The sequence below is a fragment of the Mesorhizobium muleiense genome, assembly GCF_900099905.1.
Taxonomy (GTDB): Bacteria; Pseudomonadota; Alphaproteobacteria; order Rhizobiales; family Rhizobiaceae; genus Mesorhizobium; species Mesorhizobium muleiense.
Window position 1 is genome coordinate 1 of sequence record NZ_FNEE01000009.1, and the last position, 111,056, is coordinate 111,056.

The 111,056-nt window shown below is 62.5% G+C and carries 109 protein-coding genes, 1 tRNA gene and 5 pseudogenes (1 of these 115 running past the window's edge); 63 read left to right on the forward strand and 52 right to left on the reverse strand.

Annotated elements, in window-relative coordinates:
• Window positions 1-1,263 (forward strand): SAM-dependent methyltransferase (locus BLT09_RS16965; protein ID WP_342028455.1); only part of this gene is annotated, 1,263 nt, incomplete at its 5' end.
• A gap of 329 nt (window positions 1,264-1,592) precedes the next feature.
• Here the strand turns inward: BLT09_RS16965 and BLT09_RS16970 are convergent.
• The 6 genes from BLT09_RS16970 to BLT09_RS16995 form a co-directional block, all read right to left on the reverse strand.
• A complete protein-coding gene (locus BLT09_RS16970; RefSeq protein ID WP_091594956.1) occupies window positions 1,593-3,245 on the reverse strand; it encodes an ABC transporter ATP-binding protein in 1,653 nt (550 codons plus the stop codon).
• Window positions 3,235-4,119, reverse strand: a complete 885-nt coding sequence (locus BLT09_RS16975; RefSeq protein WP_091594958.1) for an ABC transporter permease — start codon at window positions 4,117-4,119, stop codon at window positions 3,235-3,237. The genes BLT09_RS16970 and BLT09_RS16975 overlap by 11 nt, the downstream gene beginning before the upstream one ends.
• On the reverse strand, window positions 4,116-5,162 hold the full coding sequence (locus BLT09_RS16980) for an ABC transporter permease (RefSeq protein ID WP_091594960.1): 1,047 nt from the start codon (window positions 5,160-5,162) through the stop codon (window positions 4,116-4,118). Before BLT09_RS16980 ends, BLT09_RS16975 begins: the two co-directional genes overlap by 4 nt.
• 72 nt (window positions 5,163-5,234) lie before the next feature.
• Entirely contained in the window at window positions 5,235-6,842 is a 1,608-nt protein-coding gene (locus tag BLT09_RS16985; protein ID WP_236472997.1) for an ABC transporter substrate-binding protein, read from the reverse strand.
• Window positions 6,843-6,953: 111 nt separating this feature from the next.
• Entirely contained in the window at window positions 6,954-7,307 is a 354-nt protein-coding gene (locus tag BLT09_RS16990; protein ID WP_023797723.1) for a Rieske (2Fe-2S) protein, read from the reverse strand.
• A gap of 12 nt (window positions 7,308-7,319) precedes the next feature.
• Window positions 7,320-8,402: an amidohydrolase family protein gene (locus BLT09_RS16995; RefSeq protein ID WP_091595284.1), complete on the reverse strand. Its 1,083-nt coding sequence runs from the start codon at window positions 8,400-8,402 to the stop codon at window positions 7,320-7,322.
• On the opposite strand from BLT09_RS16995, the gene BLT09_RS33715 reads away from it, so the two are divergent.
• The 3 genes from BLT09_RS33715 to BLT09_RS17015 all read left to right on the forward strand — a co-directional run bounded on the left by BLT09_RS33715 (window position 8,395) and on the right by BLT09_RS17015 (window position 11,278).
• Window positions 8,395-9,393 carry a LysR family transcriptional regulator gene (locus BLT09_RS33715; protein WP_139172619.1) on the forward strand — a complete coding sequence of 333 codons (999 nt, stop codon included), beginning with the start codon at window positions 8,395-8,397 and terminating at the stop codon, window positions 9,391-9,393. The two genes, BLT09_RS16995 and BLT09_RS33715, sit on opposite strands and share 8 nt — an antisense overlap.
• Before the next feature lie 89 nt (window positions 9,394-9,482).
• Window positions 9,483-10,565 (forward strand): FAD-binding oxidoreductase, encoded by a 1,083-nt coding sequence (locus tag BLT09_RS17010; protein WP_091594962.1) that lies wholly within the window; start codon window positions 9,483-9,485, stop codon window positions 10,563-10,565.
• Window positions 10,566-10,801: 236 nt separating this feature from the next.
• On the forward strand, window positions 10,802-11,278 hold the full coding sequence (locus tag BLT09_RS17015; protein WP_091594964.1) for a hypothetical protein: 477 nt from the start codon (window positions 10,802-10,804) through the stop codon (window positions 11,276-11,278).
• Window positions 11,279-11,877: 599 nt separating this feature from the next.
• Here the strand turns inward: BLT09_RS17015 and BLT09_RS17020 are convergent.
• Window positions 11,878-12,780: a LysR family transcriptional regulator gene (locus BLT09_RS17020; protein ID WP_091594966.1), complete on the reverse strand. Its 903-nt coding sequence runs from the start codon at window positions 12,778-12,780 to the stop codon at window positions 11,878-11,880.
• A 136-nt stretch (window positions 12,781-12,916) separates the two neighbouring features.
• Between BLT09_RS17020 and BLT09_RS17025 the strand changes: the two genes are divergently transcribed.
• From BLT09_RS17025 to BLT09_RS17040, 4 genes and pseudogenes are all read left to right on the forward strand, one after another.
• Window positions 12,917-13,333, forward strand: a complete 417-nt coding sequence (locus BLT09_RS17025) for a RidA family protein (protein WP_091595288.1) — start codon at window positions 12,917-12,919, stop codon at window positions 13,331-13,333.
• 252 nt (window positions 13,334-13,585) lie between these two features.
• The gene (locus tag BLT09_RS17030) at window positions 13,586-14,401 is read left to right on the forward strand and encodes an oxidoreductase (protein WP_091594968.1); all 816 of its coding nucleotides are present in this window, start codon (window positions 13,586-13,588) and stop codon (window positions 14,399-14,401) included.
• 125 nt (window positions 14,402-14,526) lie between these two features.
• Window positions 14,527-15,395: pseudogene (locus tag BLT09_RS17035) on the forward strand (AraC family transcriptional regulator).
• 259 nt (window positions 15,396-15,654) lie between these two features.
• On the forward strand, window positions 15,655-16,032 hold the full coding sequence (locus BLT09_RS17040) for a VOC family protein (protein WP_091594970.1): 378 nt from the start codon (window positions 15,655-15,657) through the stop codon (window positions 16,030-16,032).
• A 117-nt stretch (window positions 16,033-16,149) separates the two neighbouring features.
• On the opposite strand, the gene BLT09_RS17045 is transcribed toward BLT09_RS17040, so the two are convergent.
• Window positions 16,150-17,082 carry a LysR family transcriptional regulator gene (locus BLT09_RS17045; protein ID WP_167366466.1) on the reverse strand — a complete coding sequence of 311 codons (933 nt, stop codon included), beginning with the start codon at window positions 17,080-17,082 and terminating at the stop codon, window positions 16,150-16,152.
• A gap of 84 nt (window positions 17,083-17,166) precedes the next feature.
• Here BLT09_RS17045 and BLT09_RS17050 point away from each other — a divergent pair, with 84 nt between their 5' ends.
• The 3 genes from BLT09_RS17050 to BLT09_RS17060 all read left to right on the forward strand — a co-directional run bounded on the left by BLT09_RS17050 (window position 17,167) and on the right by BLT09_RS17060 (window position 20,004).
• Window positions 17,167-18,039 (forward strand): NmrA family NAD(P)-binding protein, encoded by an 873-nt coding sequence (locus BLT09_RS17050; protein WP_091594974.1) that lies wholly within the window; start codon window positions 17,167-17,169, stop codon window positions 18,037-18,039.
• 169 nt (window positions 18,040-18,208) lie between these two features.
• Complete coding sequence (locus BLT09_RS17055) at window positions 18,209-19,117, forward strand: alpha/beta fold hydrolase (protein WP_091594976.1); 909 nt, start codon at window positions 18,209-18,211, stop codon at window positions 19,115-19,117.
• Window positions 19,114-20,004 (forward strand): alpha/beta fold hydrolase, encoded by an 891-nt coding sequence (locus BLT09_RS17060; RefSeq protein WP_091594978.1) that lies wholly within the window; start codon window positions 19,114-19,116, stop codon window positions 20,002-20,004. Before BLT09_RS17055 ends, BLT09_RS17060 begins: the two co-directional genes overlap by 4 nt.
• Here BLT09_RS17060 and BLT09_RS17065 read toward each other — a convergent pair.
• The 6 genes from BLT09_RS17065 to BLT09_RS17095 form a co-directional block, all read right to left on the reverse strand.
• Window positions 19,994-20,980: a methyltransferase gene (locus BLT09_RS17065; protein ID WP_091594980.1), complete on the reverse strand. Its 987-nt coding sequence runs from the start codon at window positions 20,978-20,980 to the stop codon at window positions 19,994-19,996. The genes BLT09_RS17060 and BLT09_RS17065 overlap by 11 nt on opposite strands.
• A gap of 47 nt (window positions 20,981-21,027) precedes the next feature.
• On the reverse strand, window positions 21,028-22,338 hold the full coding sequence (locus BLT09_RS17070; protein ID WP_091594982.1) for a hemolysin family protein: 1,311 nt from the start codon (window positions 22,336-22,338) through the stop codon (window positions 21,028-21,030).
• A 232-nt stretch (window positions 22,339-22,570) separates the two neighbouring features.
• A complete protein-coding gene (locus BLT09_RS17075) occupies window positions 22,571-23,278 on the reverse strand; it encodes an LssY C-terminal domain-containing protein (protein WP_031255203.1) in 708 nt (235 codons plus the stop codon).
• 399 nt (window positions 23,279-23,677) lie between these two features.
• Window positions 23,678-24,493, reverse strand: coding sequence for an extensin-like domain-containing protein (locus BLT09_RS17085; RefSeq protein ID WP_091595291.1), 816 nt, complete (start codon window positions 24,491-24,493; stop codon window positions 23,678-23,680).
• Between the two features lie 194 nt (window positions 24,494-24,687).
• Entirely contained in the window at window positions 24,688-25,671 is a 984-nt protein-coding gene (locus BLT09_RS17090; RefSeq protein ID WP_091594984.1) for an extensin-like domain-containing protein, read from the reverse strand.
• A 75-nt stretch (window positions 25,672-25,746) separates the two neighbouring features.
• Window positions 25,747-26,172 (reverse strand): DUF3775 domain-containing protein, encoded by a 426-nt coding sequence (locus tag BLT09_RS17095; RefSeq protein ID WP_023799808.1) that lies wholly within the window; start codon window positions 26,170-26,172, stop codon window positions 25,747-25,749.
• A 197-nt stretch (window positions 26,173-26,369) separates the two neighbouring features.
• Between BLT09_RS17095 and BLT09_RS17100 the strand changes: the two genes are divergently transcribed.
• The gene (locus BLT09_RS17100) at window positions 26,370-26,909 is read left to right on the forward strand and encodes a tetratricopeptide repeat protein (protein ID WP_091594986.1); all 540 of its coding nucleotides are present in this window, start codon (window positions 26,370-26,372) and stop codon (window positions 26,907-26,909) included.
• 285 nt (window positions 26,910-27,194) lie between these two features.
• Window positions 27,195-27,668 (forward strand): transcription elongation factor GreA, encoded by a 474-nt coding sequence (gene greA / locus BLT09_RS17105; RefSeq protein WP_023799806.1) that lies wholly within the window; start codon window positions 27,195-27,197, stop codon window positions 27,666-27,668.
• A gap of 138 nt (window positions 27,669-27,806) precedes the next feature.
• Here greA and waaC read toward each other — a convergent pair whose 3' ends face one another.
• The 3 genes from waaC to rfaD are packed head-to-tail and all read right to left on the reverse strand — an operon-like array spanning window position 27,807 to window position 30,708.
• The gene (gene waaC / locus BLT09_RS17110) at window positions 27,807-28,781 is read right to left on the reverse strand and encodes a lipopolysaccharide heptosyltransferase I (protein WP_091594988.1); all 975 of its coding nucleotides are present in this window, start codon (window positions 28,779-28,781) and stop codon (window positions 27,807-27,809) included.
• Window positions 28,778-29,785: a lipopolysaccharide heptosyltransferase II gene (gene waaF / locus BLT09_RS17115; RefSeq protein WP_091594990.1), complete on the reverse strand. Its 1,008-nt coding sequence runs from the start codon at window positions 29,783-29,785 to the stop codon at window positions 28,778-28,780. The genes waaC and waaF overlap by 4 nt, the downstream gene beginning before the upstream one ends.
• Window positions 29,758-30,708, reverse strand: a complete 951-nt coding sequence (rfaD, locus tag BLT09_RS17120) for an ADP-glyceromanno-heptose 6-epimerase (RefSeq protein WP_091594992.1) — start codon at window positions 30,706-30,708, stop codon at window positions 29,758-29,760. Before rfaD ends, waaF begins: the two co-directional genes overlap by 28 nt.
• A 166-nt stretch (window positions 30,709-30,874) precedes the next feature.
• Here rfaD and BLT09_RS17125 point away from each other — a divergent pair, with 166 nt between their 5' ends.
• The 4 genes from BLT09_RS17125 to BLT09_RS17140 all read left to right on the forward strand — a co-directional run bounded on the left by BLT09_RS17125 (window position 30,875) and on the right by BLT09_RS17140 (window position 34,364).
• Window positions 30,875-31,507: a LysE family translocator gene (locus tag BLT09_RS17125; RefSeq protein WP_091594994.1), complete on the forward strand. Its 633-nt coding sequence runs from the start codon at window positions 30,875-30,877 to the stop codon at window positions 31,505-31,507.
• A 152-nt stretch (window positions 31,508-31,659) separates the two neighbouring features.
• On the forward strand, window positions 31,660-33,150 hold the full coding sequence (rfaE1, locus tag BLT09_RS17130) for a D-glycero-beta-D-manno-heptose-7-phosphate kinase (protein ID WP_091595293.1): 1,491 nt from the start codon (window positions 31,660-31,662) through the stop codon (window positions 33,148-33,150).
• 7 nt (window positions 33,151-33,157) lie between these two features.
• Window positions 33,158-33,730: a D-sedoheptulose-7-phosphate isomerase gene (locus tag BLT09_RS17135; RefSeq protein WP_091594996.1), complete on the forward strand. Its 573-nt coding sequence runs from the start codon at window positions 33,158-33,160 to the stop codon at window positions 33,728-33,730.
• Entirely contained in the window at window positions 33,723-34,364 is a 642-nt protein-coding gene (locus BLT09_RS17140) for a D-glycero-alpha-D-manno-heptose-1,7-bisphosphate 7-phosphatase (protein WP_091594998.1), read from the forward strand. Before BLT09_RS17135 ends, BLT09_RS17140 begins: the two co-directional genes overlap by 8 nt.
• A 257-nt stretch (window positions 34,365-34,621) precedes the next feature.
• Here the strand turns inward: BLT09_RS17140 and BLT09_RS17145 are convergent, their stop codons facing one another.
• The gene (locus tag BLT09_RS17145; protein ID WP_091595000.1) at window positions 34,622-35,098 is read right to left on the reverse strand and encodes an Lrp/AsnC family transcriptional regulator; all 477 of its coding nucleotides are present in this window, start codon (window positions 35,096-35,098) and stop codon (window positions 34,622-34,624) included.
• A 257-nt stretch (window positions 35,099-35,355) separates the two neighbouring features.
• Between BLT09_RS17145 and trxB the strand changes: the two genes are divergently transcribed.
• Together trxB and BLT09_RS17155 are read left to right on the forward strand one after the other, a co-directional pair.
• On the forward strand, window positions 35,356-36,330 hold the full coding sequence (gene trxB / locus BLT09_RS17150) for a thioredoxin-disulfide reductase (protein ID WP_027151125.1): 975 nt from the start codon (window positions 35,356-35,358) through the stop codon (window positions 36,328-36,330).
• Between the two features lie 72 nt (window positions 36,331-36,402).
• On the forward strand, window positions 36,403-37,299 hold the full coding sequence (locus BLT09_RS17155) for a LysR family transcriptional regulator (RefSeq protein WP_023799796.1): 897 nt from the start codon (window positions 36,403-36,405) through the stop codon (window positions 37,297-37,299).
• A gap of 24 nt (window positions 37,300-37,323) precedes the next feature.
• On the opposite strand, the gene BLT09_RS17160 is transcribed toward BLT09_RS17155, so the two are convergent.
• Entirely contained in the window at window positions 37,324-37,842 is a 519-nt protein-coding gene (locus tag BLT09_RS17160) for a methyltransferase family protein (RefSeq protein ID WP_091595295.1), read from the reverse strand.
• 762 nt (window positions 37,843-38,604) lie between these two features.
• Entirely contained in the window at window positions 38,605-40,656 is a 2,052-nt protein-coding gene (locus tag BLT09_RS17165) for an elongation factor G (protein WP_091595002.1), read from the reverse strand.
• A 363-nt stretch (window positions 40,657-41,019) separates the two neighbouring features.
• Between BLT09_RS17165 and BLT09_RS17170 the strand changes: the two genes are divergently transcribed.
• Both BLT09_RS17170 and BLT09_RS17175 read left to right on the forward strand, forming a co-directional pair.
• On the forward strand, window positions 41,020-41,427 hold the full coding sequence (locus BLT09_RS17170) for a (R)-mandelonitrile lyase (protein ID WP_091595004.1): 408 nt from the start codon (window positions 41,020-41,022) through the stop codon (window positions 41,425-41,427).
• A gap of 69 nt (window positions 41,428-41,496) precedes the next feature.
• On the forward strand, window positions 41,497-43,020 hold the full coding sequence (locus tag BLT09_RS17175; protein ID WP_091595006.1) for a DHA2 family efflux MFS transporter permease subunit: 1,524 nt from the start codon (window positions 41,497-41,499) through the stop codon (window positions 43,018-43,020).
• A 62-nt stretch (window positions 43,021-43,082) separates the two neighbouring features.
• On the opposite strand, the gene BLT09_RS17180 is transcribed toward BLT09_RS17175, so the two are convergent.
• Window positions 43,083-44,285 carry a pyridoxal phosphate-dependent aminotransferase gene (locus BLT09_RS17180; protein ID WP_091595297.1) on the reverse strand — a complete coding sequence of 401 codons (1,203 nt, stop codon included), beginning with the start codon at window positions 44,283-44,285 and terminating at the stop codon, window positions 43,083-43,085.
• Window positions 44,286-44,490: 205 nt separating this feature from the next.
• Between BLT09_RS17180 and BLT09_RS17185 the strand changes: the two genes are divergently transcribed.
• The 3 genes from BLT09_RS17185 to BLT09_RS17195 all read left to right on the forward strand — a co-directional run bounded on the left by BLT09_RS17185 (window position 44,491) and on the right by BLT09_RS17195 (window position 47,006).
• Window positions 44,491-45,426: an EAL domain-containing protein gene (locus BLT09_RS17185; RefSeq protein ID WP_091595008.1), complete on the forward strand. Its 936-nt coding sequence runs from the start codon at window positions 44,491-44,493 to the stop codon at window positions 45,424-45,426.
• Window positions 45,423-46,277, forward strand: a complete 855-nt coding sequence (locus BLT09_RS17190) for an EAL domain-containing protein (protein WP_091595010.1) — start codon at window positions 45,423-45,425, stop codon at window positions 46,275-46,277. The genes BLT09_RS17185 and BLT09_RS17190 overlap by 4 nt, the downstream gene beginning before the upstream one ends.
• A 117-nt stretch (window positions 46,278-46,394) precedes the next feature.
• Window positions 46,395-47,006, forward strand: coding sequence for a glutathione S-transferase family protein (locus BLT09_RS17195; protein WP_091595299.1), 612 nt, complete (start codon window positions 46,395-46,397; stop codon window positions 47,004-47,006).
• Window positions 47,007-47,020: 14 nt separating this feature from the next.
• Here BLT09_RS17195 and BLT09_RS17200 read toward each other — a convergent pair.
• From BLT09_RS17200 to BLT09_RS17210, 3 genes and pseudogenes are all read right to left on the reverse strand, one after another.
• Window positions 47,021-47,274: pseudogene (locus tag BLT09_RS17200) on the reverse strand (type II toxin-antitoxin system RelE family toxin).
• On the reverse strand, window positions 47,271-47,471 hold the full coding sequence (locus BLT09_RS17205; RefSeq protein WP_023799785.1) for a hypothetical protein: 201 nt from the start codon (window positions 47,469-47,471) through the stop codon (window positions 47,271-47,273). Before BLT09_RS17205 ends, BLT09_RS17200 begins: the two are co-directional and overlap by 4 nt.
• Before the next feature lie 260 nt (window positions 47,472-47,731).
• On the reverse strand, window positions 47,732-47,944 hold the full coding sequence (locus BLT09_RS17210; protein WP_023678332.1) for a cold-shock protein: 213 nt from the start codon (window positions 47,942-47,944) through the stop codon (window positions 47,732-47,734).
• 330 nt (window positions 47,945-48,274) lie between these two features.
• On the opposite strand from BLT09_RS17210, the gene BLT09_RS17215 reads away from it, so the two are divergent.
• Window positions 48,275-48,601: a hypothetical protein gene (locus tag BLT09_RS17215; RefSeq protein WP_091595301.1), complete on the forward strand. Its 327-nt coding sequence runs from the start codon at window positions 48,275-48,277 to the stop codon at window positions 48,599-48,601.
• 11 nt (window positions 48,602-48,612) lie between these two features.
• Here BLT09_RS17215 and BLT09_RS17220 read toward each other — a convergent pair whose 3' ends face one another.
• Window positions 48,613-49,182, reverse strand: a complete 570-nt coding sequence (locus BLT09_RS17220; protein ID WP_091595303.1) for a methylated-DNA--[protein]-cysteine S-methyltransferase — start codon at window positions 49,180-49,182, stop codon at window positions 48,613-48,615.
• A 179-nt stretch (window positions 49,183-49,361) separates the two neighbouring features.
• On the opposite strand from BLT09_RS17220, the gene BLT09_RS17225 reads away from it, so the two are divergent.
• From BLT09_RS17225 to BLT09_RS17245, 5 genes are all read left to right on the forward strand, one after another.
• Entirely contained in the window at window positions 49,362-50,225 is an 864-nt protein-coding gene (locus tag BLT09_RS17225) for a lytic transglycosylase domain-containing protein (RefSeq protein WP_091595012.1), read from the forward strand.
• 5 nt (window positions 50,226-50,230) lie between these two features.
• On the forward strand, window positions 50,231-50,719 hold the full coding sequence (locus BLT09_RS17230; protein ID WP_091595014.1) for a GNAT family N-acetyltransferase: 489 nt from the start codon (window positions 50,231-50,233) through the stop codon (window positions 50,717-50,719).
• A gap of 157 nt (window positions 50,720-50,876) precedes the next feature.
• Entirely contained in the window at window positions 50,877-51,323 is a 447-nt protein-coding gene (locus tag BLT09_RS17235) for a lysozyme inhibitor LprI family protein (protein WP_091595016.1), read from the forward strand.
• A gap of 154 nt (window positions 51,324-51,477) precedes the next feature.
• Window positions 51,478-52,221: a DUF899 family protein gene (locus BLT09_RS17240; RefSeq protein WP_167366468.1), complete on the forward strand. Its 744-nt coding sequence runs from the start codon at window positions 51,478-51,480 to the stop codon at window positions 52,219-52,221.
• Between the two features lie 75 nt (window positions 52,222-52,296).
• A complete protein-coding gene (locus BLT09_RS17245) occupies window positions 52,297-53,052 on the forward strand; it encodes a DUF4142 domain-containing protein (RefSeq protein WP_236472999.1) in 756 nt (251 codons plus the stop codon).
• A 130-nt stretch (window positions 53,053-53,182) separates the two neighbouring features.
• Here the strand turns inward: BLT09_RS17245 and BLT09_RS17250 are convergent, their stop codons facing one another.
• Window positions 53,183-53,503 carry a DUF1476 domain-containing protein gene (locus tag BLT09_RS17250; protein WP_031255188.1) on the reverse strand — a complete coding sequence of 107 codons (321 nt, stop codon included), beginning with the start codon at window positions 53,501-53,503 and terminating at the stop codon, window positions 53,183-53,185.
• A 565-nt stretch (window positions 53,504-54,068) separates the two neighbouring features.
• On the opposite strand from BLT09_RS17250, the gene BLT09_RS17255 reads away from it, so the two are divergent.
• Window positions 54,069-54,458: a DUF6152 family protein gene (locus tag BLT09_RS17255; RefSeq protein ID WP_091595020.1), complete on the forward strand. Its 390-nt coding sequence runs from the start codon at window positions 54,069-54,071 to the stop codon at window positions 54,456-54,458.
• Window positions 54,459-54,923 carry a hypothetical protein gene (locus BLT09_RS17260; protein WP_091595022.1) on the forward strand — a complete coding sequence of 155 codons (465 nt, stop codon included), beginning with the start codon at window positions 54,459-54,461 and terminating at the stop codon, window positions 54,921-54,923.
• Window positions 54,924-55,039: 116 nt separating this feature from the next.
• Here the strand turns inward: BLT09_RS17260 and carB are convergent, their stop codons facing one another.
• The 4 genes from carB to BLT09_RS17280 form a co-directional block, all read right to left on the reverse strand.
• Complete coding sequence (gene carB / locus BLT09_RS17265; protein WP_091595024.1) at window positions 55,040-58,537, reverse strand: carbamoyl-phosphate synthase large subunit; 3,498 nt, start codon at window positions 58,535-58,537, stop codon at window positions 55,040-55,042.
• Between the two features lie 259 nt (window positions 58,538-58,796).
• The gene (locus BLT09_RS17270) at window positions 58,797-59,756 is read right to left on the reverse strand and encodes an SH3 domain-containing protein (protein ID WP_413468383.1); all 960 of its coding nucleotides are present in this window, start codon (window positions 59,754-59,756) and stop codon (window positions 58,797-58,799) included.
• A gap of 289 nt (window positions 59,757-60,045) precedes the next feature.
• The gene (locus tag BLT09_RS17275) at window positions 60,046-60,804 is read right to left on the reverse strand and encodes a metallophosphoesterase family protein (RefSeq protein ID WP_091595026.1); all 759 of its coding nucleotides are present in this window, start codon (window positions 60,802-60,804) and stop codon (window positions 60,046-60,048) included.
• Window positions 60,805-61,047: 243 nt separating this feature from the next.
• Complete coding sequence (locus tag BLT09_RS17280; RefSeq protein ID WP_027151146.1) at window positions 61,048-61,404, reverse strand: ArsR/SmtB family transcription factor; 357 nt, start codon at window positions 61,402-61,404, stop codon at window positions 61,048-61,050.
• Between the two features lie 191 nt (window positions 61,405-61,595).
• Between BLT09_RS17280 and BLT09_RS17285 the strand changes: the two genes are divergently transcribed.
• Window positions 61,596-62,774, forward strand: a complete 1,179-nt coding sequence (locus BLT09_RS17285) for an MFS transporter (protein ID WP_091595028.1) — start codon at window positions 61,596-61,598, stop codon at window positions 62,772-62,774.
• 114 nt (window positions 62,775-62,888) lie between these two features.
• On the opposite strand, the gene BLT09_RS17290 is transcribed toward BLT09_RS17285, so the two are convergent.
• Both BLT09_RS17290 and BLT09_RS17295 read right to left on the reverse strand, forming a co-directional pair.
• Window positions 62,889-63,542, reverse strand: a complete 654-nt coding sequence (locus BLT09_RS17290; protein WP_091595307.1) for a dihydrofolate reductase family protein — start codon at window positions 63,540-63,542, stop codon at window positions 62,889-62,891.
• Window positions 63,543-63,689: 147 nt separating this feature from the next.
• Window positions 63,690-64,524 (reverse strand): annotated as a pseudogene (locus tag BLT09_RS17295) (protein-L-isoaspartate O-methyltransferase family protein).
• 93 nt (window positions 64,525-64,617) lie between these two features.
• On the opposite strand from BLT09_RS17295, the pseudogene BLT09_RS17300 reads away from it, so the two are divergent.
• From BLT09_RS17300 to BLT09_RS17315, 4 genes and pseudogenes are all read left to right on the forward strand, one after another.
• Window positions 64,618-64,758 (forward strand): annotated as a pseudogene (locus BLT09_RS17300) (manganese-binding transcriptional regulator MntR); the annotation flags it as partial.
• Between the two features lie 81 nt (window positions 64,759-64,839).
• Window positions 64,840-65,028, forward strand: a complete 189-nt coding sequence (locus tag BLT09_RS17305; RefSeq protein WP_023799765.1) for a hypothetical protein — start codon at window positions 64,840-64,842, stop codon at window positions 65,026-65,028.
• Window positions 65,029-65,232: 204 nt separating this feature from the next.
• Window positions 65,233-66,165, forward strand: coding sequence for a KPN_02809 family neutral zinc metallopeptidase (gene ypfJ / locus BLT09_RS17310; RefSeq protein ID WP_091595030.1), 933 nt, complete (start codon window positions 65,233-65,235; stop codon window positions 66,163-66,165).
• Between the two features lie 180 nt (window positions 66,166-66,345).
• Window positions 66,346-67,599, forward strand: a complete 1,254-nt coding sequence (locus BLT09_RS17315; protein ID WP_091595032.1) for a TCR/Tet family MFS transporter — start codon at window positions 66,346-66,348, stop codon at window positions 67,597-67,599.
• 1 nt (window position 67,600) lies between these two features.
• Here the strand turns inward: BLT09_RS17315 and carA are convergent, their stop codons facing one another.
• Window positions 67,601-68,818: a glutamine-hydrolyzing carbamoyl-phosphate synthase small subunit gene (gene carA, locus BLT09_RS17320; protein ID WP_091595034.1), complete on the reverse strand. Its 1,218-nt coding sequence runs from the start codon at window positions 68,816-68,818 to the stop codon at window positions 67,601-67,603.
• A gap of 277 nt (window positions 68,819-69,095) precedes the next feature.
• Between carA and BLT09_RS17325 the strand changes: the two genes are divergently transcribed.
• Entirely contained in the window at window positions 69,096-69,545 is a 450-nt protein-coding gene (locus BLT09_RS17325) for a GatB/YqeY domain-containing protein (RefSeq protein ID WP_091595309.1), read from the forward strand.
• Window positions 69,546-69,626: 81 nt separating this feature from the next.
• Here BLT09_RS17325 and BLT09_RS17330 read toward each other — a convergent pair whose 3' ends face one another.
• Window positions 69,627-70,091 carry a DUF1801 domain-containing protein gene (locus BLT09_RS17330; RefSeq protein WP_091595036.1) on the reverse strand — a complete coding sequence of 155 codons (465 nt, stop codon included), beginning with the start codon at window positions 70,089-70,091 and terminating at the stop codon, window positions 69,627-69,629.
• Window positions 70,092-70,143: 52 nt separating this feature from the next.
• On the opposite strand from BLT09_RS17330, the gene BLT09_RS17335 reads away from it, so the two are divergent.
• Entirely contained in the window at window positions 70,144-71,151 is a 1,008-nt protein-coding gene (locus BLT09_RS17335) for an arginase family protein (RefSeq protein WP_236473007.1), read from the forward strand.
• A 13-nt stretch (window positions 71,152-71,164) separates the two neighbouring features.
• Here BLT09_RS17335 and BLT09_RS17340 read toward each other — a convergent pair whose 3' ends face one another.
• Window positions 71,165-71,668, reverse strand: a complete 504-nt coding sequence (locus BLT09_RS17340; protein ID WP_091595040.1) for a DUF1801 domain-containing protein — start codon at window positions 71,666-71,668, stop codon at window positions 71,165-71,167.
• 109 nt (window positions 71,669-71,777) lie between these two features.
• Here BLT09_RS17340 and BLT09_RS17345 point away from each other — a divergent pair, with 109 nt between their 5' ends.
• Entirely contained in the window at window positions 71,778-72,335 is a 558-nt protein-coding gene (locus BLT09_RS17345; RefSeq protein WP_091595042.1) for a GNAT family N-acetyltransferase, read from the forward strand.
• 10 nt (window positions 72,336-72,345) lie between these two features.
• Here BLT09_RS17345 and BLT09_RS17350 read toward each other — a convergent pair whose 3' ends face one another.
• The 3 genes from BLT09_RS17350 to BLT09_RS17360 all read right to left on the reverse strand — a co-directional run bounded on the left by BLT09_RS17350 (window position 72,346) and on the right by BLT09_RS17360 (window position 75,739).
• Window positions 72,346-73,527 (reverse strand): MFS transporter, encoded by a 1,182-nt coding sequence (locus BLT09_RS17350; protein ID WP_091595044.1) that lies wholly within the window; start codon window positions 73,525-73,527, stop codon window positions 72,346-72,348.
• 125 nt (window positions 73,528-73,652) lie between these two features.
• The gene (locus BLT09_RS17355) at window positions 73,653-73,865 is read right to left on the reverse strand and encodes a DUF2061 domain-containing protein (protein WP_091595045.1); all 213 of its coding nucleotides are present in this window, start codon (window positions 73,863-73,865) and stop codon (window positions 73,653-73,655) included.
• A 209-nt stretch (window positions 73,866-74,074) separates the two neighbouring features.
• A complete protein-coding gene (locus tag BLT09_RS17360) occupies window positions 74,075-75,739 on the reverse strand; it encodes a Na/Pi cotransporter family protein (RefSeq protein ID WP_091595047.1) in 1,665 nt (554 codons plus the stop codon).
• A 386-nt stretch (window positions 75,740-76,125) separates the two neighbouring features.
• On the opposite strand from BLT09_RS17360, the gene BLT09_RS17370 reads away from it, so the two are divergent.
• From BLT09_RS17370 to BLT09_RS17400, 7 genes and pseudogenes are all read left to right on the forward strand, one after another.
• A complete protein-coding gene (locus tag BLT09_RS17370) occupies window positions 76,126-76,491 on the forward strand; it encodes an RcnB family protein (RefSeq protein ID WP_091595051.1) in 366 nt (121 codons plus the stop codon).
• A gap of 153 nt (window positions 76,492-76,644) precedes the next feature.
• Window positions 76,645-78,621 carry a DNA primase gene (dnaG, locus tag BLT09_RS17375; protein ID WP_091595311.1) on the forward strand — a complete coding sequence of 659 codons (1,977 nt, stop codon included), beginning with the start codon at window positions 76,645-76,647 and terminating at the stop codon, window positions 78,619-78,621.
• Between the two features lie 384 nt (window positions 78,622-79,005).
• The gene (rpoD, locus tag BLT09_RS17380; protein WP_023799750.1) at window positions 79,006-81,027 is read left to right on the forward strand and encodes an RNA polymerase sigma factor RpoD; all 2,022 of its coding nucleotides are present in this window, start codon (window positions 79,006-79,008) and stop codon (window positions 81,025-81,027) included.
• Window positions 81,028-81,229: 202 nt separating this feature from the next.
• Entirely contained in the window at window positions 81,230-81,523 is a 294-nt protein-coding gene (locus tag BLT09_RS17385; protein ID WP_091595053.1) for a GYD domain-containing protein, read from the forward strand.
• Window positions 81,524-81,704: 181 nt separating this feature from the next.
• Window positions 81,705-82,084 (forward strand): annotated as a pseudogene (locus BLT09_RS17390) (thiol-disulfide oxidoreductase DCC family protein).
• Between the two features lie 135 nt (window positions 82,085-82,219).
• Window positions 82,220-82,891: a PadR family transcriptional regulator gene (locus BLT09_RS17395; protein WP_091595055.1), complete on the forward strand. Its 672-nt coding sequence runs from the start codon at window positions 82,220-82,222 to the stop codon at window positions 82,889-82,891.
• A gap of 106 nt (window positions 82,892-82,997) precedes the next feature.
• Window positions 82,998-83,291, forward strand: coding sequence for an HlyU family transcriptional regulator (locus tag BLT09_RS17400; protein WP_091595057.1), 294 nt, complete (start codon window positions 82,998-83,000; stop codon window positions 83,289-83,291).
• A 93-nt stretch (window positions 83,292-83,384) separates the two neighbouring features.
• Here the strand turns inward: BLT09_RS17400 and BLT09_RS17405 are convergent, their stop codons facing one another.
• Complete coding sequence (locus tag BLT09_RS17405) at window positions 83,385-84,023, reverse strand: FMN-dependent NADH-azoreductase (protein WP_023799745.1); 639 nt, start codon at window positions 84,021-84,023, stop codon at window positions 83,385-83,387.
• A 108-nt stretch (window positions 84,024-84,131) separates the two neighbouring features.
• On the opposite strand from BLT09_RS17405, the gene BLT09_RS17410 reads away from it, so the two are divergent.
• Window positions 84,132-85,043, forward strand: coding sequence for a LysR family transcriptional regulator (locus BLT09_RS17410; RefSeq protein ID WP_091595059.1), 912 nt, complete (start codon window positions 84,132-84,134; stop codon window positions 85,041-85,043).
• On the opposite strand, the gene BLT09_RS17415 is transcribed toward BLT09_RS17410, so the two are convergent.
• Complete coding sequence (locus BLT09_RS17415; RefSeq protein WP_091595061.1) at window positions 85,021-85,638, reverse strand: TetR/AcrR family transcriptional regulator; 618 nt, start codon at window positions 85,636-85,638, stop codon at window positions 85,021-85,023. The genes BLT09_RS17410 and BLT09_RS17415 overlap by 23 nt on opposite strands.
• A 67-nt stretch (window positions 85,639-85,705) precedes the next feature.
• Between BLT09_RS17415 and BLT09_RS17420 the strand changes: the two genes are divergently transcribed.
• A complete protein-coding gene (locus BLT09_RS17420; RefSeq protein ID WP_091595063.1) occupies window positions 85,706-86,128 on the forward strand; it encodes a VOC family protein in 423 nt (140 codons plus the stop codon).
• 111 nt (window positions 86,129-86,239) lie between these two features.
• A complete protein-coding gene (locus tag BLT09_RS17425) occupies window positions 86,240-87,151 on the forward strand; it encodes an arginase family protein (RefSeq protein ID WP_208602515.1) in 912 nt (303 codons plus the stop codon).
• Window positions 87,152-87,154: 3 nt separating this feature from the next.
• On the opposite strand, the gene BLT09_RS17430 is transcribed toward BLT09_RS17425, so the two are convergent.
• Complete coding sequence (locus BLT09_RS17430; RefSeq protein WP_091595065.1) at window positions 87,155-88,102, reverse strand: S1C family serine protease; 948 nt, start codon at window positions 88,100-88,102, stop codon at window positions 87,155-87,157.
• Window positions 88,103-88,372: 270 nt separating this feature from the next.
• Here BLT09_RS17430 and BLT09_RS17435 point away from each other — a divergent pair, with 270 nt between their 5' ends.
• The 3 genes from BLT09_RS17435 to BLT09_RS17445 all read left to right on the forward strand — a co-directional run bounded on the left by BLT09_RS17435 (window position 88,373) and on the right by BLT09_RS17445 (window position 91,115).
• The gene (locus BLT09_RS17435) at window positions 88,373-89,245 is read left to right on the forward strand and encodes a S1C family serine protease (RefSeq protein ID WP_091595067.1); all 873 of its coding nucleotides are present in this window, start codon (window positions 88,373-88,375) and stop codon (window positions 89,243-89,245) included.
• 8 nt (window positions 89,246-89,253) lie between these two features.
• Complete coding sequence (locus tag BLT09_RS17440) at window positions 89,254-89,904, forward strand: helix-turn-helix transcriptional regulator (protein ID WP_091595069.1); 651 nt, start codon at window positions 89,254-89,256, stop codon at window positions 89,902-89,904.
• A 344-nt stretch (window positions 89,905-90,248) separates the two neighbouring features.
• Complete coding sequence (locus BLT09_RS17445; RefSeq protein WP_091595071.1) at window positions 90,249-91,115, forward strand: SDR family oxidoreductase; 867 nt, start codon at window positions 90,249-90,251, stop codon at window positions 91,113-91,115.
• 289 nt (window positions 91,116-91,404) lie between these two features.
• On the opposite strand, the gene BLT09_RS17450 is transcribed toward BLT09_RS17445, so the two are convergent.
• A complete protein-coding gene (locus BLT09_RS17450) occupies window positions 91,405-93,555 on the reverse strand; it encodes an OmpA family protein (RefSeq protein WP_091595073.1) in 2,151 nt (716 codons plus the stop codon).
• A 211-nt stretch (window positions 93,556-93,766) separates the two neighbouring features.
• On the opposite strand from BLT09_RS17450, the gene BLT09_RS17455 reads away from it, so the two are divergent.
• Window positions 93,767-94,213, forward strand: coding sequence for a YcgN family cysteine cluster protein (locus BLT09_RS17455; RefSeq protein ID WP_091595075.1), 447 nt, complete (start codon window positions 93,767-93,769; stop codon window positions 94,211-94,213).
• Window positions 94,214-94,458: 245 nt separating this feature from the next.
• Window positions 94,459-94,824: a hypothetical protein gene (locus tag BLT09_RS17460; RefSeq protein WP_091595077.1), complete on the forward strand. Its 366-nt coding sequence runs from the start codon at window positions 94,459-94,461 to the stop codon at window positions 94,822-94,824.
• Between the two features lie 244 nt (window positions 94,825-95,068).
• On the opposite strand, the gene BLT09_RS17465 is transcribed toward BLT09_RS17460, so the two are convergent.
• Window positions 95,069-95,779, reverse strand: coding sequence for an SIMPL domain-containing protein (locus BLT09_RS17465; RefSeq protein WP_027151186.1), 711 nt, complete (start codon window positions 95,777-95,779; stop codon window positions 95,069-95,071).
• Window positions 95,780-96,018: 239 nt separating this feature from the next.
• On the opposite strand from BLT09_RS17465, the gene BLT09_RS17470 reads away from it, so the two are divergent.
• Window positions 96,019-96,094 (forward strand) — tRNA-Ile (locus tag BLT09_RS17470).
• A gap of 106 nt (window positions 96,095-96,200) precedes the next feature.
• On the opposite strand, the gene BLT09_RS17475 is transcribed toward BLT09_RS17470, so the two are convergent.
• The 3 genes from BLT09_RS17475 to BLT09_RS17485 all read right to left on the reverse strand — a co-directional run bounded on the left by BLT09_RS17475 (window position 96,201) and on the right by BLT09_RS17485 (window position 97,937).
• The gene (locus BLT09_RS17475; protein ID WP_091595079.1) at window positions 96,201-97,391 is read right to left on the reverse strand and encodes a tyrosine-type recombinase/integrase; all 1,191 of its coding nucleotides are present in this window, start codon (window positions 97,389-97,391) and stop codon (window positions 96,201-96,203) included.
• Window positions 97,375-97,620: a helix-turn-helix domain-containing protein gene (locus BLT09_RS17480; protein ID WP_236387255.1), complete on the reverse strand. Its 246-nt coding sequence runs from the start codon at window positions 97,618-97,620 to the stop codon at window positions 97,375-97,377. Before BLT09_RS17480 ends, BLT09_RS17475 begins: the two co-directional genes overlap by 17 nt.
• 65 nt (window positions 97,621-97,685) lie before the next feature.
• Complete coding sequence (locus BLT09_RS17485) at window positions 97,686-97,937, reverse strand: helix-turn-helix transcriptional regulator (RefSeq protein WP_091595315.1); 252 nt, start codon at window positions 97,935-97,937, stop codon at window positions 97,686-97,688.
• Window positions 97,938-98,792: 855 nt separating this feature from the next.
• Here BLT09_RS17485 and BLT09_RS17490 point away from each other — a divergent pair.
• The 4 genes from BLT09_RS17490 to BLT09_RS17505 all read left to right on the forward strand — a co-directional run bounded on the left by BLT09_RS17490 (window position 98,793) and on the right by BLT09_RS17505 (window position 101,809).
• Window positions 98,793-99,185 (forward strand): hypothetical protein, encoded by a 393-nt coding sequence (locus BLT09_RS17490; protein ID WP_126034263.1) that lies wholly within the window; start codon window positions 98,793-98,795, stop codon window positions 99,183-99,185.
• Between the two features lie 66 nt (window positions 99,186-99,251).
• Window positions 99,252-99,497, forward strand: coding sequence for a hypothetical protein (locus tag BLT09_RS17495; RefSeq protein ID WP_126034262.1), 246 nt, complete (start codon window positions 99,252-99,254; stop codon window positions 99,495-99,497).
• Window positions 99,498-99,628: 131 nt separating this feature from the next.
• Window positions 99,629-100,630: a nucleoid-associated protein gene (locus BLT09_RS17500; RefSeq protein ID WP_091595086.1), complete on the forward strand. Its 1,002-nt coding sequence runs from the start codon at window positions 99,629-99,631 to the stop codon at window positions 100,628-100,630.
• Window positions 100,631-100,639: 9 nt separating this feature from the next.
• Window positions 100,640-101,809 (forward strand): hypothetical protein, encoded by a 1,170-nt coding sequence (locus BLT09_RS17505; protein WP_091595088.1) that lies wholly within the window; start codon window positions 100,640-100,642, stop codon window positions 101,807-101,809.
• Window positions 101,810-101,875: 66 nt separating this feature from the next.
• On the opposite strand, the gene BLT09_RS17510 is transcribed toward BLT09_RS17505, so the two are convergent.
• Window positions 101,876-103,231, reverse strand: coding sequence for a hypothetical protein (locus BLT09_RS17510; RefSeq protein ID WP_091595090.1), 1,356 nt, complete (start codon window positions 103,229-103,231; stop codon window positions 101,876-101,878).
• Window positions 103,232-103,787: 556 nt separating this feature from the next.
• Between BLT09_RS17510 and BLT09_RS17515 the strand changes: the two genes are divergently transcribed.
• Entirely contained in the window at window positions 103,788-104,942 is a 1,155-nt protein-coding gene (locus BLT09_RS17515) for a DNA cytosine methyltransferase (RefSeq protein WP_091595092.1), read from the forward strand.
• Here BLT09_RS17515 and BLT09_RS17520 read toward each other — a convergent pair.
• Both BLT09_RS17520 and BLT09_RS17525 read right to left on the reverse strand, forming a co-directional pair.
• A complete protein-coding gene (locus tag BLT09_RS17520) occupies window positions 104,939-105,607 on the reverse strand; it encodes a hypothetical protein (RefSeq protein WP_091595094.1) in 669 nt (222 codons plus the stop codon). The genes BLT09_RS17515 and BLT09_RS17520 overlap by 4 nt on opposite strands.
• The gene (locus BLT09_RS17525) at window positions 105,597-106,667 is read right to left on the reverse strand and encodes a DUF262 domain-containing protein (RefSeq protein ID WP_091595096.1); all 1,071 of its coding nucleotides are present in this window, start codon (window positions 106,665-106,667) and stop codon (window positions 105,597-105,599) included. The genes BLT09_RS17520 and BLT09_RS17525 overlap by 11 nt, the downstream gene beginning before the upstream one ends.
• A gap of 117 nt (window positions 106,668-106,784) precedes the next feature.
• Here BLT09_RS17525 and BLT09_RS17530 point away from each other — a divergent pair, with 117 nt between their 5' ends.
• Window positions 106,785-107,177, forward strand: coding sequence for a hypothetical protein (locus BLT09_RS17530; protein WP_091595098.1), 393 nt, complete (start codon window positions 106,785-106,787; stop codon window positions 107,175-107,177).
• A gap of 51 nt (window positions 107,178-107,228) precedes the next feature.
• On the opposite strand, the gene BLT09_RS17535 is transcribed toward BLT09_RS17530, so the two are convergent.
• Window positions 107,229-108,172, reverse strand: a protein-coding gene (locus BLT09_RS17535; protein WP_236473000.1) for an IS630 family transposase whose coding sequence is annotated in 2 segments (ribosomal slippage) — window positions 107,229-107,836 and window positions 107,836-108,172 — 945 coding nt in all. Because the reading frame shifts where the segments join, the coding sequence is not laid out codon by codon here.
• A 97-nt stretch (window positions 108,173-108,269) separates the two neighbouring features.
• Here BLT09_RS17535 and BLT09_RS17540 point away from each other — a divergent pair.
• Window positions 108,270-108,764, forward strand: a complete 495-nt coding sequence (locus BLT09_RS17540; protein WP_091595100.1) for an HNH endonuclease signature motif containing protein — start codon at window positions 108,270-108,272, stop codon at window positions 108,762-108,764.
• Here BLT09_RS17540 and BLT09_RS17545 read toward each other — a convergent pair.
• Together BLT09_RS17545 and BLT09_RS17550 are read right to left on the reverse strand one after the other, a co-directional pair.
• Window positions 108,715-109,248 carry a very short patch repair endonuclease gene (locus tag BLT09_RS17545; protein WP_091595102.1) on the reverse strand — a complete coding sequence of 178 codons (534 nt, stop codon included), beginning with the start codon at window positions 109,246-109,248 and terminating at the stop codon, window positions 108,715-108,717. The genes BLT09_RS17540 and BLT09_RS17545 overlap by 50 nt on opposite strands.
• Window positions 109,249-109,384: 136 nt before the next feature.
• Window positions 109,385-111,056, reverse strand: the end of a protein-coding gene (locus BLT09_RS17550) for a DEAD/DEAH box helicase (protein WP_164748266.1). Its footprint extends 4,394 nt past the window's final position; 1,672 of the gene's 6,066 nt are visible here — the last part of the coding sequence; its start codon lies beyond the right edge, outside the window; it ends in the stop codon at window positions 109,385-109,387.

A 111,056-nucleotide genomic window follows, 5' to 3' on the forward strand; every position in this document is an offset into this window, starting at 1 on the left:
GGGGCAAGTGACGAGAAACGAGCCACAATGCGTCTGCTGCCAAATCTGCTCTCCCGTTTTGTAAAAAACGGGCGCCTGACTGTCATATTCGAGGACGGTTTCAGGCAAGCCTTCGGCAGTGGACAGGATGGGCCCGACGTGACGATCCGCCTAACCGACAAAGCGGTCGAACGCGAGATCTTCTTCAATCCGGAACTGAAGGCGGCCGAAGCCTACATGGATGGCCGCTTGGTGATCGAGAACGGTGGCAAAGCATTTGACCTCTTGTCACTTTTTTCTGTCAACCGCACTGGGATGGCAGCCCACCCCGTTCAGAAGGCGTTGCGGAAAGTCTGGCGTGCGTTGCGCCGACGCCAGCAGAACAACAAGCTCGGTCTCGCCGCAAAAAACGTTCAGCATCACTACGACATCCCGACGAAATTTTATGAGCTATGGCTCGACGAGACAATGACCTATTCGTGCGCCTATTACACGGCACCGGACAGCAGTCTGCAGCAAGCGCAGATGGACAAGCATCGCCACATTGCCGCGAAGCTCAAGCTAGAGCCAGGCATGCATGTGATGGAAATCGGCTCAGGCTGGGGCGCTCTCGCCATCTATCTCGCCAAGTATTGCGACGTGAAGGTCACGGCGATCAACGTTTCGACGGAGCAATTGGCGGCGTCTCGGCTTCGAGCGATCGAGGCCGGGGTCGCTCATCAGATCGATTTTCGCGAGGTCGACTATCGCGAGGTCAGCGGACAGTTCGACCGTGTTGTCTCGATCGGAATGATGGAGCACGTGGGCGTCGTTCATTTCGACAGCTATTTCACGACCATCAGTAGATTGTTGAAGGAGGGCGGCTTCGCCTTGGTTCATGCGATCGGACGCATGTCACCGCCTGGTACGACGGCGCCGTTCATCCGCAAGTATATCTTTCCAGGTGGGTATGTGCCGGCTTTGTCAGAGGTGTTTGCCTCGTTGGAGCGCACGGGGATCTGGTGCGCCGACTGCGAAAATTTGCGGCTGCACTATTACTGGACGATCCACGATTGGCGTCTCTGTTATGAGGCCGGGCGCGAGGAGGCAGTCGCCATGATGGGCGAACGCTTCTGCCGTATGTGGGATTTCTATCTGGCGTCGGCCGAACTCGGCTTCCTAAACGGTTCAAATTTTGTCTTCCAGATACTGATCTCGGCTCGCCGTGACGATGTCCCAATCATCCGCGATTATATTGTCGAAGAAGAGCGACGCCTACTGAGCTCGATGCAGACGAGTGCGTAGTTTCGCTATCTACACCGTGGGCCCGGTCCGCTGGTTAGATCGCCCTGCAGGACTCGGATGACATCATCCCGCCGTCAATCTTCGTCCGACGGAAGCGCCAGTGCAACCAATCGACAAGTCCGAAGATCAAAGCGGTCGGCCACGAATGACAGCTTTGCGCCTAATCTCAGCCGTTGAGGTGACCGTTGCCACTGCCTGAAAGGAGACATTGTTGCGACCATTCTGGACGTCGCGGTTGCGGCATAACCGGTGATTCCCCGCCATCCCTCAATTTCGGACGTTCGCGCGAGAACTGGAGCCGGAGTCCCAAGCGGTCAATAGGTTGGGATTCAGTTCGCCGCGCCGACCCGCTTGCGCTCCCGGGTTTCCAGCAGCTTCGTCAGCCAGTCTGGATCCATCTCCGGCACGGAGGAGAGAAGCAGTTCGGTATACGGAGCATGCGGCGGCGTCAGGATTTCGGTCTTGAGCCCCTGCTCGACGACTTTGCCTTGATGCATGACGACAACTTCGTCGGCGATTGCCCGCACCGTCGCGATGTCGTGCGTGATGAAAATATAGCTGACTCCGAATTCTTGTTGCAGCCGCATAAGGAGCTTCAGGATCTCTTCCTGTACGATCTGGTCGAGCGCCGAGGTCACCTCGTCGCAGATGATGAGCTCCGGATTAGCAGCTAGCGCCCGGGCAATGCAGATGCGCTGCTTCTGACCGCCCGAAAGTTCGCCCGGCAGACGGTCGAGGAAGTTTTCGTCCATCTCGATCATGTGCATGAGTTCGCCAACGCGGCGGTCGCACGCCGCCCCTTTGAGGCCGAGATAGAACTCGAGCGGCCGGGAGATGACTTCCTCGACGGTCTGACGCGGATTGAGCGCGTTGTCAGGCATCTGATAGATCATCTGAATGCGGCGCAGAATGTCTTTGGGCCTCTCTTTCAGAGTTCTTGGCAGACGATGCCCCGCAAATGAGATCGAGCCCGAGACCGGCGGCAGCAGGCCGGTGATGACGCGGGCGAGCGTTGATTTACCGGAACCAGATTCACCGACGACCGCTACCGTCCGTCCGCGCGGCACCTTGATCGATACATCCTGCAGAACCTTGACTTTCCCTGCGTAGGCAGCGGTGATGTTATCGATCGTGAGCAGATGGTCCGCGGCCGGCACTTCGGGTTTGGCTAGCTTTCGCACCGCCCAGAGCGTCCTCGTATAGTCTTCGGCCGGCGCCGCAAGCATCTGGCGTGTTTCGGCCTCCTCCACAGTACGGCCATGGCGCAGAACCATGATCCGGTTCGCCATCTGCGCAACCACGGCCAGATCATGCGTGACGTAGATCGCGGCAGTGTTGAATTCTTCGACAATCTTGCGGATCGAGGCGAGGACCTCGACCTGTGTGGTCACGTCGAGCGCCGTCGTCGGCTCGTCGAAGACGATCAGGTCGGGCCGGCAGGCCATAGCCATCGCCGTCATAGCCCGCTGCAACTGCCCTCCGGAGACCTGGTGAGGATAGCGGAAGCCGATGGTGTCCGGATCCGGCAGGTGAAGACGCCGATAAAGTTTCATGGCATCCCGATTCGCTGCCTCGCGACTGGCGATCCCGTGCGCCACGACCGTTTCGACGGTCTGATCGAGGAGCCGATGGGCCGGGTTGAAGGAAGCGGCCGCGCTTTGCGCGACATAGGCGATGCGCGAGCCTCGGAGCCGTCGCCGTGCGGTTTCGGCCATGGCGAGGAGGTCGATCCCGTCGAACAGGATGGATCCTTGCGTGATCCGGCAGCCTGGCTTGGCATATCCCATCGCGGCAAGCCCAATGGTGGACTTTCCGGCGCCGGACTCGCCAATGAGGCCGAGAACCTCACCGCGCTTTAGCGAGAGATCCACACCGCGAACGATCGGATGCCAGCGCTCGTCGGAAAACCCTTCGACGTGAAGGTTGCGAACGCTGAGGAGTTTCGTTCCCTTTTCGCGTTGGCCAGAATTCTTACTTTTCATCGCGCAACCCGCTCGTCGCATGCAAGAACCAGTCGACAACGAAATTCACCGAGACCGTGAGAAGGGCAATCGCGCCTGCCGGCAAGAGCGGAGTGATGTCGCCATAGGTGATAAGGGTAGCGTTTTCCCGCACCATCGAGCCCCAGTCGGCAGTCGGCGGCTGGATGCCGACGCCGAGAAAGGAGAGCGCGGCGATGGTGAGGAAAACGAAACAGAAGCGCAGGCCGAATTCCGCGATCAGCGGCGGCAGCACGTTGGGCAGGATCTCCTTGGTCAGAATCCATCTCGGCCCTTCGCCACGCAGTTGCGCGGCTTCGACATATTCCATGACGGCAACATTCAGCCCGACCGCGCGCGCCAGCCGGAATACGCGGGTCGAATCGAGCAGGGCGATGATGAGGATCAGGCTGGTGACCGACGAACCGAAGATGGATAGCAACATCAGCGCGAAGATGAGGCTCGGGATCGACATCAGCACGTCTACCGCGCGCGACAGAATCTGGTCGAGCCACCCCCGGTACATCGCGGCCAGCAAACCGAGCGTGACGCCGACCGCGAAGGACAGAAGCGTAGTCGCGAAGGCGATGCCGATCGTATTGCGCGCGCCATAGATCAGCCGGGTGAGCACGTCGCGACCGAGTTGGTCGGTCCCGACGATGAACTCTTGGCTCCAGGGCGCGAAAGCCTCGGTGAAAACCTGCGTTTCTCCGTAGGGCGCTATCCAGGGCGCTAACAGCGCGACGAAGACGTAGCCAAGGATGACCACGATGCCGAACCAGGCGCTGAATGGAGCCTTTTTGAGTGCGGTTTTTACCCGGGAGGCGCGCGTGCGCCTCTGTCTTGAGACCGCCACGACATGTTCGGTGCTGGTCATCGCGGGTGCAAAAGCCTCGGATTGGTGGCAATGGAAATGATGTCGGCGGTCAGGTTGAGCAGGATGTAGGTTGCCGCGAAGATTAGGGCGCAGGCTTGCACGACCGGAACATCCCGGGACTTCACCGCATCGACCATCAATTGGCCGATGCCGGGATAGACGAACACCACCTCGACTACGACCACGCCGACGATGAGATAAGCGAGGTTGAACGCAATCACCGTGACGATAGGCGCCCAGGCATTGGGCAGGGCGTGTCTGAGAACGATTGTCATAGGCGACATTCCCTTGAGCCGCGCCATATCGATATAGGGGCTTGCCAGCATGTTGATAATCGCCGTGCGCGTCATACGCATCATATGGGCAACAATCACCAGCGTGAGGGTGATGGACGGCAGCGCTGCGCGCCAGACGTGCTCCCAGAACGGCGTTTGGTCGCTGATGTTCGCCAGTGTCGGAAATTTGGGAACCAGATTCAGGACCCAGTTGATCGAAGCCGCGAGCCACTCGGGCAGGGATTGTGCGAATTCGGTTCCGATGAACGTGTCGCGCGAGATGATGAGGTAGGCCAGCATATAGGCGACGAAGAATTCGGGGAATGAAATCGTCGTCAGCGTCACCGTGTTCACCACACGGTCGAACCAGCTGTTGCGGTAGAGAGCGGCGAGAATGCCAAGTCCCAGCGCGAGTGGAACCGCTATAAGGGCGGTCATCACGGCAAGGAACATTGTGTTGTAGAGCCGGGGCGCAATGATCTCGGCGACTGTGCGCCGGTAGCCGGTGCGGCTTGCGAAGGAAGAGCCGAAATCCCCCTGCACGATCTGTCCGACCCAAGCGAAATAGCGCTCAACTGGCGGACGATCGATGCCGATCTCGCGCTGGAATGCGGCGACCGTCTCGGGCGTCGCGGATTGCCCGAGCATCGCCTTGGCGAAATCGCCCGGAAGCATGGCAATCGCCGAAAAGATGATGATGGTGACGATGAACAGCGTGATCAGGCCGAGACCCAGGCGCTGCAAAACCGTCCTAACGACCGGGTTCATGGGCGGTGCCTTCGAGCGTTTCCCCTGAAAAGAGCGAACCGCCCGCGCTGCCGGCGGTTCGCCTGGCGAACGTCACGCGTTGGCTACCCACCAGCGCTCGGCCATTTTCAGTCCGTCATTTTCCCAGTTCGGCGCCACCTCGCCATGCGCCAGTTTCTTGGACTTGGCGCTGACAAAATTGTTGAAGACCAGGACGATGGCGCCGCCGTCGTCATGCGTCAACTGCTGCATTTCGGCATACATCGCGGAGCGCTTGGCCTCGTCGGTCTCCGCGCGTGCCTGGATCAGCAGTTCGTTGAAGCGGGGATTTTTCCAGAACGTCTCGTTCCAGCTGGAATCGGCCGAGTAGGCCTGCGTGAACATCCAGTCGGCCGTTGCACGACCGCTCCAATAGGAGGCGCACCACGGTTTCTTGAGCCAGATATTGTCCCAATAGGCGTCCTCGGCCTCGCGCACCACATTGACATCGATGCCGCATTGGGCCGCCGTCTCGCGGATGAGGGCGGCTGCGTCCACGGCGCCGGCGAAAGCCGCGTCGGCGACGGAAAGGTCGACCTTGAGATTTTCCATACCCGCTTTTTTCAGATGGAAGCGGGCCTTTTCAGGATCGAACTTATGCTGCGGCTCCGGATTGATGGCGAACTTGATAGCCGGTGCGATCGGGTTGTCATTCCCGACGGTTGCATGGCCAAGGAAGATCTTCTGCGCGATTTCCTCGCGGTCGATCGCCCATTTCAGGGCCATGCGCACATCGGGGTTGTCGAATGGGGCAACCGTCACGTTCATAGGCAGCGTGTAGTGGCCGTAGCCGGTGACCTCAAGGATATCGATATTCGGCTTTCGCTTCAGCATACCGAGCGTTTTCAGGTCGGCGCGGCCGATATAATCCACCTCGCCGGTTGACAGCGCGGCCATACGCGCGGCGAGGTCCGTGATGGCGATAAACTCCACCTCGTCAAAATAGGGTTTGCCGTTCTTGAAGTAGTTGGGATTGCGCTTGAGCTTGGCCGAGACGCCTGGCTGAAAGTTCTCAAGCACGAAGGCACCTGTCCGGACGCCCGATTCCCAGTCCGCCTTTCCGTCCTTGGCAGGCATGACGACAAGGTGATAGTCGCTCATGATGTAGGGAAAGTCGGCATTGCCGCTTTTTAGCGTGAAAACGATCGTTTCCGGACCGTCCGCCTTGATGTTGGTCACCGATTCGAGCAGCGACTTCGCCGCCGATTTGGTGTCGGCTCCCATGTGATATTGCATAGAGGCGACCACGTCGTCCGCCGTGATGGTCTTGCCGTTGTGGAAGGTCGCACCTTTGCGCAGCTTGAAGACCCATGTCGTCGCGTTGTCCGAGGTCTCGAAGCTCTCGGCAAGGTCCGGCTGGATGCTGCCTTTCGCGTCGATCTCGGTCAGGCTGTTGGACATGGCACCCGAAAAGGCGGTTTGCGTGAAGGTATCGGGATAGCCGGCCGGATCGATCGAATCGGTCGTCGCGCCATGCGCCAAGCCGAGCTTGGCGAAGCCGCCTTGCTTGGGTGCGGCCCGCGCCACGCTCACGAAGAGCATATCTGCGGCGGCGACCGTCAGGCCTGCCGCCAGCCCTAGATGGATGAAATCACGGCGCGAAACCTTGCCGCGGCCGATCAGGTTTTGCGCCAGGCGCAGTTTATATTCAGATTCCGACACTGCTTCCTCCCATTGCGGATTTCCCGCATTCTTGTTGTTGGCATTACCGAGCAGATCTGCAGATTCAGCCGATTTGCCTCCTTTCGATTTTTCCGCGGTTTGACGCAAATCTTACGCCGTTACATAGATTTCACCAGCTTCCACCGTGACCGGGAATGTTCGGGCACGTACGCCCGGATCGACCAGGGCCGCACCGGTTTTTATGTCGAATTCCCAGCCGTGCCAGGCGCAGCGCACGATCTCGTTCTCGCGGTGATAGATGAATTGCGCTTGGTCGACCGGCGCCGTGGTTCCGCATTGCGGTCCCTCGCAAAGCGGAGCGCCGCGGTGCGGACAAACGTTCAGCAAGGCATGGAATGAATCTCCGATGCGGAAAACCCCGACTGAAAGGCTGCGGATTTTGGCGATGTAGGGAGTTCCGGTCTCGATTTCGTCGACGCGGCAAATGTATGTCTTCTCAGCCATGGTTTGCTCCCGTCACGCGGCATTCGCCGCTTGCGTGCGGGGAATGCGTTTATAGACCTCGAGCGCATTCAATCCCATGATCTTGCTTTTCCAGGCGGGCGGGATGTGCAGCGTGTTGGCATCGTCATAATCCCAATGCGGGTAGTCGGAGGCAAACATCAGCGTGTTCTCGCCGTCCATTGCTTCGAGAGTGGACCAGAGATGCTGAACGTTCGCGGGCTGCTCCAGTGGTTGCGTGGAGAAGCGGATGTTGCGCCGGCAATACTCGGAGGGCAGCATCTTCAGCCACGGCGTTTCCTTGCGCAGCGCTTTGTAGTCTGCGTCCAGACGCCATAATACCGATGGAACCCAGGCCACACCGCACTCGATGATCACGAAATACAGGTCCGGCCATTTTTCGAAAACGCCATGCGCGATCATGCTTGCCACATGCGACAAGGCCGACATGTGAAGAATAGCGTGCGTCTCCCAGAAGAAGGTCGTGGGAGCCGGTGCCACCGCGTTCCAGTTGATGCCGCCATGGCCGCCCAGGTGGATCGCGAATGGCAGCCCGACTTCGGCGCAAGCCTCGAAAATGGGATGGTAGAACGGATCACCGTAGGGTTTGACCGAGCCTTGGGAGGCCAGAACCTGCACCATACGCGGATGGTTGCCGAGGCGGCGGATCTCGGCTGCTGCGAGCTTCGGATCCTGCGGCGCGATGATGATGGAGCCCATAAAACGACTGTCTTTGGGAAGCCATTCGGCGATTTGGTAGTCGTTATAGGCGCTGACCAGTGCACTTGCGTAATAGGGATTGGCCAGCGTGGAGGCTTCGATCGGCTCGTCGCCGGTGAGGATAGCGGCCCCGACATTGTATTTGTCGAGGTGCTTTTCTTTCATGATGAGATAGTTGTCGGCCTCCGTCTCGGGCCTGACGTCCTTCCGGGAGAAGTCCTGCGGGTGAAACCACGGACGGTGCCCGTGCGGGAAGGCGCCTCTTGGACCAGTTTTCTCGCCTTCTGTGAACATGTCTTTCCAGACGCCGGAAAGATAGGGCTCGAGCACCGTCGCGCTCGACCAGTAATTGTGACAATCGCAATCGACTATGAACACCCTCTCCAACTCCTGGCTCGGCAGGCCGGCTGACCTAGCCGGCTTCTTCAACCGCAGCTTCCGCCCTGGCAATTATTTGATCAAGCTTGTGATTTGGGGTAATACAATCGGATTTTTCGATTGCGAGAGCGACATGCAGCTGGATCACATCGAGACCTTCCTCGACATCATGGAGTCACGAAATTTCAACCGTACGGCCGATCGTCTTGGCGTTACGCAGTCGACGGTCAGCAACCGCATCAGGAACCTGGAGCAGGCCATCGGTTCGGAGCTCTTCCTGAGGGGACGCGCCGGGGCCGAACCGACCGCGGCGGGGCGACGTTTCGAAGCCTATGCGCGAGCCATGCTTTCGACATGGTCTCAGGCCCGCCATGACGTTCGGGCGTTCAACCGGTTCGAGGGCACCTTGCGCGTCGCTGCGCAGGTCGGAATGACGCGATCGATATTACCGGGTTGGGTGGAAACTCTGTTCCAGGTGCTGCCAAAATCGTCAATTCACGTGGAATCCGACTATTCACCGCAAATGATTTCCGATTTGAGCTTGGGAAACCTCGATATTGCTGTGGTCTACGCGCCCCGATACCTGCCTGAAATCTCCTACGATCCTCTTATGGTCGAAGAATACGTGATGGTGTCTACGTCTGCCAGGATCCTGTCGGAGGTCAACCCGGATACTTATATCCGGCCAGGCTACACGGTCGCGCTTGAAAAAGCCCACGCCGTGGCGCTACCGGAATTGGCGATAGGCCGTCTTTCGATGGGCTCGGAAACGCTCGCCGAAGCGATGCTGCGGCGCATGGGTGGCACTTGCTATATGCGCAGTGACGACGCTCGGCGGTATACCGCCGAGCGGCCGTCTTTTGTAGTCGAGGGTGCGCCCGCGCTTCAGCAGCCGGTTCACACCGCTATTTTGGCGCGCCGCAAGCACGAGCCGATCATCCGTAGAGGGATTCGCGCGCTCCATCTGGCCGTTATGTCCATGGAAAGTTAGATCGAAATATCCGATTGTAAAGCCGACATCTGTCGCTTTTTTGAAAGTATCCGAGCTGCCATTCTGGTCGGGTCAAGCAGAGTCAAATCATGAACGCGCACGCTCCCTTTTCGACCAGCGATTTCGTTCCGGAGATGCGTCAACGGCAATGGGCGGAGAGCTCAAGACAGTTCGTGCGCTGTCGGCGCGTCATCGATGAGACGCACGACGTTAAGACATTCGTCTTTTCAGCTGCTTCTGGCCACATGTTCAGCTTCAGTGCAGGCCAGTATTTAGTCCTGCACCTGACGTTCGACGGCACCCGAGTAACGAGATCGTACTCGGTTTCGTCGCCGCCGACTCGACCGCTCGACCTGCAGATCACGGTAAAGCGGGTGAACGGCGGGCTTGTTTCCAACTGGCTTCATGACAATCTCCGGCCAGGCCACGATATTGAAATCGAAGGGCCGGTCGGACTTTTCAACTTCGACGATCTACCATGCGAGAAGCCGCTTTTCCTTTCGGGCGGCAGCGGCATCACTCCCGTTATGTCGATGCTGCGGGCGGTAACCGACCGGGCATCTGGCCATGACATCCGTTTCATTCACTGCGCTCGGACGGCTGACGACATCGCCTTCCGCTCCGAGTTGGAGGCGCTCGCCGCGCGATTCTCCAATGTCGATGTAAGCTTCATCTGCAGCCAGGAAGGTTCGGCGTGGCAGGGCCCTAGGGGTCGGATCGACGGCCCCATGCTCTTGCGGCTGGCTCCGGACCTTCACCAGCGCACGTCTTACGTTTGCGGCCCCGAGCCGTTTATGCAGACGGTTCGGGCCTGCTTCGCGGAGATCGGCATCGCACCCTCGCAGTATCACGAGGAAAGTTTCGGCGGCGCCGTGGGCAATTCCATGCCTCTGCAATCGGCTGTCGCTGGTCTTACGCGCGTCCGCTTCGTCCGGTCCGGCGTAGAGCATCTTTGTGCGCCCGGAGAGACCCTGCTCGATGCGGCGCGCAATTGCGGGCTCCACATTCCCACCGCATGCCAGCAGGGTATTTGCGGAACTTGCCGGACGGTCAAGCTCTCGGGTGAAGTCGCGATGGACGACCTTGGAGGGCTCAGCCTTGAAGAGAAGGCGGCTGGTTATGTGTTGGCCTGCTGCAGCCGGCCGCAAGGCACCGTTTGCCTCGAACTCTGAATCTCGTTGCGAATTCTGATGGAAAGCCCGGCGCTAGGGGCATGCTGGGATCCTTTATGATTAAATTATCGTGGTGCTCGCGCACGAGCCGGTTACGGCAATCGGTGCCTAGCCTCGCGCCAGGCCTGTCCGGCGACGGGCGGTCCAGCAGCTCAGGCCACGGCATCGCCGACATCCGGAACCGAGGTTCGGTTCGGTGATTAAAGGAGGGCGAACTGGTTTTACGGAGGTTTGAGGTGAACGGGCTCTTGAATGTGGGACTTTCGACGGCCGTGACGGGCACGGTCGCAAGCTTTGTGACGGCGGCGATCCTAGCCCTTCTGGCCAAAGCCGAAGGCAAATCCGCACTGCAGCCGACCAACGCCACCAGCCATTGGCTGCACGGCGGTAAGGCCGGTGCGGTCAGGAAAGCCGACCTCGCACACACTGCGGTGGGTTTCGGCACCCACCATGCCTCGGCCATGTTCTGGGCCGCTCCGTTCGAGGCTTGGCTCGCCCGAAACCCTCAGCGGTCGCCGCTCCCGATGCTGCGCGATGCCTCGGCAGTGGCCATGATTGCAGCCGTCGTGGATTATCTCGTCGTACCGAAGCGGCTCACCCCAGGCTGGGAGACCGTGCTTTCGAAGCGCTCGATTGCCGCCACGTATGTCGCGCTTGCTCTGGGCTTGGCTGCCGGCGGACTGATCGCGCAGGCGATGCGGAAGACGGATTGATCGGATTCCAAGACTGGCGAGAAACCGCCGATGCTATTCCGCTTTTCGCCTGGCAGGCAGGGCTCAACCGGCACCGGCAATCACCAGAGCCCACCGAGTCGGTCCAGATGTTCGGCGCTGGTTCGTACTCCAGCTCTGTCCCTTACCCAATGGGCCGACGAATGTGGCCAACTCACCGCTGGCGCGTTAAAGTTGATCCAGATGTTGCATGAGTTTCAAAAGGAACGTGTACAAGATCTGTTCGGGGGTCATCAGCTTGCTCGCTGAGCACCGTTATGCCCCAATGGCCCAGCACGGCCTCCTGCACCGGGTTGGGGTCGGGCATGAAGGTCCGCATTGGGTTCAGCTTAGGACCGAGCCTGCGCCGAGCTGAATGTCTGCTCACTTACATCTCAGATTAGAAGCTGCCTGACCGCTTTCGGCCCCAACTTTCGTCATCCCCTGCTTCAGCCTGACCGATCGAACTGGTCATCGGCCCAATGCAGGATTCGTCCGCACCACGATCGGAGGCAGAACACTGGTTCATTGACGCAATAGCAACCAACCGAGCACCCCAAATCCGCTGGCCCAACGACCGGTCATGGCGCGGCTGCTCGTCGCTAAGGTTCTTTCTTCCGCAGGTCTTTGACGACATCGAGAAAGGCCCGCAGTGCGGGCGGTACGGCTCGATGTCCGGGGTAGTAAACCGCAACTTCTTCCGCAGCGGGCATCCACGCGGTCAGGACCTTGCGCAGCCGGCCGCCGGACAAGGCCGCTTCGGCGGCCCAATCGGCCACGTAGGCGACGCCCAGATCCTCAATTGCGGCTTCGACCATCAGTTCCTCGTCGTCGAGGACGACGGGGCCGTTTGCCTCGATCACGAGTTCCTGGCCGGCGCGTTCGAACTCCCATCGGTAAAGCTTGCCGCTGGGCATGCGGTGGCCGATACAATGATGGCGTTGCAATTCCTCCGGGGTTTTCGGGTCGCCGAAGCGATCGAGGTAGGCGGGCGAGGCGACACAGATGAACGTCAACGCGCGTGCAAGCGGCACGGCGATCATGTCCTTGGGGACCGATCCGAGGAGGCGCACGCCGGCATCGAAGCCGCTGGACACGATGTCGATGAGCCGCCCCTCGACGACGATGTCCACGATCACGTCCGGATGGCGCTCCGCCATCTGCTGAAGAACCCCGCGAACGAGAAGCCCGGCCACCAGTCGCGGTGCGTTGATGCGGACGGTGCCCGCGACATTGCCCCTGAACCCGGCGACGCTGTCGAGCGCCTCGTCCAGCGAGGCGAGCGCCGGCTGAAGGCGGCCGAGCAACTGGAAACCGGCTTCCGTCGGCGAGACGCTGCGTGTGGTGCGGTTGAGAAGGCGCACGCCCATGCGCTCCTCGAGCGCACGCATGGCGTGGCTCAATGTGGAAGGTGCCGTGCCGATCTCGTCCGCTGCGCGGCGGAAGCTCCGGTGCGTGGCAACGGCCACGAAGGCGGTGAGATCGTTGAGGGACGAGCGGGACATTGATGGCAATTTTGCATCACCTCATGCCGATTTCAACGGCTAATGCGCGTAATGCGATTGCCTTATCTCCTGCTTGCATCAACTCGACGGCTCCGGGCGGTCCGCTCCCGTCATCAAGACAGAAAGGAAATACGAAATGCCTGCACGTGACGCCATCTATCCGGCCAAACGCCACGCGTTATACGATATCCATCGATATTCCGCGGCCATTCGCTCCGGCGATCTTCTCTTCGTCTCGGGGCAGGTCGGCAGCCGTGAGGACGGCTCGCCCGAGCCCGCATTCGAGGATCAGGTTCGGCGGGCTTTTGCCAATCTGCGCGCGGTCCTGGCCGCCGCCGGGTGCAGCTTCGACGACGTTGTCGACGTCACCACCTTCCACACCAACCCGGACCAACAGATCGAAACGGTGTTGGCGGTCCGGGCGGAGGAGATCGGCGGACCTCCCTATCCGAACTGGACGGCAGTGGGCGTCAATTGGCTTGCCGGCTTCGATTTCGAGATCAAGGTCATCGCCCGCATCCCTTCGACGCCCAGCGGCCAGCCGGCGGGCTGATCGCTCGTCCTGCAATCTACGGCAAAGCTGCCCCTGGCAGACAGCCCGCTCCCTACACGTCAGGACGCCACTTCGTCCTGACGCAGCTGGGGCGGCAACTCCCATGATCCGGCCGCGTGACGCGTTCTTTCAGCCCTTTTCGTAGCACGTGACTGCCTTTCTCTTCTGATATTGCATTATGATCGTAATATGTTATTATGATGATAATTCAACCGGCGAGAGAAGTCTGGCCCTGACGATTTGGAGCACGAAATGAATGCGAATTCCGAAAAAACCGCTGTGGTGACCGGAGCCTCCTCGGGCATTGGCCACGCCAGCGCCGAGGCGCTTGCGCGGGCAGGATTCACCGTCTTCGGGACAAGTCGCCGCCCTGTCGGCAACGGCCCGGACGGGGTGACCATGCTGGTTTGCGACGTGACCGATGACGCTTCTGTCGGCGCCCTCGTTTCGACCGTGCTGGCGCAGACCGGGCGGATCGACCTCCTGGTCAACAATGCCGGCGTCGGTCTGCTTGGCGGTGCCGAGGAATCCTCGGTCGCACAGGTGCAGGCCCTGTTCGACGTCAATCTGTTCGGCGTCATCCGCATGATCAATGCGGTGTTGCCGTCGATGCGGCAGCGCGGCGCAGGGCACATCATCAATATCGGCTCGATTCTGGGATTGGTGCCTGCGCCATACTCAGCCCATTACTCTGCGGTCAAGCACGCGCTTGAGGGCTATTCGGAATCGCTCGATCACGAGGTTCGTGCTTTTGGTATTCGCGTCTCGGTCATCGAGCCGGCATTCGTGCGTACCGTCTTCGACCAGAACGGGATCGAGCCGGATTCGGTGTTGCAGGAATATGATCGGGCGCGCGCCGGGCTCAAGGCGCTGCTGGGCGATGTGATGCCCAAAGCCGATCCGCCGGAAGTGGTGGCGGCTGTCGTGGTCAAGGCGGCGACCGATGCCCGCCCGCGGCGTCGCTATACCGCCGGCAAGGCAGCGCGCCAGGTCAGCATTCTGCGCCGCTTTGCCCCCGCAGAGATGTTCGACAAGAGCTTGCGCAAACAGTTCCGCCTGCCGGTCTGAACCCGGTTAGCAGTGCTCCACCGCCAACGGCTCCGCATCGAAGCGAACGGCGCCTGTGTTCAGCAAGAACAGTCGAGCGCGTTGTCTCGCAAGCTGGCAGATTGCTCTCACCACAGGAGAGCATGATGACGACGCCGCTAGATCCCTACCACACGCGTATGAAACGGGTGTTGAACTACATCGACCGGCATCTGGAGGACGATCTTGGCCTGGACACGCTTAGTGCCGTTGCGGCCCTGTCCAAGTACCATTTCCACCGCCAATTCCGGGGATATTTCGGCTTATCAGTGCATCGCTACGTTCAACTCGTTCGCATGAAACGGGCGGGACAGGTGCTTGCCTTCAAGTACGAGGCGAGCGTGACCGAAACCGCGCTCGACGTCGGTTACGATGCGCCCGACACCTTCGCCCGCGCGTTTCGGAAAAGCTTTGGGCAATTGCCTTCCGCATTTCGGGACACGCCCGACTGGGAGGTGTGGTTTGCCGGCCTGTGGCCATTGACCAACGCGAGGAGCAAGCTCATGAAAACGGCGTATTCATTGGCTGACGTCAACATCATCGACGTGCCGAAAACACCCGTCGCCGTCCTGCAGCACCGAGGCAATCCGGCCCTGGTCGCCGAGACTACATCGCCTGGCGAAGGTCTGTCGGTTTGAGCGCCGCGTCCAGTGCGACCTACAATGTGTTTCATTCGGATTCCGACATAACGCCGCCGGACGAATTCCGCCTCGACATCTGTGCAGCGACCGATCGGAAAATCGAGCTGAACGTGCAGGGCGTGGAAGCCGGTGTTCTTCCGGCCGGACGATGTGCCGTGCTTCGCGCAATCGGCGCAGAAAATGTCGAGCCGGCGATCGAATTCCTGTATCGCGACTGGTTGCCGGCAAGCGGTGAGGCACTTCGGGATTTTCCCCTCTACTGTCAGCGGGTGAGTATTGTTCCGATGGTTGCCGAGCACGAGGCCATCACCGACATCTTCCTGCCATTGGTGTGATTTGCTGGCCCTCCGATGGCCGTCATCTCCGCTACAGTCGAACGTGGGTCAAATCACCATTGGAGACAGCTAAATTCCGCGCCGAGCTAATGTCTGCCTGGTCCGCACCGCGACCTCCAGAACAGTTCGCCAACAAACACGAGCTGTTGCACAGTGCAGCGGCATTGTCAGGTTTTTAACCAAGAAGCCATGTAGCGCCTGGCACTACGCGTATGGATTGGGGTGGTCATCACCGCGATCGCGTCAGTAAGGAGATAAAATGGAAAAGGTGCTCGGCATCGGTGGCTTCTTCTTCCGAGCGAAGGAGCCCGATGCGCTCGCTCGATGGTATGCCGGCCATCTCGGCGTTGCGCTGCCGCCAGAAAGCTATGATGACCGCTCGTGGGAGCAACAGCAGGGCGCCACCATCTTTGCTCCCTTTGCCGCGACTAGTGACTACTTCGGTCGGGTCGATCAGCAGTGGATGATCAATTTCCGGGTGCGCGACCTCCAGGCCATGGTCGCACAGCTCACGGCAGCCGGAATTGCGGTCGAGGTCGACACCGAACATTACCCTAATGGCTGGTTCGCCCGGCTTGCCGATCCAGAGGGCAACCCGATCCAACTCTGGCAGGCGGAGGGGGCCGACCGTGATTGAAGGCGCAGGCGGAAACGCAAGCGCCGAACCTGGGCTTCGGTTGAGACCGTTCTAGAGCATCTTTCCTGAACGCGGGTCGGCTCGAGGCGTTGTGCTCCAGGGAGCCGCTTTGCGGCCTCAGTTTCCAACGTCGATCGCCGATGACATATCCGCCGCCGCCGTGACAATGGCACGTCTCAACCATATGTGCCTGGGCGCGTCCTGCTGGCGCGCGTGCCAGACGAGGCTCATCGTGAAGCTGCCAAGATCGAGGGGCGGCGGCAACGACACGAAGCGCTTCATGTTGGCGGCCGCTCGCGCCAGGCTCGAAGGCAGGGTCATGATCAGGTCGGAGCGAGCGGCGATCTCGACCGCCGCGAAGAAGTTCGGCACGCGCAGCTTCACCCGCCGCGTTCGCCCGATGCGGGCAAGCACCTCGTCGACAGGCGCAGGCCCGACGCCGGTGACGCTCACCACGATATGCTCAAGCGCCAGGAAACGCTCGAGCGTCAGCTTTCGGGCGAGCGCCGGGTGCTCCGCCCGCATCAGCGTCACGAGCTTCTCGTCATAGAGACCGCGCCGGCGGATGCCGGCCGGGGCTTCGTCGACCAGCGCCACCATCGCATCGGCGCTACCCTGCTCCAGCGCTTCGACCGCGTCCGTGCCCGGCGCGACGATATCGAGGTCGAGGGACGGCGCCTCGCGCCCAAGGCGGGCGAGCAGATGCGGCGCGAGCACGGCGGCCTGGAGATCGGGCATCAGCAGCCGGATCCGGCCGGTTGCCGTGTCGGGATCGAACGCGTTCGCCTCGACCATCCCTCGCACACCCGCCAAGATGCCGCGCAGCGCCGGGCGCACCTCTTCCGCACGGGCGCTGAGGATGTAGCCGCCCGGTCCATCGACCAGCAGCGCGTCCGAAAACAGCGCGCGCAATCGGCCGAGCGCCCGGCTCGCGGCGGGCTGGCTCATGCCGAGCCGGCTTGCGGCGCGGGTGACGTTCTTCTCGTCCAGCAGCGCTTCGAGCGCCACCAGCAGGTTCAGGTCGATCCGGCGTAAATCCACTTCGCGCATGGTGACTATATACACCATGCATTGGACGCATGGAAAGCCTGCGCCTATCGTTCTCCCCGTCAAGTGAGATGAGGAGAAGAAGTGATGTATGTCGTGCTTGGAGCAAACGGACGGGCCGGCGGCGAGGTCGCGCGCGCCCTGATCGCAGGCGGCAAAGCCGTGCGCGTCGTCCTGCGTCGCAGGGAACAGGGCGAAAAATGGACGGCCCTCGGCGCCGAGGTGGCCGTCGCAAGCATGGAGGATGCCGGCGCCATGGCCGATGCGCTGACCGGCGCGCGGGCCGCGTTGCTGCTCAACCCCCCGCCGGTGAGCGGTGATCCCTATCAGCGCACGGAAGAAATCGGCGCCGCGCTGGCCGATGCGGCACGGCGTGCAGGTCTGCCAAAGGCCGTCGTCCTGTCGTCCATCGGCGCGCAGCATGCCTCCGGCACCGGGGTCATCGCCACCCTCAACCGCTTCGAGGCGCTGCTCGACGGCGTGGCGCCGGCCACCGCCTTCCTGCGGTCGGGGTATTTTGTCGAAACCTGGAGCGAGGTGGCGCAATCGGTCCTGTCGCAAAGCATACTGCCGACCTTTATCGAGCCTTCCCAGAAAATCCCGATGGTGAGCACGATCGATGTCGGGCGCGCGGCAGCGACCGTGCTGTGCGAGGAATGGACCGGCAAACGGGTCGTGGAGCTGGGCGGACCGGAAGACTGGAGCGCCGGCGACGTGGCATCGGCCTTCGCGGACGTTCTCGGCCGGCCGGTAACGGCTGTGCTTGTTGCGCCGGAGGAGCGTGCGGCGCTGCTTGCCGAGGAAGGCGTGCCGGGCGAGGTGGCAGATGCGCTGCTCGGCATGTATGAGGGAATCGCCAACGGCCTGCTCACGCGCCAGGACAGCAGCGAGCACCGGCGCGGCACGATCGCCCTGGCGACGGCGATAGAGCGCGTTGTCGCAACACCAGCCGGCCGCTGATCCTCGGCCGAGCGAATCCGAAACGGATCACGGGTTTCCAGCCACTTTCAGGGAACGTTTTCGGCCGCAATACCCGCGTCTCGCCGGCCAAGGCTGTCGGCGACATGCGGAACTCGCGCCACCGGTTTGGACTTACTCCATGTCCGGACGGCAAAAAAGGAATCCTGATATGAGACTGCCTGCCCCACGCCAAATGCGTCTCTCCGGTGGAGCCGAGCTTGCCTACGTCACTGCGGGCGATCCATCCAACCCCGCCTTGCTCCTCCTGCATGGGTTTCCCAGCTCCGCACATGCATTCCGCGATGTGCTTCCCGGTCTGGCGGGCGCAGCCTATGTGATCGCGCCCGACCTCCCGGGCCATGGCCAGTCCGACGTCCCGCCGACACCCTCCTTCGCCGCGATCAGCGAGGCGATTTCCGAATTGCTGACCCATCTCGCGATCGGGCGCCGCTTCATCCACATTCATGACTGGGGCGCCGCCGTGGGTCTGCAGATCGCCATGCAAGCGCCCGAGCTGGTTTCAGGTCTCATCATCCAGAACGCAAACGCGCATCGGACCGGCTTCGGTCCGGTTTGGGACGCCGTGCTAAAATTCTGGTCAGAACCGACAAAAGAGAACGAAGCGGCCGCGACCCCCGACCTGACCTTTGAGTTCACGCGCGAGCAATATACCGGCGGCCTGCCGGAGGATGTCGCCGCCACGATCAGGGGCGAACCGTGGGTCGAGGATTGGAGGGTGATGAATCTTCCCAGCCGCATGGAGACCCACCGCGCGCTTATCGGCGACTACAAAAGCCATGCCGCGAATTTCGATGCGATCGCCGCCTATCTGAAGCAATGGCAGCCGCCGGCGCTCATGCTGTGGGGCCGTCACGACCCCTATTTCGATATCGCCGAAACCCTGTCCTGGATGCAGGATCTGCCGCGCATGGAAGCGCATGTTTTCGACGGCGGGCATTTCCTGCTTGAGACGCACGCCGAACCAGCACTCTCCCTGATGATCGAGTTCATCGAGCGAACACAGGACATGCGCCCTGATCGAGCCCATCCCGGACCAGTGCGAGGAGTGCAGGCATGACATCCCCCATAAAACAGCGGCTGCGCCTGTCCGGCGGGACCGAGCTTTCCTTCATCACCGCGGGTGATGCGTCCAATCCCGCGCTGCTGCTCCTGCACGGCTTCCCGAGCTCGTCGCGCACCTTCCAAGGCATCATTCCCGGCCTTGCGCGCGTCGCCTTCGTCGTCGCCCCCGACTTGCCTGGCTACGGCCAATCGGCGCCGTTGCCCGCGCCTTCGTTCGAAGCATTCAGCGGCGCAATCCAGGAGCTTCTAAGGCATCTCGCGATCGATCGGCGCTTCATCTACCTGCATGATTGGGGCGCGCCTGTTGGTCTCCGGGTCGCTATGCAATCCCCCGACCTCGTCTCAGGCCTCATCATTCAGAGCGCCAACGCACACCGCACAGGGTTCGGACCGCAATGGCAAGCCACGTTCGAATTCTGGTCAAACCCGACGGAAGAGAACGAAAGGGAGGCTACCGCGTTTTTGACCTTGGAAGGCACCCGCGAGCAATATTTGGGCGGCTTGCCGGAGGATGTCGCTGCCCGGATCAAAGGCGAACCCTGGATCGAAGACTGGAGGGTGATGAATCGGCCTGGCGGCATGGAAACACAACGCGCGCTCCTCGCCGACTACGCCAACCATGCCGCTCGCTTCAGTCTCATCGCCGACTATATCGAAACGCGGCAGCCGCCGGCGCTCATGCTGTGGGGCCGCCACGACCCGTTCTTCGACATCGCCGAAACACTGTCGTGGATGCAAGACTTTCCACGTATGGAAGCGCACATCTTCGACGGCGGCCACTTCCTGCTCGAAACCCACGCCGAGGCGGCAGCCGCGTTGATGACCGACTTTATTGAGCGAACGCAGATTGCGCTTGACCATTCAGCCACGATCAGCCCGTGAGGCGCGCACGAAACAAGGTGGAGCCGTCCGTCAGGCGCGACCTGGAGATATCCCGGAATCCAGCCTCGGTCATCCACGCGCGATACTGACCTTCAGTGTACGATTCGCCGTGGCGATAGAGGTTCAGGAAGGTGAGATTCAGAAACACACCCTCAGGCGGGCCGAGGCGGTCGTCATCGACGACACCCCACCCCGCAATTGCGATCTCGCCGCCGGGTGTGAGGCAACGCGCCGCGTTCAGGATCGAACTGCGCGCCTGGTCGGGCGGCAGGACCTGGACGACGGCCTTCAGGATCGCCAGATCGTGCCGACCGATCGACGGCGCGACAGTTATGTCACCCTCTTCGACAACCACGTCGTCGGCACCGTATTCTGACAGGATATCTTTCGCGACCGCTGCGACCGTTGGGAGTTCCATCAGCGTCGCCGCAATCTGCGGCCGCCGCTCGCGAAGTCCGACGAGCATGGTCCCGGGGCCGCCGCCGATGTCGATGACCGAGCCGATCGCCGAGAGGTCCATCTCCCGGGCCAGATGGCGGCCGAAAATTACCCCGCCCGGTGCGAGCATGCGGCTGAAGGCCGCCGCTGCCTCGGGCCCGGCTTCGGAAAAGTCGTGCAGCGCAGCCGGCCGGTTCTGTCGCAGCGACTCTGCGGTCAGCAGGTCGGCTCCCCAGAGCTCGCGCAGGAGCGCATGATCGCCGCCGCGATAGGTCGGCTTGGACGCGTCGAGGAAGGCCGCCGCTTCGGCGCCGTTGCGAAATCGACCATCCTTGACTTCGAGGAGACCGATGCTGGCGAGCGCGTAGAGGAGCCGCGACAGACGATCGGGCTCGACTTTGAGCTCGGCTCCAAGGCTGTCGGCAGTCACCGCGCTGCTACCGAGCCGGGTGAAGATGCCAAGGTCCAGCCCGGCGCCAAGCGCCAAGGCGGGCGGCACCGCTGCGATCAGCTTGTCGATCCGATCAGAATCCACCATGTCCTTCCGCGATCCAGGACCGGCTTGCCTACCCATCGCGTTGACTGCTACCGCACGATTTCGCGATGGCCGCCGGGCAGGCGGGTGGCGATGAGCTTGTCAATGCGGCGGCCGTCGAGGTCGACGACCTCGAAGCGCCAGCCCTGCGCATCGACGCATTCGCCGGTCGTCGGCAGATGGTGCAGATGCGCCAGCACGTAACCGGCGACAGTCTCGTAGTCGCGGTTCTCGGGCAGGTCGATGCCGAGAACGTCGGCCATCTCGTCGGCCTGCATGTAGCCGGCGAGCAACCATGAGCCGTCGTCACGTTTGACGGCGTTTTCTTCGTCGCCGGCGTCGAGGTCCGCCCGGAAGACGCCGGTGATGGCTTCCAGTATGTCGGCCGGGGTGACGATGCCTTCGAAATGGCCGTATTCGTCATGGACCAGTGCCATCGGCACGTTGGATTCCTTGAGTGTCGAAAGGACATCCAGCGCGTCGGCCTGGTCATGGACGATGGGAGCGGTGCGCACATGCCGGCGCGGGTCGAGCGCGCGACCGCCGAGCATCGCGGCCAGCACGTCGCGGGTCTGGACGACGCCGATCATGGCGTCGACGCTGCCATCGCCGGCCGGCAGGCGCGAATGCTGGGTCTCCATCAGGAGTTTGCGGGTCGCCGCGTCGTCGGACTGCAGGTTGATCCAGTCGACCTCGGTGCGCGGCGTCATCACCGCGCGGACGGCGCGGTCGCCAAGCCGCATGACGCCGGCGATCATGCGCCGCTCGTCGGATTCGATGGTGCCGTGATGCTCGGCCTCGGCGACCAGCATCTTGATTTCCTCGTCGGTGACCTTCTCCTCGCTTTCACCGCGCTGGCCAAGCAGCCACAGCATGGCGCGGCCGGAAATGTCGAGCAGAAAAACCAGCGGCGCCGAGACGGTGGCGAGGATGGTCATCGCCGGAGCAACCCTGGCGGCGACGCGTTCGGGATCGCGCAGCGCGATCTGCTTGGGCACCAGTTCGCCGATGATCAGCGAGAAATAGGTGATGAGGGCGACGACGATGCCGACGCCGATCGGGTCGGCAAGGCTTTCGCGGAGGCCGGTCGATGCCAGGAACACGGACAGCCGCTCGCCGAGCGTGGCGCCGGAAAAAGCGCCGGACAGAACGCCGACCAGGGTGATGCCGATCTGCACCGACGACAGGAATTTGCCTGGATTGGCGCCGAGCGCCAAGGCGCGGCCGGCGCCCTTGACGCCGCGGTCCATCATCGCCTTGAGACGGGCCGGCCGTGACGAGACAATGGCAAGTTCGGACATTGCCAGAAGGCCGTTCACGCAGATGAGGACGACCACGATGGCGATTTCAGCATAGAGCATGCGAGGTCAATAGCATTGCGGCGCGGTCTTCGAAAATAGACGGGCGTCATTTTTCATGCCGGCGGGCGCAACCATCTCATGCGGCATCCCATGGTGGCGACGAAAAATGCTCGATCAGGGCGTCGACGACGACACGGACTTTTGGCGTCAGGCTGCGCGTCACCGGCCAGATGGCGTGCATGACGACGTCTTCGAGGAGACAGTCCGACAGGACCGTCTCTTCGTCTTGTGCCTACGGCAGCTGCCGCAGCAGGCCAACCACCGCCTTGCCATCGGTGAAATAGGGATCGCCGCCGCCATTGCGCCCGGTCTTTGTCGCACCGATGCCCGATATCTCGCTGGTCGAGATCAGCATGCCAGCGGCAGACAGGTCGCGGATCAGGAAGTCGCGCTCGGCGTCGATGTCGGGACCGATATGGTGGGTGATCTGGCCGGTGTCGTGGCTGAGCCCGACGCCGCGATCGTAGCTTGCCGCACCCAGCCAGAGCGGCCGGCCATCGTCTCCAGTCGCATCGGTCTGCCAGAAGCGGACGTGATGGCGCCGGTCGGCACTGTCGCCGACCGGCTTCTCGAAGGCCAGATCCTGTGCACGGCCTTCGAACAACAGCCGGCTGACCGGCGCGTCGGGATAGGGCCGATCGAACAGCACGCTTTCGCCGATCTCGATCGCCGTCTCCAGCGTGAGAGCGTCGGCGGTGTCCCATCCGGCGACGGCGAAGGCGTGGACCAGCTCTTTTTTGGTGCCGACGAGGCCGACATTGATCGGATCGCCCGCGATGCCTTGCGGCGTGTGCGTCACCATTTCGAAGCGCTGCGTGCGGAAGTTGCGGTCGCGCAGGGTCCAGAATTCCGGCGCGGCGAAATAGGCGAGCACGAGATAGCCGGCACAGAACGCCACCAGCCAGATCGTTGCGCGTCGTCGAAGGCTTCGTCGGCTCATGCGAAAGCTAAACGCCCAGTCTACCTGGCCAGAGCTTACCACGCCTTCGTCATTCTCGGGCGAAGGAGCGAAGCGACATTGCGAAGACCCGAGGATCCATGACCATGACACCCTCGCAATGCGCGGCGACCCAGAACCGAGCACCCTCCGTCGAGTTCCTTCGCACCCCCCTCTGTCCTGCCGGACATCTCCCCCGCAAGGGGGGAGATCGGCAGCTTCTGCCTCGGCGCCTCTTTTTCAAGGTCGGAGATTGGCGAAAGCATTCGCGGCATCCAATCTCCCCCCTTGCGGGGGAGATGTCCGGCAGGACAGAGGGGGGTACTGTCCCTCCAGCGTTGCGAAGGATCCCGCACAGCAGGTAACAGCAGGATTCTCGGGTCTGCGCTGGAAAACTGCCGTCTAGCGGCAGGCGCGGTAGCCGTTCTTGCGGTTCTTGATGTCGAAATGGAAATGGTTGCGGTGGTCGTAATTGTAGCCGGGACCGAGCACGGTGGTGAAATACTGGCAGCCGTCGGCGCGCACAGTGTTGAGGAAGCCGCGGGTGCGGAAGGCGAACAGGCCGGGCTTGCGCACGTCGATCTCCTTGCCATTGCTAAGCTCGATGCTCATGACGTCGAGCGCGTTGCCCTTGCCGTGCTCCGACAGCGTGCCTTCGCCGGCGATCCTGCGGCAGGAATAGCTCGAGCCCTGGCGAATGGTCCTGACGCCGGAGAAGTAGCGCCAGCGGGCGGACGGGACCAGTTCATTCCTGGCCCAGCCGGCGAAGGTGGCGGCCATGTCGCAGGTCAGCGTCGCGGCCGGCTTCATCCCGATACGGCCGATGGCCGAGATCTTGACCGGATAGTCGATGCCGCATTGGCCTTCGCGGATCGGCGCAAGGTCGCTGTAGACGACGCCCAGGCGCTTCAAATCCCTGCGGCATTCGACCTCGCTGGCCGGCATCTGTTCGGTCGGCGCCATCGGCTCGTCCATGCGCGGATAGGCGGCGGTCATGTAAGGGTTGGACGGGACGAGGCGCTGCATTCCAGCGTATTTCTGGCTAGCGTTTTCTGGGACAGCTGATGTCTGGCTGCCGACATCGACGGCCGGTTCCAGCGAAAGCACGCTGCCGGTGGTGCAGGCCGAGATCGCTGCGATGGCAAGCCCGCCGGCAATCATGCGCGCGCGTCTCACTTGCCGCACGGCGACAGACGCGGCGCGAAATATCCCGGCCATTGGCAGGTTCCCGGTCCCCGAGCCGATCTGGCTCCATGTCATCGTTTGATCATGATCTTTTTCCGAAAACCGGATCCCACTTTTCGGGGTCATGATCAGATGAACCGGAGCTTACCCGCCAACAGTAAAGGAAAAATCAGCGGCTGCGTTTACAGCTGCGGCCAAATTGCGGCGCGCGTCTGTTCGGAACCATATCACTGGCAGAAGGTGCCGCCGTTGCGGCGCGGTGCAAGATCGAGATGGAGATGCAGCGAATGATCGGCATCGCTGCCCGGGCCAAGCACGGTCTTGAACGGTCCGCAGGCTGCCTTGCGTATTCCGTTCAGGAATTTCGCCTCCTTTTCCGGCGGCGCCGGGCGGATGTCGATCCTCCTGCCGTCCGAAAGCGTGAAGCTGGCGATGTCGAGCGCGTTGCCGAAGGCGTGCTCCGACAATTTCCCGCCGCCATTGCGGTGGCGGCAGACGAAGGCGGATGCCTGGCCGACCGACTTGAGTTCGGCGCCGAGCTCAGCCTTGGCCGCCGGCTGGACGATATCGGCGGCGAAGCGCGCGGCGGCCTCGGCCATCTGGCAGTTCAACTCGGATTCGGGGTTGATATCCAATGACTTGCCCAGCGTCTTCAGTGCGATCGGATAGGGGATAGAGCAGCCGACCGCCGCATCGTGCTCGGCTTTGCGTTCCTCGAAGTCGACGCCCATCGACTTCAGCCGCCGGCGGCAGGCCAGTTCCTCGTCCGGCATTTTCTCCTGCGGCACAGCGGCCGAGCGCGGGTCGGGAGGGATTTTTTTCTCCGGCGCCTGCGCCGGCATCTCCGGTGGTTTTGGCGCGGCGGCCGGTGGTTCTGCCTCGGCGGGCTTTTCGGTCGGCGTCGGAGCGACTGCCGGCGGCTGCGGCCGGGCTTGCTGATGCTGGTCCGACTTCTGCTGGTCCATTTTGTCGGTCGCGGGTTGATCAGGCTCTGGCGCATCCGCAGGGCGTGGCGCGGGGATCGGCACGTCGGCAGGTGCAGCTTCTTGCGCTGATTGCGATTGATTGAGCTCCGGGACGGGTACGTTATCGGGCAGTTCCGGAGCTTGGGCCAGGGCCGCTCCTGCGGACAGCATCGCCGCCGCCAAAGGCAGCGCCAATCTGATCAATCCGGCCAATCTGATCGATGTGGGAGGGGTCAGCGCCGCCATTCGCCCTTAACGGCGGGCGGATGCGGAAGTTGCCTGAACGACAGTTTTGGCCGATCACAAACGGTGACCGCGTTGTTACGCACCGATCGCTTCCAGCCCTTCCTCCAGCCAGTCGGCCAACAGCGGCATGCCGAGCAGATATTTCGCCGTGCGCTTGTTGGCGCGCTCGCGCGCGGCCGTCAGCGCGTCCGCCCATTCCGAGGCGTCATAGTCGCCGCGTCCAACCCAGGCGAGGGCGACGAGTTCGGCCGCCTCATCGACATTGAGGTCGTTGATCAGTTCGCGCAGCTCTTCTTCGGTGAGGTCCTCGGAACGTTCCTCGACGAGACCGTCATGATGATGGTTGTCATGCGCCTCGCTATCGAGTTCTACCTCGTGCTCGGCACCATCGGCATAGTCTTCGTTGACGGCGGCGCTCAACGCCTTCGCCTTGAGGATGAACAGGCGCACCGTGTCGGGACCGATCGAAAGCTCCCATTCTTTTTCAAGGCGCCGCTGCACTGGCCGTCTCCGCATACTCCGTTGGCGTTTGCTGGATGATAGCGGATTTGCAGCGCTCGTCACGTTTTGTTCGGCGCTTTCATTTTCCGACTGGCGCGGGCCGTTGAAAAGGCTTTCACTGGCCGTGGCTTTTTTCCGGGATGAAACCGCTTTTGCCCGGCGTTAGTCTTGCATTGTCATGCTTCAAGGAGAGTTCGATGCGCAGACGATTGCTGATCCAGGTTCTGGCGGTTGCCGCCCTGCCGCTGTTTGCTGTTCCGGCGTTTTCGGCCGGTGAAGGTGGAGGCGGTGGCGATGGCAGCCAGACGACACAGTGCAAGAAAGGCAAGGTCTGGGACAAGAAGCTGAAGAAGTGCGTCGCGCCCAAGCACGGCATGCTGGACGACGACAACATCTATGAAGCCGGCCACGCGCTGGCGATGGCAGGACGTTATGACGAGGCGATCGCCGTGCTCAGCCTGGCTGCGGACAAGAAAGACCCTCGTATCCTCAACTACCTCGGCTACTCGCACCGCCATTCCGGACGCGTCACCGTCGGTCTCGGCTATTATGAGGAAGCGCTGCGCATCGATCCCGATTACACGCTGGTACGCGAATATCTCGGCGAGGCGCATCTGCAGATCGGCGATCTCGCTGGCGCCCGGGAACAGCTCCGCGAGATCGAGAAACGCATCGGCAAGGGATCTCGTGAATACGGCATGCTGTCCGAGCAGATAGACCGTTTCATGAAGAGCTGAATAGAAGCCCGAACTTTTCCTCACCACCGGCTGTGAGCAATCGCAGCCGGTTTTTATTGCCGCTCGCCCGGCCAGCCGGGTTGCCATGACGGCATTTCCACAAATGGCGGGCGAATTTTTCAAAACCGATTTTTTGGCGTGAAAAACCCGCGAAGATTGCTATATTGGAGGAAATTGCGGTGACACGGTTCCGTTAGCCCGAGGCTGCCGGACCGTTTTCTTTTTGTACCCATCGACAAGGTCGCTCCCGGAATGCGGGGGCGGCGGCAGGAAAGGTCAGGCATTATGAACAAGGTCCCGATGACAGGCGAGGGGTTCGCGTCATTGAAGGAAGAACTGCGCTGGCGCCAGCAGGAAGAGCGGCCGCGCATCATCGAAGCAATCTCCGAAGCGCGCTCGCACGGCGATCTCTCTGAAAACGCGGAATACCACGCGGCGAAAGAGGCGCAGAGTCTCAATGAGGGCCGCGTCAACGAGCTCGAGGATTTTATCGCCCGCGCCGAGGTGATCGACATCACCAAGCTCAGCGGCGAAAAGGTCAAGTTCGGCGCGACCGTGGTGCTGGTCGACGAGGACACGGAAGAGAAGAAGACCTACCAGATCGTCGGCGACCAGGAAGCGGACGTGAAGTCAGGCCGCATCTCGATCTCCTCACCGATCGCGCGGGCGCTGATCGGCAAGGAAGTCGGCGATGCCATCGAGGTCAACGCGCCAGGCGGCGCGCGGGGCTACGAGATCGTCCAGGTGCAGTTCATTTAGGGCCTTTTGATAATTCTACTCTGGCGGCCGACTAGCGCGGTTTTCTGCGCTTCCGGTGCTCACGTACTTTAAGTACGCTCCGCTCCGGTTCTCGAAAACCACGCTATTCGACTCGCCAGAGCGAATTCTGAAAAGGTCCTATGTCGCGGCCTGCGATTTGAGCTCCAGCAACTTCTCTGCCTCAGCCAACACCTCCTCAGGCGCGACACGACTGCCGGGCGTGGCCAGCAGCGTTGACGAGAACGGCCCGCGCGGGCCGGTCAGGCCGGGTTCTGTCGCCACAAACACCGCCACCGTCGGCAGGCCGAAGGCACTGGCGAGGTGGGTAAGGCCGGTATCGGCGCCGATGACCAGCACCGACCGGCCGATGATCGCGGCGATCTCGGCAAGCGGTGATTTCGGCACCAGCACTGTCTGTGGAACAGCCTGGGCAATCGCCTCGGCAACCGCCTTTTCCCTGTCGTTCGACCAGGTGGTGACCGGCGTCATTCCTCTTTCGACGAGAAGCCGGGCCGTCTCGATCCAGTTGCCGACCGGCCATTTCTTGTCCTCGCGGCTGGTGCCGTGCAGCAGGAAGGCGGTGTTTCCGCCGACAAAAGTCGCCTCGACGGCTGGCGGCACGATGCCGGAGTCGAGCCCGGAAAAATCCGGTTCATAGCCGAGCGCCAGCCCGAACAGCCGCCTTGTGCGTTCGATGGCGTGCAGATCGCGCGGCACAGCATAGCGGCGGTCGTAGAACACGGTCGCCGAAGGCTCGCGAGCGCTCGACCGGTCGAAGCCGGCGATCGGTGCCGCGGCCTGTTTCGCCACAACGGCCGACTTCAGCAATCCTTGCCCATCGATGACGAGATCGTAGCGGCACTCCCGCAAGGCGCGGCGCAACCCCGCTGCCTCGCGCCATGTGCTGGGGACGAGCGGGCTGGTGCGCCAGCGCCGGATCGCCACGGTGTGGATGGTTGCGATCGCCGGATGCAGCGCCACGATGCCGGCAAAAGCCTCTTCCACACACCAGTCGAACGACACGTCCGGCCGGTTGCGGCGCGCATCCTCGACGGCCGGAAAGCTGTGGATGACGTCACCCATCGAAGATGTCTTGACGATCAGCACCCTCATGCGGCGGCCGGCATTTCCAATAGCCGTTCCACCGCTGCCGCGACCTGTGCCACCTCAAGCGTGTTCAGGCAGTTGAGGTGGCCGAGCGGGCAGATTTTCCGGTGGCAGGGCGAACAGGACAGGCCGAGCCAGACCAGTTCGCGCTGCTCGGCGAGCGGCGGCGTATTGTGCGGCGAGGTCGATCCGTAGACGGCTACGATCGGCGTGCCGACCGCGGCGGCGACATGCATCAGTCCACTGTCGTTCGACACCGCAATCCTGGCCGCGGCGATCAGGTCGATGGCGTCCTCGAGCCGCGTCTGGCCGGCGAGATCGACAGCGCCCGGGGCAAGCGTGGCGATTTCCGCCGTTACGTCGGCGTCGTTCTTCGACCCGAACAGCGCGACCGCAAAACCTTTTTCCATCATGTCGCGGGCAAGGCCGGCATAGCGGTCGCTCGGCCAGCGTTTGGCGGGGCCGAATTCGGCGCCGGGCATCAGCGCGACGAATTTTTTCGCCTCCAGCCCGAAGCGGCCCAGCAATGCCGCCTGGTTTTTCGTGTCGACGGCGAGCTTGGGAGCATGGAACGTGCCGCCTTGCGCGAGGCCGAAATAAGCCTGCGCGGTGCGCCGTTTCACATCGTCGGGCAAGGCTACGATATCGGTCAGCAGCCCGTAGCGCATTTCCTTGAGGTAGCCGACACGGCGCGGAATGCGGGCAAAGAACGGGACCAGCGCCGACTTCCAGCTTCCAGGCATGACATAGGCGATGTCGTAGTGGCCGCGCAGCAGGCGGCCGACGCGCCTTCGCATGCGGAATTCCAGGGCTCCGGATTTCAGCGGCAGATCGACCTGCCGGCGTATTTCGGGCATCCGCTTGACCAGTGGCGCCGCCCATGCCGGCGCCAGCACGTCGATCGCGGCGTTCGGGTGAAGCTCTCCCAGCGCCGAGAACAGGCACTGCGCCATCACCATGTCGCCCACCCAGCGTGGGCCGATCACGAGGATCGTTGGGCTTTCAGCCATTCGACATAGTCTCTGACGCCGGTTTCCACTGTGCGAAACTGACCATTGTAACCGGCGGCGCGCAACCGGGACATATCAGCTTGCGTAAAACTCTGGTAGCTGCCCTTGAGATGGTCTGGGAAGTCGATGAACTCGATCTCGCCTTTGCCGAGCGTGCTTATCACCGTTTCGGCAATGGCGCGGAACGGCTGGGCTCGGCCGGTGCCGCAGTTGAAGATGCCGCTTGAGCCACGTTTCCACAACCATAGATTGATATCGGCAACGTCGCCGACATGGATGAAGTCGCGGCTCTGCTCGCCAGGTCCAAAACCGTCATAGGCGCCGAACAGCTTTGGGTTGTGGCCTTGCTCGACCTGGTTGAACAGGTGGTAGGCGACCGAGGCCATGGCGCCCTTGTGCGCCTCGCGCGGCCCATAGACGTTGAAGTAGCGCAGGCCGGCCACCGGCGAATGGTCGGTATCGAAGACGGTGCGGCGGACATAGTCGTCGAACAGCTTCTTTGAATAGGCATAGACATTGAGCGGGCGCTCGCAGTCCGGCTCCTCGCGAAACTCGGCGCCGCCGCCATAGACGGAAGCCGAGGAGGCATAGAGGAAAGGGAGCCGCAGCGCCAGGCAGGCATGCAGCAGCCGCTTCGAATAGGCGTAGTTCACCTCCATCATGAACTTGCCGTTCCACTCGGTGGTGGTCGAGCAGGCGCCCTGGTGGAAGACGGCCTCGATGCGGCCGAGGTCCCCGGCCTCCATCCGCGGCAGGAAATCGTCCTTGTCGAGATAATCGGCGATCTGCAGGTCGGCGAGATTGGCGATCTTGTGGCCGTCGGTCAGGTCGTCGACGACGAGAATGTCGCTAATCCCTTCGGCATTGAGCGCTGCGACGATGTTTGAGCCGATCATGCCGGCGCCGCCCGTGACGATGATCATGAAAGCCTCTGGTATCTTGTGCCGATTCCGGCCCTTATAGGGGAGGCTTGCGGGGCTGTCGATAAAGCAGGTCGCAATCAGGCGGTTGGCTGCAGACCTCAGTGCCCGCCGCACAGCTTTCGCTTCAGTCGGCGATCCACCGGCGAAGCACGACAGGAGCAAGGCAATGCCGTCGACCGAACTGCTTATCGCCTTTTTCGCCACCACGGCGATCTTTGCCTACATCCCCGGTCCGGCGATGCTTTACGCTGCTGCGCAAACCATGGCGCGCGGCCGCTGGTCCGGCCTGACGGCGGCGTTGGGTATCCATCTTGGCGGCTATGTGCACGTCGTCGCCGCTGCTGCAGGCCTGTCCGTGCTTTTCCATGCCGTGCCGACGCTCTACATGGCGGTCAAGCTGGCCGGCGCGCTCTATCTGATCTGGCTGGGTGTGTCGCTGTTCCGCGCCAGGGCGCAAGACGATGCTGTTATCTCAGGCATCGAGCCGAAATCCGCCCGCCGCGCCTTTTTCGAGAGCATCACCGTCGAGGTGCTCAATCCAAAAACTGCAATCTTCTTCATGGCGTTCCTGCCGCAATTCATCGACGCATCGGCGACGTTTCCCGTCTGGCTGCAATTCCTCGTCCTCGGAACGATCGTCAATCTGATGTTCTCCTCGGCGGATGTCATGTGCGTGGTGCTGGCGGGTGCGCTGATCACCAGGCTGCGGCGCTCGAGCCACGCGCAACGCCTGATGCGGCGTGCGGGCGGCGCGGTGCTGGTCGGATTGGGTGTCCATGTCGCTTTGCAAAAAAGTTGATCGGCCAACAGGCGTTGGCTGTGGTCGGTTCGGAGCCTGCCGTTGCGCTGAGCCGAATTGCGGTATATCGGCTTCGCCATGAACGACCAGCCCTGCCAGTCCAGCGTTTTCATGAGCATCGGGACCGGCTCTCATCGCACGTCGAAGATGACATGAGCGAGCAATACCTGCCTTCTCCCGAACCGCTTCACCGCGCCATCTCGCGGTTCGGCAGCGTCACCGTGCTGGTGGTCGGCGACTTCATCCTCGACCGTTTCGTCAACGGCGTCATCGAGCGGATTTCGCCTGAAGCGCCCATTCCGGTGCTGCGCGGGCGTGGCGAAACCTCGGCGATGGGTGGCGCCGGCAATGTCGTCGCCAACATCGTCTCGCTCGGCGCTGCCGCAATACCGGTTTCGGTGATCGGCGCCGATCCGGCCGGCGACAATCTCATGCGCATGCTCACCGAGCTTGGCGTCGACACTGGCGGTCTCGCGCAGGACGCCAACCGGATGACCTCGTCGAAAAGCCGCTTCAGCGCGCTCAACCAGCAGGTGCTGCGCTTCGACGAAGAGGAAATCAAGCCGCTGGGCGACGCCGAGCGGGCGACGCTGATCCGGCTTTTCCGAGCCGGGCTCGCGCGAGCCGAAATCGTCATCCTGTCCGACTACGGCAAGGGCATGTTGCTCGACGGCGTCGCCGGCGAGCTGATCTCGATCTGCCGCGAGGCGGGAAAGCCGGTGCTGGTCGATCCCAAGGGCCGCGACTATGCTTGCTACTCCGGGGCGACGGCGATCACGCCCAATCGCAAGGAACTTGGCGAGGCGGTCGGACGCGCGGTGTTTGCCGATGACGAGATCGTCGCCGCGGCGCGTGAGCTGATCTCGGCACATGGCTTCGATTTCGTCGTTGCGACGCGCAGCGAAAAAGGCATGAGCGTCGTCGACGCCGACGATGCCCGCCACATTTCCACGCAGGCGCGGGAGGTGTTCGACGTTTCCGGCGCCGGCGACACTGTCATCGCTTCGTTTGCGTTGGCCCTGGCTGCGGGCGCCGACCGCGTCATTGCCGCGGCCATCGCCAACGCGGCCGGTGGCGTGGTGGTGGGAAAGCGCGGCACCGCGCGGCTGACGGTCGAGGAACTCACCGGCGCGCTGTTTCGCTCGCATGGACCGATTGCCCACAAGGATGCAATTCTCGATGCTGCCGCAGCCGCACGGCTGGTGGCGACGTGGAAGGACGAAGGCCTGAGCGTCGGCTTCACCAATGGCTGCTTCGATATCCTGCACGCCGGCCATGTCAGCCTTTTGCATGCGGCGCGCAGCCAGTGCGACCGGCTGGTGCTCGGCCTCAACAGCGATGCCTCGGTGCGCCGGCTGAAAGGGCCGGGGCGCCCGGTCAACGACGAGCATGATCGCGCCTGCGTGCTGGCGGCGCTTGCCTCGGTCGATGCCGTCGTCGTCTTCGAGGAAGACACGCCGCTCGCGCTGATCGAGGCGCTGAAGCCCGACATACTGGTCAAGGGCGCCGACTATACGATCGATCAGGTGGTCGGCGCCGAAATCGTGCAAAAGGCGGGCGGCCGCGTCGTGCTGGTCGATCTCGTCGCCGGCAAGAGCACCACCGGCACCATCGGCAAGTTGCGCGCCGGCAGCACAAACTGAGGTTTTCATGTCCGAACTGAACGATTATCTGGTCCGCTCGGCGGCCGCGATCACCGCAATGGTCAAGCGCGACCTCACCAGCGAGATGGAGCGGGCGGTTACCGCCGTCGTCGCCGCGCTTTCGCAGGGCAAGGCGCTGCTGATCTGCGGCAATGGCGGCTCGGCCAGCGACGCCATTCACATCGCCGGCGAACTGGTCGGCCGCTTCCTGAAGGAGCGCAAGGCCTACAACGTCATCGCGCTGCCGGCCAATGCGGCGGTGCTGACCGCCTGGGGCAATGATTACGGCTTCGACACGGTGTTTTCACGCCAGGTCGAGGCGCATGGCGCGGCGGGCGCCGTGCTGCTCGCCATCTCGACCAGCGGCAACTCGCCCAGCATCCTCGCCGCCGCCGAACAGGCGCGCATGATGGACATGACTGTGATCAGCCTGACCGGCGACAGCGGCGGCAAGCTCAAGCCGGTCTCCGACATCCTGCTCAACGTGCCCTCGAGCTCGACGCCGATCATCCAGCAGGGGCATCTGTGCCTCTATCATCATCTGTGCGAAATGGTCGAAGCGCGCCTCTGTGATGGCTGACAGGGCGGTGAATCCGCACCCGCTGGTGGAGCCGGGTCTGTGGGTGGAGAGGATCGGCGATAAGGTTTTTCCCGAGCGTATGCCGGCGCTGTTCCTCGATCGCGACGGCACCATAAATGTCGACACCGACTACCCCAGCGATCCGGCTGACATCGTGCTGCGCGAAGATATCGCGCCAGTGATCGCTGCCGCCAACCGGGCCGGAATCCCTGTCGTCGTGGTGACCAACCAATCCGGCATCGCGCGCGGGTATTTTGACTGGAGTGTTTTCGCCAACGTGAACGGCCGGGTTTTGGAACTGCTGCGCGATCAGGGCGCGTTCGTGGACATGGTGCTTGCCTGCGCGTATCACGAGGCAGGCAGTGGGCCGCTTGCCATTGCCGAGCATCCGATGCGCAAGCCCAATCCAGGCATGCTGATCGAGGCCGCCGGGCGCCTCCGCCTCGATCTCCAGCGTTCACTCATCGTCGGCGACAAGCCGGCCGACATGGAGGCGGGGCGACGCGCCGGCCTGTCGCGCGGCTGGCTGATCGACGGCGACGCGTCCAGCGAGCGAGGATTTTCGGTTCTGCCGCTGCGCGACCACAGCGACCTGAGTGTGCTGCTGGCGGCGATCGAGGCGCTTTGGCCTTAATCCGTCCAGGTCAGGGTAGTTGCTTCAGGCCAATTGCCGGTCTCGGCGCCGCCCCTCATTGTCCTGCCGGACATTTCTCCCCCGTATAGTGACGGGGAGAAAGATGCTGTCATCAACGGTTTCGCCAATCAGCAACGCTGCAGAATTGGCGTCGAGGCTGCGGCAGTCTCCTTCTCCCCGTCACTAGACGGGGAGAAGGTGTCGGCAGGCGGATGAGGGGTGGCGCCGAGATCGGCGATTGCCCCTGCACCCCCAGTTCAAGCCGGGAAGGCCACCAGGCCCTCGTCCTTGACGCGACGGATGGTCAGTGCCGTCCGCACCGTGTCGACATCCGGCGCCGAGGCCAGTTCCTCGATGACGAAAGTCTGAAAGGCGCCGAGGTCGCTCGCCACGCAATGCAGCAAAAAGTCAGATTCGCCCGACACCATCCAGGCGTCGCGAACGATCGGCCAGCCGCGGGTGCGTTCGGCGAAGGTTTTAAGCTCCGCATCGGCCTGATGATGCAGGCCGATGAGGCAAAAGGCGACGACGTCCAGGCCGAGCGCCGGCGCATTGAGCAAGGCGCGATAGCCGCGGATGATGCCGGTCTCTTCCAGCCGCCTGACGCGACGCAGGCATGGCGGCGCCGAAATGCCGACGCGGCCGGACAATTCGACATTGGTCATGCGCCCGTCGTGCTGAAGCTCGCGCAGGATCTTCCAGTCGATGGCATCGAGATCGGCTTTGAGCGGCATGGATACCTTCGGCGCTTCACGCAAGAATCTTTCGTGATTTTGTAAACGACTTTGGTGTCCATTCCATCCCTTCAGTCGCTGATTTTGGCACAGTCGCCCGCGCAAGATGTTCATGGATCGTCTGTTTGCGAGGAAGCTTTCCGGGGACGAAGGCGAGGCCGTCTTGCTGGCGTCGCCCGCAACACCTAGATTAGGGCCGAAAATCGATCCCTGTGCCGGACGCTTCATTCGCGTCCGGTTGTTGTGAAAGCCCTGACATGACGTCCAAGCACGCACCCGTTCTCATCATCGGCTCCGGTCCCGCCGGCTATACGGCGGCAATCTACGCCGCCCGCGCCATGCTGAAGCCGATGCTGGTCGCCGGGCTGCAGCAGGGCGGCCAGTTGATGATCACCACCGATGTCGAAAACTATCCCGGCTTCGCCGATCCGATTCAGGGTCCGTGGCTGATGGAGCAAATGCTGAAACAGGCCGAGCATGTCGGCACCGACGTCATCAACGACATCATCACCGAGGTCGACCTGAACGTGCGGCCGTTCCGTGCCAAGGGCGATTCCGGCGCAACCTATACCGCCGACGCGCTGATCATCGCCACCGGTGCGCAGGCGAAATGGCTGGGCATCCCGAGCGAACAGACTTTCATGGGCTTCGGCGTATCGGCCTGCGCCACCTGCGACGGCTTCTTCTACCGCGGCAAGGATGTCGCGGTGATCGGCGGCGGCAATTCGGCGGTGGAGGAGGCGCTTTACCTTTCCAACTTGGCCAAGAGCGTGACGGTCATCCACCGACGCAGCGACTTCCGCGCCGAGCGCATCCTGAGCGAGCGGCTGTTCAAGAAGGACAATGTCCGCGTCATCTGGGACACCGTCGTCGACGAGATCACCGGCCAGTCCGGCAAGATGCCGCTGCCGCCGTCGGTGGAAGGACTGAAGCTGCGCAATCTGGTGACCGGCCAGGAGATGCATCTGACGGTCGACGGCGTGTTCGTGGCGATCGGCCATGCGCCGGCGGTCGAGCTGTTCGCCGGCAAGCTGAAGCAGAAGCCGAACGGCTATCTGTGGACGGCGCCGGATTCGACCTGCACCGACGTGCCGGGCGTGTTCGCCGCCGGCGACGTGACCGACGACATCTACCGCCAGGCGGTGACGGCGGCGGGGCTCGGCTGCATGGCCGCGCTCGAGGCGGAAAAGTACCTCGCCGGGATCGAAGTTCACCGCGAAGCGGCGGAGTAAACAAGCGGCCGAGAAAAGCCGCGCAAAAGCCTGATTTTTCATTCAGACGCCAGAAAACAGAACGGGGGCATCATGGCGTTGGACTGGGACAAGCTACGCGTGTTTCACGCTGCGGCGGAAGCTGGGTCGTTCACCCATGCCGCCGAGACACTGCATCTGTCGCAATCGGCGATCTCGCGGCAGGTCAGCGCGCTCGAACATGATGTCGGCGTGCCGCTGTTCAATCGCCATGCCCGCGGCCTGGTGCTGACCGAGCAGGGTGAGATGCTGTTCCGCACGGCGCATGACGTGCTGATGAAGCTGGAGACGATCAAGTCGCGGCTGACCGAGGCCAAGGATCGGCCTTCCGGCGTGCTCAGGGTGACGACCACGGTGGGGCTCGGTGCCGGCTGGCTGACCGAGCGCGTGCAGGAATTCATCGAGCTCTATCCCGAGATCAGCCTGCAGCTGATCCTGGCGAACGAGGAACTCGACCTCACCATGCGCCGGGCGGACTGCGCGATCCGGCTGCGCCAGCCGCAGCAGCCCGATCTCATCCAGCGCCGCCTGTTCACCGTGCATTTCCATCTCTACGCCGCCCCTTCCTACGTCAACAAATATGGCAAGCCGGCGTCGATCGCCGAGCTGAAGAGCCATCGCATCGTCACCTTCGGCGTGCCGGTGCCGGCGCATCTGTCGGAATTGAACTGGCTGGAAACGGTCGGCGATTTCGAAGGCGGGCAAAGGGTGCCGACGCTGCAGATCAACGACATATTGTCGATCAAGCGCGCGGTCCAGGGTGGCGCCGGCATCGCCATGCTGCCCGACTATGTGGTCAGCAAGGACTCAGGGCTGGTGCAGTTGCTGCCGGAGACCGAAGTGCCGTCCTTCGACACCTATTTCGCCTATCCCGATGCGATGAAGAACCAGGCGAAGCTGCATGTCTTCCGCGATTTCATCATCGCCAAGGCCCGAAGCTGGTCGTTCTAAACCTTCTGCAAATCGAGTGCGCTATCATCGCGGACGATCATCCCTTATTGGCCGCCATGGCGTCAGGCGGGGGAGCCAGCCTGGAACGGCATGGCGGTAGGCCTCGTACTCGGCACCATATCGGCGGGCGAGCGTCGGTTCCTCATGGAACTTCACGAACGAGACCATGGCGACGGCGGCGATAGCGGCATAGGCGACGAGAGCCGCGCTCGAAAACAGCAGCGCCTGGCCAAGGATGATCGCCAGCACGGCCACATACATCGGGTTGCGGACATGGCGGTAGATGCCGCCGACAACCAGTCGATCGGTTGGCGCGACCGGAGCGGGCGTGCCTCGGCCTTCGAGAGCAAAATGAGCGAAGGCATGAAGCAGCAATGCCGTTGCAACGACAATCAGGACCCAGCCGACCGGGACCAGGCCGGGCAGGGTCGACCATGGCATGCGATAGCGATCGGTCAACAGCCAAGGCAGCAATCCCGCAACCACACCGGGCGCTGCGATGAAGAACAGCGCGCTGCCGGCGATCGCCTGACGGGTCCTCATCGGGGCTTCCTTGGTCGCGATTCTCGGGCCGATGCATGTCTGCCCCAAAAATAATGGCTGCCGCAAAAATAAACGCGCGCTGCCTGATTCGCCATCATTCGTTGTTTTCTGCGTTCTGGACCGAAAATCGGCGCTGTTTCGCCATTTCGCAATGATTCTTGACTGGCTGCGCACCGCATTTCGCGATTCTTCTGGTCCTACGAGGCCAAGCAACGGCTTAGACCACAGCCTGTGTCATTTTGCATGCGAGTGTTGCAAAATAGATGCTTGTTTCTTGGGCATGATGAGCACATATATGGATCATCTCCTGGGCGCGTTCTCCTCCCATTAGCGCCCTCGAGTGTTCCCCTCTGGAGGTTAGCCTTAACAGGCACTTCCAATCAAACTCAGCCGGATCTTCGTTGATCCGGCTTTTTTGTATCCCGATCCCTGCCGGCGCTGACGCAAAGCCGACCGAAATTGTCATGTAACAGTGACATGTAACCTCAGGTAACATGTCGCAGGCGCGCAGCATCGACTAAGCAGATCATAGGACGCGGTGTGGTTCGTGCGGGAGATGGGGGCATCACTCGGACGATCCGGGCTCAGGCGGCTACCGCGTCCGAACTATTCTTCCGCTGAGGCTGTCAAGCGTTGGCGGCATGTGCGGCGGACCTGCCATTTCGCCTCCCACGAAGACGGTCCGCAAGAGAACGGCGTCCGGATCATGTCCGGACGCCGTTTCCTTGTGTTCTGCAGCCTGACTGTCGCCAAGTTCAAGTGTCAGGCGGCCTTGCCATTGGCGTTCAACGCCTCGTCGGCCAGGCGGCCGGTGAGTTCAGCCATATGGTCGAAGCTGGCACGATAGCTGGCCACGCCCGCGGTGGCCGAACGCAGTTCGATAATCAGATCGCCGATCTCGGCCTGCGGCATGGTCGACTCGACGACATCCCATCCCGGCCAGCCGGGCCGTGCATCATAGCCGAGGATTTGGCCGCGCCGCTGCGGGATCAGGGCGATGATTTTCGATGTCGCGTCGGACGGGGTGACGATTTCCACCTTCATGATCGGTTCAAGCAGCACCGGCGAGCAGGCGGCCATGCCTTCCTTCATCGCCAGCTTTGCCGCCATCTGGAAGGCCATGTCCGACGAATCGACGGAATGATAGGAGCCGTCGGACAGGTTGACGGCGACGTCGACCACAGGAAAGCCGAGCGGGCCCGATTTCAGATAATCGCGCACGCCGGCCTCGACCGACTGGATATAGGTTTTCGGCACGGCGCCGCCGGTGATAGTGTCGGTGAACTGGAAACCGGAGCCGCGCGGCAGCGGCTTGATCTCGATCACCACGTCGCCGAACTGGCCATGGCCGCCCGACTGCTTCTTGTGACGGCCACGCTGCTGCGCCGCTTTGCGGATCGTCTCGCGGTAAGGCACGGCCGGCGGATGGCCTTCGACTGGAATCTGGTTCTTGCCCTCCAGCCGCTCGCGCACGACACGCAGATGCATTTCGCCATGGCCCGACAGCACGGTTTCGGCCGAATCCTGATTGTGGCGCACGCTGAGCGAGGGATCTTCCTCGGCAAGGCGCTGGATGGCCGCCGACATCTTGACCTCGTCCTTGCGTTCCTTCGGTCGCAACGCAAAGGCGAAGACCGGTTGCGGCGGCGTCAGCGTGACCAAGGGGTTGATGCCGCCCTTGACCGAGCTCAAGGTCTGACCGGTCGTGACCTCGTCCATCTTGCCGAGCGCGACGGTGTCGCCGGCCGGGGCCGAGGTGAGCTTGGTCTGGTCCTTGCCGAGCATTCTGTAGATGCCGGAGACCTTTGCCGTCGCGCCGTTCGAAAGGAAGAGCTCGGAGGCGTCGGCAAGCTGGCCGGACAGGATGCGCGAGATCGACAGCTTGCCGCCATGCGCGGTGTGGATGGTCTTCATCACCTGGACCACGGTCGCATTGCCGTCTGGTGCGTCGAGGCGCTTGTGTGTTGCTTCAACATCAGGCGCGTCGTGGCGGATCGTTTTTAGCAGCCGCAGCACACCATTGCCCTTCTCGGCGGTGCCGATCAGCACCGGCGTCACGGCACCATCGCGCAAGTCGGCGGCCAGGTCGTCGAAGATGGCGTCCTTGGGCGGCTCGATTTCGTCGAGCAGCTGCTCCATCAGTTGATCATCATGGTCGGCGAGCGTCTCCAGCATGGAAAAGCGCGCTTCGAGCTCGCGCGCCTTGTCGTCGCTGGGGATCTGGGCGACTTCGCTTTCGGCATATTCGCGATAGATGTAGGCGCGCTCCAGCGCCAGATCGATCGAGCCGATCACCACGCCGTCCTTGCGCAGCGGGATCTGGCGCAGCAGTAAAGGCACCGAGCTCGCCGGCTGCAACATCTTCAGCGTGTCGCGCACGCCTGATATCGCCTTGTCGACCTTGTTGAGGAACATGATGCGCGGCACGCCAAGATCATCGAGCTTGCGCATGATCAGCTGCAAGGCAGGGATCTTCTTCTCGTCGGCTTCGGCGACGACCACGGCGATGTCGCAGGCGGCCAGAACCGGCTCTGCCTCGAAGGAGAATTCGATGGAGCCGGGACAATCGACGAAGGTGAGTTGCTCGCCCATGAAGTCGGTGGTGGCAAACGTCGCCTCAACGCTCATGGCGTGGGCGCGTGCCTCGGGCGAATGATCGGAAACTGTGTTTCCCGAGGAGACCTGATTCTGGCGGGGGATGGCGCCCGTACGGGCCAATATGGCTTCGAGAAGTGTCGTCTTACCGCTTGCAAAGGGACCGACGATGGCAATGCATTTCGGTCCCGTGCGTCGTCCTCCGGCGCGAGTTCCCATGACTGACCTCCACTCAGGCGTTTCCCTGGGAGCGGCGGCCGGCCTGTCGACCGTCGCGGGCGGGGCTTTTTCAGTTTGCCGCCTACCCAAAGGCATCGTCCCACGGGTTAGGCGGGAGGGCAAGTGATTTGAGAATCGGGTGACTTGAGAATCGGGGGATCGCCTGATGTCGCGGATGTTGAGCCATGATCGGCGAAGCGTCGATCGCGGGTCTGGGCTTTCCGTCAATGCCGTGACAGGTCGCCGAACGGCAGCAAAAGCGGTTGCGCCATGATGGTTATCGGATGAAAGTGCCGCTTCCTGCGAGAAAAAGGAGCGGATCGTCGCCGACCGATCCGCCATCAGCTTGAGGACTTTGCGACGATGAAGATCATTGCTTGCGGCAGCGTGCCGACCGTCATTGCGCCGGAAAAGTACTTCACCGGCCGCGTGTGGCAGACGCCGATCATCGAGAAGGAAGCGCCGGCGCGGCTACGCGCCATCATGGTCGGTTTCGAGCCCGGCGCGCGTACCCACTGGCATACGCATCCGCTGGGCCAGACGCTCTATGTCGTGTCAGGCGCCGGCCTGGCGCAAAGCTGGGGCGAGCCGATACAGGCAATCAGGGCCGGCGACGTCATCTCGTTTGCGCCTGACGAAAAGCATTGGCACGGCGCCGGTCCAAAATCGGCGATGGCGCATATCGCCATGCAGGAGGCGCTCGACGGCGTCCATGCCGACTGGCTGGAGACGGTGACCGACGAGCAGTATGGCGGCGTTGATCGGACCTAAAAGCGCGTCGCGTCTGATCATTGGTCGCGTCTGATCATTGTAGGTGATTTCTACTCAGGTTTGGGTTTCATGTCGAACCGTCGCTTGCCTCTTGTTGCCGCCGTCTATCTCGGCACATTCGTCGCACTGCTCGACATCAGCATCGTCAACGTCGCCCTGCCGACGATCCAGATTGCGCTCGGCATCGATTTCGCCGGGCTGCAATGGGTGATCGACGCCTACACGCTTTGCCTGTCGGCCTTCATGCTGTCGGCAGGCCTGATCGGCGACCGCTACGGGCGCAAGCGCTCCTGGCTGGCAGGCATCGGCATCTTCGTGGCTGGTTCTGCCATATGTGCAATCGCGCCCAACCTGCCGGTGCTGCTGGTGGGCCGGGTGGTGCAAGGGATAGCCGGATCGCTGATCATTCCGGGTGCGCTGTCGATTCTGACGCAGGCATTTCCCGACGGTCGCGAGCGTGCCGGCGTTATCGGAGGCTGGGCATCGTTCGCAGCTGTCTCGCTGCTCACCGGCCCGGTCGTCGGCGGCATCCTGGTCGAAACCGCCGGATGGCAGAGCATTTTCCTGATCAACCTGCCGCTCGGCCTGGCCACGATCGCGCTCGGTGCGGCTTCGATCGTAGAGACTTCACACCCCGAGCATGCCCATCTCGACCTTGTCGGCCTGGCGCTCAGCATTCTGTGGCTGGGCGCCTTGACCTTTGGCCTGATATCGGCAGGCGAAAAAGGCTGGGGCGATCGAGAGGCTGTTATCGCCCTTGTCGTCGGCTTCGCCGGCCTAGTGGCATTCCTTGCCTTCGAGGCACGCACACCGCGGCCGATGCTGCCGCTTGGCCTGTTCCGCGACGTTCGCTTCGCCGTCGCCAATGTCGCCTCGTTCGCGCTCGGCCTCACCTCCTACACCAGCGTCTTCCTCTATTCGATGTTCCTGCAGCAGGCACAGGGCTGGTCGCCGACACAGGCCGGCCTGCGCATGGCACCGCTGTTCCTTGTCCAAATGGTCGTGTCGCCGGCGATCGGCAGGCTCAGTCAGCGCTACGGACACTCGGCGCTGATGACATCGGGCTATCTTGCGATCGGTCTTTCCATGCTGGGCATGTGCTGGGTTGGACCCTCGACACCCTATGTGACGATCGGCCTGCTGTTTGCCGTCGGCGGCCTCGGCAATGCGCTGTCCATCCCGACCGGCAGCGCTGCCGCGATGTCGTTTGCGCCGCGCGAGCGTTCGGGCATGGTGTCGGCGGTGATCAACGCAACCCGCCAGGGCGGCACCGCCATCGGCATCGCCCTGCTCGGCGCCTTGATGAGCATGCGGGCAACAGCCCTGCTGACGGCGCATCTTGAAAATGCCGGTGTCGCCAATGCCGGAGCGGTGGCCCGCGCCGCGGTTTCAAGGCACGATTTCGCAGCCGATGCGGCGATGGGCAAGGACGGCCTGCGCGATCTGTTCGCAGCCGCCTATGCCGGGGGCTTCCATGCGGCGATGCTGACGGCCGCCATCGTTTCGTTCGTCACGGCCGGGCTTCTGGCCGCCATTCTGGCGCCGGCCGAGGCTCGTTCGGCGCGCGAAACCAATCAAAGTCGCCAGGGATGAGGCTGGCGCCGACCGCCAAAACCCGATTGCGAGCCGGGTTTTGGTGTTCGAGATGCGCTTGATCAGGTCAGCGAGGCGGTGAAGCGCTGGATGCGGGCGCAGGCCTCTTCGAGCAACGCCTCCGACGTGGCATAGGAGATGCGGAAGTTCGGGCCGAGGCCGAATGCCGAACCGAACACGACCGCCACGCCCTCGGCCTCGAGCAGTTCCGAGCAGAAGGCTTCGTCGCTGTCGATCAGCTTGCCGGCTTTGGTCTTCTTGCCGATCAACTGGGAACAGGACGGATAGACGTAGAAAGCCCCTTCGGGAGACGGACATGTGATGCCGCGCGCCTGATTGAGCATCGACACGACGAGATCGCGCCTCGCCTGGAAAATCGCCTTGTTTTTCGCAATGAAGTCCTGCGGACCGTTCAGCGCCTCGACCGATGCCCACTGGGCAATGGTGCAGGCGCCGGAGGTCTGCTGGCCCTGGATCATGTCCATCGCCTTGATCAGCGCCAGCGGCCCGGCCGCGTAGCCGATGCGCCAGCCTGTCATCGCATAGGCCTTCGACACGCCGTTCATGGTCAGGGTGCGCTCATAAAGCTTCGGCTCGACCTCGGCGATGGTCGTGAAGACGAAATCGCCGTAGATCAGGTGCTCGTACATGTCGTCGGTCAGCACCCAGACATCGGGGTGTTCGAGCAGCACGTCGGCCAGAGCGCGCAACTCAGCCTCGCTGTAGGCGGCGCCCGAAGGGTTCGACGGTGAGTTCATCAACAGCCATTTGGTGCGCGGTGTGATCGCCTTTTGCAACGCCGTCGCCGTCAGCTTGAAGCCGTTGTCGATGGAGGTGTCGGCAAATGCCGGGGTGCCGCCGCAGATCGCTACCATCTCGGGATAGCTGACCCAGTACGGCCTCGGAATGATGACCTCGTCGCCGGGGTTCAGCGTCGCCATGAAGGCATTGAACAGGATCTGCTTGCCGCCGGTGCCGACGATGGTCTGCTCCGGCCGGTAATCGAGATTGTTCTCGCGCTTGAATTTTTGGGCGATTGCCTCGCGCAGCGGCACGATGCCGGAAACTGGAGGATATTTCGTTTCGCCGCGGCGGATGGCCTCGATCGCAGCGTTCTTGATATTGTCCGGCGTGTCGAAGTCCGGTTCGCCGGCACCCAGCCCGATCACGTCACGGCCGGCGTTTTTCAGCTCGCGCGCTTTCTGCGTCACTGCGATGGTCGCGGAAGGCTTTACGCGGGAAAGGGCGTCGGCAAGAAAGGCCATGACGGCGTTGTCTCCTGTAGGCTTGGCGGTGCGTCCGACCGCGGCGTCTCTCATGTCGCATCATCCCGCCAAGCGCAAGCATTGTCGGATGAGCCAGACCTCAAATCCCCCGGCAAATCCGGCAACAATAAATTCACTTACCCGCGGTAAAACCCGGGGTGGCTGGATCACGACCCATTCCACCAGTCTCGCAACGGGAGGAACCGTGTCGCGCAGCATCGGGCTTGCCCATATCGTCCGTCACGACGACGGCACCGCCAGCGGTGTCTGGGGCAATTATACGCTGCAAAGCGCCTTCCAGCCGATTTTTGCCTTCAGCAACGGCAAATTGTCCATCACCGGATTCGAGGGCCTGATCCGGCCGTTCCGCGACGCCGAGCCGCAGACGCCGGTGAGTTTTTTCAACGCCTGTCCGACGGTCGACCGCCTGCATATCGAGGCGCTGACAAGGACGCTGCACCTTTTGAACGCCGGCGCCTGCCTGCCGCAGGAGGCATTCATTTTCATCAACTTCGATCCGTCGGTGTTCACCGATCGCAGCATCGCCGACAGTGCGCTGCGCGACATGCGGCTGGTGCTGCATGAGGCCGGGATCGATGCGAACCGCGTCGTCTGCGAGGTGACCGAGCAAAAGTCGGCGTCGCAGGAAACGCTCTACAATTTCGTCGAGGCGCTCAGGGCCAACGGGTTTCGCATCGCGGTCGACGACTACGGCGCCGAAGAGTCCGACATCAACCGGATCAAGGAGCTCAGGCCTGACATCGTCAAATTCGACGCCAACTGGATCATGCAACTGATGGAGTCCGGCGCCGGTTTCGCGCTGCTGACCGCCATGGTGGCAAGTTTCGAACAGCAAGGCATCCGCACCGTGTTCGAGGGCATCGAGGAGGGCTGGCAGCTTGAACTGGCCGAGAAATCGGGAGCCTCGATGGTGCAGGGATTTGCGCTGGCGCGCCCGGAGCTTGCACCGACCAGCTTTCACGTCTTCGGCAACGAAAGCCAAGTCTTCGGCAAGGAAAGCCAAGTCTTCGGCAAGGAAAGGCAGATGCCGGTGACGGCGCCTGACACCGGCGCGGCGCCTGCGACCGTCTCGCCTTCGCCGCGGCCGAAACGGGCTTTCGGGCGCAAGGTGGTGCCATGACCGGGCGGCCCGACAGGCGGCGCAATGTCGGCGAGGCAATCTTTGCCGACGAAGTCGGGATCGAATATGGCGTCTATGGCGCGTTCCGGCTGAGGAGCGCCTACCAGCCGATCTTTGCGCCGCGCGGCAGGTTTTTGAAGGCCGTCGCCGTCGAAGGCCTGATCGAGCCGCACCGCGCCGGCAGGCCGGTCGCGCCGCGCGTATTCTTCGAGGGCATCCCCGTGGCGGATCGCCTGTTCGTCGAGACGATGTGCCGGGTGCTGCACCTGCGGAATTTCCGCAACATCGGCGTCGGCGGGCTCGACCTGTTCTTCAACTACAATCCGCTGATCAACGATGACCCCGGGCGAGCGCTGGCAGAAATCAGGCTGATGACCAGGCGTCTCGCCGAGTTCGACCTGCACCCCAGCATGCTGGTCTGCGAGATCACCGAACAGGCGGCCGAAGACAAGGTGCTCGTCAGCCTGGCGCGCGAGATGCGGCGTGACGGCATCCGTATCGCCATCGACGATTTCGGCACCGGGCATTCGACGGAAGAGCGGGTCGCCCTTGTCCAGCCCGACATCGTCAAGATCGACGGCACCTGGTTCGCGGAATTCTGCCGCCATGCCGCCGCCGAACGGTTTTTCCGGCCGCTGGTCTCCGCGCTGCATGACCGCGGCGCCAAGGTGCTGGTCGAAGGCATCGAGCAAGCCACGCATCTGCGCGTCGCGCTGGACGGCGGCGTTGACCTGATGCAGGGATTTTACCTTGCCCGGCCGGCGCTGGCCGGCACGGTCTTCGACGAGGAGCCGCTGCCCATCGACAGGCTGCTTGGCATGGCCAACAACGTCGTGCCGTTGTTTGGGTGATCCATCAGCGGCGTCGCTGATGGTTGCGCCAAAACAAATCACTGGAGGAAGCCGTCGCTGCCAGGATAATTGCCGGTAAAGGCGGCTCCGCCGAGGGGAGCGGCGATGGGAGCAAGAATGACCATACTCTATGGAATGATCGACAGCGGCAATTGCTACAAGCCGCGCCTGTTGATGGCCAAGCTCGGCATCGCTTTCACGAATGTCGAGGTCAGCTCGCACACCGGCGACACGCGCAAGCCGGACTATGTCGCCAAGAACCCGAACGCCATGGTGCCGCTGCTCGAGCTCGACGACGGCCGGCGGCTTGCCGAATCCAACGCCATTCTGCTCTATCTCGCCGAAGGCACGCGGTTGCTGCCGGCCGACAAATACGAACGGGCACTGGCCTATCAATGGCTGTTCTTCGAGCAGTACAGCCACGAACCCTATATCGCGGTGCGCAAGGCGCTGCTGACCTTTCCCGAACGGGCCAAGGACGCGACGCCGGAACGGCTGGCGCTGACGCTTGAGCGCGGCAACAAGGCGCTCGGCGTGATGAACAAGCATCTGGCGGGCAGTGCGTTCTTTGCCGGCGAGGCCTTGAGCGTCGCCGACATCGCGCTCTATGCCTATACGCATACGGCCGAGATGGGCGGTTTTCAGCTCGACGCCTACCCGGCGGTGGCGGCCTGGCTGAAACGGGTCGAGACTGATCCTGGGCATGTGCCGATGGAGTGGCTGGGGTAGTTCTGTCCTTACGGCTACTTCAGGAGGCGGTCATATTCGGAGTGGGTGCCGATCCAAAACCAGACAAGTCATCGTGGTCACGGACAGCTACGGCGCGGTAGTTGAGATCAACCCGCGCCGACCAATAGCGTCCGACCTGTTTGAAATGCAGCGACGGGTGAAACGGGTCAGAACGCAGCTTGGCGAAACGTTTGTCCGCCTTTGCTCTGATCGATGAGGGCAGTTTTGCATAAGCCTCCCAGAATAAGGGAGTGGCGACATGATTCACAAAGACCGGGTCCGGCCGGCGCGATGGTCGGCCAAGGCCTGCTCGGCAAGTTTATCCAGCCTGCCAGCCTTGGCGTCGGCTTCGATCTGCCGATCCCACATCTCCGCTTTCAGTGCCTCGAACCAGGCGGCAAATGCCTTCAGTTCCTCAGGGCTCAGTTCGGCGACGGATTTCTCAATCTGTTCAAGCTTGCTCATCGCCTAAAAATACCATGATTGGCACAATAAGGCCAAGGTAGCTGCTTCATCCGGAAATCCGGACAGCAAAAAGGCGGGACAAAATCCCGCCTTCCCATGCTTGGTAGCCTGATCGGGAGCGCTTTGGCCGGGCCGGCAGCAATCTGCTGCTTCGGCTTGTCGGGTTCTTTCCGCTCCGGCGCGCTTCTCGCGCGACCGTCAGTACATCCGTGACTTGCCGCGCGCCCCGAGCTATCGCCTGGCGCGCGCCATTCGCAAAATCAGGCTGCCTTGCTCAGAGATCCAGCGGACGACTTGCCAGTGCGGCGGTCCTGCTCGATCTCGAAGTTGATCTTCTGGCCTTCGACCAGGGTCGACAGTCCAGCGCGCTCGACTGCGGAGATGTGGACGAAAACGTCCGCGCCGCCGCTGTCAGGCTGGATGAAGCCGAAACCCTTGGTGGAATTAAACCACTTGACCGTACCTGTTGCCATTTCGATAGTCCTTATACGTTTGCTTTAGCTTGACTGAACCGAAGTCCAGCCGGTTTGTATCGAGATTTTGGGGATAGACGTCAGCAAACGCGAATATCGCGAGGCCCGGATCGATCGGCCGAAATATCAATGGACCTCATATAGTCCGCTTCTCCGCAAAAAACAAGACTGCACGAAAAAAGGCGCTGATGCGGCGCTGCCCAATGGCCGCCCCAATCGCGTGAAAGCGTTGAACGTCGGGCGTTGCGCCGGGTCGCATGGCCTATGGCGCACGCTGCGGGGAAGGATCGTGCCGCCTCCGAGCGTCCGGTCCTGTTTGGGGAGAGGACCATGAAAACTGTCCTGTTTGCCACCTGCCTGACGCTGGTCGCCGCCGAGGCGCAGGCGATCTCGCGCTATGACCCGAGCCGAATGAGCTGCGGCACGGTGCGCGCGACGATCGCACGCGAAGGCGCCGTCATCCTGCGTTATCAGTCGACGCGCACGCCGGGGCTGCCGCTCTACGACCGTTATGTGCGGAGCCAACGTTTCTGCAGCATGGGCGAGGTCAGGGCACGCGCTTCGGTGCCGAGCGCCGATACCAACTCCTGCATCGTCTACAAGTGCAAGCGCGTGGAAACAGACCGGCATTTCCGCCGGCGCATCTTTCCGGACTAGCAATGTCGGCCTCAAAATCCAAAAGAGACCTGCGCCGGCGGCGGCGGACCGACGCGCACGCCTTCCATCGTCAGCATCTTCTCTTTGGTGGTCGAGCCGCCCGGCGCTGAAAAACCGCCGATCTTGCCGCCGGCGGCAAGAATGCGGTGGCAAGGGATGACCAGCGGCACCGGGTTGGCGCCGAGCGCGGCGCCCGTCTCTCGCGCCAGCCCGGCATGGCCGGCGCGCCTGGCCAGTTCGCCATAGGTGGTGGTCTCGCCATAGGCGAGCTTGCGCGCCGCGTCGTAGATTGAGAGGCGGAAATCGTCGACACCGGTGAGATCGACCGGCACACCGGAGAAATCCACGTCCTCGCCGGCGGCATAGGCCTTTATCGACGCGATCAGCTCGGCAACCCATTGCGGTCGGGCGCTCGAAGCGGCGTTGCCGGCATGGCGCAGCAACCGCCGTTCCACGGCGTCGCGGCTGCGCTGGGGCAGGCAAAGCCTCGTCAGCCCGGCCTCGCTCCAGGCGATGCCGATGAAGCCGATCACGGTTTCGAAGACGGCGTGGCCGGCGATGGCTTGAGAGGTGTCTTCCATGATGTGCTCCTTTCCCTGGGAACGAACGGCAATCCAGTACATATCGAGAACGAGATATCGCATTCTCAGGGGTCTGTTGCCACCCGAAAACCATTGGAAATCCCAACTGGCTGCGGATTGCCGGGGGAAAGCCGCTGGTGTAAGGACTTCTTAACAGACGAACCGGACCCGAGCGCGGCTTGCCAGCAAAAATCATCTTTTCCGCGATCGGCGTGATGCTCGCTGCGGCCGGTCTCAGCGGCTGCACTTCGACCGCGCAGACCAAGGCCGTGCCTTCCCTGACTGAAACCGCCGCAGCTGGTAGCGACGCCGGCTATGCGCTGGCGCTGCCCGACACGGTTTCGGTGCTGCCGGAATCGTCCGGCGTCACGCCTGTCCAGACCGCGGCGCTGGCCGTCGACCCCGCCGCGACGCCTGTCCAGCCAGCGGCCTTTGCCGGCCCGACCCCGTTGGCCGCAACTGCACCTTCAGTCATGACGGCCGATGCCGCGCCAGCCGGCACAGCGCCTGTCTATGCGACCGCCGCCGTTGCGATGCCGGTCACCGGCGAGACAGGCAAGACGATGCCAGGCGTCCAGCAGGTCGCCTACACCCTGCCTGAGAATCCGTCCGCCCTGCTTTCGACCAGCCCTGCCAAACAGTATTCCGCGGGACCGCGCGGCGAGATCGAGCGGCTGATCGAGAAATATGCCGTCCTCTATCAGGTTCCGGTCGATCTGGTGCGCCGCGTCGTCAAGCGCGAGAGCACCTTCAATCCCAAGGCCTACAATCGCGGCCACTGGGGGCTGATGCAGATCAAGCATGCGACGGCGCGCGGCATGGGCTATGACGGGCCGGCGAGCGGGTTGTTCGACGCCGAGACCAATCTGAAATATGCGGTGAAATATCTGCGTGGCGCCTGGCTGGTGGCCGGCGGCAACGCCAAGCGCGCCGACCGGCTCTACCAGAGCGGCTATTATTACGATGCCAAGCGCAAGGGCATGCTGGAACAAACCGGCCTGGGCCGCGACCGCAGTCGGCGTCGCCTGCAGCCCGACGCCTGAACGCCATGCCTGAGCCGCGCCCGCCGGCGCCGAACGACATAAGGCTGCGCAAGATCCTCGACGATACGCTCGCCCCGCCGCGCTGGCCGGAAGGTTTCGTCATGCGCGGTTTTGAGGCCGCCGACGCGCTGGCTTTGCATACGCTGCTGACCACCGTCTTCGACGATGGCGCCGACGGGCCGTTCGACGAATGGTGGCCGCGCATTTCAAGCGACGCGGAATTCGACCCTGCCTTGTGTTTCCTGGTCATCGACAGCAAGGGTCGGCTGGCAGGCGCGGCATTGTGCTGGACGAGGGCGTTCGTCAAAGACCTTGCCGTCCACCCCGAGGCGCGCGGCCGAGGCATCGCCGAAGCGCTGATGTGGCACGTCTTCACCACCTTTCACGCACGAAGCGCTGCGCATGTCGATCTCAAAACCAACACGGTTGAGAATGCAGCCGCGGTCAGGCTCTACGAGCGGCTGGGGATGTTCGAAGTTGACTGGGCGGGGTGAGGAGCGGTTGGCGGAGCCGATCAGCGAGCATGGTGCGGAAACGAAGTGTCCACCAAGGCGGCAGGCTGCATCTTGCCGGCAACCGTTCGGGCGTTAAGCTGCGATCCTGCGGCTTTCGTGCCGCGGGCGGGGTCTCGACCGAAACCGGAGAAACACGATGCGGCTTTTACTTTTCAAAACCGGTCTGGCCAAAACCGGTCTGGCCAAAACGGGTCTGGTGATCCTCGCCCTTCCGCTTCTTGCGGGCGTCGCGCGCGCCGACGATTGCGCCAACGCACAGGACCAGGCTTCCATGAACGAATGCGCCGGCAAGTCGTTCACCGAAGCCGACAAGAAGCTCAACCACGCCTACAGGCAGATCGAAGGCCGGCTGAAGGACGACGCGGCGACGAAGAAGCTGCTGGTCGGCGCGCAGCGCGCCTGGGTCGCCTTTCGCGATGCCGAATGCGCTTTCCAGGGCGGCTCGCCCGATATGACAGGCAGCATGTATCCGATGGTTATCGTCGGCTGCAAGGAGAGCCTCACCAACGACCGGCTGAAGGATTTTCAGGGCTATCTCAACTGCCAGGAGGGCGACACGAGCTGCCCGGTGCCGCCGCAGTAGCCTCTGTCGCTGGCGAAGGCGGAGCCGTTAAGGCCTTATCGCCGGGCCAGGCGTGCAAAATGTCGGAACCCTGCCTCGCCATGCGTCCTTGAGAGGCAAGGTGCGCTGCCGCATAGGGCGCGCACCGCCAAAAGCACGGCAGATGGAGATGACGATGATCACCTTTCCCAACGAATCCGCTGAATATCGCGCCGCCCGCGAAATCCTCTTGCAGAAGGAAATCGAGCTGCGCCGCGCCATGGAGGATGTGGCCGTCGCCCGCCGTGGGCTGCCGCCGGGCGGGCTGGTGCCTCAGGATTATGTGTTCGACGGGCTTGGCGACGATGGCAAGCCGGCCCGGATAAAACTGTCGGAGCTGTTTTCGCCTGGCAAGGACACGCTGATCGTCTACTCGATGATGTTTCCGCGCCACCCGCAGGAGACGCGCGACGTGGCAACAAGCGGCGGCACGGCCAAGCTCGCGCGGGCCGATCAGCCATGCCCGTCCTGCACGGCGCTGCTCGACCAGTTCGACGGCGCCATCGGCCATCTCGAGGCCGCCGGCTTCAATTTCGCGGTTGTGGGCAAGACCGCGCTTGAAAACCTGATCACGCTTGGCCGCGATCGCGGCTGGACGAACATGCGGCTGCTCTCCTCGGCAGGCAACAGCTTCAAGCGCGACTACCACGCCGAGGCCGACGACGGCGCGCAGTTGCCGATGCTGTCGGTGTTCCATCGCGACGCCGATGGCATCCGCCATTTCTGGAGCTCGGAGCTTGGCTTCGCGCCGTCCGAACCCGGCCAGGACCCGCGCGCCATCGGCACTTGCGAGCCCTTGTGGAACCTGATGGATTTCACACCGGAGGGCCGGCCGAACTGGGACGAGCAGTTGCAATATAACGGCGCGTGCTGCCACTGAGTGGGTCCTTGCCTTCTCCCCTTGTCCCCTTGTGGGAGAAGGTGGATCGGCGCGTAGCGCCGCGATGGATGAGGGGTGCTGGAAGAAATGAGGCGTTGGCAAATGTGCACCGTCTCTGCGCTGATGGCTGCTCCATCAAGTGTACCGCCAAGCTGGAACACCCCTTGTCCGACCGAGCTTCGCTCGGCCACCTTCTCCCACAAAGGAGAGAAGGAAGGCGCAACTTCGCCGCTGGTGTCGCGTTGGACTCTCCGAGGATCACAAACTCGGAGATTTCCTGTGAAAACAAATCTCACGCTTGCCATGGTCGCCTTGCTTGCCAGCGCGCCGGCGGCCCTAGCCCAATCCGCCACGCCGGCCGATATACCTGCTGTCGGCCAAACCAAGATCGACACCGAGACCTTCTCCAGAACCGTCCCCAGCGCCAATCGGTTCGAGATTGAAAGCAGCAAGCTGGCCGAACAAAAGAATGTCGCCGCCGATGTGAAGGATTTCGCCTCGCTGATGGTCAGGGATCACACCAAGGCTGGCGAGGATTTCAAGGCAGCTCTCGAACAGAGCCAGATCACGGCCTCGGTGACAGCGAGCGGCCCGGCTTTGCTGCCGAAAGACCAGGCGATGCTGGACCAGCTCAAGAACCTTGATGGCGATGAATTCCAGGCGAAATTCATCCTCCTGCAGACCGAGGCGCACAAGCAGGCGTTGGCGCTGTTTTCAACCTATGCGCAGTCGGGTGAAGACCCGGCGCTGAAGGAATTCGCCAAGAAGACGCTACCGACGCTGCGGATGCACGAAGAGCGCCTAAAGGATCTGGTGGCAGCACACAGCTAATGCATGTCGTCACCCAAACGCATGCCCCTCGGGCCTGACCCTGGGCCTGACCCGAGATGCGCAGCGATTTTGGGAAACGCATAAACGAGAACTTAAAGCACGTCGCGACACGCTTTAAGTTGGCGCTCTCTCAGCTGTTTTTGATCTGCTCGACAGCCGTCGCCAGCAGGTCGTTCATGACGCCGCGAATCTGAACATCCGACTGGGCGACGCCCGCAGCGTCGAAATCGGCGCGTATTTTGCGCAACACGTCGTCGTCCCCGGCCTCTTCGAAGTCTGCGCGCACCACCTCTTTCGCATAGGCGTCGGCGTCCTCGCCTGACTTGCCGAGCTTTTCGGCGGCCCATAGGCCGAGCAGCTTGTTGCGGCGCGCCATGGCCCTGAACTTCGTGTCCTCGTCCATCGCAAACTTCTTTTCGAAGCCTTCCTGACGGTCTCTCATACTGCTCATAATTTGCCTCGTTCAGGTGTGAGTCTCCGACCTTCATCCGATGGAGAAGAAGAGCGGCGGTAGGGGCCGAACATGGCGTGCATGGATGTCATAAGCAAGACCCGGACCGTTCATTCCGCAGGGCAATCGCTTCGGGTTGGCGCTGCCGCTCACCGCCCTGCCTTTCAGCGTTGGTGGTTGGCGAAAGCCAGCGCGGCATCCGATCTCCCCCCTTGGGGGGAGGATGTCCGGCAGGACAGAGGGGGAAGGATCGCCACCTCTCGATTTTAACCCATTCCCAACCGGAAACAGCCTGAGGGCGTGGCTATAATCGGTTGACAGGTCGGAGGGACAGTACCCCCCCTCTGCCCTGCCGGGCATCTCCCCCGCAAGGGGGGAGATCGGCAGCTTCGCCGGCGGCGCCTGCTGCGGAATGTTTGACGTGTGGTGCCCGGCAGGGGGGTCAGGGGCGGCGTGCCGGCTTCGACAATCGATCGCGTGGCCGATGCCCTTCGCACCGATGTGATTTGACGTTGCCGCGCCGTGACCTACTCTCGATTGGCGGGATGAGCCGAGGAGGCGAGCGATGCAGTCACCTTTCAACGGGATTCGGAGCGTCACGCTGGCAGCGGCAGTGATCCTTGCCGCTGGCACCGCAGCTTACGCCCATCACGGCTGGTCGTGGACCCAGGATGGGTTTTTTGAGCTCCGGGGCAAGATCACAGCCATCTATATCGGCAATCCGCACGCCACATTGGATGTCGACGCCGACGGAGAGGCCTGGCGGGTGGATTTGGCGCCGCCGTCCCGTACCATTGCCGCCGGCTTCACCGAGGAGGTCGCCAAGGTCGGCGACGAGGTGACCGCGATCGGCCACCGCTCGCGCGACGAGACCGAGAAGTGGATGAAAGCAGCCCGCGTCATCGTCAACGGCAAGGCTTATGACGTCTACCCCGACCGCGTGCCGCCGGCTTGAATGGACGAGTTCCTTGCCGGCATCGAGCAACTCGCCATCGTAAGGGGGCTGAAAGCCTCCTTCGTCGCCTATCCCATAGTCAATGCGCTGCACATTATGTCGATCGGCGCGCTGCTGACCAGCGTCTGGCTCATGGACCTAAGGATCCTCGGCGCCTTCCGCTCGCTGCCGTACGTGCCGTTCGTCACGCTGCTGCGCCGCACCGCATTTACCGCGTTCGCCGGCGCGCTTGTCACCGGGTCGCTGCTCTTTTCAGTCAGGGCGAGAGAGTATGCGGCGATGCCGATTTTTCTCACCAAGATGACGCTCATACTCCTCGCCGTCGCCAATTTTCTCACCTTCATGCGCCACGCAAAAGGCGGCGACGAGCCGCCCGGCGGTACCGTCACTATCCTGGCTGTGCTCTCGCTGGTGCTGTGGACGTCCGTGCTTTTCGCCGGACGGTTCATTGGGTTTCTTAACTGAGGCGGGGCTCGGCACAGCGTGCTCTGGACGGATCAGGGTGCTGTAGCGTTGGCGGGACAGCGCCCCCTCTGGCCTGCCGGCCATCTCCCTCACTTGGGGGGAGATCAGCTAATCGCCTAGGCAAAATACTCCTGCAGCGGGCGCACTTCCAGGTTCCCCGCCCGCAGCGCCGCGATCGCCTCCGCCACTGCCGCCGCACCCGAGAGCGTCGTGTAATACGGCACCTTCTGCATCAGCGTCGCGCGGCGCAGCGATTTTGAGTCCGACACCGCCTTCTGGCCGTCCGTGGTGTTGAAGACGATCTGCACCTGGCGATTGCGGATGGCGTCCTCGATGTGCGGGCGGCCTTCCAGCACCTTGTTTATTTTCTCGGCAGCGACGCCGTTCTCGGCGAGGAAGCGGGCGGTGCCCGAGGTGGCCATTACCTTGAAACCCTGGCCGGCGAGACGCTTGACCGCCGGCAGGATGCCCTTCTTGTCCTCGTCGCGCACCGAAACGAACAGCGTGCCGGCGCGGGGGAGATCAACACCCGCTCCTAGCTGGCTCTTGGCGAAAGCCAGCGCGAAGTCGCGGTCGAGGCCCATGACCTCGCCGGTCGAGCGCATTTCCGGCCCGAGCAAGATGTCGACGCCGGGGAAGCGGGCGAAGGGGAACACCGCTTCCTTGACCGCGATGTGGCCGGGATTTCTGGGGTCGGGCATGGCGCCGTAATGGGCGAAGGCGTCTTCCAGGCTCTCGCCGGCCATGATGCGGGCGGCAATTTTCGCGATGGGGCGGCCGATGGTCTTGGCGACGAAGGGCACGGTGCGCGACGCGCGCGGGTTGACCTCGAGCACATAAACGGTGCCGTCCTTGATCGCGTACTGCACGTTCATCAGGCCGCCGACATTGAGCGCGCGGGCAAGTGCGGCCGTCTGGCGCTCCAGTTCGTCGACGAGCTCCGACGGCAGCGAGTGCACCGGCAGCGAGCAGGCGCTGTCGCCCGAATGGATACCGGCCTCCTCGATGTGCTCCAGGATGCCGGAGACGAAGGTCGACTTGCCGTCGCACAGACAGTCGACATCAACCTCGATGGCGCCCGAGAGATAGGTGTCGAACAGCAGCGGGTTCTTGCCCAGCAGTGTGTTGATCTGGCCTGTCTTGTCGTTGGGGTATTTCTGCTTGATGTCCTCCGGCACCAGGCCGGGCACGGTGTCGAGCAGATAGGATTGCAGCATGCTCTCGTCGTGGATGATTTGCATGGCGCGGCCGCCGAGCACATAGGACGGGCGAACCACCAGCGGGAAGCCGAGCTCGCCGGCGACGAGGCGGGCCTGCTCGACCGAATAGGCGATGCCGTTCTTCGGCTGGCTGAGGCCGAGCTTGTGCAACAACTTCTGGAAGCGGTCGCGGTCTTCGGCGAGATCGATCATGTCGGGCGAAGTGCCGAGGATCGGGATGCCGGCCTTCTCCAGCGCATCCGCCAGCTTCAGCGGCGTCTGGCCGCCGAATTGGACGATGACGCCGACCAGCTCGCCCGACGCCTGCTCGGCGCGCAGGATCTCCAAAACGTCCTCCGGCGTCAGCGGCTCGAAATAGAGCCGGTCCGAGGTGTCGTAGTCGGTCGACACGGTCTCCGGGTTGCAGTTGACCATGATCGCCTCGAAGCCGGCGTCGCGCAGCGCAAAGGCGGCGTGGCAGCAGCAATAGTCGAACTCGATGCCCTGGCCGATGCGGTTCGGGCCGCCGCCGAGGATGACGACTTTTTTCCGCGACGAGACTTGCGCCTCGTTGGCGAGCGCGCCGGCGAAGGGCACCTCATAGGTCGAGTACATGTAGGCGGTCGGCGAGGCGAACTCGGCGGCGCAAGTATCAATGCGCTTGTAAACCGGATGAACGTCTAGCTTTTCGCGTATCTTTTGAACCTCTTCGACGTCTTTCCTGACCAGGGACGCGAGGCGGGCATCGGAGAAACCCATCGCCTTCAGCATGCGCAGATTGGCGGCGTCTTCGGGAATGCCGTGCTCGCGAATGCGGGCTTCCATGTTGAGGATGCCGGCGATCTGTTCGAGGAACCACGGGTCGATCTTGCACATGGCGTGCACGTCTTCCAGAGAGGTGCCCATGCGGATCGCCTGCGCCACCATGCGCAGCCGGTCGGGCGTCGGCGTGCCGAGGGCAGCGCGGATGGCGTTGCGGTCGTCGGCGTGGCTGGCCGCGCCGTGCGCGATGCCGGGGATCTCGATCTCATCGAGGCCGGTGAGGCCGGTTTCCAGTCCGCGCAGCGCCTTCTGCAGCGATTCCTGAAAAGTGCGGCCGATGGCCATGACCTCGCCGACCGACTTCATCGCCGTGGTCAGCACCGGCTCGGCGCCAGGGAATTTCTCGAAGGCAAAGCGCGGGATTTTGGTGACGACGTAATCGATCGACGGCTCGAACGAGGCCGGCGTCGCGCCGCCGGTGATGTCGTTCTCCAACTCGTCCAGCGTGTAGCCGACGGCGAGCTTCGCCGCGATCTTGGCGATCGGAAAGCCGGTCGCCTTGGAGGCGAGAGCCGACGAGCGCGAGACGCGCGGGTTCATCTCGATCACCACCAGGCGGCCGTCGGCCGGGTTGACGGCGAACTGCACGTTGGAACCGCCGGTCTCGACGCCGATCTCGCGCAGCACCGCGATCGAGGCGTTGCGCATCATCTGGTACTCTTTGTCGGTCAGGGTCAGGGCAGGGGCGACGGTGATCGAGTCGCCGGTGTGCACGCCCATCGGGTCGATGTTTTCGATCGAGCAGACGATGATGCAGTTGTCGGCCTTGTCGCGGACAACCTCCATCTCGTACTCCTTCCAGCCGAGCACGCTTTCCTCAATCAGCACTTCGGTGGTCGGCGAGGCGTCGAGGCCGGACTGGACGATCTCGTAGAATTCGGCGCGGTTGTAGGCGATGCCGCCGCCGGTGCCGCCCATGGTGAAGGACGGGCGGATGATGGCGGGCAGGCCGACATGGTCGAGCGCCTGTGCGGCGATCGCCATGCCATGGCTGATGTAGCGCTGCTTGCGGTCGCCCTCGCCGAGGTTCCAGCGCGTTTCGAGCGCGTCGAGCGCGGCGTCGAGGTTTTCGGGCTTCTCGGCCTTCAGCGCGGCGCGTTCGGCCTCATGCGTCTTGCGGTCGGCGTTCTTGACGTCGGTGGCGTTGGCCAGCATCGATTTTGGCGTTTCCAGGCCGATCTTCTTCATCGCCTCGCGAAACAGCGCCCGGTCCTCGGCCTTGTCTATTGCCGTGGCGTCGGCGCCGATCATCTCGACATTGTAGCGCTCGAGCACGCCCATGCGGCGCAGCGACAGGGCGGTGTTGAGCGCGGTCTGGCCGCCCATGGTCGGCAGCAGCGCGTCCGGCCGCTCCTTGGCGATGATCTTGGCCACCACTTCCGGCGTGATCGGCTCGATATAGGTGGCGTCGGCCAGTTCCGGGTCGGTCATGATGGTGGCCGGGTTGGAATTGACCAGGATGACGCGAAAACCCTCTTCCTTGAGCGCCTTGCAGGCCTGGGTGCCGGAATAGTCGAATTCGCAGGCCTGACCGATGACAATGGGGCCGGCCCCGATGATCAGGATCGACTTGATGTCGGTGCGTCTTGGCATATCGAGGGTCCGTTCGGCAGGCGGCTTGCACGAAAAACCGGACGGGAAGACCCGGCCGGTTGTGCTCGCGATTCTGGTATCAGGCTAGGAGGGCCTTATAGGGAAGAGTTTTGCCGGATGTAACCCCCTAAAATGCGGAGTGTAGGGCAGTAGGGCAGTAGGGCAGTAGGGCAGTAGGGCAGTAGGGCAGTAGGGCAGTAGGGCAGTAGGGCAGTAGGGCAGTGGTTCGAGCGCCCTTTAAACATATTGCCCTACTGCCCTACTGCCCTATTCCCCTTAGCCACCAATCCCCCAGCGCCAACTGATCCGTGATCTCGAAGCGTTCGGAAACGCCGACACGGATCATGTTCAGGCTGCCCTCGCGGGTGTAGCGGAATTCACCTGATGCATTCGAGCCGGCGGGCCGACCGGCCTGGAATCTGATGACGCGGGTGCCGCCATCGGGCCAGGTCACGGTGACCTCGGCTTTGTCGCCCGTGTGGACAACGCCTGCCTTGCAACTGGTCATCGGCTGGCCGACATGGCGCGCGCAAGGAATTTCGTTGCGGGCACCCAGCGCCGGCGCGGGCCTGCCTGGCGGCTGCAGCCGCGCAACGGTTTGTGCGTTGGCCGGAGGCGCCGCATTGGCGGCGCGATTGCGGATGGGCTTGTCCGCTGCCGCGGGCGCCTGTGTCTCGCCGGCCGAAGGATTTTCGCTGGCAAAAAGCGCCAGGCGGTAAGCATCCTCGATGGCCACCCTGCCGATTGCCTCAACGGCAGTCATCGTGGGTTCGCGACCGGTCGCATCCAGGCGCGCCGTCAGGTCCGGCGGTGGCTGATCTGCAGTTGCCGGGTTCGAGTCGCCGGCTGCAGCGGCCGTGCTTTCGCCGGTCGCTTCGATATCCACCTCCGCAACTGCCGCCGGATTCTCGGGGTTCAGATAGCGCGCGGGAGCCCATCCCGTCCCTTGCGGGTTGTCGATTTCTGCGACCTTGCACCAACGATAGCCATTGACGTCGTTGCAGCCGAGATTGTTGACGCTCGTGCCATTCGGCAGCCGAGCCTTGATCTTGCCCATCGCCGATGCCGTGGCGCGGACGTTCAGGAGATCGCCCGGAGCAAGGTCGGTCACGATGGAGACGAAAGGCGCCTCCTCGGCCCTGGCCGGCAGCAGCGCCGTCAGCAGGAGAGGGGCGGCAATCAGCAGCGTCGTTCGGAGCGTAACTGTGCGCCTCATCATTTTGGCCGTGGGCGATAGAAGCATTTCCGAGGCGCGGCCGGGCACAGAATCGCCGCCGCATTCCAGGACGATTTTATAAGCGACGACATGGCGCTATGTAAGCCGGAAAATGCGGCTGGGGAATGGTGTTCGGTCCACGGCATGCGCAAGCTCAGCGTGCGGCATGAACGCGTTGCGTTCAGCCTGGGGTATGAACTCGTTCCCTCGTTCAATCCGGGCGGCATGAACGCGTTGCGTTCAGCCTGACATGAACGCGTTCCGCGTTCAGCCGGACATGAACGCGTTGCGTTCAGCCGGACATAAATCCGGTGCGCAGCGCGTAGGCCCATTCCGGCCGTCCCGCCTGTTCGGCCTGCCGCGCTGCCGCCTCATGGTCATAGTCGACGGCGATGGCTTCGAAGCGGTCGGAGCGGCCCGGCCCACCCAATTCGACGATGCCGTAGCGTGCATGCGGAGAGCCTTGCTCGGAAACATGCGCCGGTGGCGTGTCGTCGCCATAAGCGGGGCAGCCGATGCTGCCCGGATTGAAGACCACCGGGCCGTCGGGGATACGGATCAGTTCGCTGCGGTGGCTGTGGCCACACAGCACGATGCGGCAAGCGGGATCGAGCGCGGCCAGCCGCCGCTTGATGGCGACCAGCGGCGCGCGCGCCAGCCGGCCGTCGGCCATCGTATCGGTAAGGTATTTTTCGTCATGGTCGGGTCGGGCATGAAAGGCGGTCACGGCTGGGGCGATCTCCAGCGTGAGGGGCAAGGCCAACAGTGCCTCGCGCTGGACCGATGTCAGCCGTTCCTGCGCATAGCGGTCGGACGGCCACATGGCTTCATCCGCGGTATCGCGGGCGACGCGGCGGTCGTGGTTGCCGCGAACTGTCGGCAGGGCGAGCGCTTCAAGCCGCTCCATGGTTTCGCGCGGCCAGAGCGGGCCGGAGACGCAATCGCCGAGATTGACGATGAGGTCAGCACCACCGCGCTGCCGCAGATCGTCGAGCACGGCGTCCAGGGCGAGGATGTTGCCGTGGATATCGGCGAGAACGGCAATGCGCATGGGAAGCTCCGTTGGGTCGACGAATGACGCGTCGGGAAGGGCGGACCTGGCAGGACTTTGGTTGCTCTCCTCTGTTACACTAGGGCTATCGCAGCTGGAAAGCCGAGGCTTTCGCTCTACGATGTATCCCCACCCCTAACCCTCCCCCAGTCCAAACAGTGGGGAGGGTTAGGGTGGGGGTCCACCTTCGCAAGAAGCCAAAATGCGATTGCCCTGCCTGCTACACGGGGGCGAGTTACGGCCTCAGGCGCGGACTTCGATCTCGGAGGCGCCGACCGCGGGCAGTGCCGGGTCGTCGACGGCTGCGGCAATGACGCTATCGAGCAGGCCGGGAAAGCGGGCATTGAGATCGTCGCGGCGCAGCGTGATCAGCCGGCTGGTGCCGACGACCTCGGTGCGGGTGACGCCGGCCTCGCGCAATTTGGCCAGGTGGTAACTGAGATTGGTCTTTGAGCCGAGATCGAGGAACTGGCTGCAATTCAGCGGCACACCCTCCTTGCTGGCGAGATAGCGCACGATGGCCAGCCGGGTGGGATCGCCGAGCACGGCAAGCACGTTCGGCAGGCTGATCTGGTCGGCGGTGGGGTGGGGCAGCGTCATGCCGGAGAACTAAGCGCAATCAGGGCCGATTTCAACGCATCTCCTCCTGGTGGATGCCCTCAGTTTCCACCTCCCGCTACCTTGTCCTGACATGGGGCTGTCAGCAGGGTTCGGCTATTCTCGGGCGGCTCATTGACAACATGCGCCATTAGGTACAATTGTTCAATAACTTTTGAACTAAGGATTTCACTATGGACAAGCGCCTCTTCTGGCTTGCGCTCGGATCATTCACGATCGCGACCGAAGGCTTCGTCATCTCCAGCCTGCTGCCCGACATCGCGGGGGATGCCGGCATCTCGGTCCCGCTCGCCGGGACGCTGATCACCGCCTTCGCGCTCGCCTATGCGCTCGGCGCGCCGATCCTGGCGACGCTGACCGGCGAATGGGACCGGCGACGCGTCATCTTGTGGACGCTGGTGTTTTTCGTGCTGGGCAACCTGGCGGCGGCGCTCAGTTCCTCCTTCGAACTGCTGCTGATCGCGCGCATCGTCATGGCGCTGTCGTCCGGCCTGTTTGCGGCGACGGCGCAGGGGACGGCCGTGGCGCTTGTCGATGATCATCACCGCGCCCGCGCCATTGCCGTCGTCGTCGGCGGCACTACGGTGGCGGTGGCAGTCGGCGCACCGCTCGGCGCGCTTGTCGCGACGGTTGCCGGCTGGCGCGGCACGTTCTTTGCCATCGCCGGGCTCGGCGCACTGGCCGGCGCAATCCTGTGGTACCGGCTGCCGCGCGGCATCATCGGCACCAAGCTGCCGCTCAGGCAGCGGCTGGCCGCAACGCTTCGCCCCGGCGTGCCGTCGATCCTGCTGACTACACTTTTGGCGCTCACCGGCGCCTTCACGGTCTTTGCCTTTGTCGCGCCGCTAGCCATCGAAGGCGGCGGCTTGAGCCCGATCGCGCTGCCCGGCATGCTGCTTGCGTTCGGTGTCGGCGCCGTCATCGGCAACATCGCCGGCGGGCAGGCCGCCGACCGCTTCGGCGCGACGCGCACCGTCAGCTGGTCGCTGGCGCTGAGTGCGGTCATGCTGGTGATGCTTTCGGTCATTCCGGCCTTCCTGCCGCACAGCATCGCCGGGCCGGCGCTGATGGCCATGATGGTGCCGTGGGGCATCGTCGGCTGGGCCTTCCCGCCGGCGCAGGCCAGCCGCATCATCAGGCTGGCGCCCGACGCAGCGCCCATCGTGCTGTCGCTCAACGCTTCGGCGCTCTATCTCGGCGTGGCGCTGGGCGCAGTCGTCGGCGGCGCGGTGCTGCGCTATGGCGCGCCGGCTGATCTCGGTCTGGTCGCAGCGGTGTTCCCGATCCTGGGTCTTGGCGTCATGCTGGCCGGCCACCGGGCCGCCCGGGCGGTGGCCATGCCGGCGGAGTAAAGGGAGATCGCAGAAGCGTGGCGCTGTCCTCATCGCGCTGCCAGGCAGAATTTGGGCTCCTCTCCCCCCACTCACATCTAGCCGAGCAAGGAACCCAGGTCCTGTAACCACACACTACTTCCAGGTCCGGCGCCTCTCGATCTCGGCTTCGGATGGCTGTTGCTGGGCGAAGGAGCCAGTCTTGATCTCACCGGCGCGTTCATAGCTCGCTATGATGACGCCGGTGGTCGATGCCTGTGAGCGGTTCAGCTTGAAAGCCGCCGGCATTGCGCCGCTGCCAAACAGCCGCTTGCCCTTGCCCAGCACCAGCGGGAAGGTCAGCAGGCTGATCTCGTCGATCAGGTCGTTGGCGAGCAAGGTCTGGATGAGTTCGCTCGATCCCTGGATGAGCAGGTCCGGCCCGTCCTCCTGCTTGAGCTGGCGCAGGGTAGCCACGACGTCGTCGCCAAGCGACTGGCTGTTTTGCCACGACAGCGTGTCGGGCCGGTGGGTGGCCACATATTTGGTGACGGCGTTGAAACGGTCGGCGATCGGATCGTCTTTCTGGTACGGCCAATGCGCGGCGAAGATGTCGTAGGTCTTGCGGCCGAGGAGCAGCGCGAAGGGTTTTGCGAAGGTCTCACCAATAAAGGCGCCCCCGACGTCGTCCCAGTAATGGAACGTCCAGCCACCGAATTCGAAGCCGCCGACCGGGTCTTCTTGCGGCCCACCGGGCGCTTGCATGACGCCGTCGAGGCTGACGAATGTCGCAGTGGTGATCTTCCTCATTGGATTCTCCCTTTTCATCATCCGAGCCGTTGCCGCCGGATTTCGGCCAAAGGACGTGCGAGCGGAAGCCTGTCCGACAGGGCCGGAAAATTTCTGGGCTCCGGCGCATGTCGAGCGGCAAGCGCGGGACGCCTCGCCGCGGCGACGTCATTGCGACCGCCTGCCGCCAACACTTTGCGACGAGAACCAGACGTCGCCGATGACGGCGGTGGCGGTGCGGTCCGGTGCCTTGTCGGCCGTCAGCCAGATCTTGCGGCTGCGTGCCGCCTTGTCACGGTGGATTTTCGTCGAGGCCGCCGAGGCGCCGATGCAAGGGATGAACCATGATCGCATGAACGGGATCGCAGGCAAACCCCTTATCCGTGCGTGTCACCATCACCGCGAGGCCAATGCGCTCGGCCGGACGCCACGGAAAGACCATGCGGCCGCGGGGCTTCAGCGCCTTCAGCCATTCGGCTGGGGGTGCCGCAACGCCGGCATTGACATAGATGATGTCGGACGGTGGCAGGCCGCCGACGACCGCATCGCCATGGATGACGGTCACATTGGCATAGGCTTCGAGATTCTTTCTTGCACGGTCGGCGAGACCGGAATCCAGTTCGAAGGCGGTGACTGCGCCGCCCGGCGAAACCAGTTTCGCCAGCAGAGCTGTGTAATAGCCGGTGCCGGCGCCGACATGAGTGACGACCTCGCCGGGTTTTGGCGCCACCTTGCCGATCCACATGGCATGCAGGAACGGCTCGCCATTGTTGATGCCCTTTTCGGCGTCGAGCGACACCAGCACGTTCTGATAGATGTGAACAGGATCGGCGCTCGGCGTTTCTACCTTGCCGTTGCCGGCGACGACCGTCCACGGCCCGGGCCCGAGAAAAGCTTCGCGCGGCACCGCGGCGAACACGTCCTCGAGACGCGGATCGGCAGAACCTGCATTGGCAGCCATCAGTCGCGCGTAGAATTTTCGGGCTTCGGCAATTCTGGTCATGTCGCGTGAGAAGATAGCGCGATTGACCGAATTGTCGCGCAGCCCCACGAGCTCACTCAATGCATGGTCGAGAAAACCCTCAGCCGACGCGGCGAAGCGCGGCGCCGTGCGCTGCTCAAAGATTATGTGCAGCTTGTCGCCGACCTGATCGAGAACGGCAACGAGGCCCGCCAGGTCGACATCGCGGCGCGGCTCGGCGTCGCCCAGCCGACGGTGGCCAAGATGCTGACGCGGCCGACAGTCGTGCCGGAACCGCCGCGCTGCCGCGGCGTTTGAGATCGTGCCAGCAATTGGCGCGAGACCGAGGAGGATACGATGGGCGTTGAACAGGCACCGACAGCGAAGGGCAAGCAAGCAGCCAAGGGATTGAAGCAGGCTGCGGCGAAGGACGAACGCAAGACCGAAGCGGATACTGGACGCCCGCTCAAGAAGGGCGGGGCCCGCTTCGAGGAGCGCTCGAAAAGCTCGGACGGCAAGAGCGCGGGCACCAAGCAGAAGATCTGAGCCTGACCGACAAGTCCAAGACCAAAAAAAAGCGCCGGCAGGGCTCTCAGCCGCGGGTGTCGTGCAGGGACTGACCCCAGAGCCGGCGGCCCCTTCATGAGAAAAATACTGTGACTTGGCGCAACCATTGGGATAATTGTTTGTTGGGTCGGATCGGGCCATGAGATCGGCAAGATACCGATACGTGCATCGCGGGGAGTTGCCATGCTCTGGAAAGGTCGTCGTCAAAGCGACAACGTCGAGGACCAACGCGGCCAGGGCGGCGGGCTCAACCTGCCGCGCGGCGGCCCCGGCCGTCTCCGCATCCCGATCGGCGGCCGCTCCGGCGGCGGAATGTCGCTGTCGACCATCATCATTCTCGTAGTCCTCTATTTCGGGCTGAAGGCCATCGGCATCGACCCGCTTCAGATCCTGGCCGGTGGCGGCTTGGTGCCGGGTGGCGGCGGTCAGATCACCGACAACAGCGGAGAACAGGGCGGTGGCACCGGGGCGCCTGCCTCCGACGAGATGAAGCAGTTCGTTTCGACTGTCCTGGCCGAGACCGAGGACACCTGGACCGGCATTTTCCAGGCCGAGGGCCTGACCTACGAGGATCCCAAGCTGGTCCTGTTCAGCGGGCAAATCCGTTCGGCTTGCGGCTTCGCCTCGTCCGCGGCCGGCCCGTTCTACTGCCCCGGCGACCGCAAGGTCTATCTCGACACCACCTTCTTCCAGCAACTCGACCAGCAATTCGGCGCTTCGGGCGATTTTGCCCAGGCTTATGTGATCGCGCATGAGGTCGGCCACCATGTCCAGAACCTCACCGGCATCCTGCCCAAGTTCAACCAGATGCGGCAGCAGATGGGCGAGGCCGAGGCCAACCAAATGTCGGTGCAGGTCGAGCTCCAGGCGGATTGCTTCGCCGGCGTCTGGGCGCATTTCACCGGGCAGAAAGGCATTCTGGAACAGGGCGACATGGACGAGGCGCTGAACGCCGCCCAGCAGATCGGCGACGACACGATGCAGAAGAAGATGCAGGGCTATGTCGTGCCGGAAAGCTTCAACCATGGCACCTCGCAGCAGCGTCAAACCTGGCTGGCACGCGGCTACAAGAGCGGCAAGCTGTCGGACTGCGATACGTTCAACACCCCGATCTGAGGTGTTTGGGCTCTCGTTGAAATGGCGTTGAAAGCGGCGGCGATGCAGCCGCGCTCATGTCGACAGTTGATGTCAGGATGAAAATTCCTGGCCTGTTCCCTTATTGTTCTGTGTGGCTGACTCGCCTATAAAAGGCCCTTCCGCCTTCGCTGCGAGGCGGCTCCAGGAGTCGATACCGTCATGATCGAAGCCAAAACCGCCAGGCGGGGCCTTGCGCTTGTTTTCACCACGCTGCTGCTCGACATCACCGGCATCGGCATCATCATGCCGGTGCTGCCGGCCTATCTGCAGGAACTGACCGGCGTCGGGGTCAGCGAAGCGGCGATCGAAGGCGGCTGGCTGTTCTTCGTCTATGCGGCCATGCAGTTCCTGTTCGCGCCGCTGGTCGGCAATCTCAGCGACCGCTTCGGCCGTCGTCCGATCCTGCTGGCCTCGGTGCTGACCTTCGCCGTCGACAATCTGATCTGCGCGGTGGCCTGGTCCTATTGGGTCCTGTTCATCGGCCGGGTGCTGGCCGGCATCAGCGGCGCCAGCTATTCGACCGCCTCCGCCTTCATCGCCGATGTCAGCACCGACGAGAACAGGGCGAAGAATTTCGGCCTGCTTGGCATCGCCTTCGGCGTCGGTTTCGTCATCGGCCCGGTGCTGGGCGGGTTGCTCGGCGAGTTCGGGCCGCGCGTGCCGTTCTGGGGCGCGGCGGTGCTTGCTCTGATCAACTTCATCGTCGGCTGGTTCTTCCTGCCGGAAACGCTGGAGCAGCATCACCGGCGCCGCTTCGAATGGCGCCGCGCCAATCCTCTAGGCGCCCTGAAGCAGATGCGCAATTACAAGGGGATCGGCTGGATCGGCCTGGTGTTCTTCCTGATGACGCTCGGTCACATGATGTACCCTGCCGTGTGGTCGTTCGTCGGCAGTTACCGCTACGGCTGGAGCGAGCAGCAGATCGGCTTCTCACTCGGCGTCTTCGGCCTTGGCGGGGCATTGGTGATGGGTTTTGTCCTGCCGCGCGTCATCCCACGGCTCGGCGAATGGCGGACCGCCGCCATCGGTCTTGCTTTTACCGCGCTCGCCGCCTTCGGCTATGCCGCGGCGTGGAAGGGCTGGATGATCTATGCGGTGATCGTGGCGACCTGCCTCGAGGCGCTGGCCGACCCGCCGCTGCGCAGCCTGGCAGCGGCCAAGGTACCGCCCTCCGCGCAAGGCGAATTGCAAGGTGCGATGACGAGCGTGTTTTCGATCACCAGCATCATCACGCCGCTGTTTTATACGGGAATCTTCGCCTGGTTCACCGGGCCAAGCGCGCCGGTGACGTTCGGCGGCGCGCCCTTTGTGCTCGGCGGTATCTTTCTCGCCCTGTCGCTGGTGGCTTTCGTGCTCAGGGTCGAGAAGCCGAGCGCGGTGAGGGACGTCACGACGGCGACGGTGCGAACCTGAATCAGGCGCGCTCCGCCAGCGCCGGCTCGCCGCGCTTTTCGCGGATGAGATTGACGAAGCGGCGGAACAGATAATGCGAGTCCTGCGGGCCCGGCGAGGCTTCGGGATGATGCTGTACCGAAAACACCGGCCTGCCGGTCAGGGTGATGCCGCAGTTCGAGCCGTCGAACAGCGAGACATGGGTTTCTTCGACGCCCGTGGGCAACGAGCCGGCATCGACGGCAAAGCCGTGGTTCATCGAGACGATCTCAACCTTGCCGGTGGTGTGATCCTTGACCGGATGATTGGCGCCGTGATGGCCTTGATGCATTTTGGCGGTCTTGCCGCCGAGCGCCAGCGCCAGCATCTGGTGGCCGAGGCAGATGCCGAAGACCGGGATGTCGGTCTTCAGCAAGTCCTGGATGACCGGAACGGCATAGTCGCCAGTGGCTTCCGGGTCGCCGGGACCGTTGGAGAGAAAGATGCCGTCGGGCCGCATGGCGAGGATATCCTCGGCGCCGGTGTTGGCCGGCACCACGGTGACCTTGGCGCCCAGGCCGGCAAGCAGGCGCAATATGTTGCGTTTTACGCCGTAGTCGATGGCGACGACATGCATGGACGGATCGGCCTGTTCGCCAAAGCCCTCGTCCCAGACCCACGGCGTCTCGCGCCAGACCGAGGACTGGCCGGAAGTGACGTCCTTGGCCAGGTCAAGCCCGATCAGGCCGGACCAGGCAGCGGCGCGGCGCTTCAGCTCCTCGATGTCGAAGATGCCGTCGGGCGCGTGCGCGATGACGGCGTTGGGCATGCCCTTTTCGCGGATCAGCGCGGTCAGCGCGCGGGTGTCGATGCCCGAAAGCGCAACGATGCCGCGTTTCTTCAGCCATTGGTCGAGACCAGAAGCGGCGCGATAGCTGGACGGATTGGTGACGTCGGCCTTGAACACGGCGCCGACTGCGCCGGCGCGGGCAACAGGGTTGAGATCCTCGATGTCCTCGTCATTGGTGCCGATATTGCCGATATGCGGAAAGGTGAAGGTGACGATCTGGCCGGCATAGGACGGGTCGGTGAGGATTTCCTGATAGCCTGTCAGCGCGGTGTTGAAGCAGACTTCGGCGACGGCGGAGCCGGTGGCGCCAAGGCCGCGGCCCTCGATGACGGTGCCGTCGGCCAGCACCAGCAGGGCGGTCGGCTTCTCGGTGGCCCAAGTGGGGGTCGACGCGGCGGTCATCGTTGCCATGGCGGCACTCCTAAAGGCTGCGCCCTTCAATCGGTCCGGCGAACCATTCTGCGCAGCAAACCGCGCGCAGCGGCGATTTCGCAGCCAGCGCGCGCAACAAAAACTCAGTTCATGCAAGGCCCAGTACATAGGGGAAGGCGCCAGAGCGGTCAATGATGCTACGCCCGCAGGCGCGATTTATTTCCTCGAGCAATATCAGCGGTTTGCCGGGCGGCGTCGAATTTGCCTTGGGCTTTCGGCACGGCTATTGTCCGTCGCATTCGAAGGAGAAAGCATCATGCGCGGCAAAATCGCCGAATCCCTGAAGAGCGCGATGAAGGCGCAGGACAAGCGCCGGCTGCCGACATTGCGGCTGATCCAGGCGGCCATTCACGACCGCGACATCGCCAATCGCGGCGCCGGCAAGGAGCCGGCCAGCGACGACGAGATCCTGCAGATACTGGCCAAGATGGTGAAGCAGCGCGAAGAGTCGGCCAAGGCTTTCGACGACGGCAAGCGGCCGGAGCTTGCCGCGCAGGAGCGCGACGAGATGGCCATCATCCGCGATTTCCTGCCGACGCAACTGGGCCAGGCAGGGACCGAAACGGCGATCCGCGCCGCCATCGCCGAGACCGGCGCCAGCAGCGTCAAGGACATGGGCAAGGTTATGGCCGTGCTCAAGGAGAAATACGCCGGCCAGATGGATTTCTCCAAGGCGAGCGGGATCGTCAAGGGACTGCTGCAGTAGGATTTTGCCGCTGCAGCGAGCTCGTAAGGCATTGGAGGAGGCGACAGCGAGGAGCCAGCCCTGGCCGCATATGATTGATTCTCAGGCGCTCTTTGGTTTCTGAGAGCGGGCGGGGCGGGCGGCAGCTCGCACCGACAGGTTCAGTGCCACGGCGGCGCGAATGAGCGCCTTCAACGCCTCTTCATCGATCTTGTCGCCCTCATGGATGTCGATGGCGCGCCTGGTGTTGCCTTCGAGGCTGGAGTTGAAGAGGCGAGACGGGTCCTCCAGCGTGGCGCCCCTGGCGAAGGTCATTTTCACGACATTCTTGTAGGTCTCACCGGTGCAGATAATTCCGGCGTGTTCCCACACCGGAACCCCTCTCCACTTCCACTCCTCGACCACTTCGGGATCGACCTGCTTGATGAGGGTTCGGATCCGAGCGAGCATCTCGCCCCGCCAATCGCTCAGCTCATTGATTCTCGCATCTATCAATTGAGAGGGGGTGTCTCCTCCTGCTCCCTCCGGCGAGCCGCCCTTCTTCATGGCTGTTGTCGCTTTGGTCATGATTGGTCCCAGTGGCTTTGTGAACGTTCGACGTCGTCTGGCGTACGCATCGATGCGGCGAGCCGTTTGCCGTTCCGGCGCGAGCAACAAACTCTCGACGTCGAGGAGGAACCTTCGTCGCTCCAGACCCGTTTTGCAACCAGGATCATACGAAAAATGGAGCTTCGATTTGGCGGCGCGTTTGTTGAACATTTTCGGCGCGGCCACCAGCGCCGGCGCCTATTCGCCAGGGCAGGAACAAGCCCCCGCGGCGTTTCGGCGCCATGGGCTCGCAGAGGCGCTCGCGAGCCGAGGCAGAACCATCAGGGATCATAGCGATGTTGCATCGTTCCGGTGGCGACCGGACTCTTCGCGGCCGCAGGCCATGAACCTGGAGGCCGTGCGCGGGGCCTGTGACTTGGTCGCAAGCCACGTGGCGACGGCGATTTCGGCGCAGGAAGACGTGCTTGTCTTGGGCGGCGATTGTACCGTGGAGTTGGGCACGGTCGCCGGGGCGAACGCGGCCGGCGCGCGGTTCGGACTCGTCTACATGGACTTTGACGCCGATCTCAACACACCTGACACGAGCGACGGCGCCTTGGACTGGACTGGTGTCGCCCATCTGCTCAACATCCCGGGATGCGAGCCTTCGCTCGCGGGGCTCGGCCCAACGCGTCCGATGCTCGTGCCTCAGCAACTTCTCTATTTCGGCCTCGTGAATATCACTCCGCCTGAAGCCGCCGCGATCAGAGATCACGCGATCAAGGTCATTTCGCGTGAGGAAGCTTTGATTGATATCGAGTTGGCGGCGGCGCGCGCGGCCGAATGGGCGGCGCGCTTTGACTGTGTGCTTATTCACTTCGATGCCGATGTGCTCTCCTTTATCGATTTCCCGATTGCTGAGAATGTGCGCCGTTGCGACGGTCTCAAACTGGAGCAAGCCGCCTTCGTGCTAAAGCAGTTGACCGCCCTGCAGCAATGGCGCGGCCTGACCGTCACAGAAGTTAATCCGGCCCATGCGCCAGACGAGCCCACCGCGTTTGCACGCCTGAATGAGGTGCTTGCAGACGCCCTTGGCTAATTCGTGATGCATCTCACAGTCGCTCGCCTGGCACTTGGCTGGCTTGCTTCACCCAGGCGGCGAACTGGGCTTCGTCGAGCTGGTCCTCATAAATGTCGAGGTAGCGCACGTCCTTGTGCCTGGACTCGCCGGGAGGAACAGGACGCAGTGACGTGCCCCGGAAGAAGGTCACTTTGACGTAGCGGGTGAAGACATGAAACGACAGGAACCAGCCCTGGCCTTCGATGCCGTAAAACGGCGAGTTCCATTTGACGGCCTTGTGCACGCCGGGGACGGTGCGCACGATGATTGCGTCGAGGCGGCGCCCGACATCGCTTTTCCAGCCCGGCATGGCCGCGATGTAGGCCTGCACCGGGGCGTCACCTTCGGCCTTGGCGATCTGGGGGTTGCCGCCTGCGAGGAGTGCCGGCTTCGCCTCCTTGCCGGACTGCGGCTTCGGCGTCGCCTTGCGCGGTTTGGTTGCCGCGCCCCGCTCGGCGGCGGCCTTCGCCGACTTCTCGGACCTGTGGTCGGCCATTGTGTTCACTCCAAAGTAGGTGGACCCAATCGATGACATTTGATTTTAGAAAGCCGCCCCTGAAGATCAACTTCAGAATCCGAGGGCGGCAGCGGAGCGATCGTACGTCATGGTTGAACTCGTCAAACCGGCGCTTGAACATCTGCCGTCGTACAAGGCCGCCCTTGAGCGCGGCTGGTCGCCGGACAATGTGCGGCTGATGGAGGCGACGCGCGAGCAGCTTGCGGCCATCGAAAAGAATCCAACGGCCTTCCTCGCCGATCTCGACGACCCCGATGCCAAGGGTGGTCCGGTCACCTTGCCTGATGGGACGAAAGTGCCGCGCCTGCCGGGATTCCGGCGCTGGATCTGGGACGGCGAAGTCGCCGGCTCGATCGGCCTTCGCTGGCAGCGCGGCACCGCCGAGCTGCCGCCACATGTGCTCGGCCACATCGGCTATGCCGTAGTGCCATGGAAGCGGCGGCGCGGCCATGCGACAGAGGCAGTGAGGCTGATGCTCGGCGAGGCGAGGGCGCTCGGCCTGCCCTTCGTCGAGATCACCGCCAAGCCGGGTAATCTCGCCTCGCAGAAGGTGGTCCTGGCCAATGGCGGACGGCTCGTCGGGCGATTCTTCGAGGACGCTGCCTATGGCGGCGCCGAAAGCCTGCGCTATCGCATCGACCTGTAGCGCCTGCCGACTATTCGGCAGCGGCCGGCAGCGGCGGCATCGTGTTTCGGCGCCACTCCCAGATGTGCGAGGCGAGCGCGACCGCCACGGCGAGCAGCATGGCCATGGCGCCAACCACCGGCAGGCTGCGATAGCCATAACCGGCATTGAGCATGGCGGCGCCGAGCGAGGCGGCCAGCGCGATGCCGACATTGAAGCCGGCCGGGATAAGCGATGAGGCGAGATTGGAGGCGTCCGCCGTCCAGGTCAGGATACGGGTCTGGATCGGGGTGCCGATGGCAAAGCTGAGACCACCCCAGATAGTGATCGCAACGACCATCGGCACCGGGTACGGGCTGGCGGCGTAAATGACGGCAAGTGTCACCGCCTGCATGAAAAGCATGGTGATGAGCGACGGCATCAGTTTCCAGTCGGCGAGCCGCCCGCCAAGAAAGACGCCGATCGTCGCGCCGACACCGTTGAGCAGCAGCACCCAGGGCACCAGGCCCTCGCCGAGGCCGGTGACTTCAAGCAGCGTCGGCGTGATGTAGGTGAACAGGCCGAACTGGCCGATCATCAGCATCAGCATGAGGATTAGCGACGTCCAAACCTGCTGGCGTGCGAGCACGCGGACCTCGCTGCCGAAACTGACGCGACGGCGCGACGATCCCGTCCGGCGCGGCAGGAGGGCGGCCATGGCGGCGATGGAAACCACACCAAGCGCGCACATCACCCAGAACGTCGCGCGCCACCCCCAAATATTGCCGATCGCCGTGCCGGCCGGCACGCCGATGACATTGGAGACCGTGAGGCCCGACAGGATGAGCGCCACGGCCATTCCACGCTGATCCTGGCGGACCAGGCCGACCGCAACCACCATCGCGACGCCGAAATAGGCGCCGTGCGCCACGGCCACTGCCATCCGCAACAGCAACATGGAGGCGAAGTCGGGCGCAAGGGCGCAGGCGGCCTGGCCGATGGCGAAGGCTGCGGCAAGGCCAAGCAGCAACGCCTTGCGGGAGATTGTCTTGGTAGCGAGCGTCAACAGCGGTCCGCCGATCGCGATGCCGCCGGCGTAGCCGGAGACGAGATAGCCGGCCGTCGGGATGGAGACGCCAAGGCCGTCCGCCACCTGCGGCAGCACGCCGGCGATGACGAACTCGGTGGTGCCGAATGCGAACGCAGCGATGAACAGGGCGATGAGGGGAAGCATGGCGCGGGAAGGCTGTCCTTGAATGAGATGGCTCAAATCACGGACGAGAGCGGCGGGCAATCCAGAAATTCTCGACGCCGCTTTAGGTTTTCTTTATCAGTTCAGCCTGGCTCCGGCCGCACAGGCTAGACGGCCGTCGTCTTCCTTCCGTAGGGGATTTTCAGCCACGCTCGCTCGTGAAAATAGTAGAGCAGCGATTTGGTGATGACCTCGGTCACACCGATGGCCGCAGCGAGCTTGATGCTGCCTGTCACGATGAGCGAAATGATTATCGTGTCTACCGTACCGGTGACGCGCCAGGAAAGCGCCTTGGCGAAACTGCGCGAATGGGTATCCATCGACTTTCCTCCCGGCGGATTTGACCGATCCTTAGAGCGCCTTGCATTCTGGTGGAACCAAAGCCGCGCTCCAGGTCTTTGCTTGACGCATGTTGTCCGACGCCAAGCGAAGACGGTTGGCTGAAAAATGCTCTAGCCGACAGACGGGAGGGTTAGCAAAGACTAATTTTCGCGCGCCGGCTCCAGGCAATTCCCGCGCTGGGCCCAATCTATCCGGCCTTCAGCCGCGAGCCGGTGAGCAGGCCGCGTTCCTCGAGCACCGGGTAGGCCATCGAGGCAAGCAGCGAATTGATCTGCTTCAGGTCGCGGATAGTGTCGAGATGGATGGAACTGGTCTCGACGCTCTTGGCGGTGCCGTCGCGCAGCCGCACGAAATGGCTGGCGCTGGTCTCCTTCTCGCGGTCGCGCAGCCGATCCTTTTCCAGCACCAGCTGGCGGGCGGTCTCCGGATCGCGCGAAACCAGCACGTTGAAGGCAAGCCGCGCGTTGGCGAGCACCGAGGCGTGGAAGGCGCTAAGCTCGCGCCAACCCTCGGGCGTGAACTCCAGCCCGCGCTCGAGCTTCTTCCTGACATGCACCAGCATGTTGCGCACGATGATGTCGCCGACCTGTTCGAGCTTGACGCAGGCGCCGATCAACTCCTGGCAACGCAGCGCCTCGTCCTCGCTCAGCGGGTTCCTGGTGACCTTGGCCAGATAGAGCTTTATCGACGCATGTTTCTTGTCGACGCGGTCGTCGAGCGCGGCCAGCGCCTTGATCTTGTCGGCGTCGGCGCTTTCATAGAGCTCGATGATGCGCTTCAGCATGATCTCGACCGTCTCGCAGACCCGCACCACCTCACGGGTGGCGTTGGCCAGCGCCTGGCTCGGCACATCGAGGGCGCTGTCGTTGAGCGCGGACAACTCGACGACGTCGAGCGCTTCTGCCGGCGCCGGTTTGGTGCCGAGCGCCACGATCTTTTCCGAAACGCGGTAGACGAGGCCGGCCAATGGCAGGCCGGCAACCAGGATCAGGATGTTGAAGAGGATATGGGCGTTGACGATCTGGTCGGGCACGGTGGCGCCGAGAAAGGCGACCGACGGTTTCAACCACAGGAACAGGATCAGCATGGCCAACGAGCCCATGCCGCGCATCAGGAGATTGCCGATCGGTACGACACGCACGCCCGGCTCCGCATTGCGGGTGAGCAGCGGCGCGATGATCGACGAACCCAGATTGACGCCGAGCACCAGCACGATGCCGAGTTCGGGCGGGATGAAGCCGCGGCCGGCGAGCGTCACCATCAAAAGGACCGCGGCGATCGAGGAATGGAACAGCCAGGTGACCAGCGCCGCCAGCAGATAGGCGGTGACCGGATCGCTGGAGAAGTAATCGACGACGACCGGCATCAGCGTGCTCTGGCGCAGTGGCTCCGAGGCCTGGCCGATCATTTCCAGCGACAACACCAGCAGGCCGATGCCGACCAGGATGCGGCCGAACTGGCGCCAGTCGCGCCGCTCGGTGGCCATGAACATGACGGTGCCGGCGACGAGACAGACCGGCACCAGCAGCGACAGGTCGAAGGTGAGCAGCTTGACCACCAGCGCCGAGCCGATCTCGGCGCCGCGCACGGCAAGCTGGCCCGATATACCGCTGACGATGCCGGCGCCGGCGAAGGACCCGACCAGCAAGGTGACGGCGGTGGAGCTTTGCAGGGCGATCGCCAGCCCGCAGCCGGCCAGAACCGCCATGAAAGGATTGCGCATGGTGGCGCGCAGCTTGTGGCGCAGCACATCGCCATAGGCGCGCTCGACACCTGTCTTCACCAGGCGGGTGGCAAACAGCATCAGCGCCACCGCGCCGGCAAGATGCAGCAAAACGACCGAACCGCTCATGTCAGGCTCGCATTCCGATAGCCACCAGCAATATGGGAGCCGTGACGGCAAAGAGGCAAAAGAGGGGGCGAATCAAGGACATTGCAAAGGTCGATACTACTCCGATTACTTTTAGCCGGATAATAAATTTTGCCCAATTCGGCCGGCTGTTGCGCGACAGGGCGTGTCGGAAATGGATGGATCGCAAAATGGTTGCATCGCCGGCCGGCTTCTTGATGGTCGCGCGGTCAAGTGCCGACGACCGCTTCAGATCAGGTTTGAGCCGAGTGTTGAATTAGCTATCATAAATATTTGAAATCATTACTAAAATGTAATCCGTGTGTTCAGTTTCGGTTCATTTTTCGGGCTCTATTGCTTGGGCATCGACAACCAAGGAGTACCCCGTCATGAAACGTATCATTCTTTCCGCAATCGCCGTCTCCATGCTGGCTGCGACGTCCCTGCAGGGCCAGGCAGCGCCGCTGAACGCGCCGAATGCACCGCAGTCGACCTACAGCCAGGTCGACTGGAAGAAGCCGGACAGGCACGTCAAGACGCGCGTCGTGGTGAAGAAGAAAGTCGTCGTCAAGAGGAACCATTGGCGCAACGGCCAGAGATATTCGAGTTGGAGGCGCCACCAGCCGGTCCGCGACTATCGCCACTATGGCCTGCGTCGTCCGGGCCGTGGCCAGGAATGGATCCGCGTCGGCAACGACTATCTCTTGGTCAGCGTCGTCTCCGGCATCATCTTCGGCGCGATTGCCGCGCACTGACCGTCAAACGTCGACCGGCGCAATGCCGGACAGGAAGGAAGGCGGCTTGCAACGGCCGCCTTCTTTTTGCCCTGTGAAAACCGGGTATGGTTCGCATTAGGAGTCGTCGGGTTTCGCCGGCGTGATTATATGGACGCAAACGAGCCGTTTCCGATGCGCTTTCCACCTGCCTTCCTCGACGAGATACGCGACCGCGTGCCGATTTCCTCGGTGGTCGGCCAGCGCGTGGCGTGGGACAGGAAGAAGACCAACGCGCCGCGCGGCGACTATTGGGCGTGCTGTCCCTTCCATGGCGAGAAGAGCCCGTCCTTTCACTGCGAGGACAAGAAGGGACGCTATCATTGCTTCGGCTGCTCGGTTTCGGGCGACCACTTCAAATTCCTCACCGAACTCGACGGAATGAGCTTTCCCGAAGCGGTCGAGAAGATCGCCGACATGGCCGGGGTGCCGATGCCGTTGCGCGATGCCCAGGAGGAACGGCGCGAAAAGGAACGCGCCAGCCTGACCGAAGTCATGGAAATGGCGACCGCCTTCTTCCAGGAGCGGCTGCAGGGACCGGAAGGCGCAAAAGCCCGCGCCTATCTGCGCGACCGCGGGCTGACGCCGGCGACGCAGCAGTCGTTCCGGCTCGGCTATGCGCCCGACAGTCGCAATGCGCTGAAGGAGCATCTTGCCGCCAAGGGCGTGCCCAAGGCCGATATCGAGGCATGCGGGCTGGTGCGCCATGGCGACGACGTTCCGGTTTCCTACGATTGGTTCCGCGACCGCATCATGTTCCCGATCCCGGACTCCAGAGGCAAGATAATCGCCTTTGGCGGGCGGGCGCTGGCAGCCGATGCGCTCGCCAAATACATGAATTCGCCCGACACCGAACTCTTCCACAAGGGCAACGTGCTCTACAATTTCGCCCGAGCGCGCCAAGCGCTGGGAAAGGGGGCGCTGGCCAAGGGCGGCACGGTGATTGCCGTCGAGGGCTATATGGACGTGATCGCGCTGGCGCAGGCCGGTTTCGAAAATGTCGTGGCGCCGCTCGGCACCGCGCTGACCGAAAACCAGCTTGAACTGCTGTGGCGTATGGCCGGCGAGCCGGTGCTGTGCTTCGATGGCGACCAGGCCGGACTGAAGGCGGCATGGCGCGCCGCCGACATGGCGCTGCCGGCGGTCCAGGCAGGCCGCTCGGTGCGTTTTGCGCTTCTGCCCGAAGGCAAGGACCCCGACGATCTGGTCAAGGCCGAAGGGCCGGACGCGTTTGGCGCCGTGCTTTCCGAGGCGCGGCCGCTCGCCGACCTTTTGTGGATGCGCGAAACGGCCGGCGGCATCTTCGACACGCCGGAACGACGGGCGGAACTGGAAAAAACGCTGCGCGAACTGACCAGCCGCATCCGCGACGAGAGCTTGCGCTATCACTACCAACAGGAAATGCGCGAGCGAGTGCTAAGCTTTTTCGGCGCCCAGCGCGGCGCGCGCCAAACCTATCAAGGGGGGCGCCAAGATGGGCGGTCCGGCGGGCGCTTTCAGGGCAAGGGCTCAGCTGCTGGCGGACAGTTCGCACGCGGCGGCAATGCCGGTGGACGCACCGCGATCACCGAAAGCCTTGGCCGCTCGGCGCTGGTCAAGCGCGGCAGCGAGGGGATGTCGGTGCGCGAGGCGACGATCATCGCGGCCCTAGTCAATCATCCGGCGCTGATCGACGAGAATTTCGCACATGTCGAGTTCCTCGACCTCGCCAACACCGATCTGAAGCGATTGCACGCGGCCATCCTCGATGCGATGGCGCATGACATGGCCAACGACCGCAACGCGGTGATCGCGACGATCGAACGTGCCGGCTGCGGCGAGATCTGGGCGCGCGTGGTGGCGCTGATCAAACGGGCGCGGCAATGGCCGGCGCTGGAAACAGCCGGACTTGACGATGCCCGCGACGCCTTCAGCCAGGCGCTCCACTTGCAGCGCAGCGCGCGCACATTACATAAGGAACTGAAACAGGCAGAAGCGGCGCTCGCCAGCGATCCCACCGACGAAAATTACCGGCATCTCGTCGAGATCCAGGCGCAATTTCGTGATGTGCAGGCAACGGAGGCGCTGATCGAAGGGTTCGGCGTGTCTTCGGGCAGGGCCGGGCGGGTGTAGGTTGAAGCTTACGAAAGAGTGAAAGTGCAGACCGTGCTTGTGCGCCGAATCAGCCGCGGCGCGTTAAGTCGGGTAATTGATTCGCTTTTTTCATGCGAATCATGCGAGAGGCGCTTGACCTTCTGGCAGAATGACGGAATCAGGACGATTCGAAACGTTAACCCGCGCCGGCGTCGACGGAAATGCAGCGATGTGAGGTACCGGTCACTGGACAGGCAGTCAGCCTGCCACAGATACCAGGGTTAATCTGGACTTAACGAGAGATGCAGTTACTGGCCCGGGGAAACGCGTTCTAGCGCGAGGGCATCTGATAAACCGGTACGGCAGCTTACGCGGCTTGATACTTATGCGGCTAGATACCTGGCCGCTTGGAGAAAATAAAGAATGGCGACAAAAGAAAAGGAAGAGGTCGAGACCGAACGTGAAGGCGCCACCGATGGCCCTCTGCTCGACCTTTCCGACGATGCTGTCAAGAAGATGATCAAGGCCGCCAAGAAGCGCGGCTATGTCACCATGGACGAACTGAATTCGGTGCTGCCCTCGGAGGAAGTCACCTCCGAGCAGATCGAGGACACGATGGCCATGCTCTCCGACATGGGCATCAACGTGGTCGAGGACGACGAGCAGGGCGAGGAGCCCGAAGCCGCCGACGCGGCTGCCGACGCCGAGGAAGACGCCAACGAACTGGCCGAGCAGACCGGTACCGCCGTAGCTGCGACGACCACCAAGAAAGAGCCGACCGATCGCACCGACGATCCGGTTCGCATGTATCTGCGCGAGATGGGCTCGGTCGAGCTTCTGTCCCGCGAGGGCGAAATCGCGATTGCCAAGCGCATCGAGGCTGGCCGCGAGACGATGATCGCGGGCCTGTGCGAAAGCCCGCTGACCTTCCAGGCCATCATCATCTGGCGTGACGAGCTCAACGAATCGAAGATCCTCTTGCGCGAGATCATCGACCTCGAAGCGACCTATGCCGGACCGGAGGCCAAGCAGGCGCCGGTGGTCGAGCGGATCGAGGAAGCCAAGACCGACGACAAGCCGCGCCGTTCGCGCGAGGACGAGGACGACATCACCAATGTCGGCGGCGACACCCGCGGTCTGACTGATGACGACGAGGAAGACGAGGACGAAGCCAGCCTGTCGCTGGCGGCGATGGAAGCGGAGCTGCGCCCGCAGGTGATGGAGACGCTCGACGTCATCGCCGACACCTACAAGAAGTTGCGCAAGCTGCAGGACCAGCAGGTCGAGAACCGGCTGGCTGCCGCCGGCACGCTGTCGCCCAGCCAGGACCGCCGGCTGAAGGAGCTGAAGGACCAGCTGATCAAGGCGGTGAAGTCGCTATCCCTGAACACGGCGCGCATCGAGGCATTGGTCGAGCAACTCTACGACATCAACAAGCGCCTGGTGCAGAACGAAGGCAAGCTGTTGCGGCTGGCCGAAAGCTATGGCGTGCGCCGCGAGGAATTCCTGAAGGAGTATCAGGGCTCGGAGCTCGATCCCAACTGGACGCGCTCGATCGGCAATCTGACCTCGCGCGGCTGGAAGGAATTCACCAAGAACGAGAAGGACGCGATCCGCGACCTGCGCGCCGAGATCCAGAACCTCGCCACCGAAACGGCGATCTCGATCCTGGAATTCCGCAGGATTGTCAACCAGGTGCAGAAGGGCGAGCGCGAAGCCGCGATCGCCAAGAAGGAAATGGTCGAGGCCAATCTGCGCCTCGTCATTTCCATCGCCAAGAAATACACCAATCGCGGCCTGCAGTTCCTCGATCTGATCCAGGAAGGCAATATCGGCCTGATGAAGGCGGTCGACAAATTCGAATATCGCCGCGGCTACAAGTTCTCGACCTATGCGACGTGGTGGATCCGGCAAGCGATCACCCGCTCGATCGCCGACCAGGCGCGCACCATCCGCATTCCGGTGCATATGATCGAGACGATCAACAAGATCGTGCGCACCTCGCGCCAGATGCTGCACGAGATCGGCCGCGAGCCGACGCCGGAGGAACTGGCGGAAAAGCTCGCCATGCCGCTGGAAAAAGTGCGCAAGGTGCTGAAGATCGCCAAGGAACCGATCTCGCTCGAAACGCCGGTCGGCGACGAGGAGGATTCCCATCTCGGCGATTTCATCGAGGACAAGATGGCGATCCTGCCGATCGACGCGGCGATCCAGGCCAATCTGCGCGAGACGACGACGCGGGTGCTTGCTTCGCTCACCCCGCGTGAAGAGCGCGTGCTCAGAATGCGCTTCGGCATCGGCATGAACACCGACCACACGCTGGAGGAAGTCGGCCAGCAGTTCTCGGTCACCCGAGAGCGCATCCGCCAAATCGAAGCCAAGGCGCTGCGCAAGCTCAAGCACCCGAGCCGCTCGCGCAAGCTGCGGAGCTTCCTCGACAGCTGATGCCGGGCAACGAATAACAATTTAAAGGGCGCTGCGGCGCCCTTTTTCGTTCAGGGATTGTCTCGCCGGACGGTGCGGTTGTTCTTGCAGCATACCGGCTGTGGGAGGATAATCGGGTGTCGGATGCATTTTCTGGGCGACAAACCCGGATGCCCGCCCCGGCGGTGACGCCGCGCTCCGAGGCCTCCGGAGGGAGGTGTGCATGACAACCTATATCGTGCTGATCAACTGGACCGAGCAGGGCGCCAGAAATGTGCGCGAGTCGCCGAAGCGGCTCGATGCCGCCAAGAAGCTGCTGGGAGACATGGGCGGCTCGTTCAAGGCTTTTTATCTCACCATGGGCGAATGCGATATGGTGGCGGTCGTCGAAGCGCCCGACGATGCGGTGCTCGCTCGTTTCTCGCTTATGCTGGCGACAGGCGGCAACGTGAGGACGCGGACGCTCAAGGCGTTCCCGGAATTGGCCTATCGCGAAATCGTCGCCTCGCTCGGCTGAGGCGTGCGCGGCCATAGACCCGCGCAAGCTGCCGGACATCGGACGGTCAGGCGCCGCTCGACGGCGCCTGGCCAGCTTGGTGCGGAATGTGTCTGGTCCGAAGTGACTGGCCCGAAATGTTGCGGGGCGAAGGTGTTTCCCGGATAGTCAGCGCAGCACTTCCACGCGCGTATCGAGACCCATGCCCAAGCCTCTGCTGACCATCTGGTACAATACCCGTTGTCCGGTTTGCGATGCCGGCATCGTCAGGCAGAAGCGGCGCTGGTCGAGGCGATCAAGGCCGGGCGGATCGCGTTTCGCGACATCAATGCCGAACCGGCGGCGCTGGCCGGATACGGCGTGTCGCTGGACGACATCCGCCGCCGGCTGCATGCAACCGATGCGGACGGCAAGCTGCTGGTCGGCGCCGCCGTCGCAATTGCCGTCTGGCTAAGAACGCCGGGCGAGGGCTGGCTGGCCGCGCTGTTCGGCAATCGCGCCGTGCTGCCGCTGACGCGCTATGCCTATAATCGCTTCGCCGATCTTCTCTATGCCTGGAACCGGCGCAAGGGCCGCTGGTAACCGGTATTAGCCAAGCTCGGTGACGAAATCAATCTGGTGGCACCGTTCTCAGATACATCGTAAGATATATCTTGACTCAACGGCCTCATTCGCATAATTGAGATATATCGTAAGACATAACTCAAGGAGCAGACAATGCACGGACATCATCATTTCGGCGAGCATGCCGAGCGCGTTTTCATGCATATGGCCGGCAAGTTCGGCGGTCGTGGCGGCGGCTTCGGCCCATTCGGCCACGGCATGAGGGGCGGCGGGCGCGGCGGGCCGGGCGACATGTTCCGCGCGGGGCGTATGCTGGCCGACGGCGATCTCAAGCTGATCACGCTGTCGCTGCTGGCCGAGGCGCCGCGCCACGGCTATGACATCATCAAGGCGCTGGAGGAACGCACCAGCGGCGTCTACAGCCCGAGCCCCGGCGTGGTCTATCCGACGCTGACCTTCCTGGAAGAGGCCGGCTATGCCGTCTCGTCGGCGGAAGGCAACAAGAAGGTGTTTTCGATTACCGAGGCAGGGCAGGCGCATCTCAATGACAATCGCGAGATGGTCGACCATGTGCTCGATCATCTCGAGCGTTTCGGCCGCAAAATGGCAAAGGCGCGTGACTGGTTCGGCTGGAACGACGATGGCGAGGATAGCGGACGTCGCGGCCGCGGCGGTTCGGAAAAGCGCGACGATTTCCGCACCGTGCGCCAGCGGCTACGCGCAGCCCTCGGCGACATTGTCGACGCGCCCGCTGAAAAACAGGCCGAGGCGATCGCGATATTGAAAGGGGCGGCCGAAGCCCTCGAAGCGCTGTCGCGCGACTGACTTCCAGGCCGGATGCGGCCCTTGCCCGTTTGCCTAAGGATCGCTAGTGAAATCATCCTGCACCACGCTATGTGATGCAGGATGATTTCCGTTGGAGGGCGCGCCCATGTCTTTTCTGAAACGTCTTTTCGGCGGTGGCGGCGGTGACGCGGGCGAGCCAAAGAGTGCTGCACCGGCAAAGCAGATCGAGCACAAGGGATTTTTGATCAGCGCCACGCCGTACAAGGCGGAGGGCCAATATCAGACCTGCGGCGTGGTTTCCAAGGAGATCGACGGCGTGTTGAAGGAGCACAAATTCATCCGCGCCGATCGTTTTGCCGGGCTCGACGACGCTGTCGACATCTCGATCAAAAAGGGCATTCAGCTGGTCGACGAGCAGGGCGAGAAGATGTTCGGGTGAGACCCGATCGATCTCCGGCGCATCTTGAAACGAACAAGGCAAGCGCCCTGTCAGGCGCCTGCCTTTGATTTCAAGTTGCCGACGGCTGGCGGCCTACGCCGCCGCAGCCTGTTTGCTTACGGTCGATGTCACCAAGGCATCCACCTTGGCTGATGCCTTGGCCAGAGCGGCAGTGACCGCATCCGGCCCCATGCCGACGCCTTCGATGCGGATGACTTCGACGTCGGTCATGCCGATGAAGCCAAGCACGCTGCGCAGGTAAGGGATGGCGTGGTCCATCTGCACGGCAGCGCCTTCCGAATAGATGCCGCCCGAGGCCAGGACGATGTAGACCTTCTTGCCGGTGACGAGGCCCTTCGGGCCATTCTCGCCATAAGAGAAAGTCTTGCCGGTGCGGGAGACGTGGTCGACCCAGGATTTCAGCGTCGACGAGATGCCGAAATTGATGAATCCGGTGGCCAGGATGATGGTGTCGGCCGCAAACAGTTCATCGAGCACGCCGTCGGAAACGCCGACGACCTCGGCCTGGCGCTGGGTGCGGGCCTCGGCGGGCGTATAGATGCCGGTCGAATAGTCCGGATCGATGTGCGGCAGCGGGTTTGCCACGAGATCGCGTGCGACCAGCTTGGCCGAAGGATCGGCGGCGAGCAGCTTTTCTGCAAGTTCAGTGGCGATGCGGGTCGAATGCGAGGCATTGCCGCGCGGACTGGATGTGACGAGAAGGATGGACATGGCGGGTCTCCAGGGTTGGCTGAACTGTCCCGACCTATATGGGCGAGCTGACCCATTTGAAAAACCGGTATATTTTATGTATGTTCCATCCAAATAGTGGATAGAACGATGCAGCCAAACCCGACGCTCGATCAGCTTCAGATCCTTGTCACCGTCGCCGACACCGGCAGCTTCTCCGCCGCCGGCCGCAAGCTCAACCGAGCGCAGTCGGTCATCAGCTACGCCATCGCCAATCTCGAGGCGCAGCTTGGGCTGAAACTGTTCGAGCGCGAGGGCACGCGCGAGCCGCATCTGACCGATGTCGGCCGGGCGACGCTGGAAGATGCGCGGCGCATGGTCGGCGTATTGCAGCGCATCCGCTCTCGCGTCGACAGCCACAAACAGGGCCTGGAGGCTGAAGTCGCGCTGTCTGTCGATGTGGCGCTGCCTTCCACCGTGCTGGTGCGCGTGTTGAAGGCGTTCGAGGCGCAATTTCCAACCGTGATGCTGCGCCTGCATATCGGCACGCTCGGGCTGATCCCCGATCATGTCGTCAATGGACATGCCGATCTCGGTATTGGCGGACTGCTGGGCGAGGTCGACGCGCATCTTGTGCGCATTGGCTTCATGTCGATGGTGCCGGCGGCCGCGCCAAGCCATCCGCTGGCGCTGCTTCCCAAGCCGGTGCCGCTGGAGGAGGTGCGCGAACACATCCAACTTGTCGTCAGCGACCAGTCCGAGCGCACCAAAGGGCGCGACTACGGCGTCTATGCCTACCGCACCTGGCGACTTACGGATATGCGAACCAAGCATGCGCTGATGCGCGAAGGGTTGGGCTGGGGCGGACTGCCGCGTTGGTTGATTGCTGACGATGTGGCCAACGGCCGGCTGGTGGAACTCGATCTGGAGCCGTATCGCGAAGTCCGCGCGCCGCTTTATGCCATGCACCGCGCCGACCGCAGCCCGAAGCCGGCTGCGGCCTGGCTGATCGACCAGTTCAAGCGCCAGCTTGGCTGTTTCAACGAGTTCGAGCCGAACTAGGGGCCGGGGGCGACAGACCATCAATCAGCGCCATGAGAACGGCACGGTAGTCCTCGGTCGCAGCGCCTGCTTCGATGGCGAGCGCCGCGCGGTCGAAGGCGGCGGCAAGCAGCGCGGTCAGCGCTTCCACCGGCAATCTCATCATGGACTGCGAGCGCATCGCTGCAACCAGGCCTTCGCGCAACGAGCGGTTGCCGTGGCGGTTGTCGATCTCGTCCATGGCGGCGCGGCCGAGCACGGCCGGCCCGTCGAGCAGCAGCAGCCGGGTGCGGCCGGGTGCGCGCATGGCGGCAAGATAGGCATCCGAGCCGGCGATCAGCGCATCGCGGGCAAACAGCGAGGGCGGCGAGGCGCGCTCGATCTCTTCCGCCACAGCCGCCGCCTCCTGCTCGACCACTGCGGCGAACAGCGCCTGCTTGTCGGCAAAGTGATGATAGAGCGCGCCGCGCGTGACGCCGGCCGCAGCCACGATCTCTGGCGTGCCGGTCTCCGCATAGGACTTCTCGGTGAACAGTTTTCGCGCCGCGGCGATCAGGTCGGCGCGCGTCGCTTCGGTGCGATCGCGGTTGGAGCGGCGCGCGGATTCCTGTTGCATACATGCAGCCTGTATGTTAATATGCATTTACATGCAGAATGTATGTTATTTGACGGGAGAAGGAAAGATGAAGACGACAAGCTATTACCCGGTGCTGATGACCGGCGACGTTGCCGGCACGAAGGCCTTCTATGTCGCGCATTTCAGCTTCAGGCCGCTGTTCGAAAGCGACTGGTACGTGCATCTGCAATCAACCGAGGATCGCCGCGTCAATCTCGGCATCGTCCACGGCGATCATGAAACCATTCCTGAGGAAGGGCGCGGCCGTACCTCCGGCCTGCTGATCAATTTCGAGGTCAAGAACCCGGATGCGGTCTATGAGCGGGTCATCGCCGCCGGCCTGCCGATCCTGCGAACGCTCCGCGACGAAGCCTTCGGCCAGCGCCATTTCATCACAAAAGACCCCAATGGCGTGCTGATCGACGTGATCAAGCCGATCCCGCCGAGCGCCGAGTTTCTGGAGCAGTTTGTCGAAGGCGCGGCGGCCTGAGCGAGACAGCGGCTGGCAGGAATTGTCTGTAGATATCAGCTGAAGCCTTCAGCCGCGTGGCCGGTCATGTCTTTGCGGTCTATGCTGAGCTCATCAGCCTGGGCCCATTCCATGCGTGAAATCTGCCTTGTCCGCGCACCCTCCAACCTTGGCCTGCGTCCGCTGAGGCCAGGTCATATTCCGGGGACGTGGCGTGCGCCGCAGGCGTTGACCGAAGCCGGCCTGATCGAGACGCTTTCGCCCCTCAAAATGGTTGATCTTGATCGGCCCGCCTATAGCACGGAGCCGCAGCCGGGCACCCGGCTGCGCAACGGCAATGCGATACGCAGCTTCAATCTCGGACTCGCCGAAATTGTTGCCGACGCGCTGAGACGAGGCGAGTTCCCTCTGGTCGTCGGCGGCGACTGCGCGGTCCTGCTTGGCGCGCTGGCTGGTGCACGGCGATCCGGTCCGCTGGCACTGGTCCATGTCGATGGCCATAGCGATTTCCGCCATCCGGGCAATTACGACGTCGATGCTTCACTCGGCTCGGCCGCCGGCATGGACCTTGCGCTCGCCACCGGACGTGGTGAGCCGTTGCTGACCGACTGGCCTGAGATCGCGAGCCCACTTGTTGCGGACGAACAGGTGGTTCAGATCGGCGAACGCGAGAACCGCAACCCCGACTTCGCCTGGCCCGACATCACTTCGACCGCGATGACGCTGATCGATGTTTTTGCCGTGCGGGAGCTCGGCGCGGCAGAGGTCCTGGAAAAGACCTTGACCACGCTGGCGCGAACCGGCTGGCCCTATTGGGTGCATTTCGATGTCGATGCGCTCGATCAGACGGTGATGCCTGCGGTGGATTCACCAGGCAGTCCCGGTATCGATCCCGACGATCTCGTCGCCATCCTCGCGGCGCTGGTGGCGGATCCGCGCTGCACTGGAATGGACATGACGATTTTCGATCCGGACCTCGATCCGACCGGCGAGCTGGCGGTGCTGCTGGTTTCGCTGCTTGGCCAGATGTTTGCGCCGCGATAGTTGTCAGGCCCGCGCCTCCGGCATCACCGTGACCTGAGCAATGCCGGAGCGGCGCACCACTGTGCACAGCGTTTCGCGGCCGATGCGCTCGGCGTCGAGCATGCGCACCAGATCGTCGACGCCGGTGACCGGGCGGCCGTCGATGGCGGCGATGATGTCGCCCTCTTTCAGGCCTGCGCTGGCGGCCGGGCTGTTCGCCTCGACACTGCGCAGGCGCACCGCTGTGCTGCTCGACACTTGCGACAAAAGGGCGGCGCGACGCGGCAGGGTTGTCGTGTCGGCCGAGACACCGATGAAGGCGCGGCGGACGCGGCCGAAGCGGATGATCTCGGAAATGACGAAATTGGCGGTGTTGGAGGCAACCGCGAAGGCGATGCCTTGCGCGCCATGGATCATGGCTGTGTTGACGCCGATAACCTCGCCCGCCGACGATACCAGCGGTCCGCCGGAATTGCCGGGGTTGAGCGCTGCGTCGGTCTGGATGACATCGTCGATCAGCCGGCCGGTGGAAGCACGCATCGAGCGGCCAAGCGCCGAGACGACACCTGATGTGACGGTCCATTCGAAGCCGAGCGGGTTGCCGATGGCAATGGCGATCTGGCCGCGCCGCAGGCGCTTGGAATCGCCGAGCGGCGCAATATCGGCGAAGCTGCCGTCGGCACGCACCAGCGCGATGTCGGTGTCGGGGTCGCGGCCGAGAACACGGCCTTCTCTGGAGACGCCGTCCGGCATCGTAACACGGACGCTGCGGGCATCGCCAACGACGTGGAAATTGGTGACGACCAGCCCATCCGGTGTGATGACGAAGCCGGAGCCCAGGCCGCCGGCACCACCGATGCGCTCGATGCGGCAGACGGCGGGACCGATGCGGTCCACGGCATCGGCGACCGTTGCCGAATAATCGTCGAGCAGCGCATCGTCGAACTGCAATTGCTGGGCGGGGAGGGACATGGCAGGGCTCCGTGTCTTTAGAGCAAGATGAAGGATGCCTATATGTGCGGAGCGGCCGGATCGGACGCGACCTGACCAGATGGCCAGTCCAACGCCCAACTAGCCGTCAGGCGAGTACCCGCCAACGCGCTGCCGAGCGATATCTGGGGTAGAGCGACGAGCGTCCATTGGACGCTCAAAGTGCGCTCTAAGACTTTGCGTTCTCGCACCGTGTTTTCCGAAAATCGATGCCGATTTTCGGGCCGAGGCGAAAAGACCCAGGAGACCGACATGAGCGACTTCAATCTAAGCGCATTTTCCAACGCCATAGCTGATATCGCCGCTGCAGCGGCGCCGGCGACGGCGAGCTTCGCCACGCATCAGCATCGCACCGCGACCGCCTTTCACTGGCGCGACGGCTATTTTGTCGCTGCCGAGGAGGCAGTTGAGGCCGGCGAGGAGATCGAGCTGACGCTTTCTTCGGGCGACAAGGTGAAGGCCGAGCTGGTCGGCCGCGATCCATCCACCGGGACCGCCCTTCTGAAGCCGACCGGCGCGCCGGACGTGCCGCCGCTGGCCGAGGCAGGCACGGCGCGGCCGGGCCATCTGGCCATTGCCGTCGGCAATAGCGACGGTGCGTCGCTCGCTGCATTCGGAACGGTTGGTGAGGTCGGTCCGGCCTGGCGCTCGATGCGCGGCGGCACGATCGACCGGCGCATCAATCTGGCCGTCAATGCCGGTGGCCGTTTCGAGGGCGGCCCGGTGCTCGACGCCAAGGGCGCACTGATCGGCATGCTTTTGTTCGGGCCGCGCCGGCGGGCGCTGGTCATGCCCTACGAGACGATCGAACGGGCGGTGGCGACGCTGCGCGAGAAGGGCCATGTCGCGCGCGGCTATCTCGGCGCCGGCCTGCACCCGATCCGCAACGGCGACACGCATGGCGCGATGGTGATGAGCCTCGACGACAATGGCCCGGCGAAGGCGGCCGGCCTGCATCTTGGCGACATCATCGCGTCGTGGAACGGCGAGGCCGTGCACGGCCCGCGCGAGCTGATCCGCAGGCTCGGGCCGGACAGCGCCGGCGCGTCGGTGACGCTCGGCGTGGTGCGCGGCGGCGAACGGCGCGACGTCGTGCTGACCATCGGCGAAAAGCCGCTAAACTGAGAAGATCGATGGCAAGTCACAGGGTCACGGGGCGGCGGCTGACGGTGCTGATCGCGCTCGATGACGTCGTGCGCGCCGAGCACCTGTCCACCGCGCTTGCCGCGACCGGCGATCTGCTGCCGATTGTGGCCGGTAGCAGCAATAGCGCCGACAGAGCGGATGTCGCGATCGTCGATGGCGTTTACCTGGAAAGAGGGGGCGTGGAAGGCGGGCCCAGCGATCCCGCGATACCTCGGGTGCTCCTGTCGCAACGAGCGAGCCGGCAGCGGCCGGCCGATACCGTGTTTGCCGTGCTGCCGCCGGCAGTGGACGATCTGCTGATCGCTGCCGCCGCGCGACTGGCGGCGGCTGGCTATCGGATCTCGGGCGAGGGCCGCCCCTTGTCCGATCGACATGACGATTTCGCCTTCCATGACGACGATCTCTCCGACGAGGAGCCGGTCGGCGACAGCGCCAGCCGGCCAGTGCTGTCGCCGCGCGAGAGCGAAGTGCTGGCGCTTTTGGCCGAGGGCGCGCCCAACAAGGTGATCGCGCGGCGCCTGAACATTTCCGTGCATACGGCGAAGTTCCACGTCGCGGCGATCCTGATCAAACTAGGTGCGGCCAACCGCACCGACGCCATCGCCATCGCCATGCGACAAGGCCTGGTGCTGGTTTAGTGAATGACGTCCCAAGGCAGGATGTCGGGCGACCATTGTCAAAGTTTGCGCCGCCCCTCATCCGCCTGCCGGCACCTTCTCCCCGTACAGTGACGGGGAGAAGGAAGCTGAACGCAGCCACGGCTCAATTCTTGCGACTCTGCCAGTTGGCGAAAAGCTGTGATCAGGCGTCCTTCTCCCCGTCACTATACGGGGAGAAGTGCCCGGCAGGGCGATGAGGGGCAGCGCAACGCCGCGAGAATCCTCCGCAGCGTCACCACCTCTCGATGCTCCCCGCTCTTGTGTCGGGCGACGGCACGCGGCAAGGATTGTGCAAAGAGGCCGGCACAGGAAAGGCGCAAGACATGTCGCTCAAGGGAAAGACGCTGTTCATCTCCGGCGGGTCGCGCGGCATCGGGCTGGCGATCGCGCTGCGCGCCGCGCGCGACGGCGCCAATGTGACCATCGCGGCCAAGACCGCCGAGCCCCACCCGAAGCTGCCGGGCACGATCTATACGGCGGCTGAGGAGATCGAGCAGGCCGGCGGCAAGGCATTGCCGATGCTGTGCGACATACGCGAGGAGGGGCAGGTGGCCGAGGCGGTCGCCAGAACCGTCGAAAAATTCGGCGGCATCGACATCTGCATCAACAATGCCAGCGCCATCCAACTCACCGGCACGCTGGAAACCGACATGAAGCGCTACGACCTGATGCACCAGATCAACACACGCGGCACGTTCCTGGTTTCCAAAATGTGCATTCCGCACCTGAAGTTGGCCGACAATCCTCACATCTTGAATCTGGCGCCGCCGCTCGACATGAAGGCCAAATGGTTCAAGAACCATGTCGCCTATACGATGGCCAAATTCGGCATGTCGATGTGCACGCTGGGCATGAGCGCGGAGTTCGCCAGGGACGGCATCGCCGTCAATTCGCTGTGGCCGATCTCGACGATCGACACGGCAGCGGTGCGCAATCTTCTGGGCGGGGCGACAGTGGCGGCGATGAGCCGTTCGCCCGATATCATGGCCGATGCCGCGCATGCGATCCTGCTCAAGCCGTCGCGCGAAGCGACCGGCAATTTCTACATCGACGAGGAGGTGCTGCGCGCCGAGGGCGTCAGCGATTTTTCGATCTATGCGCCTGACGCGACAGGTCCGCTTGCCGGCGATTTCTTCGTGCCGGACGAGGTGTTTGCGAATTCGAAAACCAACGTGAAAAATATCTACTGACTGGCACCGGCATAGCCCTCGTTTCCCAGCCGAAGCCGGAAACAAAACCCCGCCGGCGAGGGGATACCGGCGGGGCTCATGTGTCCCGCTGGAGTCGGGACAGGGCAGGGAAGCCCTAGCCAGAATCTGGGGTGGACGACCTCGCGATTCAATGCCTGGTTAAATCGCGACTTACATTCTCCTTCAACCTCGGCTGATTGCCGGAAATTGCCCAACCCGGAGAAACCGGGGTGGGCTATGTCTTCCCGCATAGATTCCAGAAACCAGTTCAGGTTTCTGAAACTGCGAGTTAATTCGCGCTGGCGACCGGCGCCACCAGCGAGGTGATGCGGCGGATGGCGACGCGACGGTTCTCGCGCTCCGGCTCAGACGTATCGACCTTGAGATACTCCTCGCCATAGCCCTGTGTCGTCAGGTTCTCCGGCGGGATGCTGAAGGCATTGCTCAGAGCTTCGGCGACCGCCTCCGCGCGACGGTCGGACAGAGCGAGGTTCGCCTCCGGCTTGCCGACGGCATCGGTATGGCCTTCGATCAGGAAGGTTTCCGCCGGGTTCTTCTCCAGCAGCTTCTCCATGGCGCTGGCGACGCCTTCCAGTTTCTGCACCTCGGTTTCGGGGATCGAGGCTGAACCGAATTCGAAGTTCAGCGAGTCGAGGTCGATGCGGCGGGCGATGTCGCGCACGCGGGCCGAGCGCTTGACCTCGTCGATCGAGTAGAGGCGCTGCACCCTCTCCACCGGCGGCTGTTCAAGGAAGGCATAGTAGTCGTCCGGATCCTCGACCTCCTCGGAATCCAGAATGTACTCCTCGCGCGGAATGTCGATCCGAATCGGCGGCAGGTCGTCGCCTGGATCGCGCCAGTCGCCATCGTCCTCATAGTGCCGCTCGTCGACATAGCTCAGCACATATTCGCGTCCGTCGGGCGCGATGCGTGAACGCTGGACGACGTCGCCGTAGCGGTTGCGGATGGTGACGATCTGGATACCATTGTCACGCTCGACGATTTCCCGAGTGCGATTGCTCGACAACTCCTCATAGTAGACGTTCCGCGCGCCACGCCGCATGCGCGGCGCATCGTCGCTTTCCACGATCGTCTGGTTGTTGAACTGGAGGATAACGCGGTCGCCGAGTTCCCTGACGACGTCGACCCCGCGCGGGCGTTCCCGACGGCGGCGAATGTTTTCCTCGTCGGGCGCACGCTCAACGCGTCTGCCCTTTTCCTCCGTCGCCCGAACCATCCTCTCAAGCTTGATCGCCTGCTGGGCCGCCCTGTCATCGGTGGGCGGCGGTCCCTGATCGACCGGAGCCGGCCTCGGGGCTTCCGCCTGTTCGCCGTTCTGCTGCGTCGGCTGTCCACCCGCGTCCTGGCCGCTGGTTTCTTGCGCGTTGTCCCTGCCGCCCCTGCGCTTGCGCACGGCATCCTTCTGGCTGTCGAACACGGGAGCCTCGCCCTGGGCCGGACCTTCGCCTTCGGCGGGCGCGGCCTGCTCGCGCTCGGCGGGCTGCTCGCCTGTCACCGGCTGTTCGTCGATAGGCTTCTTGCGGCGGTCCTTAGCCTGATCCCGGGGCTGTTCGCCCTCGGCGGGAGCCGTTTGCTGGTCGGTCGGAAGCGGTTCGGCCTGCTCGCCGGCTTCCTTCCTGGCTGGCTGTTCGGATGGTGCGGCTTCGATCTGCTGATCCTGCTCCTGCTTCTTCCTGCGCGGCGTGACCTGCTCGTTGTCATTTGCAGGTGTGGCGTTTTCGCGAGGCGCAGCCTGCTCGGCTTCCTCCTGCTGTTGCCGGTCGCGCTTCTTTCTGCGCGGTTCGGGCTGTTCGTCGCTGGCAGGCGCCCCCTGCTCGGCGGGCTTTTCGGCTGGTGCGGCTTCCTCCTGCTGTTGCCGGTCGCGCTTCTTCCTGCGCGGCTGTTCGTCGCTGGCAGGTGCGGCCTGCTCGGCGGGCCGTTCGGCCGGTGCGGCTTCCTCCTGCTGTTGCCGGTCACGCTTCTTCCTGCGCGGCTCGGGCTGTTCGTCGCTGGCAGGTGCGGCCTGCTCGGCGGGCCGTTCGGCCGGTGCGGCTTCCTCCTGCTGTTGCCGGTCACGCTTCTTTCTGCGCGGCTCGGGCTGTTCGTCGCTCGCAGGTGCGGCCCGCTCGGCGGGTGCGGCTTCCTCTTGCTGTTGCTGCTCGCGCTTCTTCCTGCGCTGACCGCCCTGCTGCTCCTCGCCGGAAGGCGCGGCCTGTTCCTCGCGCTTCTTGCGAGGCTTCTGCTCCGGTTCCGCCTGCGGTGCGCAGCCTTCCGCCGACTCGCCTTCGGGGCAATTCGATTGCACGGGGATCAACGGCGTGGCGGTACTCTGCGGTGGGTCGAACGCGGCGCTGCCCTGCAACGGGAATGCGCCCAACGGCGCGGACGCCATCAGCAGGCCAAGTGCCGTGCCTGCCAGAATCCGTGGTTGGCGTTTCATTAAAAATCCTCCTTTGGCGTCCCATCCCGGCCCAAACTGTTCATCAACCGGATTGGTTCCGGCTAGCGGGCATTAACGGCTACGAAGGGCAATTGGCCGGCGTTTTGAAGGCGACTTCGTGTTATTCCTATGGTGCCGGCCTATGGGGCTGGCCGGGTCTGCGTCTGTTGCGGTGCTTGACCTTCACCCTGCCAGGGGCCACATCCCGTCGATGGAAACGCCGTTCTGGAAAACCAAGACGCTCGAGGCGATGACCCCGGCCGAGTGGGAATCGCTTTGCGACGGCTGCGGCAAATGCTGCCTGTCGAAACTCGAGGACGAAGACACCGGCGCGATTTACTGGACGAGCGTCGGCTGCCGGCTGTTCGACGCCGAAACCTGTCGCTGTTCCGATTATGCCAACCGGTTGGCGCGCGTCCCGGACTGCGTCGGTCTGACGCCGCAGAATGTGCGCACCATCAGTTGGCTGCCCAAAACCTGCGCCTACCGGCTGGTCGCCGAGGGCCACGATCTCTACTGGTGGCACAGGCTGGTGTCAGGCAGTGCCGAGACGGTGCATGAGGCCGGCATCTCAATGCGGGGCCGGGTCAGCGCCAGCGAGACCGATCTTGCCGAGCCCGACGACTATTTCGAGCACATGCTGGACGACGAGCCCTAGCGACGGGCCTTCAGGACCCGGAACCGGCTGCCCGACACCGCGTTTTCTATCCAATGGTTCAGAACCGACCGGATTGTTCAGAACCGGAAGCCGAGAAGACTGCGCAATTGCTTGTTGCTACATGAACCAGAAATGAACGGCCGGTTCGTAGAAAGTTCAGATACGCAAGCGCATTCTCCTCGCCATCGGTAAGACACATTGGTTCGATCAAAGGCGGGCGGAAGCCCTGAACAAGGAGAGAAGACATGTTCAACACGATCAAGACGGCGGCCTTTTCGGCGCTTATCGGCCTCGGCACGCTTGCCGCCATTCCCGCCACAGCCCATGCAGACAGCATCTACCTCGGCTTCGGCAACGATGACGATCCGCGCGTCGGCGTCTATTCCGGCGATGATGACGATGGTTACTACCGCGAACGCCGCCGCGAACGCGACTGGCGCCGGTCTTGCTCGCCAAACCGTGCTCTCGGCAAGGCAGAGCGCATGGGTCTGCGCCGTGCCCGTATCATCGACGTCGGCCGCCGCACCGTGAAAGTAGCGGGCCGCCAGTATGGCGACCGCGTCGTGGTCGTGTTCGCCAATGAGCGCGGCTGCCCGGTCCTCTACCGGTAAGCGTTCGCACGTTGCCTACCGGCACGGCCTGCCTGTCAGTATGACCTTCTGCGAAGGTCAGCTTTAGGGACATGACCTTCCCAGAAGGTCGGTCTGGAGACACGACCTTCGCAGAAGGTCGGTCTGGAGTAGAGCCCCCTGAGATAGAAGGGTGCGGCTCGAAAAACCCCGGAGGACCAGTCCTCGGGGGTTTTTTTAATGCAGCAAAGTCAATGTTGCCGGTTACCCGCACTTCAGCGGGCGGTCACTTCAACTCGAAAGTGACTGTGACCTGCACCGTGTAGGAATTCTCGCCAGCCTGCACCGGAACCGATTCGCGGGCCGCATCAAAGGCCTTGGCGGTCATCGGTATCGGCGGCGGCGCGACGTTCTGGTCGGTGATTTCCAGCACCCGCCCGATGCTGACGCCGGCGGCTTCGGCCAGCGTCCTGGCCTTGGCCATTGCGTCGGCGACCGCCTTCTTGCGGGCTTCGGTGACAGTTGCCGTTGGATCCTCGTTGGAGAACGAGATGCCGCCGCCCTGGTTGACGCCGAGCGATACCGCCTTGTCGAGAATCTCGCCTGTCTTGTCGATGTCGCGGATGCGCACCGAAAGCGTGTTGGTCACCTGGTAGGCGATGAGTTCGGCTTCCTGGCTGCCGTCCGGCTTGTTGGTATAATTGTAGCGCGGGCTGATCTGGATGCCGGCTGTCTGCAGGTCGCGCTCCTTGATGCCGGCCGACTTCATTGCGGCGATCACCGATGCCATGGCGTCGTTGTTGGCATCGAGCGCGGCACGCGCGGTCTTGGCCTCGCGCATGACGCTGAGCGTCAGCAGCGCCAGATCGGGGGCCGCGGTCGCTTCGCCTTCGCCAGTGACGACGATGCGGGGCGGCGGCGGCGAATCGGCCGCGCCGGCCATCGCCGGAAAAGCGATTGCGGCGGCGAGCGCCAACGGCAAAAGATGTCTGGTCATAAAAGTCTCCTCGGTCTGCGATCCAGTCGCGCTTGTCGACTACCGCATCGGCATAAAAATCGGAATCGATTTTCGGGAAGCGCGATTGCGTAGATTCAAAGCGTTAGAGCGTTTTTTGCGCGTCTAAGTGGACGCACCTCGCTCTAATGTCTGAATATGGGCTGATTTGGACGATTTCGGCCAGCCCATCCGGAAAGCCTTGTGCGGTTCGGGGAAAAACATTAATCCAGCCGCGTGTGGGGCCTGTAGCTCAATGGTTAGAGCCGGCGGCTCATAACCGCTTGGTTGGGGGTTCGAGTCCCTCCGGGCCCACCATAACCATTGTTTTTATTCACAAAAAGTGCCCTCGGCCCAAAACGTTTTGGGCCCATTATGGGCCCAAAGCAGGACCGTGGTCCCGGTTTGTTCCGACTCGATTTGATTATCTGACGATGCGGAGGTTTGCCCGCCGCTTCATGGCGTCGCGTTTGGCCTCGCGCTCGTTGATGGCACGAGCAATATCAACCGCGATCCGCTTCTTATTGGCCTCACGCACATACTCATCTGTTACCGTCATGGAGGAATGACCCATCGCCTCCATGATGGCGCGCGCCTGGATGTTGCATTCAGCGAGGTAGGTGCCGAAGGTGCGGCGCAGGCCATGAAGCGTGTAGCCGCTTGGAATTCCCGCCTGCCGCGTCCAGTGCTGCATCATGCCGGTCAGGCTCTTTTCCGAGAATGACCTGCCATAGGCGTTCTTTAAGACCGTGCCGCCTCTCGAGCGATCGAGCAGGTCCAAGGCCGTTGCTAGTTTGTCTACGACTGGAATGAACATCTCCCGCCCGCCATGGCGGTTGCGGTTCTTCTTCTGGCGGAAATCAAAGGCCTCGATTAGCACCAGCGAGCCGTCGAACAGTTCGATCTCTTCGGTTAAAAGATCGTCCCACTCAAGAGCAGCGATATCGCCGCGCCGATTTCCAAGCCAGAACCCCAGTGCATAGCAGGTGCGCGCGGCTGTACCGATGGGGTGTCGCTCCTCGAACTTTTCGCGCATCGCAATTGGCCAAGCTGGGTTCTTGGTCGATTTGGGCACCCGCACGCGGATAGATAGCGACGGATCATCCTGCGGCTTGATCCATTTTTCGACATCGGTCGCGACCCATAGAAGCTTCTTGATGGCGACCAACGTGTGTTTGGCGACTGTGCGGTTCGTCCTGAAGATGCCTTCAATGATGGCGCGAAGCCGATCCGCGTCGAGATGTTCAACAGGAGTATTGCGCCAGGTGAGTGGGTAGTTGGGATCGACCGGCAGGTTGAGAAAACGCTCAATCAGTCGCGCATTCTTCTGCTGCGTGGCTTCATCAAAGCCCAACCACTCCATTGTCGTTTCAAGCCGGCGCGCGGCATGACCAAAGGTTTTTGGCAGTGCCCGACCGGGCAAATCGACGATAACTGCCTTCTTGCCTTGACCCTGCGTGGCCTTCTCGTAAGCCGCCTCGAACTCGGGATCGCCGGGCTTACCGGGAAGGCGGATTTCAGGCATGCCCTTTGCGCGGTAGCGATAGATTAGCTTGCCGTTCTTGAGGCGCGAAGATACCCCAGGGTAACGGGCATCCTTAAATGGCCGAGCCATCAAATGCTCCTTTCAGTCCGGGGGACCCTTTCAGACTCGCCCGTAGCGAAAGGGTTTTGCTTTTGATGGCAACGCGCAGGAGCACCGGGTAACGAAACCCTCTTCCTTGCTCTATGCCTTCAAAGGTGCGCCTCGGTATTCCCAGTACCTTGGCCGCGGCTTCGGCAGTAAACCCTTCCTTTGCCCGCCATGCTTTCACGTCTTGCGCAAGTTTCTCATTCTCGTTCACATCATGCCTTCCGCACGGGCTATCATCGTACTACGCCTGCAGCGTATACGCAACGAGCGTAGTTGCTATCTTTTTTCCACGCCCCGTTTGCTTCGTTCCAACAGCTCTTGAAGGCCGCTGTCTTTGTCCGGCAACGAGGTGAAAGCGATATCCAAGGCTACACGATCCCAGACAGCGCGGCTATTGATGCGCTTGGGCTTTGGCATACGCCCATCGGCAACCATCTCGTCAAAAAGCGTCGATCCGACACCGATGTAACGAGCTGCTTCCTCACGAGATAGCCCTCGTGGGGGATACGAGATTGCGTCACTCTTCATGGACGCTGCCTCGGTCCTGATACTCCGGGCGGGTTGGTGTCGAAGCACAAAGCCGCATCCTAGTTGCCATTTCGCTGCGAGCAGATCGTGTTGGGCTAAAATAAGAAGAGCCTCGTTAAGCGGAAGCGGCCTGACTAGCTCGTGCGGCGTAAACTGGTAGCAACGTGTGGACTGTGGATCACGGGAGGAGAGCGTTTCTAAGCGGACTCGTGGGGCAAGTCGGTGGACGGCTACATTGCATTGTGCACGACCGGGGCTAACCACCTGCGACATCCCGCTGGCCCTCTTGCGCACCCTCCCTCAGTGTCGAAATCGGAGCCGTTATCCCGAGGACCGTCGAAAAACCGCCGTCGCAGAGTTGCCACTCTTTGGTGCTGAAACCGATATTTCTAATCATATCGGTTTTAACTCATCGCTCAAACTTTAGATGGAGCAAGGCAATTTCGGCTCGTCGATCGAAGTCGACGAGGGCGCCGCACAACGATTGGCAGCTTTGCGCCAGGAGTGGCGATCAGCGAGCCACTACTCAGACGTCCCGTTTGGGCCGACAGTAGGCGGTCGGGTCTTGGCGAATGAAGATACGAAAGCAGCCGGTCACCGACGTGCTTCGCATGGCGTCCGGCTTCTCTGTTAGGATGTGTTTGAAAGACGATCGCTGCATGGTCCAAGTTTCGCCCTCGACACCAGCTCTCGATCTGGACATTAAGAAAAGTCCGCAGTGTTCGGAAGAATTCCGAACTCTACGGCCGCATCGTCAACGACATTGCGCCTGATCTGATGAGAGACAGGTACACTTTCAAGGACTTGTCGGATTTCGAATACAGGGCTCGCGACGAATCGATCGGGCGGGCGTACATGGGGCACATCTATTGGACGGAGATGCTGTACCGGGCGCATATGGCTTCGGTCGCATCGGTGTTCCGTACGTCCAGGTGGATCAAGGTGGCGGTCCGCGAACATGAGGCGGGAAGTCTATATGGCTGCGCGTCGGCGTGTAGAAGCCTGATCGAATCCGCAGGCGATATAAACCACAGCCTGGGACCAGTGGCCCGGACGCTCGCCTACAACAAGGATGCGATACGAGCCGAGATTTCGGGTCAGGCTGGGGAGCCCATGCTGTCCGCTAAGGAGTTGGAAGACACGCTGATACACTTCACGCATGCCCGGAAGGTGCTGAAGACCGAAAAGACACCGGCAGTCGCAAGGCGATGCAGACCTTCCAGTACGTCGACCACGTGGATGGAATGAAGATTCCCGGCATAAAGCCGTTCCTACGCGAAACTTTGCGAGATCGGTCACCCGGCTGCCGACTCCGTGTCGGTGACCTTCGTTGCCAATGCCGGAGCCTGGATCGTAGACCCCGGCAACGAGATCGTCGTTCTCAAGGCGTTGCTCGCTGAACGGCAAGATACTCTCTCGGGCGTGCTAATGGCGTCGTTCAATGCCCCGCTCTTAATCCTAAGAACCCTTCACGCGTTCGATCTTTTCACGAGGCTGCGTAAGTACCATTTCGATGAAATTCCTGAGTGGAAGAAGATCCAAACCGCGCTGCGATCGTAGGCCATGAGCGGATCGAAAGACGTTCCGCCTTTCGACACGCATGGCGTGGATATTCGGTCTGCTAATCCTTCGAACACTTGCGTTCGGGCCCTCACGTCTCGCATAACTGCCATCACGAGGGGGAGGATTCGATGGTCGAGCAGGTCATTCAGGTCGCGGTGCACGACCTGAAGAGGAATTCCGAGAGTTTTGAAACGGTGTCGGGTAACGCGCACCTCAAGGTCTCGGAAACGGTGGAGCGCGTGGTCGGCGAGCTGCACGCCATGTATGCGAGCCGCGCCTCGAAGTCTCACGGGCGCTTCGCGGCAAGCTCCGACAACTATCCGGCACAGACCTATCTTGACGAGTTCCGGAAGGGCGACTTCAAGGACTTCGCCACGCTCACGGCCAAGCTGATGACGACACTGACCGTTCAGGCGCGCCGAAAGCCCGGGGCGACGGGCGGTCACGTCCTTTTCGCGCATCTCGAGAAGGACGAGCAACGGTTTCTGCTAGTGGCGATCATCAACGACAAGCTCGGTGCGGCGCTCACCAAAAGCTTTGACATCGCGTCAGTCGAACACCTCGACCTCGACGGCTTCCGCTTCGCCGGCCGGATCAACATGACGGCATGGACTAACTCGGCGGACCGTTACATCGGCTTCCTAAAGGGCAAGGGGAACGTCGCCGAGTACTTCAAGGAGTTCCTCGGTTGCGACAGCACCGTTCAGGACCTCGAGGATACCAGGACACTGGTGCGCGTGCTGAACGGTTTCGCCGAGCCGGCGAAGGGCTTCGTGAAGGACAAGCAAGCTTTCCTGCAGAAGGCGTACGACATCTGCCAGCGATACATCCGGGACAACGAGCCTTTGGATCTCGAGACATTCTCCAACGAGCTCTTTCCAGAGAACCCGAAAGAACTCGCCAAATCGCTCGGAGATCCGGATGTCGGACTTGGCGACGGCTTCGTTCCGAAGAAGCGAGCGCTGTCGCCGATGGTGAAGTTCTCCGCGAAGACGCGGCTCTGGTCGGTCGAATTCAATCGGCAAGCCCTTACCGACGGCAAGATCGTCTATAACGACGACAAGAAGACCCTGACCTTCACCGAACTCCCTCCCGACCTGATCGAAAGACTGGAACACGATCAGGAGTAGCGTAGCCTCATGATCACGTTCGACCAGCTGATAGCACTCTACCGCAACACGGAGTTCTCGAAAGATGGCTCCGCGGGAAAGTTGACGGTCCGCGATTACAGCATTGTGGAAACGCTGAAGCAGATTGAAAGCGATGAGAAGGCTTTCGACGACGCGGCATTCACGGTCGACTCAGCGTCGGCGGTCGTCATAGGCGCGACAGTTAGCGTCGAAATCGGCGCTCCACGCACAGGACTTGGCTTCCTCGCGCTCACCCTCGACCGGCTGCTCGAGAACCGTCGCAACCGCATAGCCGAGCCGGAGCGCTATTACCTGATCGAGGAGAGGTTCGCCTACAACGATACCGTCGTTCCCGACGCCGTCGCGCGCTACCGGAACGCATTGCGCCTGGTCCGCACCTTAAAAGAGGCGGCTGCGTTTCTCGACCCGTACCAGGCGGAGATGCTGTTCCTCGGCTCGATCCGGCTGATGGTCCGTGTAGACTTCAGGTCATCGGACCTTGTCTCCGTAAACTCCATACTGGTCGACGAGTTCGAGAACTTCGTCATGCAGAAGGTGCACAAGGACCAGAAGGCTGCGATCGTTGCTACCACGCTCATCGAGACGTGTCGCACCCATCCCGAAGGCGAGCGCTTCAGGTACCTTCTTCGACACTTTCGGGACTTCGTCACAAAGTGCGAGGACAGCTATAGGCTGTTCGCGTCGGAGTTCTCGTACGACAAGATCCGGGGGAAGGCGGAAGAGGCCATCGCGGACTACACCGGTAAGATCCATAAGACATTCCATGACATCCAGAACCAGATAATGGGCATTCCCGTCGCGAGTGTGATCATCGCCACGCAGCTCAAGCCCGCAACTCAATGCGACGTGAATTTCTGGGCAAACCTCGCCATCTCGCTCGGTGCAACGCTGTTCGTTGCCCTCCTGGCGTTTGCCATCGTCAACCAGCTGCTGACGCTGTCGACGATAGACGACGATCTGACCCGACAGAAGACCAAGCTGAAGGGCGATTACTCGGTCGTCGCCGCGGAGTTCCTCCCTCTTTATCGCAAGCTGGAAAACCGGATTACACTTCACCGATTCGTCCTTGGCATCATCCTTGTCGTCTGCGGGCTCGGGGCGCTACTCACCTGGCGCATTTATTTCCAGCTGACAACTCTGATGCCGTGGGCGTGCTGAGAGCGCCGTTCGGGTCACGCCATAGAAGCGAGATTCGTTCGATTGGGGCACTATGGGCCATGTGGTTCACTCGAACGGACTGCCCGCTTTCGGTGAAGGCAAACTCTGCCTGAACGGCCGATTAGAGGCGCGGTGCTGCCGGACAACTTGGCGTGGCCGCGACACGCAAGGTGAGGTTTTTGGGGCGCCTCCCTCATGCGCGCGCTTGGAAGGCTTCGTCTTGAAATACAGCCAGTTGAGAAACGCGTCGGCGTCCGTGAAATCAGCGCCACCGATGCGCCTCCGCAGCGCGTCGATGGTAGCGCACAATTGCGTGTATCGTTCGGCCGACAGCGTTGCGACAGTTGGACTTCGAGGCGCGCCAATGCCGATCGCCGCTAGGGCGCCGGAGGTATTGCCGTTGAAGACAGCGTACCGCTTCGGGGCGAAGGTGCAGAGAATCGCCGTGATCATATTCACGCCCACGCCAGGAATACCGAGCGCTAGCTGACGCATCTGCTCGTAACCCCGTTCTGGCGCGAGTTTGGCTGCCTTCCTGCCCGCGGCGAACAGTGTGATCGTCTTCTTGGGATGATCGAGTGCCGCCGACCCTCGTCGATGAATGTCGCCGGAATGCCAGAGATGTTGATAAGGCTCTCTTGAAGAAATCAGATTGCTTAGATTCTCTGCGAAGACGCTCCTCATTTCCTTCGAAATCCTCGGCGCGTTGCCGAGATCCGCGATCAATTGCTGAACCTTCAATGCCTTGTCCCGATCGGTCCGGCGCTTCGCCAGCGCGGAACGTTCGGTCTTGTCTGCGCGGTACTGGCGGAGGAAGCCATTCAAGCGCCGCAGATCGAACTGTGCGGCGAAGTTGTCTTCGAGCTCTTTCTCAAGTTTGCGTCGCAATCGCTCGGCGTCTTTGTGTCGCGAGGCATATTGCCCAAGCACCAGGTCATCGAGTTCTTGGAAGCTGCCGCTCTCACGAAAATCGGCAAAGGTGACTTTCAGATCCGACGACAGTTGTTCGTCCGAGTTCACGGTCGCCAGGATTGAAATTTCATCGTTTGTTGTCAGGGCGCCGGTCGTGAGGTTCGCTGACCCGATCAGACACCGAACCTGGCCTTCGCTTCGTCCGACATAGGACTTCGGGTGAAAGGTTGCGGTCTTGCCGTTTGCAAGAAACATTTCGAAGGCCCCGAACCGCTTCTTTATTGCGAGCAAATGCGCGAGCGCCTTTGGCTCGGTGATGTAGAAATCAGTACCGAGGAAAGCTTCAATTTTAGCGCCCTGCTTCAGGCGTGCCTCTAGGAGCAGCCCGATGATCCGTGCGCCACCCTCTTTTAGGAAGGCGACGGCGATGCTGATCTGCTCAGCGCCCTCCAAAACATGGGCGACAGCGGTCCGATGATCATCGGACGCCTTGTTCTGGATGAGTCGCATGCCGGTACATCCCCCTCAATGGCAGAATCCGCCGTCTCGAGAATAGCGGCTACCGTCCGATTTACCGCCATCTAATAGATATCCGTGTGCGTCAATTGCAACGATGTTCGAGATGTCCGCCGACAATTGTAACGAAACCTCGGATAGACTGCCGGCAGCTCACGAGCCAGGTAACAGACGACGGCTTTCGGGAACGGATGGGGGCACTTTATACGACCGATATGGCGCATTGCCGCCCGTCATTCTTGGGGCCGATAGCGGACTGGAAGCTTCGGGCCTCGGATCTTCCATAACGGACCTTCAATTCGGTGCGAGTATCTTCGTGACGTGACCCGAAGCAGACGCTTCAACAGGCCTGCTTTCGGGCCAACCGGCTAGAAAGTTCTACCTTGAACTCTGAGTGAATTCCCCGACTTTCCTGAAACACGACCTTCGCCCTGCCTGCGCAGATGGGCGATCGAGCCATATTGGCCAGCTTGGCGCTAGCCAAGCTGCGATTTATTTTCTCGAGTTTGAAACGGATCTCTGTTAACTGATAAGGGATTCGGAGAATCTCATGTCGAATCAGACCGTCGCAAGCCTATTTTCGGGAATTGGTGGATTCGAGGTGGGTTTCGCCAAAGCGGGCCTAAAGACGTCCCTGATGTGCGAAAAGGATTCTGCGGCACAGGCCGTCTTGCGAAGCCGCTTTCCGGAGATCAGTCTTGTCGACGATGTCACGGCCATGCCTCGTCTTCCCAAGTGCGACGCCCTTGTCGGTGGCTGGCCTTGCCAGGATCTCAGTCAAGCTGGACGGATGGCTGGTTTGGACGGCAGCCAGTCCGGGCTGGTGTCGCACGTGTTCAGGTTGCTCGACGCTACACCGAAGAAGCCGAATACTATAGTTCTCGAAAACGTTGCGTTCTCCCTAAATCTGCAGAAGGGCAAGGCAGTACGGTACGTTACCGCCGAGCTAGCCGAACGCGGCTACCGCTGGGCGTACCGCGTGCTGGACACTCGGGAATTTGGGCTTCCGCATCGACGCCGGCGCATTTTCATCGTCGGCATGTTGGAGGGTGACCCCGGAAACCTCCTCTTCGACGGTATCGACCGCGTAGCGCCCGCAAGCGATTGGGCGGCCAACATCGGATTTTACTGGACTGAGGGCAATCGTGGCGTGGGTTGGACCCCTGATGCAGTACCACCCCTAAAAGGGGGCTCCGGCCTAAGCATACCTTCACCGCCTGCTATTTGGACGGTGGAAACTGGACTGTTTCAGACGCCTGGCATCGAGGATGCGGAACGCCTTCAAGGTTTCCCCGCTGGCTGGACGGCGGCTGCCCGCGACACCAATAAGGGCGAGCGCGGGCGCTGGCGCCTTGTTGGCAACGCTGTGAGCGTGCCTGTGGCGACCTGGGTCGGACAACGTCTGGTGGCCTCGGAAGCCCACAGCCTTGCCTATCAGGAACACGGTACCGAGACGCTTTCCCAGCACAACGCGGCGTGGGGTGGCCCTAAGCAGACTTCACGCTACATACCTGGGGCGGGTGAAGGACCGGCAGACGAACGCCGCGTCTCGATCGCGAGCTTTGGCTTGAACGATGCACAGACATTATCCGTCCGCGCCGCCGAGGGATTTCTTCGCCGCTACATGAAGAGTGGGCTAACTAAGAACCAAGACTTCGCGCAAGCACTGGCGACCCACTGCGGTCTCGAAGAAGTACCCGCCTAAACGCGGCGGTAGTGCTGCCTTGTCTTGTAGCGCTCAAGCCCCTTAATGAGCGAGACCATGAAGATCCTTGTCCGTCGAAACTTCTCGGTAATGTCCTGAGTGCTGAATTGGGAACCGACGGTCTCGAACGTCTCGGCGCCATGAGCAAGTGTGTTGCGCATCTGTCTTATAAGGACCAGGTCGGAACCGCCGAGGCAAGATCGCGGTGGTCGCCATCGGCTTTCGATCCGCGCGACGAAGCGTAGCAATTCCTCGTTGTCGACATTTCCGGAAAACGGCAGACGGCGCAGGTCTGATTTCCAGTCCACGACCCCAGGCGCGAACCTGGCCACGTCGCGGATGAGGCTGTCGTGGTTGGCGCCCTGGGTGAGCCGGTCGCGGAAGTGAGCTCGGGCTATCTCTTCCTGCCAGTAGTCTTTCAGAGCCATAAAGCCGCCACCGCCTGCCAGGATCTCCTGTCGCAGCCCTACCAACGCCTCTCGGGAACCGAACTCTATGCAGTTGTACATCATGATGAAGGCGGAGGCGCGGGACGCCGTGATCGCCGCCGTTGCGCGGTAGAAACTGCGGCCGGGTATGTTGTAAACACGCTCCAGCGACTGCAGAGACTTTAGGTACTCGGACACGTCCTGCGCGCGGACGCGAAAGCGTCCCTCAACGCTCATACGGACGGCCGAGCAGGCTGTCGCGGACGTATTCGATACGCCCCCGGAGCTTCGGAGCACTGTTGCTGGCGTCCGTCCGCACCAGCTCCTCGAACTGCTTCGACCGCAGCCATGCATCCGATGGCGGCCTTAAGGCCGGATCGCTCCGTAAGGCGAGCGCCGTTCCAACGGCAATGGCTTCGAAGCGGACACGAGGAACGCGTTTCCCTCCATCCGGCCGATAGAAGGCCTTCGGATAGTACATGCGGATAAACTGCATTGTCCGCTCGAATTCGGCGCCCATCTCCGAGAGCCGCGCTTCGTCAGTGGACTTGTTCAGCTTGTCCATGTTGGAGTCGAGGAATTTCCTGACATCGTGGCGGAACGCCAGGTAGCGGTCGCAGTAGATGAAAAAGCGCGTGACTAGCTCTTGACGCTCGCTGCGAGCGTCGACGCCCTTGGCCATATGGGGCGTCAAGCTCTTAAAGAGGTCTGATGCAGCCCTTTCAATCACCAGATCGAGGAAGGCACCGCGGTAAACGCCTTTCCGTATTTCGGCGTCTTCAAGTCGCTTTCCTGATGTGTTGAGGCGCCTGAACAGCTCAACACGGGTGCTTTCGTCGGTTCCCTGGTCCAAGACGAACGAACGTATTGGCGTGTTGTTGAGACGCCGCTGCACCGAGGGCGGCAAATCGGCGAAATGATATCCGTTCAGTATGTCTAGCTTCTCGAGACCTCTCAGCGCGAACCCATCCCGCAAATATCGTACTAGGCTTCGGATCCGTTGCGAGCCGTCAACGATCTCCAAGCGCCCCTCGACGTCATAGAGGAATACCGGAGGAACTGGGACCCTGAGGATGAGGCTCTCGATGAAATAGGAGCTTTGCTCCTCGTTCCAAGCGAGGCTTCGCTGATACTCCGGAACGTAGATGTCCCCTTCCGTCTCGGCCTCATCGCGAAATTTCGAAACCACCAGTTCGACGGAAAAGTCCGTAACAACGTACCGAGCCTCCCGGCGCACATCATCGACGATCGCAGCCACTTCGTCCGGGTCTGCCAACTGCAGTAAAAGGTTCGACATAAGGTTTTGGTCCCGACAAGATGCATAGATGTCAGATTCTTGGCATGATCGCTAGCGAGGCAGAGAATCGGAACCCTGCGTCGCTCGCCCAACACTCGGCGCCGTGAGGAAAATGTCTTGACGGCTTTCGGTGAGGATGGTCAGATACTGGACGCAGAGTTCGAGGTCGAAGAAACGGCCATCGGGGTCGACATCGTGCTTCACTCGAATGGCGGCGTCTCCCGAGGCAAGCCCGCCTACAACCCGGACTATATCGCGACCCTTGAAACCATCTTAGCCCGCCTCGCGGTGCTCGGTGGCAATCTTGAGGGGGCGTGGGTCGACAGTAAGGCCCTCGCCGACCTCGACCCGAACGACCGTCGAGTTAAATTGGAGACGGCCGACTATCCCATTCGTCTATCCGACGTTTCCGATATCGGCGAACTCAGATTGCAGATCCGCCGGAGCGTTTCAACGATCGGAAGGTCGGAACGTCGATCTGCCGGCACCGGCAATAAAAGTTACGACTAGCGGTATCTTTCGACATCCGCCCTTCTCTTCCGAGACTAGAGCGCGTCCTGTTTAATCCGGTTCATATCCTGCGGCTTTGAAGTAGTTGGCACATTCGGCTGTGGTGAAGAGGTCGACGACCGCGCCGACCGTGTCCCACAACGCCTTGATGGTTCTCTCGGCCGTTGCTCGCAGCAGCGCCTTGAGTTTGGCGAAGGCGTTCTCAATCGGGTTGAAGTCGGGACTGTAAGGCGGCAGGTAGAGCAGGCTCGCGCCTGCGGCCTCAATCGCGTCGCGCACGCCGGCGGCCTTGTGGGCGGGCAGGTTGTCCATGACAACTACGTCGCCCTCCGACAATGTCGGGACCAGCACCTGCTCGACATAGGCCAGGAACACGTTGCCGTTCATGGCGCCGTCGTAGACGAAGGGCGCAGTCATGCCCGTCAGCCGCAGCGCTCCGGTGAAGGTTGTGGTCTTCCAGTGGCCATGCGGCACGCCGGCCCGGCAGCGCTCGCCGCGCGGCGCTCTTCCACGCAGGCGGGCCATCTTTGTGGAGAGGCCGGTCTCATCGATGAACACGAGCTTCGCCGGATCGAGGTCGAGCTGGCCGTCGAACCAGTCGCGGCGCCGCTTCAGGATGTCGGGGCGATCCTGCTCCAGTGCGTGCGCGGACTTTTTTTGAATGTCCAGCCGTGGCGGCGAAGCCAGGCGCTCAAGGCGCTGCGGCTGATGCGCACCGACTGCTCGGCGACGAGCCGCTCCACCATCTCGTTCAGCGTGATGTCCTTGCGCTCCTCGATCAGCCCGACGACGAAGGCTTCATGCGCATCGAGGCTGGAGGCACGGCGGCGGCCCTGCGGGCGGGGCGCCAGTTCGCCGATCTTCGCCCGCGCAATCCAGCGGATCGCGCTGGACACTCCCACGCCGAACCGCGCCGCCGCTTGCCGCGCCGACATGCCCTCGTCCGAAGCCTTCAAGACCCGCGACCGAAGATCCACGCTCAATGCTTTTCCCATCGTCAACCTCCATCGAGGTGGACGTTGAATCAGCACAAAACGCAGCCGTCACTTCACAATCGATTCATCGATCACAGGACGTGCTCTAGAACCGGCGTTGCGGGGCGGTACCGCCACCGCACAAGCCTTCATCGACTCACTTGTCGACTTTAGTACGAACGTTGATCAGCTGCCCCTACTCGCAAGCGCACCCGACCTGCAAAACCCCGAAATACGCAAAGCGGTGTGGGATTTGACGCGCGATGCTACTCCGATCATCAAGCACCGGATTAGCCGATACGTGGAACGCGGGCCGATCGGAGCAATGGTGAAGCTAACGAACAACCACCGGTGTCAGGGCTGCGACGTCTTGGGTCAGGCTTGGGCCACGTTCTTCAAACCGGATGGTATGCCGTATGTCGAAGCTCACCACGTGGTGCAGGTATCGACACTCAGCGTTGATGTGCTGGGGCCGCAAAACGTCATTACGGTCTGTCCAAATCACCATCGCCAGCTTCACTTCGAGGTCACCACGGTGCTGCACCTTGGCGACGAATTCGAATTCATCCTCCCTCCGCACCTCGCGTTCCGGATTCGGAAGTTTTCCGTCTGAGACTAGCGTTAAAGCTTCGATGAAGGCGGTGTGGTTGGCTCATCCGCGCATCTATCGCCAGTCGCAATATTTGTAGGAGCGGCTCCAGGTAGTCGTTACGCTTTATCTCGCATTCCCACACCTCCACGACAGCCCAGCCCCGCGAACGCAGTGCGCCCGCAGCAGCGGCGTCACGCTCCCGATTGCGCCTAAACTTCTCCGTCCAGAACGCGACCCTGGACTTTGGCGTGGTCGCGAGATGGCAGCCCGGATGGCGATGCCAGAAACAGCCATGAACGAATACCACGACCTTTCGCCGGGGAAAAACGAGATCCGGCGTTCCCGGGAGGCCCTTAACATGAAGGCGGTATCGCAGACCGGCGGCATGAAGAGCCGATCGCACTTTCATCTCGGGCGACGTGTCCTTTTGCCGTACCGAACGCATTATCCTGCTGCGCTGTGAACTAACGGGATAATCGTCGTTGTCTATATGGTCACAGGTCATGGTTCTCAGTGCTCATTAGGGATGCAGCCGCCTGCGACGCTATAGGCGAACGTCGCAAAAACAGCCGCCTTCAGGCGCCAAAGTTGGCCGGACGCGCCATTCACGCTGAACCGTGCATTCCTTGAGGAGTCGACTCTCAGTCAAGTCTCACCGCAAGGAACGTCCCATCTAGACCGTTGAGAACTGAGAACGGTCGTTTAAGGCTCGTCACCTGCTCAGAGATTGAGCTAGCATGATCGTGGTGTTCGTCGGTAACTCGCCATGAGCCCATTCCCTGATCAAAGAAGATCGTGCCAGAGCCACGCGGCGTTCGAAATTCAAGGCGACGGCGGTGCGGCGCGGATTGGACTTGTGACACCTGCACTTTCGGCACCACCTCGACAAGCGATTGCTCCATAACCGCCGTACGCGTAACTAGGTCGGCCCAATCCCTATGCAACCACGGTCCTGTACGAGCCCCACCGCCGGTCTTGGCGGCGAGAGTCTGCACTTTGACGTTGGTGTCATAGTCGCTGAAGGCGGCGACCACTTCCGTCAGGAGACGGATGGACAGCGGATTGAACAGGTACTTGTCCGAATAGCGAATCTCCAAACACGGGGCAGCGAATACCTGCGCTAATTCCGTCGAGCGCGCGCGCAACAGCGCCCTGAGCCGGGCACCGAAACCCGCGGCTGGTCCGTCGAGCTCATCAGCAATCTCGAAAATGGCCTCACTGCCGCCGGCCGAGAGCAGGGCGGATACATCTAGCCGCTCCCGCGGCGCGGCAAGCGCCGTTGCACCTCGTACCACCGGAGCATCGGAGACAGAGCCCCAACCAATACCCACGGCCTTCGCGGATGCAGACGATGATGCCCAGGCGGTTAGCCCACGTGTCGAGACCACACCCGCCAGCCAGGCGTCGTTGTCGACTTCGTTTCGCGCTACGATGTCGACGCGTGCGCGCTGAGCCCATAGTACCACGTTCCGACGCGTGACGGCATCGGTAGCGGTCAGCGCGCTCGCGTCGACTGCGATCTGCACCCCGCGCCCGCGAGCGCCCCAGCGTTCCAGAACGGGCGCCATTTGCCAAGTCTCCAATTCCCACTCTGCAGGAGGCCCTGACATGAACACGACCAGTGTATTCGACGCATCGTCCCCAAGGCGGTCGGAGAGTGCTTGGGGGAGAGGTGCGGATTCATATTCGGTGGCAGGTCCGAACAGTCGGAAGCGCTTGGGAAGGTCCAGACTGCGTCCAATGGCGGTGAGTAGGGAATGCGCTGCCCTCCGGTCGGTGCCTTCGACCGCATGTTGGCTATCAACCGAGAGCACGCAGCGAGGGCAGGCGAATACTGCATCGGGATCGCCACAACGGCCCAACTTGCTGCAGTCCAGCAAGTCTCTAGCCTCGTTAAGTATGCCGATGGGATCACGAGCTATCGTGGCAGAGAAGCCGGCGCCTCCGCTCGCCCGGTCGAAGACAGCAGCGGTCCAATTGCGCTGGCCGGCAGGATGGATGGCGGGAGGCGCCGCAAAGCCCATCTCGTCAGCATCCACGCCGAGGCGACGCGCGGCCGCTTCTCTGATCGCCAAAGCCACCGTCAGCGCCACTTCACGGCTGGCGCAGTCGTAGAGTTGTATTTCGCAGACGTCGGTTCGAATTTCGTGACCGAGTCGTAGATGGCGCGCCACGGCATAGGGGTTGATCTCCGGCGCGCCTGTGCAGGTGCGTTCGTCGGCCGCACGGGGGCCTCCGCGAAGTGGACGGTGCCCCGCGAGGGACCCGGCGCCATCCGCTTGGTGTTCGGCTTCCGCGCGGCCACAGTGCAGG

Excerpts from the sequence above, each read along its gene's own strand:
- BLT09_RS16970 (WP_091594956.1), bottom strand. The coding sequence starts at position 3,245 with ATGAAAAGTAAGAATTCTGGCCAACGCGAAAAGGGAACGAAACTCCTC.
- BLT09_RS16975 (WP_091594958.1), bottom strand. The coding sequence starts at position 4,119 with ATGACCAGCACCGAACATGTCGTGGCGGTCTCAAGACAGAGGCGCACG.
- BLT09_RS16980 (WP_091594960.1), bottom strand. The coding sequence starts at position 5,162 with ATGAACCCGGTCGTTAGGACGGTTTTGCAGCGCCTGGGTCTCGGCCTG.
- BLT09_RS16990 (WP_023797723.1), bottom strand. The coding sequence starts at position 7,307 with ATGGCTGAGAAGACATACATTTGCCGCGTCGACGAAATCGAGACCGGA.
- BLT09_RS33715 (WP_139172619.1), top strand. The coding sequence starts at position 8,395 with ATGAACACCCTCTCCAACTCCTGGCTCGGCAGGCCGGCTGACCTAGCC.
- BLT09_RS17010 (WP_091594962.1), top strand. The coding sequence starts at position 9,483 with ATGAACGCGCACGCTCCCTTTTCGACCAGCGATTTCGTTCCGGAGATG.
- BLT09_RS17020 (WP_091594966.1), bottom strand. The coding sequence starts at position 12,780 with ATGTCCCGCTCGTCCCTCAACGATCTCACCGCCTTCGTGGCCGTTGCC.
- BLT09_RS17025 (WP_091595288.1), top strand. The coding sequence starts at position 12,917 with ATGCCTGCACGTGACGCCATCTATCCGGCCAAACGCCACGCGTTATAC.
- BLT09_RS17030 (WP_091594968.1), top strand. The coding sequence starts at position 13,586 with ATGAATGCGAATTCCGAAAAAACCGCTGTGGTGACCGGAGCCTCCTCG.
- BLT09_RS17040 (WP_091594970.1), top strand. The coding sequence starts at position 15,655 with ATGGAAAAGGTGCTCGGCATCGGTGGCTTCTTCTTCCGAGCGAAGGAG.
- BLT09_RS17045 (WP_167366466.1), bottom strand. The coding sequence starts at position 17,082 with ATGCGCGAAGTGGATTTACGCCGGATCGACCTGAACCTGCTGGTGGCG.
- BLT09_RS17050 (WP_091594974.1), top strand. The coding sequence starts at position 17,167 with ATGTATGTCGTGCTTGGAGCAAACGGACGGGCCGGCGGCGAGGTCGCG.
- BLT09_RS17055 (WP_091594976.1), top strand. The coding sequence starts at position 18,209 with ATGAGACTGCCTGCCCCACGCCAAATGCGTCTCTCCGGTGGAGCCGAG.
- BLT09_RS17060 (WP_091594978.1), top strand. The coding sequence starts at position 19,114 with ATGACATCCCCCATAAAACAGCGGCTGCGCCTGTCCGGCGGGACCGAG.
- BLT09_RS17065 (WP_091594980.1), bottom strand. The coding sequence starts at position 20,980 with ATGGTGGATTCTGATCGGATCGACAAGCTGATCGCAGCGGTGCCGCCC.
- BLT09_RS17070 (WP_091594982.1), bottom strand. The coding sequence starts at position 22,338 with ATGCTCTATGCTGAAATCGCCATCGTGGTCGTCCTCATCTGCGTGAAC.
- BLT09_RS17075 (WP_031255203.1), bottom strand. The coding sequence starts at position 23,278 with ATGAGCCGACGAAGCCTTCGACGACGCGCAACGATCTGGCTGGTGGCG.
- BLT09_RS17085 (WP_091595291.1), bottom strand. The coding sequence starts at position 24,493 with ATGGCCGGGATATTTCGCGCCGCGTCTGTCGCCGTGCGGCAAGTGAGA.
- BLT09_RS17090 (WP_091594984.1), bottom strand. The coding sequence starts at position 25,671 with ATGGCGGCGCTGACCCCTCCCACATCGATCAGATTGGCCGGATTGATC.
- BLT09_RS17100 (WP_091594986.1), top strand. The coding sequence starts at position 26,370 with ATGCGCAGACGATTGCTGATCCAGGTTCTGGCGGTTGCCGCCCTGCCG.
- greA (WP_023799806.1), top strand. The coding sequence starts at position 27,195 with ATGAACAAGGTCCCGATGACAGGCGAGGGGTTCGCGTCATTGAAGGAA.
- waaC (WP_091594988.1), bottom strand. The coding sequence starts at position 28,781 with ATGAGGGTGCTGATCGTCAAGACATCTTCGATGGGTGACGTCATCCAC.
- waaF (WP_091594990.1), bottom strand. The coding sequence starts at position 29,785 with ATGGCTGAAAGCCCAACGATCCTCGTGATCGGCCCACGCTGGGTGGGC.
- rfaD (WP_091594992.1), bottom strand. The coding sequence starts at position 30,708 with ATGATCATCGTCACGGGCGGCGCCGGCATGATCGGCTCAAACATCGTC.
- BLT09_RS17125 (WP_091594994.1), top strand. The coding sequence starts at position 30,875 with ATGCCGTCGACCGAACTGCTTATCGCCTTTTTCGCCACCACGGCGATC.
- rfaE1 (WP_091595293.1), top strand. The coding sequence starts at position 31,660 with ATGAGCGAGCAATACCTGCCTTCTCCCGAACCGCTTCACCGCGCCATC.
- BLT09_RS17135 (WP_091594996.1), top strand. The coding sequence starts at position 33,158 with ATGTCCGAACTGAACGATTATCTGGTCCGCTCGGCGGCCGCGATCACC.
- BLT09_RS17140 (WP_091594998.1), top strand. The coding sequence starts at position 33,723 with ATGGCTGACAGGGCGGTGAATCCGCACCCGCTGGTGGAGCCGGGTCTG.
- BLT09_RS17145 (WP_091595000.1), bottom strand. The coding sequence starts at position 35,098 with ATGCCGCTCAAAGCCGATCTCGATGCCATCGACTGGAAGATCCTGCGC.
- trxB (WP_027151125.1), top strand. The coding sequence starts at position 35,356 with ATGACGTCCAAGCACGCACCCGTTCTCATCATCGGCTCCGGTCCCGCC.
- BLT09_RS17155 (WP_023799796.1), top strand. The coding sequence starts at position 36,403 with ATGGCGTTGGACTGGGACAAGCTACGCGTGTTTCACGCTGCGGCGGAA.
- BLT09_RS17160 (WP_091595295.1), bottom strand. The coding sequence starts at position 37,842 with ATGAGGACCCGTCAGGCGATCGCCGGCAGCGCGCTGTTCTTCATCGCA.
- BLT09_RS17165 (WP_091595002.1), bottom strand. The coding sequence starts at position 40,656 with ATGGGAACTCGCGCCGGAGGACGACGCACGGGACCGAAATGCATTGCC.
- BLT09_RS17170 (WP_091595004.1), top strand. The coding sequence starts at position 41,020 with ATGAAGATCATTGCTTGCGGCAGCGTGCCGACCGTCATTGCGCCGGAA.
- BLT09_RS17175 (WP_091595006.1), top strand. The coding sequence starts at position 41,497 with ATGTCGAACCGTCGCTTGCCTCTTGTTGCCGCCGTCTATCTCGGCACA.
- BLT09_RS17180 (WP_091595297.1), bottom strand. The coding sequence starts at position 44,285 with ATGGCCTTTCTTGCCGACGCCCTTTCCCGCGTAAAGCCTTCCGCGACC.
- BLT09_RS17190 (WP_091595010.1), top strand. The coding sequence starts at position 45,423 with ATGACCGGGCGGCCCGACAGGCGGCGCAATGTCGGCGAGGCAATCTTT.
- BLT09_RS17195 (WP_091595299.1), top strand. The coding sequence starts at position 46,395 with ATGACCATACTCTATGGAATGATCGACAGCGGCAATTGCTACAAGCCG.
- BLT09_RS17205 (WP_023799785.1), bottom strand. The coding sequence starts at position 47,471 with ATGAGCAAGCTTGAACAGATTGAGAAATCCGTCGCCGAACTGAGCCCT.
- BLT09_RS17210 (WP_023678332.1), bottom strand. The coding sequence starts at position 47,944 with ATGGCAACAGGTACGGTCAAGTGGTTTAATTCCACCAAGGGTTTCGGC.
- BLT09_RS17215 (WP_091595301.1), top strand. The coding sequence starts at position 48,275 with ATGAAAACTGTCCTGTTTGCCACCTGCCTGACGCTGGTCGCCGCCGAG.
- BLT09_RS17220 (WP_091595303.1), bottom strand. The coding sequence starts at position 49,182 with ATGGAAGACACCTCTCAAGCCATCGCCGGCCACGCCGTCTTCGAAACC.
- BLT09_RS17230 (WP_091595014.1), top strand. The coding sequence starts at position 50,231 with ATGCCTGAGCCGCGCCCGCCGGCGCCGAACGACATAAGGCTGCGCAAG.
- BLT09_RS17235 (WP_091595016.1), top strand. The coding sequence starts at position 50,877 with ATGCGGCTTTTACTTTTCAAAACCGGTCTGGCCAAAACCGGTCTGGCC.
- BLT09_RS17240 (WP_167366468.1), top strand. The coding sequence starts at position 51,478 with ATGATCACCTTTCCCAACGAATCCGCTGAATATCGCGCCGCCCGCGAA.
- BLT09_RS17250 (WP_031255188.1), bottom strand. The coding sequence starts at position 53,503 with ATGAGCAGTATGAGAGACCGTCAGGAAGGCTTCGAAAAGAAGTTTGCG.
- BLT09_RS17255 (WP_091595020.1), top strand. The coding sequence starts at position 54,069 with ATGCAGTCACCTTTCAACGGGATTCGGAGCGTCACGCTGGCAGCGGCA.
- BLT09_RS17260 (WP_091595022.1), top strand. The coding sequence starts at position 54,459 with ATGGACGAGTTCCTTGCCGGCATCGAGCAACTCGCCATCGTAAGGGGG.
- carB (WP_091595024.1), bottom strand. The coding sequence starts at position 58,537 with ATGCCAAGACGCACCGACATCAAGTCGATCCTGATCATCGGGGCCGGC.
- BLT09_RS17270 (WP_413468383.1), bottom strand. The coding sequence starts at position 59,756 with ATGATGAGGCGCACAGTTACGCTCCGAACGACGCTGCTGATTGCCGCC.
- BLT09_RS17275 (WP_091595026.1), bottom strand. The coding sequence starts at position 60,804 with ATGCGCATTGCCGTTCTCGCCGATATCCACGGCAACATCCTCGCCCTG.
- BLT09_RS17280 (WP_027151146.1), bottom strand. The coding sequence starts at position 61,404 with ATGACGCTGCCCCACCCCACCGCCGACCAGATCAGCCTGCCGAACGTG.
- BLT09_RS17285 (WP_091595028.1), top strand. The coding sequence starts at position 61,596 with ATGGACAAGCGCCTCTTCTGGCTTGCGCTCGGATCATTCACGATCGCG.
- BLT09_RS17290 (WP_091595307.1), bottom strand. The coding sequence starts at position 63,542 with ATGAGGAAGATCACCACTGCGACATTCGTCAGCCTCGACGGCGTCATG.
- BLT09_RS17305 (WP_023799765.1), top strand. The coding sequence starts at position 64,840 with ATGGGCGTTGAACAGGCACCGACAGCGAAGGGCAAGCAAGCAGCCAAG.
- ypfJ (WP_091595030.1), top strand. The coding sequence starts at position 65,233 with ATGCTCTGGAAAGGTCGTCGTCAAAGCGACAACGTCGAGGACCAACGC.
- BLT09_RS17315 (WP_091595032.1), top strand. The coding sequence starts at position 66,346 with ATGATCGAAGCCAAAACCGCCAGGCGGGGCCTTGCGCTTGTTTTCACC.
- carA (WP_091595034.1), bottom strand. The coding sequence starts at position 68,818 with ATGGCAACGATGACCGCCGCGTCGACCCCCACTTGGGCCACCGAGAAG.
- BLT09_RS17325 (WP_091595309.1), top strand. The coding sequence starts at position 69,096 with ATGCGCGGCAAAATCGCCGAATCCCTGAAGAGCGCGATGAAGGCGCAG.
- BLT09_RS17330 (WP_091595036.1), bottom strand. The coding sequence starts at position 70,091 with ATGACCAAAGCGACAACAGCCATGAAGAAGGGCGGCTCGCCGGAGGGA.
- BLT09_RS17335 (WP_236473007.1), top strand. The coding sequence starts at position 70,144 with ATGCGGCGAGCCGTTTGCCGTTCCGGCGCGAGCAACAAACTCTCGACG.
- BLT09_RS17340 (WP_091595040.1), bottom strand. The coding sequence starts at position 71,668 with ATGGCCGACCACAGGTCCGAGAAGTCGGCGAAGGCCGCCGCCGAGCGG.
- BLT09_RS17345 (WP_091595042.1), top strand. The coding sequence starts at position 71,778 with ATGGTTGAACTCGTCAAACCGGCGCTTGAACATCTGCCGTCGTACAAG.
- BLT09_RS17350 (WP_091595044.1), bottom strand. The coding sequence starts at position 73,527 with ATGCTTCCCCTCATCGCCCTGTTCATCGCTGCGTTCGCATTCGGCACC.
- BLT09_RS17355 (WP_091595045.1), bottom strand. The coding sequence starts at position 73,865 with ATGGATACCCATTCGCGCAGTTTCGCCAAGGCGCTTTCCTGGCGCGTC.
- BLT09_RS17360 (WP_091595047.1), bottom strand. The coding sequence starts at position 75,739 with ATGAGCGGTTCGGTCGTTTTGCTGCATCTTGCCGGCGCGGTGGCGCTG.
- BLT09_RS17370 (WP_091595051.1), top strand. The coding sequence starts at position 76,126 with ATGAAACGTATCATTCTTTCCGCAATCGCCGTCTCCATGCTGGCTGCG.
- dnaG (WP_091595311.1), top strand. The coding sequence starts at position 76,645 with ATGCGCTTTCCACCTGCCTTCCTCGACGAGATACGCGACCGCGTGCCG.
- rpoD (WP_023799750.1), top strand. The coding sequence starts at position 79,006 with ATGGCGACAAAAGAAAAGGAAGAGGTCGAGACCGAACGTGAAGGCGCC.
- BLT09_RS17385 (WP_091595053.1), top strand. The coding sequence starts at position 81,230 with ATGACAACCTATATCGTGCTGATCAACTGGACCGAGCAGGGCGCCAGA.
- BLT09_RS17395 (WP_091595055.1), top strand. The coding sequence starts at position 82,220 with ATGCACGGACATCATCATTTCGGCGAGCATGCCGAGCGCGTTTTCATG.
- BLT09_RS17400 (WP_091595057.1), top strand. The coding sequence starts at position 82,998 with ATGTCTTTTCTGAAACGTCTTTTCGGCGGTGGCGGCGGTGACGCGGGC.
- BLT09_RS17405 (WP_023799745.1), bottom strand. The coding sequence starts at position 84,023 with ATGTCCATCCTTCTCGTCACATCCAGTCCGCGCGGCAATGCCTCGCAT.
- BLT09_RS17410 (WP_091595059.1), top strand. The coding sequence starts at position 84,132 with ATGCAGCCAAACCCGACGCTCGATCAGCTTCAGATCCTTGTCACCGTC.
- BLT09_RS17415 (WP_091595061.1), bottom strand. The coding sequence starts at position 85,638 with ATGCAACAGGAATCCGCGCGCCGCTCCAACCGCGATCGCACCGAAGCG.
- BLT09_RS17420 (WP_091595063.1), top strand. The coding sequence starts at position 85,706 with ATGAAGACGACAAGCTATTACCCGGTGCTGATGACCGGCGACGTTGCC.
- BLT09_RS17425 (WP_208602515.1), top strand. The coding sequence starts at position 86,240 with ATGCGTGAAATCTGCCTTGTCCGCGCACCCTCCAACCTTGGCCTGCGT.
- BLT09_RS17430 (WP_091595065.1), bottom strand. The coding sequence starts at position 88,102 with ATGTCCCTCCCCGCCCAGCAATTGCAGTTCGACGATGCGCTGCTCGAC.
- BLT09_RS17435 (WP_091595067.1), top strand. The coding sequence starts at position 88,373 with ATGAGCGACTTCAATCTAAGCGCATTTTCCAACGCCATAGCTGATATC.
- BLT09_RS17440 (WP_091595069.1), top strand. The coding sequence starts at position 89,254 with ATGGCAAGTCACAGGGTCACGGGGCGGCGGCTGACGGTGCTGATCGCG.
- BLT09_RS17445 (WP_091595071.1), top strand. The coding sequence starts at position 90,249 with ATGTCGCTCAAGGGAAAGACGCTGTTCATCTCCGGCGGGTCGCGCGGC.
- BLT09_RS17450 (WP_091595073.1), bottom strand. The coding sequence starts at position 93,555 with ATGAAACGCCAACCACGGATTCTGGCAGGCACGGCACTTGGCCTGCTG.
- BLT09_RS17455 (WP_091595075.1), top strand. The coding sequence starts at position 93,767 with ATGGAAACGCCGTTCTGGAAAACCAAGACGCTCGAGGCGATGACCCCG.
- BLT09_RS17460 (WP_091595077.1), top strand. The coding sequence starts at position 94,459 with ATGTTCAACACGATCAAGACGGCGGCCTTTTCGGCGCTTATCGGCCTC.
- BLT09_RS17465 (WP_027151186.1), bottom strand. The coding sequence starts at position 95,779 with ATGACCAGACATCTTTTGCCGTTGGCGCTCGCCGCCGCAATCGCTTTT.
- BLT09_RS17475 (WP_091595079.1), bottom strand. The coding sequence starts at position 97,391 with ATGGCTCGGCCATTTAAGGATGCCCGTTACCCTGGGGTATCTTCGCGC.
- BLT09_RS17485 (WP_091595315.1), bottom strand. The coding sequence starts at position 97,937 with ATGAAGAGTGACGCAATCTCGTATCCCCCACGAGGGCTATCTCGTGAG.
- BLT09_RS17490 (WP_126034263.1), top strand. The coding sequence starts at position 98,793 with ATGGGGCACATCTATTGGACGGAGATGCTGTACCGGGCGCATATGGCT.
- BLT09_RS17500 (WP_091595086.1), top strand. The coding sequence starts at position 99,629 with ATGGTCGAGCAGGTCATTCAGGTCGCGGTGCACGACCTGAAGAGGAAT.
- BLT09_RS17505 (WP_091595088.1), top strand. The coding sequence starts at position 100,640 with ATGATCACGTTCGACCAGCTGATAGCACTCTACCGCAACACGGAGTTC.
- BLT09_RS17510 (WP_091595090.1), bottom strand. The coding sequence starts at position 103,231 with ATGCGACTCATCCAGAACAAGGCGTCCGATGATCATCGGACCGCTGTC.
- BLT09_RS17515 (WP_091595092.1), top strand. The coding sequence starts at position 103,788 with ATGTCGAATCAGACCGTCGCAAGCCTATTTTCGGGAATTGGTGGATTC.
- BLT09_RS17520 (WP_091595094.1), bottom strand. The coding sequence starts at position 105,607 with ATGAGCGTTGAGGGACGCTTTCGCGTCCGCGCGCAGGACGTGTCCGAG.
- BLT09_RS17525 (WP_091595096.1), bottom strand. The coding sequence starts at position 106,667 with ATGTCGAACCTTTTACTGCAGTTGGCAGACCCGGACGAAGTGGCTGCG.
- BLT09_RS17545 (WP_091595102.1), bottom strand. The coding sequence starts at position 109,248 with ATGACCTGTGACCATATAGACAACGACGATTATCCCGTTAGTTCACAG.